We start from the raw sequence: 115,343 nt of genomic DNA, 5'->3' as shown, positions 1-115,343 counted from the left end.
CAGGAATTGTGGGGTCTGAGTCGCCCCAAGGACCTGATGAGATTAGTGTTATTGAACTTACCCTGTCGGCATATTTTATTGATGCTATTTGAGAAATCAGTCCGCCCAGTGAAATTCCCACAAAATTGGCTTTGACTATTTTATAGCCGTCCAAAATTGAAATAGCATCATGGGTTAAGTCAACAATATCATAGGGGGTTGAACCCGGTTCGTAATTAGTAGATTTTCCTACGTCCCTATTGTCGTAGCGAATAACAAAAAATCCCTTTTCAGATAGTTTCTGGCAAAATTCAGCATCCCAATACAACATGGATACCGTTGCTCCCGCAATCAAGAGTATTGCCGGATCTTTTTCACATCCAAAACTTTCGGTAAAAAGTCTTATTCCGTTTTTTTTAACTATTTTCTCTTTCATTTCCTCGCCTTTCTGTTTTATAGATTCATTAGTTTTTGGAACGAAAAGTCGAGGCTGAACATTTCCGTTTCGTTTATTATTGATTCTGCCTGTGCTTCTCTTCCATAAGCAAACATTTGCTGTTCATAATTTTCAATAGCCTCTTCAATGCTGTTAAATTTCCCATTGGTCAGATTATCCGACAATATCAAGGCATCCATCAACCCACTGTTTACGCCTTGTCCTGCAAAAGGAGGCATCAAATGAGCAGCATCTCCAATCATCGTTATGGGTAATGGACGCTTACTTTTCCAAGACTTATCTAAGGGAAATATTCGTGTCGCTAACCCTACAAAAGATGATGTCAAACGAATCAGTTCTTTGTAGCGTTCGTCCCAATCGGAAAATTTTTTCAGGAGAAAATCAACGACACTATTTCTGTCTTGAAAATCTACCCGCGTTTTGCTTTTCCATTCATCAGGTGTTTTAAAACTTATTCCAAAATGCAATGCACCATTATTATTAGGATTCGCAAATAATAAATTACCTTGATGAGCAGCCATTAGCCGGTTTCCATTGCATAGCTGAAAAAATCCAGGACAGTTCACCTCTGGTTGATGAATATCGGCTTGTATATTGAAAGTACCTGTTTCTTCAACTTCCGTGTCGGTAACAAATTTTCTTACTTTAGACATTCCACCATTGGCAATAATAACCAGATCTGCTGTTTCACTCGGTTTATCTTCAAAAGTTAGTGTCCACTTCTCCTTATCAGGTTCAAGCGTAACAAGTTTTCTATCCCAAATGACGGTGTCATTTTGTAGGCTATTTAATAAGATAGTTCTTAAGTCATTTCTGTTTATTTCAGGATTGTCAAACCGATTTTCGGGCTTTACATTTTTTGTGGTTAAAATATTACCCTTTTCATCAGCAATATTTACACCCATTGGTAAAGCTAAGTCATAATAAGTTTGTAACAATCCCGCTCTTTTCATTGCTTCCTGTCCCGAATCCCTGTGCAGGTCAAGTGTCCCACCAAAAATCCTTGCATCTCGGTCGTTGTCTCTTTCGTAAACTGAAACGTCTATGCCGTTTTGCTGTAATAATTTTGCCATTGTTAATCCAACAGGCCCGGCACCAATTATTGTAATTTTTTTATGTTTTAATAAAGTCATATTCTTGTTCGCTGGTTTTAATGTCAACTAATGTCTGTCAATTTAATCACTTTTTTTTTTTAAATTCAAACACGGATTTTCCTGATAACTTTAGCTTTTGCCCTTTTTTTAAGCCGTTCGGAAAGTCAATTGCTAAAATTGCTGTATAATCAATTTCTATTTCAGTGCTGTTGTCAAAATGCCTAAACGATTTAACTGTCTGTGTTCTCTTTGCAAAGTATGTTTTTGCTGTTTCTGCCTGTTGTTTAAACGCTGTTAACCCTTTCAGCGATAACCTTATATCATTATTTTGAATGTTTTCAAAAACAATATTATCGTCAAGGTCTGCAACCATTTTTTTGATATCAAATTGGTTGTATCCATCGATGTAGTTATTGATGATGTTTACTCTGTCGGTCATATTTTGTAATTATTTATCGGTTACATATTGGTGTTGTCTGTAGGTTGTTCTACGATAATTGCCAACTTTTAACTTCTATACGAAGGAACATGTTGGGATACTTGAACTTTCGATTTAGCGCCAACACGAGCAAACCGAAGTTAGCACCTACTCTCTATTCAGCATATTTTTTAAAAATACTTGTGGCAATGTGTCCGCCAAAACCAAAAGTATTACTCATTGCGTAATTCACTTGCCGTTGTTGTGATTGGTGTAACGTCAAGTTAAATATATCCCTATATTCAGGTTCAATATCTACCGAATTGATTGTACGTACAGGAAGAATAAACGCCCTTTTCACCCAAGTCCAACAGCTTTGGACCGCAGTTGACTCTTTCGACACCCCTGCGATGCAACCCAATCCGGCTGACGGGGAGCCAGCAACGCTGAAAATTTACCCTCCTCTTTCCCACTAGCGGCTCCTTTTCCGACAACCAGCACGGCGGATCCCTGCCGCGGCGCTGTGAACGCAGCATTTTGATTGGTATCGTTGGCCTTCAGGCTCGTCAGTCAAACAGACCCAGGAGCAGCTCAGCCGGTGGCGCCCGGCTTTCGGGTAACGCCCTGGTCCCGCTGGTTTCGGCTTTGTGCTTCAGGTGATCAAGGATCTGCTTGATCACTATAGGGTCTTCAATGCAGGCGATGACTTTCATGGCGCCGCCGCAGCCGCTGCAGGTCTCGATGTCGATATTGAAAACACGCTTGAGCCGTTGCGCCCATGTCATCGACGCTCGCCGTTGTGCTGGTGTTGCCGGTTCATCAGCCACCCTGACCTTGTTGCCCCTGCCCCGTTTTGCCGGCGTGACCAACGCCCGGTGCCGACTGTTGGGTGCGAACACCCCGTGGAAGCGGGTTAGGTTGACTCTGGGCTTCGGTACCAGGGCGGCCAGCCTTGCAATGAAATCCAATGGTTCGAAAATGACGTGCGTGGTGCCGTCCCGGTACGGCGTCTTGAGCTGGTAGCGCACGTTGCCGCCTCGTGTTAACGACAGCCGCTTCTCGGATACCGCCGGGCGGCTGATGTACCGGCACAGCCGTTCGAGCTTCTTGCGTTCATCGGCCCTGGCCGCCACGCCGGCGTGCAGGCTGGACCCGGCTACCTTGCCAATCCCGTCACCGAACGGATCACCACTGGTCGGCAGAGTTTGCAAAGTGAACACCTTTCGCCCCGCCTGTGAACCGACAGCGATACGGTAAGTGATCGAGTGCCCCAGCAGGGGTGTCATCGGGTCGTCATCCACCGCATCCGAGGCCAGATAGCTGTTTTCGACATCCCGTTCCAGCAGGCCTTGCCGTTCCAGATAGCGACCCACCCGGTGGGCGATGGTGTGCGTCAGCTGGGTGAGCTCTGGGCTGGTCGGCGCCTTGACCCAGCGGAAACGCGCTGAGCCGTGGGATTGCTCGACATACACACCGTCGAGAAACAGCATGTGGAAGTGAACATTCAGATTGAGCGCCGATCCAAAACGCTGGATCAGGGTGACCGCGCCCGTCTTGGCCACTTGGTGGGTATGGCCCGCTTTCTTGACCAGGTGCGTGGTGATGTGTGCTTAAAAAACAGGAGGGTTTAACTTGGTAAACTATACATACTCATTAGGAGTTTACCATGAGCAAGAAACAGAAGACTTACACCGCAGAATTTAAAGCTGAAGCCATAAAAGCCATTGAAGAGAACCAAGGTAATGTATCGGAATCCGCTAGACAACTTGGCATTTCAATGCAAACCCTTTCGAACTGGAATAACAAAGCAAAGGCTGGAACTTTAGCAGGCACAAAACAGTATTCGCCCGATCTAAACGCCTTACTCGAAGAAAATAAGAAGCTTAAACAACAGCTCAAAACAGCTGAAATGGAACGTGAATTTTTAAAAAAGGCAGCAGCGTACTTTGCCAAAGAAAGTCAGTGAGGTACGCCTATATGAAATCGCAAAGCCACTTATTTCCGATTATTTTAATGGCTCGATTACTTCGTGTATCCGTTTCTCGCTTTTATGATTGGCTAAAGCGAGGCATGAGTAAAAGATCAATTCAGCGAAATCAGCAGACAATTTTGGTCAAAATAGCCCATGAAGAAACCAAACAAAGCTATGGCTATGTTCGATTAACCAAGCATTTACAAGCGCAAGGTATCAAAATAAGTACGTATGCTGTGCGCCAAATAAAAAAATCAAATCAGTTGTATTGTAAGCGCCATAAGCGTTTCAAAAGAACCACGAACAGTGATCACAACCGTTCTATTTATGACAATTTACTCAAGCAACAGTTTTCAATGACGAAGCCTAATCTTGCGTGGTCGAGTGACATTACCTACATTTGGACGGCTGAGGGCTGGTTGTACTTGGCAGCTGTCAAAGATCTTTACACGAAACAGGTTGTTGGCTATAGCTTAAATGAGCGCATGACAGCCAAGCTTGTTTGTGATGCATTGAATATGGCTATTCGCAATCAGAAACCTGCTAAAGATCTCATTGTACATTCAGATAGAGGCAGCCAATATTGCAGTAATGAATATCGAAACTTACTTGAGAAATTTGATTTTCAGGGTTCAATGAGCAAAAAAGGCGACTGCTTTGATAATGCACCGATAGAGAGTTTCTGGGGCATACTCAAAAATGAACTAGTCCATCATCGCAACTACAAAACAAGGGAAGAAGCCAAAGCGGATATTACAAAATATATAGAGTTATTTTATAATCAGCGAAGAATTCAAAAAGGCTTGGATTTTAAGACACCAAATCAAATGGCAGAAGACTTTTATCGGTTAGCTGCCTAGAATCTCCCAAGTGAAAGTCTCCTGCTAATTCAGCACACATCACTGTTGATAAATTTTCTAAACAAAAAGGATCAAACTAATCTATAAGCTTTGTGGGTTAGAAAAAAAATAACTCACTTTGCATTGATCATATTTAAATTCTTGTTTTATCCATAGCACTAACCTATTAATTTTAAAAAATAATAGGTACTGGCTAAATAGCAAATCGATACATATCTTTTTCATAGAGGAAATATGATTTTAGTAAGTTCTTGTCTGGCTGGCTTAAAGGTACGTTATAACGGGACGCATAGCTTAAACGAAAAAATCGAAAAATTAGTCAAAGATGGAAAAGCTACTATGGTATGTCCAGAGATTCTTGGCGGTTTATCAACACCACGCGAACCTGCCGAGATTTCGGGAGGTAATGGCGATGATGTCTTAGATGGAAAAGCCTGTGTAATTGAAAAATCAGGAAAGGATGTGACTTCAATCTATATTGAAGGGGCATATAGAACTTTAAAAAAAGTTCAATTATTAAAAGCTACTCTGGTAGTGCTTAAAGAAAATAGCCCTTCATGTGGTAGTTCAATGATTTACGATGGTCAATTTAATGGGAATAAGATCTATGGCAATGGAGTTACCTCCGCTTTGCTTAAACGTCATAATATAAAAGTCATTTCAGAAGAAACTTTTTGGCAACTTTTACCCTAGTTCCTCCGCTTTTATTTAAAATCTTCATGCAACTCCAACCACGCCCCCCTTTGCAATATCAAGTCTCTTCGGTATTTAGAGATATAGTGAGGTAATAATCTAAGAAGCATATCCATTACTTCCACATCAGTTAAAAAGTAGTGGTTCAATTTTATGCTGTAATTCTTTAACAATTTTAGCAAGCTGATCATGTAAAACTAACCAACATTGCTCATGACCTTGCCCAATATATTCATCTATTATGAGTTGCAAAATGTCTTGATCTATCTGACTTAAGAATTCTAAAAACCATGTCGCAGCAACATCCTTGGCAACTATTGTTTTATGATCTAATGTATAAGCTATACGGCATAGCGCTAAAATTTGATTACATTCATCCTGATCGTCTTTCCAATGAGCAATAATTTGTGGATAAGTTTTTTGCATGGCAAATATTAATTGTTCATAGCTAATTGGATTTAACCAATCGCAAATATCAGGTCCAAAGATAGTAATGTTATGTAATTGGGCAGTTTTAAGTAAAATACTAATATCTGGATCAGATTGACTATAAAGTAATTCACCTTTGAGTAATTCTTCTCTCAACCACTCGCCATATTGTAGCTGATATGTATATGGATGATTTTTATTGGTAATACTCCCTTTTTCTAATATCGTAATTTCTAAGGCACGCGCTGTAGCATGACCAATCGGAACAGATATATTTAGAAAATTCTGCGCTAATTGTTTTCTTTCCTGATCGGTAATTTCACGTTCAATAATAACTAAAATATCAAGATCACTTTTATGTTTTAAACCACCATCAACATACGAACCATATAAATAAATAGCATAAAGCTTATCTTTAAAATTTTTTTGTAAAAGCTGTTTTACACTTTCAACTTGGCGACACTCTTCATCATTTAAGCTTTGCATATGATTTTTAATTTAAAAAAATAAGTAATGAATTCATAGAGCATTATACAGAATAAGTGTAAATAATTTAATCAATTAGTAAATAACATACTATTTTTACAATATATTTACTTTCAATATAGAGTTTAATACATAAAACTCTATCAATCAAAAAAAGCTTGAAACAACATCTGAATAGTAAGAGTCATTTCCTCCTCACTTAGAGATGGATCCGGAAATTTGAACAACTCCTATAAGTGATACTCTGCTCCTCAAATGATGTTATAAACATCAATATATGGAGTATTTTATGGCACGTAGACCAAGAAGAAATCATTCAAACGACTTTAAGGCTAAGGTAGCACTTGCTGCGATCAAAGCAGAAAAAACACTTGCTGAATTGAGTTCTGAGTTTGATGTTCATCAAAACCAAATTATTGACTGGAAAAATCAATTGATCTCAGCTTCCTCACAAGCTTTCGATCAATCAAAAGCTCCATCAGAACCTCCCATTGATCTTAAAAAGTTACATGCAAAAATCGGTGAGCAGGCATTAGAAATTGATTTTTTAGAAGGTGTGTTGAAGAAACTGGGCCGCTTCAACCACAAAAGTTAATCGATCACTCACTTCAGATTTCAGTATCTAAACAAGCTAAGTTACTGAAAGTCTCTCGTGGTTGTTATTATTATCGCCCAAAACCTGTTAGCTCATCAGATCTGAAGCTGATGCGATGTATTGATGAATTACATATGCAATATCCTTTTGCAGGCAGTCGTATGATGCGTGATTTGTTGAATCGTCAAGGGCATCATATAGGACGACGTCATACACGTACTTTAATGAAGAAAATGGGTATTCAGGCGTTATATTGCAAACCAAATTTAAGCCAGGCTAATCAAGCTCACCGTAAATATCCATATCTGCTCAAAGGATTGGCTATTCAGCGCAGTAATCAAGTGTGGTCTACTGATATAACGTATATCCCTATGGCAAAAGGCTTTGTTTATTTATGTGCTGTGATTGATTGGCATAGCCGCAAGGTACTTGCGCATAGGGTATCGATTAGTATGGAGGTGGATTTTTGTATTTCGGCTTTAAATGAAGCGATTGAAAAATATGGATCACCTGAAATATTGAATACAGACCAAGGCAGTCAGTTCACCAGTGATGCATTTATTGATGTATTGAAATCAAATGGCATTCAAATCAGTATGGATGGTAAAGGTCGATGGGTAGATAATGTGATGGTTGAACGATTATGGCGGAGCGTTAAATATGAAGAGGTGTATCTCAAAGCTTATAGCAGTGTCACAGATGCGAAAAAGCAATTGAGTGCATATTTTGAGTTTTATAATCTGAAACGACCTCATTCGAGTCTAGACAAAATGACACCAAATGAGTTTTACTATGATCAGCTACCCCAACAAAACAAGGTGGCTTAACTAGAGCGGAATATCACTTATAAATACGCTTTTAGTTGTTCAAACAAGTGGAACCACCTCTGTTTGTAATGATATTTTATAAAATTCAATATTAGATCTGCAGAGAAAAACTTATCAAACTAAGTATTGGCTAGTCTTTTTCTTCGAAAAACTTATCAAACGAAGTATTAAGTTAATCTTTTTCTTCAACTTCTTCCTTAAACTCAAACAAATCATTCATCGTACAGTTAAAGTACTTACACAACTTATCGGCGACTGGTAATTCAATACGTACAGCACGGTCATAATACATACTTGTGAGCGTGTTGCGATTGATACCTGTTGCATGCACCACTTCACTTAATTTTAAAATTTTTCTATCGCCCATGAGGCTAGATAACTTACAAGTAATCATATTTAAATTAATTTACAAAAAATAACTTGCTGTGGGTTATTTGAAGTTGTTGACTGAGTAATACTTTGCTAAAATTAACCTACAGCAGGTTATTACAACTTATAGAAAGTATATTTTATCCATTTCAACTAAATTATAACTTTTTAAATATAAGGATTGAACCTGCATTAGATTATTTTGTGGAGATGACCGCCGTGTTACCAAATGAGTTATTGATCAGCCAGCAAGCTCGTGACTTAGGAAATCAATTAATTAAAGAAATGAACATCAATAGAAGTTATGGAATGGCTAATTTTCTTGGAGTAAATACTTGCTATGATAATCATCAGGCTGTACTTATTTGGACATTTCAACTGCTTGAAAGGGAACCTGCCTTAAATGAATTAGCAGAAATTAAAAAATATTTTCTTTTAATCTTTCCAGATAGTGTTTATCAATTAGCCTAAGTTGTTTTTAAAATTAATTTATTAAATAAAAAGCACTAAATCAAAGAAAGCTTTATTTAAAAATACCTATTAATTCAAAAACATACCATTTACTGAATATATGAAGCATAGGTTCCTGCTCTATCACTCACTCGTACTAAAATTACATCGCTCTTTTTACTGATACTAAACAATTTATGTCCACGCCACGTTCTGCGGCTTCGAGGGCTAGTTTTTGTTGAACCACTGAGAACAAGGACAACAAACTGCCTACTATATTTTCCCGGAGAGTGGTGTAGGAACTTTTTCATTATTGCTAATCATATCAGCGACAACATCAGCAACGAGCTCCTCTATTCCTGAGAATGCTTTAGACTGATCCGCATCAAGCCAAGACAATGATGGAAACTCAGCACATCATTCGTTTAAGACCTATTTTAATGACGGCACTGGTCGCAAGTTTAGGTTTTATTCCAATGGCGTTAAACACTGGAATTGGTGCAGAAGTACAACGACCACTAGCAACAGTTGTTATCGGCGGTATTGTATCTTCTACAATTTTAACTTTGTTTGTATTGCCTATTTTATATCAATGGGCGCATGGCTCTGAGAGTAGCAAACAGCAATCCGACGAAATTTAAAATCAAAAAAAGCAGCTTAATTACTAGGTTATGCCTAATTAAGCTGCTTTTAATATTGTATGCCCAACATTTTATTGATAAAGCTTACTGCGCTTCATCCCGACAATTTTCATTTAAAAACTCAAACTCTATCGTTGTATGCGATAAATGATAGGAAGATAATTTAGCTGCAACTTCTTGTTTAAGCCTAATTAATTCTTTAACGTCAAAGTTGTCACTCAGCTCAAGGTGCGCTGTTAAAACGTGACTTTCACCATCTAGTGACCAAAAGTGCATGTGGTGGATACCATTAACTTCAGGAAATTCCATTAGTGATAGTTTAATACGCTTTTGAGTCTCTTTATCGGGTGCAGCTTGAAGAAATAAAACGAGTGTTGATTTCAGGTTTTTGAAAACATTAAACAAGATGAACAGCGTGAACCCTATTGATAAAAGGGGATCTAATATCGGCAGTTCAGCGAACAACAGTACGATAGAGACTATAAGAACGGCAACCCATCCAAGTACATCTTCAAGAAGGTGCCATGTCAGCACTTTCTCATTTAATGTTTCACCCGCTTTTAATTTTAATACAGCATATCCGTTAACGGCAACGCCGAGTATCGCTAGCCCTAACATCCCCTCGACTACAGGCATTTCAGGATTGGACAGCTTTGGAATTGCTTCAAATAAAATCCAAATTGAGCCAATGATTAAAACAATACTGTTTATCAATGCGCCAAAGAGAGTAAGTCTACGATAACCATAACTAAACTTATCTGATGCTTCTTTATCTGAAAAACGACTTAAAATCCACGCAAAACCTATTGAAAGACTATCACCAAGATCGTGAACTGCATCTGCCATTATCGCCGTACTGTTAGTGAGCCAACCACCTATAAATTCGATAATAGTGAATGTCACATTAAGGAAAAATGCCCAACCAATACGGTCATCTTTACCATGTTGATGACTATGATTATGGTTGTGCATTTTGTACCTCTAGTACTTTTCTATTTCTTAGTTTTGATACATTCATATTAATCAAGTGACGTATCAAGCGTTGATATATCCAGCGTTTGAACCCCGACAAGTTAGTCCCTTTTTCGAGATAGAACTCATCAGGGGAATCATAAAGCCCAAAGTCATCATGAATACCTTCTTTTTGAATATAGGTATTTTCTCCACGCCAATCTGTATCTGGTGATGAAAAGCACTTTGTTGCAACACCATAACCACAAAAATCATCTTTTACTTGGTCAAATTTCTCCTGTAGAGAGCTTAAGTATTGCTCATCCAATATAAAGCCCTCTAAGTTTATCCAACGCCCTTCAAAGTAAACTTCTACCCAACTATGAATGATGTATTTAGGTGCTAACCAAAATACATAGCTTGGGATAGCACCTTTTTGTAGTTGCTGGTCTATGGTAAACCCATGAAATCGGCATTGAATGCCTAGTCCACGCAATAGTGCCATTAACAGATTACCCTTAGTATTACATTGTCCATAACCATCTGCTAGCACATCGCTTGCTGCAATATCATCGCTTTCATTATAACCAAAGAAAATCTCATCTTTTACAAACTGATAAGCGGCACCAATTTTGTTGAAGTTATCCAAGTTTTTCCACCTACGTTGATCGATCAAGGATTGGATATCTTTGTGTTCAAAATTAACGATATTCGTATTGTTTAAATATTTCTCAGTCATTTTTTATATATCCTTTTCGTTGCATACTTATACTATAGACTCTATAGTAACTATAGAGTCAAATGTCTGGGGGAAATTGATGAAAATAGGCGAATTGTCAAAAAAATCGGGCTGTTCAATACAAACGATTAGATATTATGAAAGAGAAGGATTTCTGTTAAATCCAAATCGTTCAGAAGGTAATTTCAGGCTGTATGATAGCAAAGCACTTAAACAATTGGAATTCGTAAAGCATTGTCGCAGCCTAGATATATCACTCAATGATATTAAACGTCTTATCGAATTAAAAAATAAGCCAGAAGAAAGCTGCTCTAGCGTTAATGCATTAATTGATCAGCAACTTGCACTAGTGAATAAACGCATGAAAGAATTAAGGGCGCTTAAAGCTGAATTACAACAAATGGCTAGTGCTTGTGGTTCGAACAACCCAACATACTCATTATATTCTGCTGACCATGTAACACGGCAAGTATATTGTTTACTATCCATTTGAAACCCCATAATGTTTTAAGTCTATGTATAAAAGTACGATTTTCACTTAGCAGTACTTAAATAATCACCCCACCACTGCATCATTTCAGTCCGCTGGGCTAAATAGTCAGCGTGATTATAGCTGGCACGGGTACGGTTCTTATCAATATGTGAAAGTTGTGCCTCAATCCAGTTATCCTGGAACAAACCTGAGTCATTCAAAATGGTACTAAAAGTGGAACGTAGTCCATGAGAGGATAATTGATGTTTTCCATAGCCCATCTTACGTATAGCCATATTTAATGTATTAAAATGAATCGGTTGATTATGTTTCCGTGGGCTAGCAAAAATGTACTTTTCACCGTATGACCATTGCATGACGTCTTTTAAAATATCTAAAGCCTGATCTGAAAGTGGAACTAAGAAGTCGGGAATCTCATGGCCTAATATGACTTTTCGTCGAAACTGTTTAATATGCAAGGCAGGTATTTTCCAGACTTTTTCATTTAAATCAAAATGATGAGGCTCAGCCAATAACAATTCAGCCCCTCGCACGCCAGTATGTAATTTGAACAGCAGTGCTTTTTTAATAATCGGATGGGCATCCAATTTTTGTAATTTATACTTAAAATCAGATATATCCTCCGCTTTCAAATACGGATAATTTTTCTTGATTTTACTGTTAATGGCGATTTTATTTAAACCATGCGCGATGTTGAATTCACAATAACCCATCGCTACAGCGTAGTCATAAATTTGGTTCAAATAACTACAAGCTTTCTTGACAGGTTCTTTTACTTGGCGTCCCTCTATTTTTTTGATTACTGAAACCAGGTCATAACGCTTGATGTTTTGAAAAGGTAGATCCTGAAGGTCTGGATAAATATCTTGCTGTAAGCATCTTTCTGCTAACTGTAGTACACCACAGCGGGGTAGATCGTTGAAGGCATTTTTCAGTTTGAACTGTAACCACTCCTCCCCGACCTTACCAAAGGTGATGACATTAGAGGCAGTATCTTGTTCAAAACAGAAATCATTGTCTTTAAAGTCATCTCTGACTTGTCGTGCCTTTTTCAGCGATAAATCAGGATAACGACCTAACTGAATGCGTCGACGTTTTTTAGTTTGTGGATCTGTATAGCGATAGCACCAAGATTTTCTTCCACTCGGCTCAATCTTCAGGCTAAGCCCATCTTCATCGGATAAAAAACTGGTTTTTTCCTTACAATGAGCTTGGCGAACTTTAATTTCAGTAAGACTCATGGAATTTAAATGAAACCTAACAATGGGTTGATTAGATCAATTATATCAAAATAGAACGCTTAATGTATGATGCGTACACTACGCATCATATATATTTGTAATATATTGTTTTATATATTTAATATTTTAAGTATTTGTATTTTAGTAACCATTATAAGTACCACCTCTTCTTTAAGTTCCCAACAACTCACTTTTTCTGTCATCAATGTTAAATAAGTCTTGTGCTTTAAATTCTTAGATGACCTCCTCTACCCTTTATTATCATTTTTATAAAAGTAACTATATGTACTCATTAAAATTTGTAGAGCTCAAAAACAAAAAAGACCGCTATATAGCAGTCTTTTAACTTAATTAAATAATAATTAATTCATTTTCATCATAAGTGCATAAGCATCACGTTTGTTTTGACGCAATGATTCTATCTCGGACTTCGTCAGCTGTTTTACGAGAGTTGAGGATATACTTTGCTTCCCACTCTGTGAGCCTTTCGAAATCGTACCCGTAAATCGATTTCCACCATGCTTCAAGATTACCATATACATCCCTCAATTGCTGAAGAGTTTCTTTACTTAGAGCTAATTGTGATGAGTATTGTTTACCCGTCAGTGCATATGCTCCAATAACTTTATTCGTCCCAGTTGTTTCAATATGACCTTTTAATGCTGCAAAAGTACCACCTTGGGTCTGGGTATCATCAACAATAATAACACATTTATCATTGTTTATTGTCCCATCAAATGCTGGTGGGTTGGCTAATCTATGCCACCCATCACCGCCAGTTCTTGATACTTTTATAGCTTGAACTATATTCGTATCAACTTCAAGCCCAAGTTTCTTTGCTATAACTGCTGAAGTAGCTAAAGGAATCATATTACGACCGACTGCTTCCTCAGCATGTACAGGTACTATAATAGTTTCCCGACCATCGATAATTCTTTCTAGTTCAGCAATCGCCTCATCCGAAACTAAATCTTTAGCTAAAATATACGCACTTTCAACATCCCCTGCTTTAGCAGCTTCATACATGTAATGAGAGGTTGCATCTCCAAGACCACGGTCAATAACCGTTTTAGGAAACATATTCCAATCTGTGCGATATAACTTCATATTTTTAAATAAGTTTTAATGATGGCTAGCATTAAATTTTACACTAAATTTACCGCTAGCATCTCTTGGATATTATTTTTCGTATCAGGCAGCACTCTCAAAAGCCGTTTGTTTGGACAGTCCCCATGATCATACACGAGGCAGCTTCAAATACTTATGGGCCCATCCTATCCAGTTGTATCTTCTTGCATCACATGAATATTGTATACTCATTTTGACTACTTGAAAATTATGGAACAACGTCAATAAAAACAATAACTCTAGAGTCTTTAGTCGACATTCCTAAAAAGGTAAATTCAACATTTCTTTCCATATCATTTCTTTGTGTCTCTGGATGAACAAAAGAAACATAGCTTATTTCAAAGAATCGGGCTAGGGTTTTTATGCCAATGATTTTGTTCTCTTCATTAGCAATTAAAACATCTAATTCCAGATCAAACTCTTCTAATTATTTAATTAAATCTTTAACTTTCATTTTACTATCAACCTCTATGAATTATTTAAAAAATTAGCACAATGAAACTTGTGAAAAAAATGGATTTGAACAAAATTTTTTAGCAAAAAAAGCATAGCAACCAGAAAAATCTTTCCAGCAATCAACAAAAATATCCCCGTGTGCTTCCAGTTTACAACATTTTGACTACCACACTGCCCACAGTAGTAATAATAGCCTTTGATACGGCCACCGCATTCAGGACAATTTTTATGATTAATGAATAAGTTACTCAACGTCTCTTCTCCAAAATTCTTATTATCAAGTTGTAAGTGAAGATAGCACACATTTATAAAAATGTCTTTTTTAAAACATCAAAAGATGTTATAAAAAAGACATTCGCTACTTTAGGATAACTTTTAAGATGAATTTAAATCTCCTTGATGAAGAATCAATCCAACCTTCTGAACCCACGCCATGTGATTTTTTCAAAGGTGAAAATGCTATCAAAAAAGCTAAACAGTTAGGATTACCTGATCTCGAGTTAGTCAGAAACGCAATTATGATCGGTGATGCTGACTATAGAACAAATACTCACTATAACCGTGCACGCTTTATTGCACGATGGGGAAAAATTGGAGAACAGATTGCTTTACTGCTTCGACAATCTGATCCTGCTTGGATATTCCACAATGACAGCCAGCCAAGAATTGAGAATACAGTAAAGAAAATACAAATTATCTTTATGAGCGGGAATATTGCATTGGGGTTAGCTGATCAAGTTGTATCAGCACACTGTGAAAAAGGATTAATGACATTAAATAATATTAAGGAGAATCAGTCTGCTTATGATGATGAGACAAAATTGAGAACATGGATTTTATACTTTCCTTCAGCATCACATCCAGCCTATAAAGACATTGATATCCCAAATATTCCTTTTGAATTTGCATACCCAACTAGCTTCGTACAGGACTTAAAAGCGAAAAAAATTTCAATTTTACCAAGTGACCATACTTGCAGAATTGCATTTGAAATAGATAATACAGTTCCTGTAAAAACTGATCCTAAGCCAGTATTGGAACCATCTAATGAAATTAAACCAGATGATTTTGATATTCAGCTTGTAGTTTAATCTGAGGTTAATGTGTTTAATAAAGATCGTTTACGTATTGCTAAAGAATTACGAGGACTTAGCAATACCGATTTCGCAGAAAAATTGAGTTGCTCTATCTCTAAGGTAAAGCAACTTTTAGACGTGGATAAAGAAATCAATGAAAATGATCAAGATGATATATGCCGTGTATTAAATTTACCCAAGTCATTCTTTGCAGGTAATGACACACAACCACATGAAACAGACCAAATCTTCTATAGATCGGTTGCTCGTATTAAAGCACAGCATAGAAAAGCTAATGAGGCATATACTCTTTTAGCAATAAATATTAACAAGTACTTAAATCAGAAAGTAAAGTTACCTACTTTTCACCGTCCTGATTTAGATATTACTGAGTTTTTGGGTGAATCTAAGTATGCCGATCACCTAGCGTCAGAGTTGAGAGGTTTATGGGCTTTAGGTAATCAACCTATTAATAACATTGTTTCGTTGTGTGAGCTAAAGGGAATCCGTGTCTTTAGATTACCGACTGAAATTCGAGAAATTGATGCACTATCTTTTTTTGATGATGAAAGTGGTAGCCCTTTCATATTTCTAAATACATTTAAGTCTGCCGAAAGAGCCCGCTTCGATTGTGCACACGAACTTGGTCATATCGTTATGCATACGCATAACAAAAAAATTCGTGTCGAGAAAGATAATCGTGTTCTCGAAACTGAAGCGGATCAATTTTCATCTGAATTTTTAATGCCAACAGATGCATTTCTTTCTACTGCTCCACGCTATTTTTCACTAGAAAATATGATTGAGTATAAAAAGATTTGGCGAACATCCCTGAAGGCTATTAACTATAAAGCTCACAAGCTGGGATTAGTTAGTGATTGGGTTAATCGTAGTAACTCTATAAAGATCAATTCGTTGGGCTACAACATTAATGAACCTGAAGAAACTCATCGAGATGAGAGTTTGATGTTGCCCAAAATTATCTCTGTTTTAGCCTCACAACCATCTTTTGATAAAAATAAAATGCTTGATGAAATTGGAATCTCTGAAGAAGATTTTAATCAATTAACATTTGATGCTTTAGCTAAAGTTGAGCCCCCGAAGAAAAAACATAAGTTATATATTGTCGAGTAATACAAACCTTCCTTAAAAATAATGCGCCTTACGGCGCACTATTTATGCAAAATCCTGATTAATTTTTTTATGACTTCACGCCCAACGTAGTTTTGCATCCCATAAGTCATACTTTAACTGAAAATGTAACTTGCCCCATCATGACTTTTTTCATATAGCCTACTTGAACTGACACCATAAATCCCATGTGTTCCATAAAGCATCGTATACAATTTCAGATAAATTCTTTAGTTATGTGATCAGGCTATGTGCTCAAATTACCTATTTCCAAATAAAAGAAATTTGACACTCTTAGGTGTCGATACAAGCCAGTTTGATCTTGAGCTTAAGGATCATGTATTCCCTTCCTATCATGCTCCAATCATTCTGAACGGCTCAGATCACTTAGAGCTTGATATTGCAAAGTTTGGATTACTACCGAGCTGGGCGAAAGAATTGAAGTTCAGCAGTCATACTTATAACGCCAGAACTGAGTCTGTAGCAGATAAGCCTAGCTTTCGACATGCTTGGAAGTACAGCAAGTTCTGCCTAGTCCCAGTACAAGAATTTTATGAGCCGAAATACATCAATGACAAGCCACACTGGTACACCATCAAGCGTAAAGATGATCAGCCTTTTACTGTTGCAGGGATCTATGATGATGCAGTGATTAATGGCAATAAGGTACGTTCCTTTTCAATGTTGACCATCAATTCGGACCATCACCCTTTTATGAAACAATTCCATGCACCGAAGGATGAGAAGCGATCCATCATCGTTATTCCAGAACAGTACAGAAAAGACTGGCTAACAGCCGATCATGAACATGCGCATGAATATTTCTTTCAAATGCCCGATGAATTCATCACTTTTCCACGCGATAAGCAGAAACAAAACGTCTTATTCTGACGCATCCTTGTTTATCCACAACTTTTTAAATTTGATTTTCAAACGTTGTTAGTAATATCCTATTTAGACAAATTCTACTTCCAAACACGCCTCGTAGCGTAGGAGTATCACATGTCTAAGAAGTTGCCTATCTACTTCTCTGACGACGCATGGTCATCTTTACAAGAGCTCATGGGTCCAGAGGGTAAGCCAAGCCCTACCATCAATACCGTGCTTGAACAAATCGCTGTTCAAAATGAACTGGTTGCGCAGTTAGGGCTTACTGCAGTTCTACCCAAATCCAAAGTCTCAATTCCCGTATCTCTAGAGCGCATCCCTGCAGGTCCAACCTTTAGTACCAAGGATGAACAAGACAAAGCGCTTGATCTAAATGAGTTCCTGATTCACAACCCGATTTCTACGTTCATTGCTTATGTAGACAGTGAATCCATGCTTGATGCTGGCCTAGAGATTAATGATCCAATCATTATTGATCGCAGTATTGAAGCCAAGCATTACGATATTGTTGTTGCCCTGATTGATAACAATGCCTCGACAATTAAGCGGCTGATGATCACCAATAAGATGTCCAAGTCTGAAATCAAAGAGATATTTGGCGATGAGGATTATCCGCTTCCAGAACTTTGGTTGAAGGCTGAAAATCCTAATTATAATCACATCATTCCTGATGACAGTCAGACCATCTCAATCTGGGGTGTGGTGACTTTTAATTTAAAACGTATTTATCACCGCTCATAAAAAGAAGAATAACCATGCAAAGTGAAAATGAAATATTCGCGTTAGTCGACGTGAATAATTGCTACGTCTCGTGTGAACGTGTGTTTAATCCCGCCTTGAATGATCGCCCTACTATTGTGCTCAGTAACAATGACGGCTGTGCCGTGGCCAGAAGCCAGGAAGCGAAAGACTTAGGCATCAAGATGGGTGTTCCTGTATTCCAAATTAAAGAGCTGATCAAACAACATAACATTCAGGTGCTATCCAGTAATTTCTCCTTATATGGCGAAATGTCCAAGCGCTTTATGGAGCTGCTTGGGGACTATGTTGCACCAGGAGACCAAGAGGTCTATTCCATTGATGAATGTTTCCTAAAGCTCACAGCTTATGAGCATCTATTTGACCTGACTGAATATGCGCAAGATATGAGGGCTAAAGCTTGGCGTTGGTTAGGACTACCCTGCTGCATTGGAATCGGTCGCTCTAAAACTGAAGCCAAGATTGCCAATCATCTCGCCAAGAAAAACAAGTTTTTCAATGGAGTCTGTAATCTGGCCCATATGGACCCATGCTCTACAGAAACGCTACTCGCACAAGTAGATGTATCCGAAGTTTGGGGCGTTGGCAGGCAGAACTGTAAGAAGCTCAATGCCATGGGTGTTCAATCCGTTCTAGATCTGATCAATGCCAATCCTAAAGAAATCAAAAAGCAGTTCAGTATCGTGATGGAAAAGACGGTGCTTGAGCTACAGGGCCTTTCTTGTATTGACCTTAGTGATGATACTGTAGCGAAGAAGCAAATCATCAGCAGCCGTTCATATGGCAACCCAGTGTATGAAATGGATGACATTAAAGCTTCGGTTCGGCTTTATGTGGCCAGAGCCGTGAAACGAATGCGGGAAGATGGCTCAATCTGCAAGATGATCGGCGTGTATATCCAAACCAGTCGCTTTGATAATACAGAGCGCTACTCGCCTTACATCGTCGTTCAAATGCATGAGCATACGGATGATCTACTGCTCATCACCAAGGCCGCGATGAAAGGCATCGATCAGATATTTAAGAAAGGCTTTAAGTATAAAAAGGCGGGAATCGTGCTGCTCGAAATTACAGATCAATCCAAGTTTGTGCCCGATCTATTCACGGACTATTCACATAAGCAAGAGCGAGAAAGGCTTTCAGATGCCATCGAAGCCATCAGTGAACGGTTTGGGAAGAATCTCGTCACGCTAGGCATTGCCAACAATAAAGAAGCCACATGGCACATGAATCAAAACCTTAGATCACCTTCGTATTTAACCAAATGGTCTGACTTACCAAGAGTAGGATAAAAACATGCACTTATTTAAATTAACTGACGAACAACTCGCACAAATTCTTATCCCGAAACGATTTGTACCACCTACTCCACCTGAACATGAAGGCAAGAATATGGTCTATGTATTTGATAGTGAGGATAAGTTTGAACTGACTTATGATGAGCTGGTGGAAATCATTAGCAAAGCTAGAATGGCTGGTCCGAAGTTGATACCTGTCTTAGGCACCGTGAATTAAATTGTGCAGTGTTCGCACGCCACTTGAAACATAACTTGATTGGAAATGAATTTGGGCTGAGAAAAATTCAGTTCAAATTTAACCTGACGGGCACACTAAAAAATGGGTAATTGTCAGATCGAGTTTGGACTACAACACTTTAGCTCATCGATTTACCATACCGCTAATCTTCACACCATTTTCGTAAATCCAGCGATCAAACTGTGATACTACATTCCGCTTATTAATCCAAGTCAGCATGGTGCTTTTCATAAAGGCAGTTTACTTATAAACAGGGAAATTTCTAAACAATTCCCCTTTAACATGCTTAGGCTATTTGATCCAGAGTTCATCTTTTTGCATCATTTTTAACATTAAATTAAATATAACCAGCGGAGTAACATTTTTTTTGTTAGAGCCGACAACTCTTTGAAAACTAAATATAACGGTTCGCTCAGGAGCATCCAAATTAACTGGGTAGTTTTGTTTTTCTAAATACAGATGATCTCCTAACATTGGCTCTATACCAGTAATAAAATTAACAATTTGTTGCTCATCACCTTTCATTCGGCATTGAAAATGTAGAAAATTCTTACGCAGTTTTCCAAATAATAATAATATTTTAAGCGCCTTAACCATGTTCTTTTCTTTCAGTGCATCTTGCTGCCTATCATCTTTATAATGAAAATCAAGGAGAGGAATTATTTCATCTGGACGAGTCAGTTTTTTAGCCTTTTCGTAAAGTTCATCAAACCAACTCTCTTCTAAATTCTTACTATAAACATAATTCGTTTTTAAATTAAATTTTTGGCGATCCATCCATTTAGTGCTCATCCATTGACATCGTTGCATCCATTCTTGAGCTTGGGTATCTTCGCTTAAACGACCTTCTCTAAAACTTATCAAACGTTGAAAAGGTGTCAGATTACTCTTCTCGATACTAAACTTCTTTTCTTGTCGGCCAGCAATCGTAACTGGCTGTGTTTGCTGATAAGAATTAAACCATTTCTGCTGCTGAGTATAACGATTTAGGTTTATGTAGTCTGTACTTGACTTCACTGGACTAAAACACTGTTCTAATACTTTTTTTGAAATGATACACGGCGAATTATAAATTCGATCGACTGCTAATAAATCCAAAACATGAAGGTAATTTGAAGCCGTTTGCTCAATACTGCTATGCCCCATCCAAGAGGCGAGCACCTGCCATTTATGTTGAATAATCTCTTCTTGAGCACGTGCTTTCATACCAAACAATAAATCCCTCATCTTTTTTGCTTTTACCCAAGGACAATCTGTGTAGGTCTTGATCATTTCTTTTGAACCGAGCAAAGTTATTGCTAGATAGTTAGCAGCACTGTGGCGTAATGTATGAAAACTAAAGCCATGATGCATACCTAATATTTGACTAAACAAATCTACTGTAATTTTGCTGATACATTGATCAGTTAATACACGATGATTCACACTAAAAAGTAGATCATCCTGCTGATTAACCAAATATTGCTCATAACGATGTTGTATGTAACGTTGTACTACTAAAAACTCATGTTCTGACAATGCAATTTTCAATGGTATTTGACGATTCGCACTTCGCGTTTTCAGACGGCGATATGAATTGTCTTGGATATGAAGCGTGATATTATTAAAAACTGTATTTTCTTTTTCTTTATAAAGTAGCTCTGGGCAAATAATATCTTGTATTTTAAGACAACGAACTTCATTTAATCGAAGTCCAGTTCTATAACTTAGTAAATACATCAGCTTTAAACAACTCAGATGATCGACCCACTCTGATGCCGTTGGCTCTTGACTTAAATTTTCTAGTTTTTCCAATAATTTGCCAAATAGCAAAGGACTCACTAGCCGTGCATTGCAAATTTGTAAATGCTTAAAACTTGAATTCTGTAACACCAATACCCCTGGAGCATCATAATTCTCTATACAGAATTGATGAAAATCTTTTAGGCGACCAAAACGGTATTCTGCGCTTTGGTGCATCTTACGAGAGGTTTTTCCTTTCACCGAATCTCGTTGAACTGCTTTTTCATCACGTTCACTGCTGTATTTCAATAGCTGCCGATATAAATCCTCATAGTCATCTATGGATTGTTGCTTTAAATCTAATTTATTGAGCCAAATCTCAAATATAAATTCTTTGCCAAACGATCCTAAGTAGCTTTCAATAGTTGATAATTGAAGCCCTCGTTTTTTTAAATGCATTAACCAGTGAATTAAGCGTAGTTGAGCATCAATTAAAGACTTTTCCTCCGTATTAGCATCAACTATCTTCTCCTCTAACACCCTTCTAGTTTCTTGCCAAAAACGTAGCGTGCGTTCTTCTTTATTCCTCTTTTTATCTAAACGCTCAACTTTTTGACCTTTACGTTTCTTTTGACCAAACAACATCAACTCATACGGAATCGTTTGTAATTTGCTTTGAACAGTCGGAACTTCAGGAAGTAACTGCTCTTGTTCAAAATGAATAGGGCGATTATCTGGTTCTGTGACTTGATTGTAATCATTATTCCACAGCAATCTAAATTCGGATGGCCTTAAAGCAACAGTATTAATCTCTTGCTGAAGCACATTACTCAAAAATATATCTATGCTGAGAGAGGTGGTTCCACTTGTTTGAACAACTAAAAGCGTATTTATAAGTGATATTCCGCTCTAGTTAAGCCACCTTGTTTTGTTGGGGTAGCTGATCATAGTAAAACTCATTTGGTGTCATTTTGTCTAGACTCGAATGAGGTCGTTTCAGATTATAAAACTCAAAATATGCACTCAATTGCTTTTTCGCATCTGTGACACTGCTATAAGCTTTGAGATACACCTCTTCATATTTAACGCTCCGCCATAATCGTTCAACCATCACATTATCTACCCATCGACCTTTACCATCCATACTGATTTGAATGCCATTTGATTTCAATACATCAATAAATGCATCACTGGTGAACTGACTGCCTTGGTCTGTATTCAATATTTCAGGTGATCCATATTTTTCAATCGCTTCATTTAAAGCCGAAATACAAAAATCCACCTCCATACTAATCGATACCCTATGCGCAAGTACCTTGCGGCTATGCCAATCAATCACAGCACATAAATAAACAAAGCCTTTTGCCATAGGGATATACGTTATATCAGTAGACCACACTTGATTACTGCGCTGAATAGCCAATCCTTTGAGCAGATATGGATATTTACGGTGAGCTTGATTAGCCTGGCTTAAATTTGGTTTGCAATATAACGCCTGAATACCCATTTTCTTCATTAAAGTACGTGTATGACGTCGTCCTATATGATGCCCTTGACGATTCAACAAATCACGCATCATACGACTGCCTGCAAAAGGATATTGCATATGTAATTCATCAATACATCGCATCAGCTTCAGATCTGATGAGCTAACAGGTTTTGGGCGATAATAATAACAACCACGAGAGACTTTCAGTAACTTAGCTTGTTTAGATACTGAAATCTGAAGTGAGTGATCGATTAACTTTTGTGGTTGAAGCGGCCCAGTTTCTTCAACACACCTTCTAAAAAATCAATTTCTAATGCCTGCTCACCGATTTTTGCATGTAACTTTTTAAGATCAATGGGAGGTTCTGATGGAGCTTTTGATTGATCGAAAGCTTGTGAGGAAGCTGAGATCAATTGATTTTTCCAGTCAATAATTTGGTTTTGATGAACATCAAACTCAGAACTCAATTCAGCAAGTGTTTTTTCTGCTTTGATCGCAGCAAGTGCTACCTTAGCCTTAAAGTCGTTTGAATGATTTCTTCTTGGTCTACGTGCCATAAAATACTCCATATATTGATGTTTATAACATCATTTGAGGAGCAGAGTATCACTTATAGGAGTTGTTCAAATTTCCGGATCCATCTCTGAGGTTTGGATTAAATTCGAGTACCATTTGCACATCATTAAATGCACGAAATCCACGGCGTTTAATTTGATATTGCAGATCCCCAAGACTTTTTTTCCTGCCTATCTTACTCAAGCTTTCTAAAATACAATCTTCAACTGAATGTTGCAGACAAAATTCTTTCTGAGTAGCTTTCAACTTTTTTAAATATTGCAAAATGAACTGCGCATATGGGTTAAAAAAAACATGTTTCCATTGGTACAACTTTCCCTGTTCTACATCGTTGCCATATTGAGAGTTTTCAACACGATAATGTAGTAACAATGGATTAGTGATTTTTTTGTAGTCCGAATGGTATAACCGAAAACAATTCAGATCTGTACCAAGCTCAATGGCCTCCTGCAATTGCTTCTGAATAGCAATCAAATGCTGTTCATCTGCACAGCCTGAAATATATATAAAACTTAAGCATAAATTTCCCCATAAGTACTTTGGTTCATTCCAATATTCAAATGAATCTTGCCAATACTGCCTTAATTCCTTAAGTACATGGATATGTAGATGCCCCTGTTCTAACCGTGACTCTGTACTCTCAATTTTTCTAGGCAGTACGATCCGTTTAGTATGTGGATTTAGCTTAATTCTGTATGATTTTTTATCTACATTCTGGTTGAATTGCTTCCTTCTTTTATTAAATTCATCTTCAGTAAATTGCATCAGTTTTGATTGTTCGTCTCGGCTCAACTTTTGACTCAAACAATCAACACTATCTTTAATGTCATGCCATTTTTCAGCGATCTGCTGATCAAGTTTTTGCTGCATTTCTTTCGTCAATACTTCAGGTGGAGAAGGCTGTCTATCTAGCGACTTTTTCACCATTTTATGAATATCAACAAATAGATCATCTAGTTGTGGTTTTATTAGTTCTTTGATTTTTTGCATACAACTATTTTCGCTCTAAGTGTTTAATCGATAAAGATTTGACATTATCTTGCAATTGCTGGCGGGCTTGCTGTACATAGACATTCGGGATAAGTGAAGAATGCGGATGAAAAGCCTCTCGGTCACGTTGGTCATGACCATACAGGGCCTGAATTAAGTGAAAAGCTAATGCTGGTTTACCCTCTTGCTGCTCATGCATCAAAAAGTTCATGTCAAAATGACGTAACCAATTCGAATACATATTCTTTGGAAAGACTCCTTGCATATATGAATTCACCCATTTTCTCGATAAAGGGATTAACTTAATTTTCCTGCTCTGCCATTCTTTGACAGTTATCGGCAAGATATCTTTACTAAAAATGACCTTACCAAAAAGATCATTTACAGTTATCTTCTTCTTTGCAAAGACTTGTCTAAAAAATGAACCGTACGCTTCAATAATTTGTTCTAAAAAGGCAGTGTAATTTTGCAGTGTTTTTATGAAAAAATCAGATAAAGGGATAAAACGACCATCTTTTCTTGCTTTACTATTTTTTTTATCATTCACATATAAAAGCTTGAGCTCAACACAATAATCATCCAAATTCCCCAACAGGTTTTTTTTAGGCCGACTTGCCAAACTCAACAAACTGATATGCCACATCCAACACGCATATGCATTAAGTTGATTAATAATGTGCTTATCTTCTTGGATGTTTTCGTGACAATGTCTATGTAAAATATGGAATTGCTCTTTCACAAAATTGGGTTCAAGTGCCAGTTGGCTCCCTATCCTTCCTATAGATAATGCAGATTGCACTTTGAATTGTTGTTGCAATATTTTTAGTTCAGCCGTGTCTTCAGTAAAATGTGTGGAATGTGGTGTAAGTGCTTTTTCTAAAAAGGCTAGATATGTGCTACTGAGTTGAGTTTTCGGTAGCCCGCCATAATAGATACCAGGCATGTGATGCTGACTATCCCGCCCAGCAATTACATGAGCAAGATATTCATTATATGTTTCATAATATATATGAAAATATAATTGAGCCTGCAGTTTTTCTACAGTGATCGAACCTACAAACCGATTATCAAGCCAATTCTTAAGTTTCGTATTAATGTGTGTTGATGAAATTAGTGGATTCGATGCTTGTTCTATATAGTCAAACCAAGCAGAAGGTAAATGTAGTTGATGTGTCATCACTTCATTCCACCGCACATGATTTAAGCTCTTAATCTTCTGCTCTGTAATTTTAAGATTTAATTTGAGTAAATATTCGCGACGTCTACTTGAACCATTCTGGATCAAAATTCCATCTTGAATAAGCTCGTTAAAATCCATCAGTGCGACGGGTGATAATCCCGTCAAAAGTGACAATAAACATGCTGCAGCGATTGCAGCATCCCTCCAGTGCCCGGATAACTCGGTTCTCAACACATAAACAATTTGCTTCAGTATATCTGGCGCCAAATAATGTGGATTTGTAACAAAAGGAGCATGACGGCGCTGGCGATGCCGCATTAGATGCGTCGCATTATCGCTGAGTATATAATTTAAATTTTTAGACTTTTCATCTTCTGAATAAAACTCCATTTCAGGATCTAATAGATCAACTTCACCCTCTTCATCTTTGTGAAGAGCGGCATCATAAATACTGATCTTTGCGTTATGTCCAATATCTACTTGCTTACCCGTTTTAATTTCACGAAATTTTTTGAGTTCATTTTTCGTCGGCCATTGCAAAACTTTACTTTTTTTTGACTTACGCTGACGATGAACAACACGACGATCATCAAGTCTTTTAAAAATTATTAATAGAGCCGATAAATACTCTATGGCTTGTACTTGTTTGAAATCTTTAATATTAAAAAGTTGATTACGATCCTCCTTTTTCAAGTTACGTTCGTACATGACATAGCGATTTAGTAGCTCACTGCATTCTTGAAATAATTCAGCATGATTAGAATCCAGAACATATCGTGATACATAGCGAAAGAGATCACAAACATGTTTTTGCTTATTCTCAGCTTTATCAATTTTTGCAAATTCTTGATACTGCCGATATGTTAAAAAACTCGCTTGTAGAATCAAATAACGTTCAGACGACAGCTCTTGAGTATTACTAGTAGTCGGGCATGCAAAATAACTTAAAGAAGCTAGATAATAATATTTACCTAATTGTCTAGAACTAGATATATAGCCATATATCTGTTGTGCTTCCTTATATAGAGCATGGGCTTTTTCACGTAAATCATCTGATAGATCGACAAATTGTGTATTCACAACATGATTGCGTAATAAACAATAATTTTTTTGGAATTTTTCTGCTAAATCTAAGAATTGCTCTTCTGTTTCAATCTTTGGCATATTCGCTTTCGCTTAATTTTTTATCAAATTGCATTGGTTAAATTCATTACGATCTGAACAATTTGGTAAAAGTTGATCTTTTATTGAACTCTTTGTCAGCTTAAAAAATCTAGCAAAAAATTTAGCATCCAGCTCTTTCTGAGCTTTTCTCTCAAAGCACAAGTGTTGCTGTGATTTTTCGATAAAATCATCAAGATTATGTATCAACTGTAAGATTGCAACATAATTAGAATGTACACGTAAGCATGGCTCCGTTTGCATTAATAGCAATATTTTTTGCCAAATTTTCACATAGATTATTTTGAACTTTGCTTGTACTACTACTTTCTGGCTCTGTTTAATCTTTTTGATTTTCAGTAGTTCTGAGTTAATTTTTACTATCTTAAATTGAACATTTTGTCGCTCAAAGCAAAAGGGCATGATAAATTGCCCCATAAATATCTCTATATTTTTTACTAAATAGTCAAATTTTAACATTTTTATCGATATAAAAAATGAGCATATCTTTGTATATTAAAATTCATTTAATTTATCAACTAAATTTTCTCAAAATTACAATTATCAACAAATACATATGGTTTACTTATCATGGGTGGTCTAAATTTTAAAAATTCTTCCACTTTTTTTTAGTTTTCTGTTATTACATGAAACAATACCGTTGTATTACATTTTGAAATGCTGTGTATGCAGCATTGATCAAAAAGATTCTCTGCTATACTTACTTCACGTGTAGCATCAATGGAGTTTCGAAATGCTCAGAACCACTGAACAGAAAAAAAAATATATTCAAGCGACACGTGCGCAAAACTATCAAGCCAGCCTAAAGCTTGAAGGCATTACAACGACAGCTCAAACAACTCAACAAAGTAAAGCTGAAATCTTGCAAAAATATAAGAAGTATTCGCAACCCGAAACTTAGTCAGGTGCATGTATGGATAAATATGGGGAAATGGGTGACAGCCTGTATTGTTACCCTGGCACAAATATCCTAAAGAACAAACTCAATATTCATGATGAACAAATTTTAGAATAAGCTGAACTAGAACTGTCTGGATTGGCAAGTAACTTAATTGAATATGCTGAACCACCTTACGACTTACAATACTTAAAATCAATTCATGCGCAGCTCTTTGGCGACTTATACGACTGGGCAGGAAAGTTAAGACAAATCGATATTTCCAAAGGTGACACCCGTTTTTGTAATTTTTCCCGTATTGAAATTGAAACCAATAAACTACTCAAACCGCTTCAAGAAAAAAAATACTTTCAAGGCTTAGCACCACAACAACTGATTCCTCAACTTGCCGACTTGTATTGTGAGCTTAATGTCATACACCCATTCCGTGAAGGTAATGGACGTACACAACGGATTTTCTTTGAGCATCTGATTGCTCATTGTGGTTATGGTATTGATTGGTCTCGCATTGACTCTCAACAACAATGGATTCAAGCCAATATTGAAGGTTTTTATGGTAATTTAAATCCATTAATTAAGATTTTTGAAATATGCTTTATTCAAAATACCTAAAATTTAAGTAGTCGAAGCCCACAATCCTTAATGAGCCATCATCTTTGCTTCAATCCACTGATTAATTTCCCAAATAAACCAACAATCACGATTCTTAGAAATCTTAATACTCTTCGGGTAATTTAGGATCGTAATATTCAGATTACTTATCCAGAATTGAATAGATCGTTAACTTAGATAGACTTTTAAGCAATGTAACTTGCCGCATGTTTATCAACATATGTCTCAAAAAAGTCTGCCCATACATAGATTTATGGCGTTTAGTGCTTAAATTTCAGATTAATCTTCGTCTGATGACCTGAATGGATGTTACAGATTACATGCAGGTGAATTACTCTGTGGCTGTATCATGGCTTTTGTGCAATCCAATCCATTTGATCCGAATGTTCTCTTTTGCAATAAAGCAGCCTCTTCTGCTTTTCCTGAACCAACGAACTATGTCATTGATTTGATTCAACCGACAACAGTGATGCTGAATCAAATCTCCAAAGAAGGGATTAAATGCAAGAAATGTGGTAAGAAAAAGATAGGGGATGGAAGTTATTATCCGTCTAATTGGAACCAGCCCATGAGTCGAGATCAGTTGAGTAAGAATCATTTTAAATGAATAAGAGAAGGATGGCTTACCTCACTTCTCCGAATAACAATGCTATGCTTTTCAACCAAGGTTATAAATTGGCAACTACATTTCATTCTTCTTCATGCTGGTCCTATAGCCTGTAGACAATTACTACATCATTTGCATTCAATGCTCAATACAGCCTGTCAGCAGAACCGCAGCGATACTTTTTTTCGTGCATACATGTAGTGTTTAAATCCATTCATTTTTCAATGATCCTCTGCCGTTTATCACATTTATGGTCGATCTTTAACCTTGTGAAAAATGCACATACCGATCCCTTCAAACTGTCAAATTTATGTATGCATGACATTTAAAGAAAATTATCTGATCAATTTTTTTAGGTAAAATTCATCAAGAAAAAAGTTATTATTATTCATAACATCACCAATAACCACATAAAAACAATAATTTAATAAATTATTCTTCCAATTTTTTTATATTTAGTGTTATTACCTCTAAATCCATGTTTACCACCTTCTATTACATAAGTAATTTAGAAGTATCCACGATATAAATTGCTTGCCCTCACACCTCTCCCCTCTCACGCCCAAAAAATTTATACTGAAAGGCAGATTAAGCCCGTTCGAGTTACATATAGCCGCATGCTATATTGAAAGCATTAAGAAAATATCCTCAATATTTATAGGATTTTTAAAGTATGAACTAATTTTCGAAGAACCCTTTCTAAGTAATGTGACCTATTAGGAAAAATGAAAATACTGAAATCTCCGTATCAACAATCAGTCAAAGTACATCCTGATGATTTTCTGTAACCGATACCCAAGGACTATACCTACCCTTCTGATGTGCTGTGCAACAAAGCCCTCCTTAGCCACACTATAGCTATAGATTAATTCCATTATTTTGTGATTTAATTAAATTATTCATTCTTAAGACCCAATTTAATGGATTTATATTTCACTAAACCAGAAGAAGTTGTGACTCTTTTAGGTGAGCGTTTACGTAAGCAACGACTCTTTCTGGAGATGTCTCAAGCTGAGGTAGCAGCACGCGCTGGTGTCGGCGTGAATACAGTTTCGAATCTTGAAGCGGGACGAAATGTATCTGTTGAAAATTTAGTCCGTATTGCAATGGTCTTGGGTCGATTAAACGAACTTCAGGAACTATTTAAACCTCAGCTTAACAGTGTGAATGACATTCTTCGCTATGAGAGTCAAAGTAAGCGCCACCGTATTAAGAGGAAGGGATAATGCTCAATAGACTTAATGTTTATTACAACGGTTGGGGCGAATCATGGTTATGGGGAACGCTGATTAGTTCAACAGCCACGACAGGTAGACCCACCATTGCTTTTGAATATAGTCCAGAAGCAATACAGCAAGGTGTTGAGCTCTCTTCTTACTTGCTGCCTTTAAAAGGTCTACCATTCAGACAAGGTTTTCCTACTCATCAAATGGGACTCCCAGGTCCAGTCTATGACGCTTTACCAGATGGTTGGGGCATGATGTTGATGGATCGATATTTCAAAAAAATTGGCTTAAATTCAGCACGAATTGGACCTTTGGAGCGTCTGACCTATATTAGTAGTCACGCAATGGGTGCCCTCTCCTTTGAACCTTGTGTTGCTGACATGCAAACCTCAGAAAATATCCCTTTACAACAACTGGCCCAGGAAGTTCAAGAAGTACTCAAAGGTGAAGGTGGTGAATTTCTACAGCATTTATTGGTCATGGGTGGCTCCCCTCAAGGTGCCAGACCAAAAGCGTTGGTTTACCGAGATCCTGTCAATTTAGAGTTTTCGACTCAAGATTCTGATCAACATGAAGCCTGGCTGATTAAGTTTCCTGCTCAGCAAGAGCATCCTGAAGTCTGCGCCATTGAAGCCGTCTATGCAGAATGTTTGCGACTTTGTGCAATTGAGACTCCAGATACCCATTTCTTTAATTTGCCCAATGGTTTAACGGCTTTTGCTTCTAAACGATTCGATCGTCAAAATGGTATGCGGATTCCAATGCAGAGTTTGGCTGCATATACAGGAGCAGACTATAAAGTTCCAGGTAGCCTAGACTATCGCAATTTTCTCCGGGCAACCTTGATGTGTACGCAAGATGTACGAGAAAGATTGCATGCTTTTAAACGTGCTGTGTTTAATGTGCTTTTCAATAATCGGGATGACCATACTAAGAACTTTTCATTTCTCATGGAGAAAAATGGTCAATGGAAATTGGCTCCAGCCTATGATGTGACCTTCTGCGAGGGTCCAGGTGGTTATCATCAAATGGACATTATGGGAGAAGCGCTCAATATTTCCCGAAATGACATACATAAACTCGGTACTTCAGAAGCTAATCTGACTACTCTAGAAGTCGATGAGATCATCTTGACCATGCGTGAAATTGCACTTCAATTTAGTCAAATTGCGCAGCGCCTGTATCCCCATCAAATTCGAGAATCTACCCTACAGATGATTCAATCACGGATTCAACAGAATATTGATTTTTTAACTGAAACCTAAGCGTAAATATAAACTAAGCGCCAACCATCAACTGCAAATAGACTTTGATATAGTTAGTCGCTACATAATCTGTAGAACCTGTGAATTAGCTCTCTTTATAATCACGAATATTAGATGGATCACCGCTAAGATATATTCTGCAAACGTGAAATCAGAGGTGGTCCCACTTGTTTGAACAACTAAAAGCTTATTTATAAGTGATGTTCTGCTCTAGTTAAGCTACCTTATTTTGTTGTGGTAGCTGGTCATAGTAAAACTCATCTGGAGTCATTTTGTCCAGACTCGAATGAGGTCGTTTCAAATTATAAAATTCAAAATATGCACTCAATTGCTTTTTCGCATCGGTGACACTGCTATAAGCTTTGAGATACACCTCTTCATATTTAACGCTCCGCCATAATCGTTCAATCATCACATTATCGACCCAACGACCTTTACCGTCCATGCTGATTTGGATGTCATTTGATTTTAACACTTCAATAAACGCATCACTGGTAAATTGACTGCCTTGGTCTGTATTAAAGACTTCAGGTCGGCCATATTTTTCAATAGCTTCATTTAATGTTTCTATACAAAATGCAACCTCCATACTAATCGATACGCTATGAGCAAGCACCTTACGGCTGTGCCAATCAATCACAGCACATAAGTAGACGAAGCCTTTTGCCATAGGGATATATGTTATATCCGTTGCCCACACTTGATTACTCCGTTGAATATTCAATCCTTTGAGCAGATAAGGATATTTACGGTGAGCTTCATTGGCCTGACTTAGATTTGGTTTACGATATAACGCATTAATGCCCATTTTCTTCATTAAAGTACGTGTATGACGTCGTCCTATATGATGTCCTTGACGGTTCAATAAATCACGCATCATACGGCTACCTGCAAAAGGGTATTGCATATGTAATTCATCAATACAGCGCATCAGCTTCAGATCTGATGCACTCACAGGTTTTGGGCGATAGTAATAACAACCACGGGAGACTTTCAGTAGCTTAGCTTGCTTAGATACTGAAATCTGAAGTGAGTCGTCGATTAACTTTTGTGGTTGAAGCGGCCCAGTTTCTTCAACACACCTTCTAAAAAATCAATTTCTAATGCCTGCTCACCGATTTTTGCATGTAGTTTTTTTAGATCAATGGGTGGTTCTGCTGGAGCTTTTGATTGATCGAAGGCTTGCGAGGAAGCCGAAATCAATTGATTTTTCCAGTCGATAATTTGGTTTTGATGAACATCAAATTCAGCACTCAATTCAGCAAGTGTTTTTTCTGCTTTAATTGCAGCAAGTGCTACCTTAGCTTTAAAGTCATTTGAATGATTTCTTCTTGGTCTACGTGCCATAAAATACTCCATATATCGATGTTTATAACATCATTTGGGGAGCAAAATATCACTTATAGGTGTTGTTCAAATTTACGGAGCCATCTCTATCCTTCCAAATACATGCTCTACTTGAATTCGTCTACGACCAATCTCTCTATTTAACTTTTTTAATTCAGAATCTAGTTTTTCAGTTTTCTTTGCTTTAGATGGCATGAGGCATCCAAAACCCAATTTCTTTATCCCTAAATACCCCTTATCAACGATAAAAAAGGGCTTAAATTTTAATTTCCTCATGCTTTTTTTAAATATTTGAAAATCATGCATGCTTCCATGACTTCCACATACACTCAGTATTTCACCTGTTGTATAGTGCATAGATAATTGAAATTTAAAGGTATGTCGCTTTTTTTTACCGCTATACCATTTTTTCTGTTTTTTTTGGACGTTGAACTAATATTTCAGTTGCATCAATCACAACAACTTCCCAATCCACTTCATCTCGATTAGGAAGTTGTTTTGGCAAGTTAAATTTTCCAGAACGGATTAAGGTATCTTCAATAACACGTGTGATACGAATTGCACTCGTTTCAGATACACCGTAACTCATACCAAGATGGAAAAATGTTCGATATTCTCTCCAATATTCTATACATAAGAGCAAACGATCTTCCAACGGTAATTTATGCGGTCGTCCTTTACCAATATGACGAGGTAACTGCTTATTTAGCTCGGCCAACATGAGGTTAAATGTAGCCCAACTAACACCGGTAAGCCTACGAAACTTAACGTCTGATAATTTTTGAATATCTTTGAATTTCATCCAAGGATTATCTCTTGAATTAAATAATTTTGCTGATTAATTTAAGATCAAATAAATTGTACGTTTTTTGATTTATGACGGAAGTCTATTGTTAATTATTTCTAAATTTTTCTCTAAGAAACGAAGTCCCCCATCAGCAAAACTACTGGTTGAAAAAACTATAGTAAAAATAACTAAAACAATCTTCATATATATATTATTGAATCTAATCATATCTTGGACCAAAAAATAATTTCTTCATATACTAATTCCTAGATATATACACCTAAATGACAACCAAATTACAAATTTGTAATTTTGTTAAGGTTTGTCCTAAAAAAAATAAATTAATACTATTTTAACAAAGATAAGTCGTTGCTGAAAAATTTGAATTGTAAGGGATTTAATTAGGCACTGTTGCAAATAGAGATTTGAGTCGATGATGTTCCCTTTAAAAAGTACTTAGAGACCGAAAACCCTGTTGATTAGACACACTTCACCCTGAGGCTGACCATAATAAAATGACGATGCTTGTCCTTTACGTAGTGCACGCATGACTTCAATACCTTTAATTGTGGCATAAGCCGTCTTCATAGATTTGAATCCTAATGTGGCCCTGATGATCCGCTTTAGCTTGCCATGATCACATTCAATCACGTTATTTTTATACTTAATCTGCCTGTGCTCAAGGTCTGGTGGACATTTACCTTCCCGTTTTAACCGTGATAAAGCACGTCCATATGTGGGTGCTTTATCCGTGTTGATCACTTGTGGAATTTGCCACTTCTTCACATTATTTAAAATTTTTCCAAGAAAACAATATGCTGATTTGGTATTACGTCTAGAAGAAAGATAAAAATCAATGGTATCGCCACGTTGATCGACTGCACGATACAGATAAGACCATCGTCCATTCACTTTTACATAGGTTTCATCAATATGCCACGAGCTCAGATCTGTAGGATTACGCCAATACCAGCGTAAACGTTTTTCTATTTCAGGAGCATAACGTTGAACCCAACGGTAAATAGTCGTGTGATCAACATTCACACCCCGTTCGGCCAGCATTTCCTGCAGTTCACGATAGCTAATGCCATATTTACAATACCAGCGCACAGCCCAAAGAATGATTTCGCCCTGAAAATGCCGACCATGGAAAGGATTCATATGCTGCACCTTTAGCTAAAACAGTCTTCAACTTACCATTCGTGGTTATTTGCAACAGTGCCACTTGGGTGGTCTGCCTTTAGCTGGAACATGCTTCTGCAATTGCTCAACCATTTAAATAAAAGGTTGACCATGAGATGCCTGTATATCGCTTAAACTGTGTTTCAGAAAGCTTCTTTGAATCAATGTATTTCATCCGCAGATTATGCACGAATGCTAAGAAAATTAGAGTACAAATATCAATCAAAAAGGTGCTCGTTTTTTGATTTATGAAAGAGAGATCTATTATTCAATTATATCTTTTAATGATCAATAGAAAGCCTAGTTTCAAACACATTCTTCAGACACAAACAAATATGATCAAAATAGAGTGATTACTCTATAAAATAATAAAATCAATTACTTAAATCATATTTTATTTTAAAAAAAATACAAATGTGTATTAAAAATAACCTCTGTACACGACAAATTTCACAGAACCCTTATCCTATCAGGATTCTGCTTTCTTAAAATTGCCAAAATTTCCTTAAACTCTTCTTTTTTCCCAAAACCAATTAAACGCTGAATCGCCATTTGAACATAGTCTAAACCATAGCGAAATAAACTCATTGAGAGTCGTCCATGCTTCTTTATTTTTATCGCTTTTTTTTGATTATGTTGCCATTCACCCGTTAAGTAACACCAACAGAAGCTTATAGCTAACACCGCAATCAATTTTTTCACTCGTCTAGGGTCTGTCAAGCGCGTATTTTCAAGATTAAACCCGCGTCCTTTGAGACAACTGAATAAGGTTTCAATTTCCCAGCGTAATGCATAATCCTGAATAGCATTGGCATTAAACTGAGGAGAAACGACGAGTAAAAGCTCTCCATTTTCTAACTGTAGTGCACTTATATATAGTTTCACCCGACCAACCAAAATCCGTCGTTTACGACATTCAATTTGACCAACTTTAAGATGGCGAAATAAATCACTAATTTTATGATTCTTTCCTAAATGATTGGTGACAATGAAGTTTTTTTAACACGAATGCAGAAGTTGATGTCTTGTTCAATTAACCATGTAAACCACTGCTCACCGATAAACTCTCTGTCTGCGAACACATTCACAATACGGTCTTTACCAAAAATGGCTATAAAGCGTTGAATCAAAGCAATACGCTCTTTCGTATCTGAATTTCCACGTTTATTAAGCAATGTCCAAAGGATAGGTATCGCTATTCCACGATAAACGATTGCGAGCATCAGGATATTAATATTTCGTTTTCCCCATTTCCAATTGGTTCTATCTAAAGTCAGTTGCACTTGGTCGAATGAAAACATATTGAAAATCAACTGAGAAATTTGACGATAATCAAAATACTGACCTGCAAAGAAGCGCTGCATACGTCGATAAAATGATTGTGGTAAACACTTGATGGGCAAGGCTTTAGATGCAGAAGAAAGATTACATGTTTGCTTTAAAATAATCACAAGCATGATGAGCGCAAAGCACTTTAAATGTGACTTGTTCCATTTTAGAGATTTGTTTAAGATAAGATATAACTCATTGAGATGTGTCATAGTATTCGTCGTTAGAAAACAATTATTGTGACATTATTTCAATGAGTTATCTATTTTTGTCGTGTACAGAGAAAAATAACCATTACTTACATTTTTTTGATTACAAAATATAATGAGTAAATTGCTTCCCATTTCATACATTTTTCATATATAAAAAGTCATACTATTTTTAAGGTTTTTCTAAATCACATTTTATACTTCATAGTTTTTAACATCATTATTAAAGGTGAACCATGCATAAGAAGAAGCGCACCCCATTAGACGCACAACAGTCCCATCTTTGGATTATTGGTGGTGGTATCGCAGGTATGGCTGCTGCTGCATTTGCAATCCGTGATGCCAAAGTCCCTGCCAAAAATATCCATATATTAGAAGAACTCGATATTTCAGGTGGTTCGATGGATGGTGGACATACACCGCATGCCGCGCAAGCTTGGGTAACACGTGGTGGGCGAATGCTGACCGATGAAACTTATTTGTGCCTATGGGACTTATTTTCCAGTATTCCATCTTTGGAAAATCCAGACATTTCGGTGCGTGAAGAATGTCGTGAGTTTAATGAAAAAGTGAAAACCCACGCCAATGCACGGTTGATTGATGCCGAACATGTCATTGCGGATGCAGCAAAGCTTGGTCTGAATACGCTACATCGTGCACAGATGCTGCGCCTATTAGCTTCAAAAGAAGAAAAAATTGGCAGTCGCCGCATTGATGAGTTTTTTGATGAAACCTTTTTTGAAACCAATTTCTGGCGCATGTGGCGCACGACTTTCGCTTTTCAAAAATGGCACAGTGCAGCAGAGTTAAGACGCTATTTCTTGCGTTTTATTCAAGAATTGCCACGCATTCATACCTTAGCGGGTGTGAAACGTACCAAGTACAACCAATATGACTCGATGATTCTGCCCCTACAGCGTTGGTTAGTCGCACAAGGCGTCGATGTGCGTTTTGGACACTATGTCACAGATGCAGACTTCATTACCAATGCTGAAACTCAAGAACGCTACGCTTCACGCCTATATGTACAATTGCCTGAAGGCTCAGAGCAAATTAATCTGAAAGCCAATGATTTAGCTATTTTCACTTTAGGCTCTATTACAGCAGACTCACGTTATGGCGGTAATCATGACGTGCCTGCCCTTATTCGTCATCGAGAAGATCATGGCTGGACGCTTTGGGAAACGCTGGCACAAAAAGCCCCAGACTTTGGCCGTCCAATGACTTTTTATGGCAATGTCGATGAACATAAGTGGGAGTCTTTCACTCTGACCATGAAAGATGACGTGCTACTTAAACGTATTATTGACTATACAGGCAATGAACCAGGCACAGGCGCACTCATGACTTGGTATGAGTCGGGTTGGCATTTATCCATAGTGGTTCCTGCACAGCCACACTTTGCCGACTTACCTGAAGGTTTATATACCTTATGGGGCTACGGTTTCCAAATTGACCATATAGGCGATTACATCAAAAAACCAATGTCCGAAGCCACGGGGCAAGAAATCCTAACAGAACTGATTAAACAGCTCGGTTTTGACGACATTTTAGATCATGTTTTGGCAACGACGGATGTTACCACAGCCATGATGCCATACGCCTCTGCCCTATTCGCCTGCCGTAAACCGGGGGATCGTCCACAGGTAATTCCACAAGGCTCACAAAACTTTGCTTTCCTTGGACAGTTTGTGGAAATTGAAGATGACGTGGTCTTTACTGTGGAATATTCAGTTCGTGGGGCGATGCTTGCCATTTATGAATTTTTTGGGGTGGAACGTGAAATCCCTGAAATTTACAACGGTCTACTTGATCCCAAAGTGGGTTTAAAAGCTTTAGAAACAGTGTTCCACTAAGTTTTTAATATATAGCGATAAGAGCACCTTTATGTCGCCACTATTACATAGTTTAATTTAAGCAACGTTTGGATACACGAGTGTGGCAGGGATGCCACACGTTATCCATCATAATAGGGATGTTATGTATGGGTAACAAAGGCTTTTGCTTTCTTTTGGCTTATCAAAAGTAAGGGTATTGCCTACACAAACACCTTTTATACTTTATTGAAAGTTGAGGCGGTGTACGCACCTAATTTTAAATTGGATAAAAAGAAAAATTAGATAAAACTTTATACGTCATTATTGGCGACGATATTCAGCTCCATGTTTCTTGCGTTTCCATTCGCCCTCACCTAGAAACTTCATGCCTGTAGAGTCTACGAGTAGATGCAGTCCATCGGGCACTGTTGCAAATAGAGATTTGAGTCGATGATGTTCCCTTTAAAAAGTACTTAGAGACCGAAAACCCTGTTGATTAGACACACTTCACCCTGAGGCTGACCATAATAAAATGACGATGCTTGTCCTTTACGTAGTGCACGCATGACCTCAATACCTTTAATTGTGGCATAAGCCGTCTTCATAGATTTGAATCCTAATGTGGCCCTGATGATCCGCTTTAGCTTGCCATGATCACATTCAATCACGTTGTTTTTATACTTAATCTGCCTGTGCTCAAGGTCTGGTGGACATTTACCTTCCCGTTTTAACCGTGATAAAGCACGTCCATATGTGGGTGCTTTATCCGTGTTGATTACTTGTGGAATTTGCCACTTCTTCACATTATTTAAAATTTTTCCAAGAAAACAATATGCTGATTTGGTATTACGTCTAGAATGGTTTACCGTTAACATCAATATAAGGAATATAAAATGAAAGCAGCTCGTTTTTATGACCGAGGGGATATTCGAATTGAAGATATCCCTGAACCGAAAGTACTTCCAGGCACAGTTGGAATTCAAGTTGCGTGGTGTGGTATTTGCGGTACAGATTTACATGAATTCATGGAAGGTCCTATTTTTATTCCACCTTGTGGTCACCCACACCCAATTTCGGGAGAATCTGCACCTGTAACAATGGGACATGAATTTTCAGGCGTGGTTTATGCAGTTGGAGAGGGTGTAGATGATATCCAAATTGGGCAACATGTCGTAGTTGAACCCTACATCATTGCTGACGATGTGCCGACTGGCCCCAATGATAAGTATCATTTATCAAAAAATATGAACTTTATTGGTTTAGGCGGACGCGGTGGTGGTCTTTCTGAAAAAATTGCAGTTCAGCGGCGTTGGGTACATCCTATTTCAAATGATATTCCTTTAGACCAAGCAGCATTGATAGAACCTTTATCTGTCGGTCATCATGCCTATGTCAGAAGTGGCGCAAAAGCTGGCGATATCGCACTGGTTGGTGGAGCAGGCCCAATAGGCTTACTTTTATCTGCTATTTTAAAGGCTAAAGGTCTCACGGTCATCATTACTGAACTGAGTGCAAAACGTAAAGAAAAAGCGATAGAAGCGGGTGTTGCCGATTATGTACTAGACCCATCTAAGGTTGATGTAGTTGCTGAGGTAATGAAAATTACAGAAGACCGCGGTGTAGATGTCGCTTTTGAATGTAGTAGTGTCAATAAAGTCATGGATACACTCGTTGCAGCAATGAAACCAACTGGTGTAGTCGTTATCGTTTCTATTTGGAGCCATCCTGCCACAATTAATGTGCATAGTGTGGTGATGAAAGAGCTAGATATTCGTGGCACGATTGCTTATGTAAATGATCATCAGGAAACTATCCGTTTGGTTGAGCAAGGTAAGATTAATCTAGAACCTTTTATTACCCAACGGATTGCATTAGATGATCTTGTTTCTAAAGGCTTTGAAACATTGATTCATAATAATGAGTCTGCTGTAAAAATTATTGTTCATCCGTAGTAACGCCTAATTTGAACGACTAATTTGAATAAACTAGAAATAAACTCTATGTAGCTATTTCTAATATCTTTATAGATAGGGAATGAGTCTGTACGTACAGATTCATTCTCAAATTTACGGCACTGTTGCAAATAGAGATTTGAGTCGATGATGTTCCCTTTAAAAAGTGCTTATAGTCAAATCATTATAAAACCAATACAATGGTGCAATGAGTTATTCAGAACATTTTAGACGTAAAATTTTAGCTAAACTTGAGGAAGGTTATTCTATTCGAGCGGTAGCTGCACAATTTGAAATTAATAAAAATACCATTGTTGAATGGAAGAAACGTATAGAGATTAAAAAAACTCGTGTACGGAAACCTTCTAAAATTAACGATGATGCTTTACGTGAAGATGTTGAAAAGTATCCTGATGCTTATCAATATGAACGTGCTGCACGTTTTAATTGTGGTGTTTCATCTATTGGTGCTGCATTAAAGCGCTTAAATATTACAGTTAAAAAAAGACGTTAAGCCATCCTAAAGCAGATACAAAGCTTAGGGATAAATTTATTCAGCAAGTGAATGAATTAGAAACAAACCACCCGATTATTTATGTGGATGAAAGTGGTTTTAAGTCACATGATTACAGACCTCATGGCTACTCACGAAAAGGAGTACCTTGTTTAGGGCAATATAATTGGCAATTAAAGAATCAGACCAATGCCATTGGAGCAATCCATGAGGGTAAGTTATTTTCAGTCGGTTTATTTGACTGCAAAATCAATTCAGATGTTTTTCATTTTTGGATAGAGCAATTCCTCATACCAGCATTACCTGAAAATAGTGTAGTGGTTATGGATAATGCAGCATTTCATAAAAGAGCAGATATTCAGGAGTTATTGGAACAACAAGGGCATAAAATTCTTTGGCTTCCTGCATACAGCCCTGATTTAAATCCTATAGAACAGATGTGGGCATGGGTTAAACGTAAGCGTAAAGAATGGTTGATCGACTCAGTCGATGAGTTATTTCAAGTTTTTTTCGAATCCTGTATGAATAATAAAGTAGTTTGACTATAGAGACCGAAAACCCTGTTGATTAGACACACTTCACCCTGAGGCTGACCATAATAAAATGACGATGCTTGTCCTTTACGTAGTGCACGCATGACTTCAATACCTTTAATTGTGGCATAAGCCGTCTTCATAGATTTGAATCCTAATGTGGCCCTGATGATTCGCTTTAACTTACCATGATCACATTCAATGACATTATTTTTATACTTAATCTGCCTGTGCTCAATATCTACTGGACATTTTCCTTCTCGCTTTAATCGTGATAAAGCATGGCCATAGGTCGCTGCTTTATCTGTATTGATGACCCGTGGAATTTGCCATTTTTTCACCGTATTGAAGATCTTTCCTAGAAAACTATAGGCTGATTTACTGTTCCGTCTAGCGGAAAGGTAAAAGTCAATCGTATGACCCCGTTGATCAACTGCACGATACAGGTAAGTCCATCGCCCCTTCACTTTGATATAAGTCTCATCCATATGCCATGAATGTAAATCTGTAGGATTACGCCAATACCAGCGTAACCGTTTTTCCATTTCTGGAGCATAACGCTGAACCCAACGATAAATTGTACTGTGATCGGCACTGTTGCAAATAGAGATTTGAGTCGATGATGTTCCCTTTAAAAAGTACTTAGAGACCGAAAACCCTGTTGATTAGACACACTTCACCCTGAGGCTGACCATAATAAAATGACGATGCTTGTCCTTTACGTAGTGCACGCATGACTTCAATACCTTTAATTGTGGCATAAGCCGTCTTCATAGATTTGAATCCTAATGTGGCCCTGATGATCCGCTTTAGCTTGCCATGATCACATTCAATCACGTTATTTTTATACTTAATCTGCCTGTGCTCAAGGTCTGGTGGACATTTACCTTCCCGTTTTAACCGTGATAAAGCACGTCCATATGTGGGTGCTTTATCCGTGTTGATCACTTGTGGAATTTGCCACTTCTTCACATTATTTAAAATTTTTCCAAGAAAACAATATGCTGATTTGGTATTACGTCTAGAAGAAAGATAAAAATCAATGGTATCGCCACGTTGATCGACTGCACGATACAGATAAGACCATCGTCCATTCACTTTTACATAGGTTTCATCAATATGCCACGAGCTCAGATCTGTAGGATTACGCCAATACCAGCGTAAACGTTTTTCTATTTCAGGAGCATAACGTTGAACCCAACGGTAAATAGTCGTGTGATCAACATTCACACCCCGTTCGGCCAGCATTTCCTGCAGTTCACGATAGCTAATGCCATATTTACAATACCAGCGCACAGCCCAAAGAATGATTTCGCCCTGAAAATGCCGACCATGGAAAGGATTCATATGCTGCACCTTTAGCTAAAACAGTCTTCAGCTTACCATTCGTGGTTATTTGCAACAGTGCCCTTCAGCTTACCATTCGTGGTTATTTGCAACAGTGCCGTAATTCCACCCAGGAAGAATGCCAAGCCCTGGAAAGATTCTAAAATCAGTTCAATAGAACGAAATGAGTTACTTCAAACGGTTAAGCATTTAGGCAGAACCCTATGGAAAAAATGGTCGGGCTATCACCGTCGCAGTTTGGTGGAAACCAAGATGCATTGCATCAAATTATTAGGAGATAAGCTGACGGCAAGACATTTTCAAAGTCAGGTCAATGAAGTTCATGCGCGTGTGGCAGTTCTGAATAGATTTACGGAATTAGGTAGACCTCACACCCAAGTTGTCACTTAAATTTGAATGGATTGGGGAAAACTCAGCTTTTGAATGTTTATGCAACAAAGCCGGTTTTAGTTATAAACTTATTCATTCAGGAATTATATTGCTGAATGAATAAGTCTAATTGATTTATTTATGCAACCCAACTATTCATTTGATTCATTTGATTCATTTGATTCATTTGATTCATTATTTTTAACTTGTTTTTGTTTAGAATTTTCAACTTTAGAAGCTTTTAAATTCTTTTCAAGAAATAACAAGCCGCCATCTGCATAACTAAAACTTGCGATACTAAAGAATGCACTAATTAACAGTAATTTAGTACAAAATTTATTTTTGAATAGCATGTTTATTTACTCTCATTTAATACTTGTTAGATATTCTAACTTTAAAGAATTAACACCCAGAGGACTCATAAATTACATTCTTGTAATTTTAAAATGTCTCAGGATGGTGTTTAAAGTGCGTGTGATAAATAGAAGTGTAATACAGGAAAATGGTAAGGTTTATCAGCCTAGTCATCTGTCCATTATGTAGAAAGAGCAGCACTTTAATGTTTATGCTGTTCCAATGTATTACATTCCTTACTTTCTATTTGTAACGTAATTTCAGTAATATTATGATTATGTTTTAGAACTTCTAAGGCCTTTTGATAGAGTTGATCTGTATTGCTATTCGGAGCAACCAAATGAGCAGTTAAATGAATATTTTTTGAGGATATAGCCCAGACTTTCAACTGATGAATCCCTTCAACGCCCTCTAGCTTCAATAAATCATTTCTTAACGACTCAATATCAATCTCATCAGGAACTCCTTCAAGCAGAATATTAATACTTTGTTTTAATAAAATCCAAGTTCGAGGTAAGACCCAGAAGCCAATTAACACAGCGATTACGGTATCAACCCACATCCACTGGGTAAAATAAATAACTATTCCTCCGATAATCACGCCTATCGATCCTAGAGCATCACTAAGAACTTCTAAATATGCACCTTTTATATTTAGACTTCCTTCAGCACTAGCAGAAAGGATTTTCATTGAAATCAAATTTACGACCAAACCAATGACCGCGACAATCATCATTTCAACACTTTGAATTTCAGCAGGGTTCGTAAAACGTTGATAAGCTTCATATACAATATATATTGCTACCACAAAAAGCATCACCGCATTAAACAGAGCCGCTAAAATTTCAAATCGCTGATAGCCAAAAGTTCTTTTATCATCTGCGGCTTTTTTACCAATTTTGATAGCGGCAAGAGCAATAGCTAAAGCGGCTACATCAGTAAACATATGAGCTGCATCAGATAACAAAGCCAAACTTTGGGTAATAAAAGCAGCGACAACTTCTACTATTAAAAAAGTAGTCGTTAAACCTAAGGCAACCATTAACTTCTTACTATTTTCTTCAGTAACAACCGCATGGCTATGATCATGATGTTCTGACATAAAATATTTTCCTTATTCTATTTATGATGAGCAGAGATATTGGATAACAGCCAATATCTCTGCTGTAAATCGACTAATCTATTGGATTAAGAAACTTTCTTTTCATTCATCCAGCGGTACAGTACGGGCAATAAAACCAATGTAAGCAGGGTAGAGGAGATAATTCCTCCAATAACCACTGTTGCTAAAGGTCTCTGTACTTCTGCCCCAGTTCCGGTTGCCAAAGCCATCGGGACAAACCCAAGGGACGCCACACAAGCGGTCATCAGCACAGGTCTAAGACGCAAAATTGCACCCTGCCACGTTGCATAATAAAGGTCATATTGTTGTCGCAACTCTTTGATAAAGGTGAGCATGACTAAGCCATTCAGTACAGCCACCCCCGATAGTGCAATGAAGCCAACCCCTGCTGACATGGATAATGGAATGTCACGCAACCACAACGCGATTAAGCCTCCACATAAGGCAAACGGTACACCACTAAAGACCAGTAAGCTTTCTTTGATATTATGGAATACAGCCATCAATAAAATAAAGATCGTCAACAATGCGAGCGGAACCACCAATTGCATACGCGCTTTTGCAGACATCAGATTTTGAAATTGACCGCCATAATCTATCCAATAACCGCTTGGTAATTCCTGTTTGGATAACGTGCTCTGAAGCTCTGTTACGAATGAGCCTAAATCACGTCCTTCTACATTTGCAGTAATAACCACTCGACGTTTACCATTTTCACGGCTGACCTGATTAATACCCAGGATATTTTCAACGCGTGCCACATCTTGCAGTTGGACTAAACCACCATTCGGCAATTGAATAGGAAGTACCGCTAACTGTTCAGGACTACGCTGGGATTCATCTAGACGGATGACAAAATCAAAACGCTTGTCTCCCTGTAAAATGGTTCCAACATTCTGGCCACCGACACTTGTAGCTACCAGATCCTGAATTGCTCTTACCGACAAGCCATATTGTGCAGCTCTGGACTTATCCACCTCTACATTCAACAAGGGTAAGCCACTGGTCTGTTCTACATTAACGGCTGTCGCGCCTGAAATTGAGTTAATTTTTTGAGAAATTTTATTCGCTTCGCGATTTAGAATCTCCATGTCATCACCAAATAATTTGACACCCACATCACTTCGCACCCCTGAAATTAACTCGTTAAAGCGCAGTTCAATGGGTTGCGAGAACTCACTGTTATTTCCCGGCAATGTCGCTAAGAAAGTAATCATTCTTTGGCGAAGCTCATCAATCGTTTGTTTTGGATCAGGCCATTCATCATGAGGTTTTAACAGTACCACGCCATCTGAAATGTTGGGTGGCATAACATCTGTGGCCACTTCTGCTGTACCGGTACGGGCAAAGATTGCTTTAATTTCAGGAAATTCTTTCAACAGTAACTTTTCAGTATTTTCCTGCATTCTCAGTGACTGTTCTAACCCTGTACTTGGGGAACGCATTTGCTGAACAGCAAAATCACCTTCACCCAGTTGAGGTGCAAACTCGCTACCTGTTTGAGTGGCTAGCACACCCGTAAGCACTAAAATACAGGCAGCCACAATAGTCATAAATAAACGAAGCTCATAGGCTTTATCTAAAAGCAGTTCATATTTGGTTTTAAGCCAATGCATCCAGCGACTTTCGGTTTCCTTGACTTCTCCAGTGACAAATAGGGCAACTGCGGCTGGCACAAAAGTGACAGATAAAATCATGGCCCCAATTAAAGCCAGTACAACAGTCATTGCCATAGGATGGAAAAGTTTGGCTTCTACACCCGTCAGGGTAAAGATAGGTAGATAAACCACCAAAATAATTAACTGTCCAAAAATCAGAGGACGACGCGCCTGTTTTGCAGCCAAGAAGACTTCTTTAAATCTTTCAGAACGGCTAAGTAAACCACCTTTCAGCTTCTGAGCTTCTGCTAGCCGACGGATACAGTTTTCTACAATAACCACTGCACCATCAATAATAATACCGAAGTCCAGTGCCCCTAAACTCATCAGATTTGCACTAATCTTCTGCTCTGCCATTCCCGTCAAGGTAAACAACATTGAGAGTGGAATAACGCAAGCCGTGATCAGCGCAGCACGGAAATTACCTAGAAAGAGAAATAAAATAACAATGACGAGGATTGCACCCTCAATCAAATTTTTCTGAACGGTTTTGATCGCCCGATCAACCAAATGCGTACGGTCATACACAGTCTCAATCACCACACCTTTAGGTAGCGATTGCTGGATCGATTGCACCTTTTCATCAATGGCTTGAGCAACGGTACGGCTATTTTCTCCCATCATCATCATGGCAATACCCAATACAGTTTCTTCACCATTATAGGTTGCAGCCCCTGTTCTCAAGTCATGACCAATTGAGACATTGGCGACATCTGCCACCCGAATCGGATAGCCGTTTTTATTGGCAATACTGATGTTCTGGATATCTTCAATCGTGTTTAAAGTGCCAGGAACACGAACCGTTAGCTGTTGTCCATTTTTCTCAATATAGCCAGCACCACGGTTTTCATTATTTTCTGTTAAGGCGGTTTGTAAATCAGTCAAAGGAATTTGCAATTGTTGTAATCGGTTCAGATCAGGGGCAACCACATAGGTTTTATTAAAGCCACCGATACTGTTGATCTCCGCAACGCCTTTTACACGCTGTAATTGCGGCCTTACAATCCAATCCTGAATTTCACGTAAATCCATCGCAGAATAAGCGGTTCCATCCGGTTTTTTAGCATTTGGTTCGGCTTTAATCACCCATTGATAAATTTCACCTAAACCTGTCGAAATAGGCGACATGGTAGGTTGCACATCTTCAGGCATTTCTCCCATTGCTTCTTGCAAGCGCTGGTTGATGAGCTGTCTGGCCCAGTAAATATCCGTGCCATCTTCAAAAATGATGGTCACTTGCGATAAACCATAGCGTGAAATAGAGCGGGTTTGTTCCATATTCGGCATGCCTGACATGGCATTCTCGATAGGATAGGTAATCCGCTGTTCCATCTCCAAAGCAGTAAAGCCATTGGCAGAAGTGTTGATCTGTACTTGTGTATTGGTGATATCAGGCACGGCATCAATCGGCAGCTTTTGATAGCTGTAAATGCCTACGCCAATCCAGGCCACAATAAACAGCATGACCCAGATGGCATTATGAATTGAAAACTGGATCAGTCGATCAAACAGTCCTTCAGGCTTTATTGACTCATTATTAGATATTTGAGAATTTTCAGTGCCCATGTGAAGCCTCTCCTTTTTCCATTTCAGATTTCAGTAAGAAACTACCTTGAGCGGCATATTTTTGTCCCTGATTAAGCCCATTTACCACTTCAATCCACTGGCTCTCCCCAGATGACTGACCTAATTTCACCGGCTGCGGACTGAATTCAACTTTCTGTCCATGTTGAGTGGCGACAAAAACCACATCCTTTCCATCGATATTCTGAACTGCTGACTTAAGCACCCGTAATGCGGTACTTTCACTCTTTTGTTGCAGCAGTACGTTTACCATCAAGTTTGGACGTAATTCGGTTGCATTCGATTCAACTTTTGCTCGAACCTGAAGACGACCCGTTTGAGTATCCGCTTCAGTATTTAAAGTCTGGATAACTGCCTGATAGACCTTTTCAGTTTGCAAGGATTTAAATTCGATCTTTTGATTCGGGGCTAAACCCATAATTTCAGAATTTGGAACAATAAACTCAAGCCAGAGCTGATCTAACCGGTCTATAGTAAAGAGCTGATCGGCTAACTGAACATTTTCTCCGAGCACCAAATCCTTTTTACTGATCACGCCGGAAATGGGGGCTTTCAAAATATAGCGCCCGTTACTGGTATTCACAGCACCAAACGCACTTAAACGTGATTGGGCCGATTGGACCTGAATTTGCGCCCGTTTATAGCTGTTGTAAGCACGTTGATAGTCCTGTTTTGCTGAAATACCCTGTGACCACAGCTGACGCTCACGCTCGAAGTCCTGTTTCGCCAGTTCAAGGTTGGTTTGTTCAATTTTTAGATTGGCCTGCTGATCGACTAAATCAGGAACAAGCAACGTGGCCAAAGACTGTCCTTTCTGAACTTTTTGGCCGAGTTCTACATAGACATTTTCGACATGACCACTAAAACTCGGAGAGACATGCGCTTGCTGGTCGGTATTCACGTTAAGTTTTGCTGGATAAGAACTTAATTTAACCACCGGACCTTGATCGACTGCTGATAACTGTATGCCTTGTTCAACCAGTTGCTTGGCCGTCAGGCTCACGCCTTCTGCATGCTCTTCGGTTTCACCGCCATGTTCCTCTTTGCCTTCTTCACTTCCATGTTCCTCTGCGCCTTCTTCCTCTGCATGTTCATCTGATGTTTCAGATTTATTCTTACCCGACAAGATCAAGAAAATACTGAGTAGTACGGTTGCGCCGATGACCAAACCAATCAGTAGAGGTTGAGAGATTTTTCCGCTCTGTTTTTTTAAGCTGTTTTTAAGATCGAACATGTTAATTTCCCCCACCAATGACAGGCATGGCCTGTATGTCTTGCCATAAGTTTTGATTGATTTGTGCAATAGCATCTTTCGACATGACTTCACTTGGGCTAATGCCTAAGCTCAAACTTTCTGCTTCAATGGCCTTTTGCCAGCCATCCCGTAACAACTGGACTTTACGCAGACGGATGTCTTGTAATTGAAGCGTGGCTTGCTGAACATCGGTTAAAGCAAACTTGCCTGCCAAGAAACCTTGTAGCGTCTTACTTTGAACTTGAGTCGCCAAAGGAATTTGAGTCTCGTCAACGACTTTGAATTGCAGCTCTAAACCCTGCAACTCGGTTAAAATTGTGCCTATTTGCAGCGCATTTTGCTTTAGATAAAACTCTTTCTGACGCTCTAATAAGTTCATTTTTTCTTGCGCGATTTTTATGCCATTTTGCTGACGATCGAAAATATTAAGCGGTACACTGACTCCGACTACTAATTGATTTTGTGTGGAGTTTTCCAAGGATTGGGTGCGGTTGACACCTAGGTTTAAAGTGGGGTTAGGACGTGCCTTTGCCCTTAGTTGATCAACCGTTGCTTGAGACTCTAATACCAGTAAAGCTCGATATTTCTCAACGTAGTTTTCCGCTAAATATTCTTGAACCTGCTGATGAGTCGATTTTGGCCAGAGCTTTTGTGAAGAGAGGTTTACCTGCAATGACTTATCAGAGGTTCCCCATAAATTTGATAATTGTTGGGTGGCCACTTGGACTTGTAAGTCGGCCTGTCTAAAAAGACGGATATTTTCAGTATGACTTAAACGTGCGCGATTCACATCTACTTGCGCGATACCGCCCGCAGTAAAGCGCTTCTCGATCGCTTTAAGGTTTTCTTCGCTCACCCGAAGTTGTTCATTGACAATGTTTCTTTCAAGTTCGGCAATGGCCAGTTGTGACCATACATATTTCACTGCAAGCTCAATTTGCGCTTGATAAATCTTCTGCTTCAGTGCTGTTTTATCTGTAGAGAGACTGGCTAATTTTTGGTTTGCTTTTCGCTCACCAAAAATATCCAAGGGTTGTGATATGCCAATGGCTAGCTCTTTTTCATTATTTGAACCAAAGCCCGTTTGTTCAACTGACAGTTCAGGATTTTTAAACAGCTTACTTTGCTGGATATTAGTGGCATTAATACTATTTTGCGTTTCCCAGAAATTTTGGGACGCTTGATACTGGTTGACCTGATCAATGGCTTGTCGCAGCGTTAAATCTTGGGTACTGGCAACTACAGAGGTACTCAAGCTGATCATTGCGGATAGCAAGATACCTGTACGGAATGCTGACCAGGATAAATTCAGGATAGAAGTATCCTGATGTAATTTGTTTTTTGACATGAAATGCCCCACACATAATGAGATTAGGAGTGGTGGGCTTTTATAAGACTACCCCACCAATAGTAGGGGCAAATCGGGAGGGGGTGTTAATTGATTCAGATAAGGGGATTTATAAAAAGTTATTCCCAAATAAGTTGGGGTAATGCCGGTCTCAAAATTAGCTTTAAGCTTCAAATCATCGGGTGGGTCAATCTGAATCACGATTGTATTTGAGAAATGACTGCACTTTTCGTTAAAACAAACCTTCTGACAATAGTCATAGATTTCTTTGTAGTTTTCTAGGGAATAGAGGGCTTGACTAGAACTATCACTCTTTTCGTCCAGAGCAATTGGGCTAGAGAGTATTGAATTGGGTATGTTTGGCATTTCATGCAGACACGCAGCCTCTGCCACACTCCAAATATTCTGGAATGTGAATAGCAGTACCAATATCTGAATTAGAAATGTTTTTCTCTTCATACACAAATCTGTATTTAAAACACCAATAAGAAGCTGTCCAGATCTATCAAAGATCTGATCACAGAATTTGAGTAACCTTAAACTTTTTGCAGCCTTAAGTAAAGATATACAGAATTTTTGAAAAAAGCATAGGTCTAGATAATCAAGCTAGATTTTTTAGAACTCCACATTGGTCAATTGTACATAAACCATCACAAGTACCTCTTAAATCAGATAATTGTTCAATAAGCTTTTGTTGCTTGATTATATTTTCTCTGATAGCACTGACATGTAAGTCAATTAATTCATTCACATCTGAACAATTTTTCTTGGGATTATCTTTATAGGTGAGTAATTGACGAATTTCATTCAAACTCATATTTAAAGTTCGGCAATTCAAAATAAACTTAATTCGCTCAACATAGCCTATATCGTAAAGGCGGTAATTTCCTTCCGTTCTTTCGGGTTCCGGAATTAAACCTTCCTTTTCATAAAACCTAATTGTTAATACTGAACATAAGGTTTTTTTAGAGAGTTCACCAATTTTTAAATGCATTGAGTTGGTATTTCCAAAGATTCTTGACTCTATAGTAACTATAGGGATTCTAATATTCAAAGTTTATAAATTTTTTAATGGGTATAATTATGAGTGGTTGTGGATGTAGTAAAGAAACACCATGCAAAGATAAGAAATCTGGCACTGTTGCAAATAGAGATTTGAGTCGATGATGTTCCCTTTAAAAAGTACTTAGAGACCGAAAACCCTGTTGATTAGACACACTTCACCCTGAGGCTGACCATAATAAAATGACGATGCTTGTCCTTTACGTAGTGCACGCATGACTTCAATACCTTTAATTGTGGCATAAGCCGTCTTCATAGATTTGAATCCTAATGTGGCCCTGATGATCCGCTTTAGCTTGCCATGATCACATTCAATCACGTTATTTTTATACTTAATCTGCCTGTGCTCAAGGTCTGGTGGACATTTACCTTCCCGTTTTAACCGTGATAAAGCACGTCCATATGTGGGTGCTTTATCCGTGTTGATCACTTGTGGAATTTGCCACTTCTTCACATTATTTAAAATTTTTCCAAGAAAACAATATGCTGATTTGGTATTACGTCTAGAAGAAAGATAAAAATCAATGGTATCGCCACGTTGATCGACTGCACGATACAGATAAGACCATCGTCCATTCACTTTTACATAGGTTTCATCAATATGCCACGAGCTCAGATCTGTAGGATTACGCCAATACCAGCGTAAACGTTTTTCTATTTCAGGAGCATAACGTTGAACCCAACGGTAAATAGTCGTGTGATCAACATTCACACCCCGTTCGGCCAGCATTTCCTGCAGTTCACGATAGCTAATGCCATATTTACAATACCAGCGCACAGCCCAAAGAATGATTTCGCCCTGAAAATGCCGACCATGGAAAGGATTCATATGCTGCACCTTTAGCTAAAACAGTCTTCAGCTTACCATTCGTGGTTATTTGCAACAGTGCCATATTTCTAATATCTGGAATTCGGTATGTGGGAAGCTCAAAAATAAAAATACTTTCAGTTTTATCTTTTCGAACCAACTTCAGAAAGAGTGAAACTAATAACGCTGAGACTATTCCCGACATATAAAGACCAAAAAGGACTAATCCTTGCAGACTTAACCAGCCGTAGATTAATTGGTTCGGAATAAATGCCGCGATCAATAAAGCATATACGGGCAATCTTGCTGAACAGGTCATCAATGGTGCAATCATAATTGTTGCTAATCGGTCCCGTTCAGAGCTGATACTTCTGGTTGCCATAATTCCGGGAATCGCACAAGCAAAACTGGATAGCAGAGGAATAAATGAACGGCCGCTAAGCCCGGCTTTAGACATTAATTTATCTAAAAGAAATGCTGCTCGGGGTAAATAGCCTGACTCTTCAAGCATTAAAATGAAGAAGAATAAAATCAAAATCTGAGGCATATATGCAAGCACGCTACCTGTGCCAGCAATTACCCCATCCACCACCAAGCTTTTTAATAGAGGATGTTGGATTAGTGGTCCAATAAAATCACTGAGCCATACGATAAAATTTTCAATGAATTCTATAAAAGGTGTTGCCCATATAAATACCGCTTGGAACATCACAAACATGGTTAAAGTTAAGATTACTAAACCTAATACAGGATGTAGAAAAATTTTATCTAGAAATGCGGTTCTTTTATCACCATTGTCATTATTTAAAATAACTTGTTTGGTGATTTGTTTGACCTGTTCAAAATGACTTAATTCAGAATGATAAGGAGTAATAAAAAGATTTTTTTGATCTAATTGATTAATTAAATCTTGAATTCCTTTTGTTTTAACTGCGACAGCTTCAACTACAGGGATACCTAACAGTTGAGACAGTTTATCCTTATCAATGGAAATACCACGCTTTTTGACCTCATCCATCATATTTAATACAAGAATCGTATTGCTTAATGCAATTTTAAGGTTTAACTTATAAAATATTTTTTAAAAATTTATGACTGATTAAATATGCCTACCTTGTTTTTAAAACTTAAAGATTTAAAAAAAACTATTACTCTAATGCAATTTAATTTGAGGTGGTGTTTCAAAAAGTATGCTGACATTAAATGAAGCCATTATTGATGTAAAAAAAGGTTAAGTCGAAAGCTTTAAAATGGTTTTCAATCTTTTTTGAAAAATTACAACTCCTTCTAAAACCGCGCCTAATTCGATGCCTTATTTTGCAATTATTACCTTCAATACCTACAGTAAAAAATTTACCAATACTTTGCTTGCAGTTTTTAAAAGCAGTTATGAAACTGTCCCAATGATCACTTGCAATTCGGGTGTAGTGAATACCTAATTGTTTAAGCTTTGCCTTCAATCGTTGAACTGTAGCTAAGTCTCTTTTACCCCAAACATAAGCAACAATCTCACCTGTTTCTCGATGGTAGGCGTAAATAAGCCATTGTTTATTATTTTTATTTCCCACAAAAGTCCAAAACTCATCAACTTCAAGAGACTCATAATGACTTTGTTTAGGCTGAATTTGGTAGGTCGATTCGGTTAAAGTACGTAAAACTTTACCGATACTGATTCGCTCAACTTCAGCGATATCTCGTATACCACTACCTCTGACCATCAACTGTAATATTTTTCGAGTAATGCCTGAATGACATCCTAGATAGCTCAGAGCATGGTCACCAATAAACTGACGTTTACAGTCTTTGCACTGATAGTTTTGTTTCCCATCTACTTTGATGCCATTTTTCTTTATACTGTCACTGAGGCAGGTTGGACATTTGATTTCTAGAGTTATTCGCATTTCTCTATTTTATCAAAATTCAACCTGCTTTGTTTCAGCATACTTTTTGAAACACCACCTAATTTGATTCTCGCGATTTGGCTGGGTTTGGTTTTAAATTATGGTTTTTTTGAAAAAATTAATAAACTTACTCCCTATCAGGGCATAAAATCCATGTTGCTTTTGGGCGCCACAATAGTGGTCATCATTTCAATCTATAACCTATTATTGCAATTAATCAGCTGGAGATGGAGTGCTAAATTTTTTGCCACGCTATTGATTATTATTGGTGGATTAAGTGCATATTTTGTAAATAGTCTGGGCGTTATCATTACCCCCGATCAAATACAAAATTTACTGCAAACAGACGTACGAGAAGCGAAAGATTTATGGTCTATACGTCTGGTGATCTGGACGCTGATTTTTGTTATTTTTCCCCTGGCTATAATAGCCACATTAAAAATTGAGAAAGAGTCTTTACCGAAACAAATACTAAAAAAAGCTATAACAAGTTCAGTTTCTTTAATCGTCATCGGTGGTTTATTATTTTGCTTTTATGTTGATTATGCAGCGATATTTCGTGAACATCGTGATCTAAAAAGCATGATCTCGCCCCAAAATACAATTGCCTCTACTTTATCTTATTATAAGAAAAAAAGCCCGAAAGAAAAATTACCTCTTATTGCCTATGGTGAAGATGCTCATGTCGTACAACCAGCGCAACCGTTTAAATCTCCTAAATTGATGGTTCTAGTGGTAGGAGAAACTGCCCGTGCTGAAAGTTTTTCATTGAATGGCTATGCAAAAAATACTAATCCAGAATTATCAAAACTAAATATCATCAACTTTAGTCAAGTCAGTTCTTGCGGTACTGCAACCGCAGTATCCCTTCCGTGCATGTTTTCAGGAATGATACGGAAAGACTATGATGAAAAATTAGCAAATCACCGTGAAGGCTTACTGGATATTGCACAACGTGCAGGCTATAAAGTCACATGGATTGATAATAATTCTGGCTGTAAAGGTACTTGCGATCGAGTCGAACAATATCAAATTCCACAGGCATTAAAGCAAAAATGGTGTGATGCCGGTGGTGAATGTTTTGATGAAATCCTGGTGGATAGCCTGAAAGATTATCTGGCACATCTGGATAAAAACAACCCGAAACCACAATTAATTGTACTGCATCAGATGGGTAGTCATGGCCCCGCATATTACAAGCGTTCCAAAGCGCCATATCAGCCATTTCAACCGACCTGTAATACCAATGCTATTCAGGGCTGTAGTACAGAAGAATTAAAGAATAGCTATGATAATTCGATTGTATATACAGACCATGTTCTTGCCCAGATCATTGAAACTTTAAAGCAGCAGACTCAATATCAGACCGGTTTCTGGTACTTATCTGACCATGGGGAATCGACTGGAGAACATGGTTTATATTTGCATGGTGCACCTTATTCTATGGCACCGACTCAACAAACGCATATCCCTATGCTGATGTGGTTTTCAGAGGCATGGCAGCTAAATAATACAGAACAATTGACATGTTTAAGTACTCAATCAGATCAAATCTTGAGTCATGACAATCTTTTCCCCAGCTTATTAAGTTTACTGGATATTAAAACTCAAGTAATTGAATCGAAAAATGATATGTTAAAAAATTGTGGTCAGCACTTAAAGCAGAAAGTATGAACTATGAATAAAACATGAGGATCTGTTGGGGACATGATTATTGAATAAAAAGGGCACTGTTGCAAATAACCACCAATGGTAAACTAAATACTCTTTTAGCTAAAGGTTCAGTATATGAATCCCTTCCACGGTCAGCACTTTCAAGGTGAAATCATTCTTTAGGCTGTTCGTTGGTATTGTAAATATGGCATCAGCTATCGTGAACTTCAAGAAATGCTCGCTGAACGAGGTGTGAATGTTGACCACACCACAATTTATCGTTGGGTTCAGCGTTATGCTCCAGAAATGGAAAAACGCTTACGCTGGTATTGGCGTAATCCTACAGATTTACATTCATGGCATATGGATGAGACTTATATCAAAGTGAAGGGGCGATGGACTTACCTGTATCGTGCAGTTGATCAACGGGGTCATACGATTGACTTTTACCTTTCCGCTAGACGGAACAGTAAATCAGCCTATAGTTTTCTAGGAAAGATCTTCAATACGGTGAAAAAATGGCAAATTCCACGGGTCATCAATACAGATAAAGCAGCGACCTATGGCCATGCTTTATCACGATTAAAGCGAGAAGGAAAATGTCCAGTAGATATTGAGCACAGGCAGATTAAGTATAAAAATAATGTCATTGAATGTGATCATGGTAAGTTAAAGCGAATCATCAGGGCCACATTAGGATTCAAATCTATGAAGACGGCTTATGCCACAATTAAAGGTATTGAAGTCATGCGTGCACTACGTAAAGGACAAGCATGGTCATTTTATTATGGTCAGCCTCAAGGTGAAGTGTGTCTAATCAACAGGGTTTTCGGTCTCTAAGCACTTTTAAAAAGGAACTTCATCGACTCAAATCTCTATTTGCAACAGTGCCTTTTTCATGGATTTATCACGTTCTAAGGTTTTCATAATCTCAACTAAATATAGTCGCTAATTTAAATTGAGTTACTCACCGGCTTTTAAATAGCGGTATACCGCCTGACGACTAATTCCAAATGCCTGGCCTAATGCCATTTTTGAAGAGTACTTCCCTTCCTTCCATGCTTGCCGTAAGGTTTCAGCCTGATCCGGCTTTAATTTATGTACCCGGCCTTTGTACTTCCCTTGAGCAGAGGCGAGTTTTATTCCTTCCTTTTGCCGTTCCAGAATGATCTCACGTTCGAACTGTGCAAAAGCCCCCATCAGTTGCAGCATCAAATTATCCATCGGGGTAGATTGGGCAGTGAAAGTAATATTTTCTTTTACAAACTGGATGGCGATCCCTCGTTTGACCAGTTTATCTACTTCAGTGACCAAATCTTTTAGGCTTCGCGCAAAACGATCCATGGAATGTACAATCACCCTGTCCCCTTCCCGGACATAGCTCAACATTTCTTGAAATTTCGGTCGGTCGGTATTTTTGCCCGAAGCACGGTCAACAAAAATCCGGTCGACTTCAATTCCCTCAAGTTGACGTCCAGTATTTTGCTCGACTGAACTCACCCGGACATACCCTACTTTTTGACCTTTCACTCTTTCATGCCCCAATTGGATAAAAATGAACAATTTCGTAAATTATAAATCTTTAATGCCAAAGTTACATGTTACTTATGATTAAAAATCATTTAAATGGTACATTATTTTACGAACTTTCAGATTGTCACTTTAGGGTATAGTCTAAATAAACAGAATGAATGTTCTGCTCCCGATAGAAACGGCCGTATTTAGAGGGATAATTTTTTTATGTGTAGGTGCCCGACCCTCACCAAAAGGCACTGCGACTAACCACGAATAGTAAGATGAATACTTTTTTAGCTAAAGGTGCAGAATGTGAATCCCTTCTATTAAAACCTATTGTTAGTATAGTCATTAGAGTAAATGATATTATTCATCAAACAGTTCTTAACATCTAAAGACAGCCTTCAAAAAGGAGTATTTTTACAATGCCTAATCTTCATCAAGAAGCCGAAAAATTTGAAGAATTCGAAAATGAAGATGTCGGTGATAATGATGACTCTGCTTACCCTACAGAACCTTTTGACGCTAAAAAAGTTGATGTAGGTATTACAACTCCAAACTTAGGAGCATTAATAACTAGATTACAACATGATGAAATTGATCTCATGCCTGATTTCCAACGCTCAGGTGACTTATGGAGCAAACAGATTCAAAGTCGGCTGATTGAGTCCATCCTTATCCGATTACCAATACCTGCCTTTTATTTTGATGCTGCAATTGATGACAAATGGCAAGTTGTTGATGGTTTACAGCGTTTATCTGCTATCAATAATTTTGTAGTCAAAAAAAATTTAGTTTTAACAAAACTAGAATTTTTAACTGAGTATGAAGGCTTTTCATACGATGAATTACCAAGGGCACTTCAACGTAGAATTGAAGAATTTCAAATTTCTGTTTATTTAATAAAACCAGGTACTCCAGTGCTCATGAAGTACTCTTTATTTAACAGAATTAATACCGGTGGTTTAAAGCTTAATCCCCAAGAAATTAGACATGCAATGAGTCAGTCCATTCATAAAGGTGCTGCATCGAAATTTTTAACAAGACTTATTAAAACAGAATCTTTTAAAAAAATTGTTGCTAATAAAAATTATCGAATGGCTCATGAAGAATTGGCATTAAGACATGTCTCTTTTGTGCTCTCTGGTATTTCATCTTATAAATCATCTATGCCTAAGTTTCTTAACCAAGGTATGTTAGATCTAGGAAATTTAACTGAAGAAGAATTCAATATTCTTGAGAATAATTTTATATCTTCATTAGAAACAGCCTTTATGATTTTTGATAATGATTCTTTCAAAAAAAGCTTAGCAATACCTGGACATAAAAAAGTAGTTAACAAACCTCTTTTTGAAGCAGTATCAGTATGCTTAGCCAAAATCAGCCCTACTGATCGCGATATATTAATTTATAAAAAAGATGAAGTTATTCAAAGTTTTATTAGCCTATTAGAAAATGAAAATTTTGAAATTTCTATAAGTAAATCAACAGCAAATACTGAAAATGTTCAAACTAGATTCAATATGGTACGCAAAACAATTGATAAATTATTAGTAGGTTAATATTTATGCTGAATTATTTAAGTTTAGAGAACTTCAAGTCCATTAAAGATGAAAATTTTGAATTCAGAAGTTTAAATATATTTACTGGATTTAATGGTATGGGAAAGTCATCTGCCCTCCAATCATTGCTATTATTAAGACAATCTCATGATAAACATATGATACCTAATGTAGGGCTATCATTAACAGGTGAATACGTCAAAATTGGGATTGGGAAAGATTTACTCTATATAGGGGCTGATGAGGAAAAAATTAAAATCGAGGCTTATTGGGATGAAAGCAGTGTAGAACTATACTTTGATTATAGTGAAAACTCTGATATGCAACCTATAATTCCAGAATTATCTTCAACTGAAGGTAATCCCTTCTCAGAATCACTATTCGTATCAAACTTTCAATATTTATCAGCAGAAAGAATCAGTCCCAAAAGTGTTTATGATGTATCAGAATTTGCAGTCAATCAAAGAAGATCTTTAGGAATTAGAGGTGAATATACTGCTCATTTTCTTTCACAACATGGAGGAAAAAATTTATTTATTGAAAACCTTCAACATCCACAAGCTAAATCATCACACTTAATTGACAATTTAAATGCCTGGATGTCAGAAATAACACCAGGTGTAAAAATTATCACAAAATTAATTCCTGAGATAAATCAAGCAAGTCTCCACTATCAATTCGCTTCAGCTACTGAATATACTAATGAATTCAGACCAGAAAATACTGGCTTTGGATTGACATATGTTTTGCCTGTAGTAACTGCTTTACTATGTTCTAAACCAGGAGACCTATTAATTATAGAAAATCCTGAATCTCATTTGCATCCATCAGGTCAATCATTAATTGGAAAGTTGATAGCTCTCGCATCACAAAATGGTGTTCAAATAGCTATAGAAACTCATAGTGATCACATCATAAATGGCGTTAGAGCTGCGGTAAAAAATAAAGATTTAGCTCCAGAGAATGTAATCGTTTACTTTTTATCTAGAGACCTAAGTTCTGCAGAACACTGTACAAATGTTGAAAAAATAGAAATTAATCAAAATGGTAAAATAGATTATTGGCCGGAAGGATTCTTTGATGAATGGGATAAAAGCCTAAATATTTTATTAAAGGATTAATGTGCTATGTTTGATTCTGTTGTTTTAAATGAAGCTTCATTACCTTTTGAATCTATAGAAGATTGTGAAAATAATATTACATCTTTTTTTGATCTACTCCATGAAGCTAAAAATAACAATGTTCAATTTTCAAGAGCTGATGATTTAGAAGGAAGTTGGAATCACTTAAATTATGCGAATGGTTTCAATTTTGATAGATGGCTTAATTCTATTAACGATCGAGACAGACAACGACAGATAAAGAGTGTCATCAGTGATTTAAAATGTCCTTTGATGAATTTAGTTCCCAATAAGAGTGGTGTCGATGCTACGCAAGTACTTTTTTATCATGAAAATAATTGTGACTCAGAAGTTTTTGGTCTAGCTTTTGCTTATCTAAATCACTCACACAGTTTGAGTGCATCCTCAAAAGATTGGTGGCTACAAGACTCTGTTTCCTTGATTAAAGGATGGTATGAAAATACTGAATATCACGAGGAAACAGTTCATGTACCTAATGTATCTTCTATCCGACAGTTGACAATCTTTTTAGATAGATTCAAAGAATTACGACAAAAAAATAAAACATATTTAGCTAGTTTAAAGGTTCAAGATAACGATGATTTCCCCAACTTACTCTTTACAGAAAGTTTCCTTAAATCAGTTAAATCATGTTCATTACAACCGATAGACTTTAAGAGATTAATAGCTGTTTTAACGAGCTTAAACTCCGCAATAATTAACTCTACGAGCTTAGAAGATCTGGTTGAGAATTCTAGTCTAACTATCACGAATGAAAGTGATACGACAATGAATAATAAGACTCTCGCTAGGCAAAGAGATTTTAAGCATCCCATTTTAGGTAAGCAAACTTTTGAACCTCATATTAAAAATTTCGTAAATGGTAAACGGATGCATATACTACCTGATTACACTGAAAAAAAAATTTGTATAGGTTATTTCGGAAATCATTTAAAAACATAATATTACAAGGGTAATCCCCCCTAAAAATAAAAGGATCTAAAAGTAGAATTTTCTCTTAAGATACAAGCAGGAGATTCTGCATGAAAACATCGAAATTTACTGACAGTCAGATCATGTCCATCTTGAAGCAGGCAGAATCTGGCACACCTGTAGCCGCCCTTTGTCGTGAACACGGCATGAGTAATGCCACGTTTTATAAATGGCGTGCCAAATATGGCGGTATGGATACCTCATTGATGGCTCGACTCAAAGAACTGGAAGCAGAAAATACCAGACTTAAAAAGATGTATGCGGAAGAACGATTAAAGGCAGAGATCATCCAGGAAGCGATGGCAAAAAAGTGGTGAGGCCATCTTGCCGACGTAAGATGGCACAACAGGCAGTTGCCCACTATGCCATTAGCACTCGTTTGGCTTGCAGCGCATTTAGTATCAGTGAAACCTGCTACCGTTATCAGGCTAAACTCAGTGATGACAATGAACCGTACCGGGTTTGTCGGAGACCAACTTTCTTGAGAGAATGTTCCAATGACAAAACCAAAATATACCCCTGAAATCAGAGAAAGAGCGGTTCAATTATTGATTGAATCTGAAAAAGATTATCCTTCTACTTGGGCTGCAATCACAGCTATTGCACCTAAGATTGGTTGTACTCCTGAAACATTGCGTGTTTGGTATTTAAAGCATATGGATCAACTAAATCCTGCCAAAGTACAACAGATATCTGACCAAGAAAAAATGAAGCAAATGGAACGTGAAATTAAAGAATTAAAACGTGCCAATGAAATTCTACGTAAAGCAGCCGCTTTTTTCGCCCAGGCGGAGCTCGACCGCCCACACAAATAATGGTGGATTTTATCCTTAACAATAAAGATCGATATGGTGTTGAGGCGATTTGTAGGATTTTACCGATCGCAGCTTCAACCTATTACCGAACTTTAGATCTCGCTGACAATCCAGAACATCGAGCGAAACGAGATCTACATGATGAGCATCATGCTGAACAAATTAAACGAATTTGGAAAGAAAGTTCAGGTCGATATGGTGTGCGTAAGGTCTGGCAACAATTGAAACGTGAAGGTTATGTTATCGCACGTTGTACAGTTGCTCGATTGATGCAGAAGCTAGCTATACAAGGTGTTTGGCGTGGTAAGAATAAACAAACCACCCGTAGCCGAGATGATCAAAAAAGAGCAGATGATTTAGTGAAACGTAATTTTAATGCTGATCATCCTGACCCTTGCGAAGCAGTGCTTCAGGTGAGTGACTTTACGTATATTCAAACTCATTCAGGCTGGGTCTATACCGCCTTTATTATTGATGTGTTCTCACGAGCAATTGTTGGATGGAAAGTATCTACACGGATGAATACAGATATGGTGCTCGATGCACTTGAGCAAGCATTGCACGATCGAGGCATGCCAAAGAATGTGATTCATCATTCCGATAGAGGTGTTCAATATCTTTCTATTCGCTATACCAATCGTTTAGAAGCTGCAAATTTACGAGCATCAGTCGGTACGACTGGTGATTCATATGATAATGCTTTGGCTGAAACGGTGAATGGCTTATACAAAACAGAGGTGATTGAATATTTAAAAGCAGATTGGCAAGGTTTAGCAGATGTACAACTTGCGACACTAAACTGGGTAGATTGGTTCAATAAAAAGCGTGTACACAGTGCACTGGGTTATGTATCGCCTTTTGAGTTTGAAGCAATGTACTATGATAAGATTAACCCGTTAGGTCAGGTGGCCTAACTTAAATAAAAAAGTCTCCGACAAACCCGGTACGGTTCAAGCAGAATAAAAAAAGCGATTTGTTTTTTAAGAACTTTATTCACTTGTGCTCATCTCTATAAAATACCATCGCTTGTCCAAGCAGGAAAATTCCATTCTTTTTAAGAAAAATGACTCTGTTATCTTATTCATCAATATATTGATATTGTTAAATATTTACAGAGCCATTTCCTCATCATCTTAAAATACGACTACATTCAATCCACCCCTAGCCCCTTAAACACAGCATCCACCGGATCTGCATAGAAACTGGTCTGGAACTTGGTAAACAGTTCCACAGGAATCGTAGGGATATCTGCCGCACTACTCATTGGCAAAGCAACCTTCTTGGCACCAGCATCAAAAGCAACTTGCAGACATTCGGCAATACTTTCCACCGGAGTCACAGAGCCACCCAAGCTCATATCACCCAGTACCACCATCTGACTCTGTACCGATCGTCCTAACAGGCCAGAAGCGAAAGCCACTAAACTTGGTAAGGCAAGATGGCTGAGCGGTCCGGTATTCTGTAATTCAACCACATGTAAGTGGAAGTCATGTTCCAACACCTTACTGCCACCCGATATTCTGGATGCATTGGCCTTGAAGTAGTCAAATGCGATCTTGACCTGCTCCTTGGCACTGCTTGAATTCCATAAGCCTGATGTCGCCAATTTTCCAGAACCTTTGGTCACTTGAAGTTCTAAGCGGTATAACCCCGGCATGCCTTTATTACTGAGTCCGATGGTATACAGGAAGCCTGGTTTGGCAGGACCTTCAGGAATCAGTCCGCCACCCCCCTGCTCTTTGACTGAAACAAAATACTCTTCTAAGGTGTCATTGTCGATATAGCTAAAATGCACATCATAGAATTCCATCCCCCCAATTTTCTTCAGCTGTTCTTTGACCCGACGGCGCACCTGCAGTGCATATTCCAGGCATTGCCGTACATCTTCTTTATTAAACTGACCGTGTGGGTAGAGCAGCTTCATCAAACCAGACACTGTCTTACGAACAGCAATCACATCACGTTGATTCAGGTTATTTCCCAACTTGAAGTACTTTTCAATCGAGTCTGCAAAGCTACGCTTGCGCATTTCCCGGAAGAATTCAGCCAGATAATCAACGATCAATCCATAACGGTTGGTGAAGAACTCCGGGCGCATCTTCGGAATTTCCCAGCCGGGGATATAAGCATGAAAACGATCGAAGAATGCCGAATCGATCATGGCTTCAGGGAAAGGTGCCAAGAGATGGCTGGTTTTTACCAGAGATTCAACGCTTTGGTTAATGTTACCCACAAAAACCATTGAAGCCGAGGCTTCCATCTGTTCACGGCCACGAGCAAAAGATCCTGAGGCCATGTAGTCTTTCATGATCTGTACGCCATCTTTGTCTTTAAAGGAGATGCCTGCGACCTCGTCAAACGCTACGACGTCCCATAAACCAACAAGACCAATACGGCGGCTACTCATGTTATAGAACAGGTTGGCCACAGTGGTTTGTCCACCCGAAACTAGAATACTGTTCGGTGAACACTCTTTGTAAATATGGCTTTTCCCGGTACCGCGTGGTCCCAGCTCACAGACGTTATAGTTATTTTCAACGAACGGAACCATACGCGCTAATAGGTGCCATTGCACGTCCTCTTTTAACGAAGCTGGTTCCATGCCGATGGAACGGATTAAACTCTCGCGCCACTGATCAGTGCTTAATGCTGCTCGTCCATTGAATAGCTCCTCCATATTCATATTGGGCATTTGAATCGGCTTGAGTAAACTCACCCCAAATGGAGAACTAGTCTGTCCTTCTTCAAAATAATAACTGAGCGTAGCAATGACCCAGATACCACCAACAAGTAATTTTTCATACTCTTTAACGATGCCTGCCGAGATTTCGGCATCTTTGATACCCAGATTACTAAAGGAGGCTTCGTATTTGTCCTTACGCTCATTCAGCTTTACGGTCACCCGATCAATGACCTTATAACTGCCACGTTCACGAACCAGGGATTTCACCTTCTCGGCTTCATCAGGTCGTACATAGTTCTCTGCCAGAACCGTCTTTACGTTACGTAGTCCCTGTTCAATGATCTCTGGATCATCCGAGGCACAGTACATCCCCAGCAGGTATTCGAGTACATAGACAGGGACATTGGCGCCTTCTTTGATCAGTTTAGTCAGATCCTTGCGTACCACCCGCCCAGCAAAGTGTTCATTCAGCAGCTGATCCAGTTCTTTATCGTTAGCAGATTCCATGTAGGCTACGCTCTATCGTTAATTCGTTATCAGAAGAAGTCATCGGTAAATGCCAGATCAATGGTGACCTTATAGCGCTGCATTTCGATATTTAGGTCTTTGTCCTTCAGTACCAGGAAGTAATCTTTCTTACGGTCAAAATCAGTACCGGACAATGACAGTCTGACCTGTTTTACCCGTTCCGCAACAGAGTCGGTACTGCTATCAAAGGTCAAGGTTTCTTCACTAGATACTTTGAGATCCCCATCATAAATGGCAATGGATAAAGTCACTGGCATGACCAGCTCACTGACAGCTTCGGTTTGCATCAAATCAAACTTCTGGATGTTATTGACCATCTTCAGCGTGGATTTGGTAGAAATGACCTCAACTTTACGCTTGGTCCGCTGTCCAGCCTTTTCACCACGTAGCTGTTTTACCGTCAGTACCGGCACCACAATTTCCTGAGGCATGATGCCGCCATGCACAAAACGTGAGCCTCCTACAAAATGGAAACGGTTCGCCCCTTTTGGAATCCAGAAATCAGTCGCAGATCGTGTGCCTGCCGTAGCTTGGGTTGAGCCTTTCCATGCTTCTTTGCTCTCTGGTAAACCATGCCCAATCACATAGCGTTTTTTGCTTTTCAATGTATTCGCAGGTTTTTCAGTCAAACTTGAACGATCCGCAGATTCTAGTTTACTTTGCTGGAACAAGAAGCCATGGTCGGCTGTGATCAACAGGGTAGAAATATTGAAATGCATCAAGATTTTGCGGCTAAGTTCGGTCAGTTCTTCAATGGCATGTTCCACCGCCATAAAGGTTTCTGATTCTGTCGAGGCACTGTCTCCCCGAGCATCAATCACGTTGTGATAAACGTAAATCAAATCATGGTCTTTGAGTGCTTCACGGCCTTCATCACGCGACCAACCTTTTACCGTTTCAGCGGTAACCGCCAATCCATTATAGGCCGCCAGAATTTTGGATCGTGCTGCAGTCCCTTTGCTGGACTGCCCATCTACTAAAACATCATCCCCTGCGGTCTCTTTGTACTCCAAAGTCTGATGCGGCAACAACGAAGCCATGCCAAGTGTGGTGTAACTTGGGACAACGCCCAGCTGTGAAGACAAGGTCGCTTCGGAATAACGCTTTTCATTGATACGATCACGCAGCTCTACTGCAGCTTCATAGCGGAAAGCATCACTGATGATCACTACAATACGGCGTTTAGTTGCAGAACCCAGTAAGGGTCTGACGTGGGTATCGTAGAAGTTCTGCTGATTTGGGATATCTGCCACTTTCCAGAAATTCAAGCGTTGCTCAGCTTCTACACGCTCGCCCCAGTTGCGTGCCAAGTGATCAATAAACCAGTAGGCATAGCAATTTTCGATTTCTTCATCGAGTTTTTTCAGGATATCAACATGAGCTCGCTGAGAAGCAGCACTGTAGTGGCGATATGCCATATCAAAGCGATACAACTCCTGTTCATAGGCTTTATACAAGGCTTCACTGGAATCGAAATAGAACCCAGAATCAAACTGTAGTCGCAGGCTAAACAGGTCAATCGCTGCCTGCAACGCTGTATAGACGGTGCGATATTTACGGCGTGTCGCATCATCCTTATGTTTGGAAGCCCAATAGCCATCCAGACGGGTAGAAATAATCGTTCTGAAATGTTCCAGTTCAGCTTTGGTTGCTGCAGGGATCTGGCTGGCCAGATCGACAATAATCTTTTGTTCAATCACTTCAAAGGTCATGACATCGAGCAGCTGCTCCAGATCAAAAGCCCCGACCTTTTCTTTGATCCGCAGTGCATTGGCCACGCTCTGGGAAAGCGTATCAAAGGTTGGGTAGTATTTGGAGCTGTCTCTCCAGCGTGACAAGAATGCTCTAGCCGTCGCACGTGAACTGACAGATGACATCACCAGTTCTTGAGCCCATAGCGGTATATCGCCCAGGCTTTCACAGAAACCTGTGCTCATCAAACGGATAAAGAACGTACCGAGCTTAAAGGGTGCTTCCCCATTCAATTCTTCAACCGATGCTGGATAACCAATTTCCGCCTGTAATGCTGTGACTAAAGCTGGCACCAGTTGGAATTTTTCCAGTTCAGCAAAGGAGTCGGGATTCACTTCCAGAGCCAGATTCTGCTGTACCATTTCATCTGCCAGCGCCAAGACAATATGCATCAACTCGGCACTATCGGCCTTGACCACAGCCGCAATCATGGCCATATCCAGATCCTGTTCATCTGCATCAGGCTGGATATAGCGTTTCAATGTACTCAGACGGGCTTTGGCTTTAAGGAATTCTTCACGTTTGGCCAGATGTTCTCTTAGACTCTGCTGCTGTAAACCCAGCTCATTAAAAATAATCGAGAAACGATCGGCATAGAAGCTGCGTGAATAGAGCTTGATGTCCAGTAGCCAGTCTTTCTCGGTTTCAGGCTCAGGGCTTGGGAAATACAGCAAATATTTACCCTGCTGATCTTGCAGTTCCAGTTTGAGCTTGATCGCCAGGCTCGACTCTTCTGCCATATTCAGAATCTGGACATCATTTAGCTCTAGGGCTTTGATTTCTTCAGTAAATGACTGTTCTGCATCGTACCAAAAGACAATTCGATGCTGTTCAGTATAAAAGGCTTGTTCCAGGCCTTGCTGAAGTTGACTTAAATTCATGCAACGACCTCATCAAGGTCTAGTGCCGGAGAAAAAGCATTCATCATTTCTCCCCCGTCACTGCTTTAACTTCAGCCAACAAGTCCCCAAACTTGCCGTAGTTTACTTTCACTCCATCATCCAGATCTAAAGTAATACGCTGATCGGCATAGTGACGCAGTTTTTCCTCAAAGCTACTCAGTTCAGCCTGTTGCTTATGCAGTTCCTGCAGTTTTTTCTCAATACGTTTGATTTCAGCCGCAGAGTCGCTATTTTCTTTAGCATTTTCCAGTGAGTTAGCAAAAGCAGCCATTTTGGAAATCAGTGGCATAACGTATTCAGTACGCATACGTGCCAAAGTACTTTCGTTATAGCGGTGCAAGTACACCAATGCCTGGAAAGCACCTTGTTTACCACTGCTGAATAGCCAGTAGATCGGGCGTTTTTTATAGGTCTGCATGTGGTCTTTATAGAACTTGCTGGCGAGGTAACGGCGAATCGTGTCTTCAGCTGTTTCACTGGCTTTTTTATCCAAGCTTTCTGCCAACCACAGCATATTAGCGTCTAGTGTGTCTTTGCCCCAAACGGCAGTTAAGAACTCTTGGATACGATGTGTTGCATCATCTTCAAACCAATGCATTTCGGTCAGTGGAATAATACCGTCAGCATCGGCTGGGAATGTTTGATAACGACTGGCATCAAAGTTTTTATTGCCTGCATGGGCATAGATCAAGCCAGGTTCGTCCAGGCTATAACGTCCCATCATGCAGCCAAGCGCATAAGACACTAAACGCTGGCTGTCTTTCTCACGGTCGGCACGGGTGAGCGTGATTTGTTCATCAGGCACATCGGGTGTGAGTTCATCCTGTAAACCATAAGCGTCAATAAACAGCTTGTTGTTTTCTTCTTCCAGACTTTTCATTTCAGCCACGGCGTCAGCATTTTGCTGTTGCCATGTGCTAAAGGCTTGTTCTAGGTTCGGCTGCCCCATACGGATAACTGGGTTTTCAGTAAATTCCCATGAAATTTCGTAAGAGTCCCAATCTGTTTTGGATAAATCTATTAATTTGGATGTATAAGTAGTGACCGTATCACTATTCATAATTTTAATAGGTAAATTAGATATATTACCTGCTTGAAAATTTAGTGTAGGATTTATTGTTTTTAAACAATAACTAGCGACGTAAGAGTTTAAATAGGCAATTAAAAGCATGAGAGGATAGTTACCAGTGAATGCTGCTGATCCACCAGCATCAAATAATTCACTACCACAAGAATATCTTGCGGAAAAGTCTGAAGAAGTAACAGCTCCCCAATTAACATTAGGTTTAAATATATAATCTAAATTAAAATTTGTAGCCCATACTCTATTTTCTGTAGGATGTTTAGCTGACTGTAATAAAGCACCATCATTTTGCCAATTAACTACATCAATTTTGTTGCCATACCATTTCCTAAAACCGCCTCCTTTATTATAAGGGAACCATTTTAATCCAGAACTCTTGGCCGATTCTCGCGAATAACCAGCAGCACCAAAATTGGATATCTTAATTTCATACCATGATCTTACATAGTTTTCATTATTGCCAGTAACCATACCTTTTCTTGTTTCAGCTATTGAAGACAAGGAAGGGCTAATATCAAAAATCTCTCTAACATTATCACTTACCCAATAAGCAATAGGACTACCTGGAATTTTCTTAAAATCATCTTGAATCGTAGAGTCAAAACGATTAAGCCCTGATCTTAGTTCTGATTCTTTTTGATCCTGCCCTGTATCTACAAGTCTAAAAAATACAGGCTTAAATCCATTTATATGTTGCCCTTGCATCACAAAAGCTGTTGTTTGTACGACTTCCCCTGATATTTCAGGAAATGCTCGAGCACCTAAATGTGCCATGGTTTGAATCGTACGATCTTGCAATAACTTTTCACGCATTGCTTCATATGACGATAAGAACATCCAGCTTTGCATGGTCACCATGCTATTAAAGCCGCTGTCTTTACACCAAGCAAACCCACGTTCAATAAACATGCTGAATAAATCAGATTTACTATCTGGGAACTTTTTCTTAGCAAAATCTTTTAAGATTGCATTCATTTTTCCTCCACCCATATAAGGTGGATTGGCAATTACAGCATCATATTGTTTACCTAAGAGTTTTACTTGCTGAACCAAAGGTAATAATTCTTGTGCTGACTGCTGCGCAAAAATATCCCCTGACTCTAAAGCTGTATTCAATTTGGTTTCTAACTCAGCTAGATTTTGGGCTAATTCTTCAGGCACCTGAATTAAAGAACCAAAGGTCGAAGCATGTTCAAATAAATCCAGTAATTCTTTTAAGTCTGCTTGCGCAATGTTGGCGCTGGATAAATCTTGGCTAAATGCATCCAAACGTTCTGGATGACTATCTTGCAGTGCACTAATATTGAGCTTCGGTGGATTGCTAAATAAACGGCGGTCATCCTCACGCGCTTTCATCAGCAGTGCAAAACTGGCCAACTGTGCTGCACGGGTATCAATATCAATACCGTACAGGTTATTTTCCAAAATCAAACGTGGAATATCACGGCTACGGTAACCACGTTCCAAGTAAATTGCTTTTAAGCAATCATAGGCTTCCACCAGAATATGCCCCGAACCACAGGCTGGATCCAGCACCGTAATGCTTTCAGGGTTTAAAGTATCGCCATCTTCACTGATACGGACATTAATCAGCTGTTTTAACTGGGCATTGACTTCATCAGTTTGTTCCGCTGGCTGAATATAGTATTCCCATTCACTGGCCAGCGTACTATCAGGCTGTGCCATCAGCCATAAACGACCGACACTGTTCTGTACCAAATATTTTACAATCCAGTTTGGGGTGAAGAGTTGCGTCGCTGCAGGAATGTCTTCACTTTTGACGACTTTACCAATCACCTGATCTTTCTTTTCAGAAATATAGAACTGATACAACCAGCCAATAATCTGCACATCCGACCAGTCTTCTTCCGGAATGCTGCTCACTAAATCACGGATCAAGGAATCGGTTTTGGTTAAATTGTCAGGTAGTAACAGTTCTGACTCATCAGAAACCTGTTCAAACAGGAGTGGCATGACCTGATTCAACGCATGACATTGAGCTAGTAACAGCTCACGGTACAATTCTTCGTCTTTATTGCCATCCAGCTTGAGTTCAGCCACACGACTGGCATTTAAACCCGGTAGGTCAATATCCAAACATTCTTCCAGAATCTGTGGCAAGCCTGCACTGCCATCTGCACTACTCAGTACACGGCGACCATGATCGAGTAAGCCTTTGCATTCCATGTAACGAATCGCACAGAGACGGTTAAACCAACTGTAAGCGATATAATCAATCGTCTGCTCAAAACTGCTGGTTTGAATGCGCTTGATCAGCTTGTCACGTGGTTTCATGACGGATAGCGGAAAAACCTGATCGCCAATCAGCAGCAAGTCGCCTTTCTGTTCAGCCGGTAAAATGCTGTCTGCGGTGATGCCGTATTTGGCGGCCTGTTTGCGCATCGCTGCGATAAAATCATTTCGTGCTTGCGGTGCGTATTTTTTAATATTACTGGTATTCATCTTTAAACCCTTAATCAATGACTGATGCCGATATCCCTAACCCAAGTTAGCGAATACGCACACGCTTTTTATCACTCACGATTTTTTTCAATTCAGCTTTGAGTGCGTCTACAAATTGATCCACTGATTCTTCTGTTTCCAGATAGACACTGCTTGAGCTTTTGCTGTAAATGCTAGCGACATCAACTTCTACCACTGGTTTCGGTGGCACTACGGCTATCGCAGGCTGTACCGGACTCGCAGCAGGTGTTGATGTAGCTGGGCTGGAGGTGGTTGCAGTGTTAGTTACACTCTCGGCTTTGCTCTGAGCCAGTTGTGCCGCTTTGGCCTGACGCTGGATTTCCGTCTGAACTTCGCTTTCCAACTCATACAAGGCTTCATCAAAACGCTCCACGGCGGTTTGGGTTTGCAGCATATAGATGGTGGACAGGCTAGTTTCCACTTCAATATCCGCTTTGAACAATTGTAGTGGGCGTAATAGCTTGTTACTCAGCTCAGCGGTAGCGATGCCACTGTTTTTAATCTCGGCTTCTAACTGCTTGATCTTGTCATCAATGTGTTCTATCGCCTGATTGCGCTTCTCACTCAACAGTCGCTCATTGACGCTTTCCACAGTGCGAACCAAATCAGCGATTTTATTGAGTAAACCATATGGTGATTCAAGGGTCGAAATACGGTGTAATTCGGAGAGGGCTTTTTTTGCCACCTCATCACTGCCCAGCGCCTGTTTGTTCTTCTCAAAATGACGTAAGGCCTGTTGCAGTTGCTGCCAGCTCGGCATCTGGTTACTAAAGAATTCATGAATGTCACGATAATCTTCTTCCAGATCAAGATAGTCGTCCTTGTTCTCAACCACGGCCTTAAAGAAATCGAAGCTGTCGCTATTCGCCAGCAGACGTTCCAAAGTCAGAATCGACTTTTCAATCACTTTCTTGCCTGGGAACTGCCCGACATCAGTTTTACTCTTATAAGACTTAAAGTTGGCTAACCAGTTTTTAAAATGTTGGGTATAGAATTCAAATAGCTCTTTTTCTGTCGCTGGTCCCATAGCCGAGAATAGGTCTTGGGTGAGTTGGCGTGCCTGTTTCAACACCTGATCATCAGTCTGGCGTTTTTTAATGATCGACACATCACGGCGACGGCGGCTGTTTTGTAAAGGCTCAAAGGCATCTTTTAACTGTAAGCTGCCGCCATTTAACTGCAGAGAAATCCGCCCCATCGCAGCCAGCTGACCCACCAATAGTAAAATCTCGGCATCCGGCCAGCCATAAGGACGTTTGGCAAAACGATCCACCACATCTGAGACTAGAATACGCTCTGTACCAGTGGCGCGTAGTGCAATGTACTGCTCCACTTCCTGTAGGGCTTTCGGATTGCTTTGACCGCCATCCAGAGACAATCCGAGTTGCGCCATATCATCAACAGTCAAGACGGCGTTCAGTTCACGCCAGGCATCCTGCTGATAGACATGCAAATAGCTCAGTTTGGTATAAGTGTTTTCCAGCAGATAACGACAAGCCTCATCCAGCTTGGTGGTTGGACTTGAAGATGAAAGTTGTAGATGTTGACCCAAGGCATAACTTTCCGCGTCCAGCAACATTTCTTCGACCCGGGCACGCAGACGTTTTTTACGCTCCTGATTCTCACGGCCACGGTCTGCCAGAATACGGGTGATATCGGATTGGGTACCATCATCATTTAAGCGGATGAATTTATTGGTTTTCAGCCAGGTGCGCAGTTCATTAAAGAACTGTTTATCGTCTGCCAGTTTAAACAGTACCTGCCCTTCGGCCTCGGCGCTCTTACCAATACAGAAAGCTTCTGTGTAGAGGTTATATTCCGTATCCAGTGGAGAAATGATTTCAACTTTCAAATCGCTCTCATACTTGCCATCCAGGCTATGACCATCCAGAAAACGACCAATCTGATAGTCCATCTTGTTGGCTTGATGGCGGTATTTGTTCTGATCCCTCAGTAAATCTTTAAAGATTAGATTAGCTAACTCTTTATTTTCTTCTGAAGCCGCTAAGTCTGTGGCTTTAATTTTACGGGTGATATCGCGTTCTTCATTGGTCAGGAACAGGAACTCATCACCATTCCTAGTAATCAGGCTCTCTTTTTCCAGACGCAGTAGGCTTTCTTCAATCCGCTTGCGTAATGCCAGCTTATCTTCATCAATTTTCTCAATCGACAAAGTCACCAGGTTATCCAAGGTACCTTTGATGATATCGACATAGCGGATCATGAACAGGGTACGCAGCATCTGCACATCAAAACCATCCAGGGTCTTATTCTGCCCTGCCTGGTCGATGGTACGCTTCACTGCAGTATCCAGAAATCCTTCCACTGAAGTATAGAAGCGGTGGAAAGGAACCAGGGCACCGACTTCATCTGTAGCAATCGCATTCGCGGCCATCTGGAACGCATCCAACATGGACCGTTCACCATAGGCCAGGTGTGCACCGGTCGCACCGACCTTACGGATTTCTTCAAATACTTTTTGCACCAGCTGGAAATGGTACGGCGCAAAAGGATAGTTATTGATAAAGCTGTCTGGACCCTCATAGTTCTTGAGTGTTGGGCCTGAACGGTCAAAGGTGATCTGGTTTTTTAAGATATCGCCCTTTTGCTCAAACACCGATCTGAGCAATGCTTCTGCTTCTGGGGTTTTACGTAATAAACGTTTCTGGATGACTTCATCGGTATTGGAACTGGACAGTGATAACCGGGTTTTAAAACGACCAGCAATCTTGGAGAAGTCATTGGCTTTGGAAGAAGACATCTCACCTAAAACAGCATCGATGTCTGCCTGTGAGGTGACAATAATCCAAGCGCGGCCTTTACAGATCGTACCTAGGTTTTCAGTAATGGTTTGCAATGTCAGCATCAAGCGAGTATCGCTGCCAATAAACTGCCCCACTTCATCGACCAAGAACAACATGCGTTGCTGGGGTCCTTTGCTGTCCAGGTATTCTTTCACCCACTGACAGAAGTTTTCCACCGAAACACTAAAGGTCTGCTCAGAATCCTCAAACCATTTATGCGCTGCTTCTGCTGATAGATTCAGTGCCTGAGAAATCGCAGTTTCGACATCATCCTGATAGAACTGGTAGCCATCACGCTCCCCTAGCCAGGACATGCCGCTGGATTCCTCAAACGCCTGTTTAAAGCGCTCATAGACCCCTTTCTGGCTCAAATGACGTTCCATATGGGCAATATGTGGATGGTCAGCACTAAAACCCTGATACTCGTTAAACACGCGTAAAAACACATTCAGAATCGGATTGCCATCATCATTGGAGCTGGCTTTACTGTCGATGTTAAATAGGATGACATCGGCATGATGACTAACAGCCTTGCCAATATCAGCACGGATAAACGCATCACGGATTTTGCTTTCATCAAAGAATTCTGCAGCACTGCGTTCGTTACCTTCCGCATCGCGTGCCACTTTATTGGCCAGAATATACGACAAGGTTTTCAGAAAATGTGATTTACCTGAACCAAAGAAGCCTGAAATCCATACGCCGACTCGGTTAGCAATCGAAGGATCGCTTAGGTCTGTGCCATAAGACTGGAAAAAGTCCCGAAAATGCTTTTCCAGTTCATTGGTGACCACATACTCATCGAGTTCCTGATAAACCGTAGTATTGTCATTCTGGTCTGCTTTTACGACCCCGTTAATCGCACGATCTAATGGCTTATAAAAAAGTTCTTTAATGTTCATCTCAATCCATTCCCCCGAATTCTTATTTCTATTTGCCGTGTTAAGGCACTAATCTGAATGCTCTGTAGTAATTATTGCTTGGAATTTTTCCAAATAAACTCATCGCTTGACCGTCGTAATAACCTGGGTAAAACAGCACCACTGGCTTATGCCCCAGTAACGAATGCAAACTGTTCAATAAGTGATGGGCACGTAACAGTGGCCAAACCGACCCAACCCCAGTCATCAACACAATATCTTGCGCATTGGTGGCATATTTACTCACCAGATACGGCGCGAACTTATCCATATGCAGTGGGCCTTTCAGCGCTTTGAGCAGCGCCTCATCGCCTTTGGCTTTTTGCATTTGAATGGCTTTATCGATGAAGTTACGCTCAGACAGATAATCCACCACGGCTTGCAGCAGGTTGATATTCACCACCTTCAGCTGACTGTGTTTTTTCTCCAGCATCCCGTCTAGAAAATGCAGATATTCGCGCACCTTCAACTCATCTTCAGGTGCATAATCAAAAATCCAGAAGCCAATTTCATTGCCCAATCCTTGACCGGTGAGAAACTCGGTTGAAAGTATTCGCTCTGGAATCTGATTCAGACGCTCATGTATTTTTTGACTCATTGCTGCCCCTCTACAACTACCGCGTCCATAGCGACACTTCCATAGATCTTTTAATGCGTTGTTTATAATGTTCTTCCAACAGGCTACGCAGCTCTGCTCTGACGATCACACGCTGCAACTCCAGCTTACGGGTACTTTTTAAGTAACCGGCTTCTGCCAGCATGCGAAACACCACCTGCCCCATTTTTTTCTTGCTGGACTCTTTCCAATCACAGATATCAAGATCGCGTTGTGAACGCTCATCCAGAAAGTCTGACCAGATATAACTGTCCAGGTATTGAGCCTGAGAGATATAGGCCTCTCTCATCACTGTTTCCATAAACTCAAGCAGCAATAGGTTGCGTTCCAATGCGCCACAAAAAGCCACCTGGGTCGCCAGCTCATCATCCCCATCACGCAAAGCTTTCCAGAAATCAGGCTCTAAGCGCTCAAGACGCTTACGAATGGCAGTGGCGTTACGTTGGGCTGAAGCAGGCGTTCTTTTTTGCAGAATATTGTCAATCTGAATTGCCTGATGCCATTGTTCTGGAGTCGCTTCTCGTAATAAAAGATCCGCGATCAGCCGGCTTTCACGCACCATCAGGGAACCGCCAATCAGGTCACTGTCATAATGAAATTGCTCTAACATGGCCAATCTCCTATGACGCCTGATCAAACAGATAAGATGACAGCTTTTCGATATCTGAACGTTGTAACACCAGAGGATATTTCAAGGCATCTTCCGCCTCAGCTAGCGTGATCGCAGCCTGATATCGCTGCAAGGTATAGTGAGCCAGGGCTTTTTTGACCAAAATCTGTAATCTGCCATCAGGCATGCCGAAGTCTTTTTCGACCAGCGCTTTTTGAGCTTCATTCAATTTTGGATTAGGGATCAGCGTCAGTACAATTTCTTCATGCCATTGCTGATCCTGAGCAGGGTCTACTGACTCAATCGCCACCACAACAGGTGTACGATCAATTCTGGAGAGTAAAAAGTCCTTAAACTGCTTGCTCTGATGGCAATAGGCACGGACATGCCAGCGAAAACCGGTATACACCAGGGTGTGTGGGGAAATGATGCGTTCATGCCACTGCGGATTCTGCATCGAGGCATAAATCATTTTTAAAGTGTTTTGGTTTCGGCAGGCACGCAAAACTTCCCGAATCACTTCAGGACGTACACTGCGATCAGGTAATTGAACTGCTGTAAGATTCGGTTCTGGCATCGCAATCAGGGCATGCGATTCACTGACCAAGCCCGAGAGCATATTGAGATATTCATTGATATGCGCTGTAGTCAGTACAGGCTGGAAGCTGGCCTTAGGCACATAACCCTTGACGGAGGGGTCATGAATCAAGGCATCGGGGTTATACAGCGTATTGTAACGCTTGATATCCGCAGAAGCCTGCTGTCGACTGAGCCCAAACCAGCTCATCAAACGATTGGTAACCAAACGACCTTCCCAGTAAGCAAGCAACTCGATGGCTCGCATTCGAAGAAGCACTTCATGCTTATCTGTCGTCATATACCAATCAGTCAATAAATAGCAGCTTTAAGATTACCCTACAGCAAATATACAGTAAATATTTTTGACGGTATTTAAAGGTAGTATTGCAATCATCAGATAAAAAATATACTAGTATCCTGATGATAGCCGTCAAAGTACGATCTCTAGCAGATCATGGATCCTGGTATAGCGCGTGAATTGAGCTAAGTTTTAGAATGAGAGCAATATGGGTTTTAGATTTCGTAAAAGTATTAAATTATTCCCGGGTTTTAAAATTAATCTGACCCATAAAGGCATCAGCAGTGCCAGCATTGGCAAACCTGGTGCTTCTCTAAATATTGGAAAAAAAGGTACGCGAACCAGTGTCGGTATTCCAGGTACGGGACTATCTTACTCTAAACACCAGCCTTACTCTAAAAAGACCCGTGTTCCACAACCGACATCGCTAGAACACACGGAATATAATCCTCAGAATTTAGAACAACCGAACACAAAGATCTGGCCTTGGATTATTTTTGGAATATTGTGTTTTATGGTGGGTGCCGTCATTTTTTAGCAAGAACAGCACTGTATTTTGATCAAAAAAAATGCCCAGATGGATGAATGGGCAAACTAAGGAATTAATATCCTTCAGAAACTCCAGCGCAATTCTCGCTACTTTCAGTAAGCGACTCTGGATCAATCATGATAGTCTGACTCAATCGAATCGAGGTAAATCGATCCATCACAATTGGAGCAGAAATTATGCTTGAATACATTCTTGAATGATGCTGAAAAGTCTTTGATTTTTAATTAATAAATAAGATTATCCATGTCTACCCTCAACTTTACTTATTTTCAGATAGCAACCAATCGAGAGCGTTCATTTTTACAATACCATTATAATTCGCTTCAGTCCCTATCGTGTCTAAGGTAAGCAAATACTTGGGATACGAATCAGAAATTTTCTGTAATGGACGTAACTCTCGGCTGAGTGTCTCCTCATTGAGCGTTTCTAATGCCACCTGATAATAAGTTAAATTCTGTAAAGTATCGACAGCAACAAAATCAATTTCATATTCATCAACCCGCCCTACATAGACCGTATAACCTCGTCTGACAAGCTCAAGATAAATCACATTTTCTAAGATATGACCTTGATCAGCATTAGCATCAGGCAACATAATCCGGCGCAATCCGACATCAACTAAATAGTATTTTTCAGAGGATTGTAATAACTCACGCCCACGTACTTTAAATTGTGCAGCACTATAAAATAACAAACTGTCCTGTAAGCCCTGAATATAGCGTTTTACTGTTTCAAATGAGATTTTAACCCCGCTTGAAACAAAGGTATTTTTAATTTTATTGATGGAAATGGGTGAGCCTGTCACGCTTGCCAAATATCTTGCGACACGCTCGAGAGAGTTAATATCGGCAGTATTCAAACGGGGAATAACATCTTTAAACATTACACTGGCATAGACCGCTTGCAAGTAATCATAAGTTTCCTGCTGGCTGGTCATGGCAAGCGTATAAGGGAAACTACTGCGCGTATACATGGCATACAAATCACGATTGGATAATTGTTGGATGATCGGATTATTTTCAATATGCCACTGTTTAAATTCTTGGAATGACAGAGGTAGAACGTGTTGCTCGATATAGCGTCCTGTAAGTAAAGTCGCAAGTTCTCCACTTAGAAAGAATGCATTTGAGCCTGTAATATATAAATCGATATAATCCCGAACATATAAGGAGTCGACTACTTTCTCAAAATTTTTAACATGTTGTATTTCATCTAAAAAAACATAGTTTTTTTTGCTTTTATCAACTTTAGACAGTACATAATCATGTAGTTTACGGTAATCGGTGAGTTCTTCAAATTCCATAAATTCGAAGTTGATGGCAATGATGTTTTCGGCTTGTACACCCTGTGCTTTTAGGTCTTGTTGAAACATCGCCAATAAGGTGGATTTTCCAGAGCGACGTACACCCGAAAGCACTTTAATGACATCACGGTCTTGCCATGTATTCAGAAATTTTAAGTAGCCATCACGTCGAATATTAGCGCTTCTCATTGTTTACACTTGAAATCTAAAGTTTTAATTAATTCTATCAAAGTTTAGAACCTAGATGTAAAAATATTCAATTTTAAAAAAAGTTTAAAGTTTAAGTGAAACATTCAAAGCTGCTGTTGAAGCATGCGGATAGTAAATGAAACTAAGATGTTAACTAGAGTGGAACTCATTTTTGTGTTGCTGATGGTCTCAGCCTTAATACTCATTGCTTATGAATTGCTAAAAGGTTTATTTTAAAGTCACCTATACATGTTTTTGATCAAAAAAAAATGCCCATAGGGGGAATCTATAGGCAAAACTAAGGACCTTGACGGTCATTCAGAAACTACAGCTAGTTTCTGGTTGTGATTCTAAAGTGAATTAAAAACAACCACATTGGCTGAATATATAAAAAGCTAAATCATTGATAAATTTTAGAAAATTAATTTACCGCCTCTGCTGCTCAATACAGTAATTCACCAAACAAATCCGCTCTAATCTCTTCCAGGCTCAGATCTGATTTCATCCTATTACAGATGGGATGAACCAGCAGGCCATTCTCTAGAACGCCTTGCCCACCTACGGCTTTGGCAATCCGATGATCCGATTCAGTAGAATCAAGATAGATCAATCCATCACAAATGAGGCAAAAGTTATGATTACCCACCACAAAATTGTGCTTAAGCAGACTCTTGGTTAATGCCGAAAAGGCCTTTGGCTTTGACCGAGAAATTGGACTAATCGACTCCACATATCCCACCACATTCTTGACTACTGCATCATCATAACCACCCAAAAACCTTTCGACATAGAACTCGTTAAAGTTTATGTACTTGAAGGCCTTAGACATGGACAGAATAAAGGTATTCAGGCATTTCTCATCATCAAAATCAACCTCCATTTCCAAGCTTAAGCAAATAAAGGCTTTATAGACAATTTGTAGCCGATCATAGCCCTTGATACCACTGCCGAACTTGCCGACCGTTTCGGTGGTCGCCACGGGGAAATTGGCGATCAAGAACTCAATACTACGGCGTACCCGGGTGAAGTCCTTGAAACTAATCTTTCGATGATGAATCTGCATGCGGCTTTCATGAATTTCATACACAATTGAAAACCATGCAAGAAAAGAAGTAATCTGAAAACGCTGATCCTTATAAAAATATAAGTATGGATGTAAGCCCAAACTCGGAACCCCAGCATTTTTTACAGGCGTCGCTATTCTGCAAAGAATGGTCAACAGATGCGACATTAGGTTTTCAACGCGCTCCCCCTGATTCAGACTCATAATATTATGAATCTGATCACCCGCAATGATATTCATCAGCTCATTGACCAAGCCAATTTTTTTGCCATGACTCATTTCATTGTCTAATAAAATGGTCGAAAAAAGTAACTGGTGGATCCTCTCCCCTAACTCAATCAACTCATTTAAACGTGTATATTGGAGCTCTTCTAGGTTAGATTTATTGTCATTGATATAACAACAGGCATAGATCGCATAATACGCGTCACTACCGCGATTTCTTAGGTGATATTCCTCATATTTATCTAAACGTTTAGTATCTGAGTTAATAGATTGAAATACCCGTCGCGCATCTTCCGGAGTCCCCAGTACCTGCCTGAAACTGATTTTAATATCTTCTAACTTCGACTTTTTTTCTGCAAATTCAGCATCAGTGCAAATTCTTTGAAAATCAGCGAGATCTCCTAAATAATTGCGGAGGTAACGAATATCTTGTTTTTGTGGATCATTGAAATTAGGTGCTTGAGTGACTTGCTCATCCGCAAAATATCTATTAATCCACGCATAGATACAGGAAAGACGATGTGCTCCATCAATAATGTAAATATTGCCGTGTATATCTTTCCAATACAAGATACACAAATTGATATTTTGATCTTCTGTGCAATCCTCAATAAAGTTTGCAATTTCTTGCACGCTCCAATATTCAGTAGAACGCTGGTTATCCGCCTTAAATAAACATTTGATGATTGGATGCTTTTCAAAATCAGTCAGTGCCACTTCAAAATTGTCACGCTGCATTGAAGGTGACATTTCTTCTGGCAACATGACTTTACGCTGAATAATATTGGTCAATAGTCGTGTAGAACCCATTTCTTATTTTCTCCAGGCAACACTTTCCTACTTTCGCTCAAGTACGAAATTTGAAAATGTATATAGTTCGATTTGGTTAAAGCTGTGAATTAAATGACCGTCAATATCCAGTCAGCGCTAACAAAAGAGACCTAAGAGAAATGGGGGGATTAGATAATAAAATCTTCATGTTTAGTACCTGTAGTTTAGAATTAACTATCTACAACCATCTTTTCCACGAGATGGAGGTAGACCAAACAGGGGTGGAAATACCGCACTACAGAAGACGGCCAGTCATAGACTGCCCTGCCTGGCCTACCATAATGGCAAACTAAGCATAATAAGCACAAAAAACCGCTAAAGCGGTTTTAATGCTTCTGTAGTAATTTTCAGGTTTCCACGCCCGATTACAGATTTTGCTGTAACGTAATTATCATATGGGTATCTTTTTCTTTGGTCAAACCAAATTAGAATTTTTTATTCATTTTTTAGTGATATTTTAAAATTGAATGCTGGCTTAATTTTTTCAAAATTTTAGCCGAAAAAATCCCTGTATTTTACCTACATACAAGGATGCGTGTTTAGCTCAAAATCTATGCTGCATACTTATAGAAGGATTACCTAAGCTAATTAATTTATCTTCTCTATTTTTTGGGACCTCATTAAAATCTAAAAATAATCATATTGGTGGACTCCCAAGCCTTTGCTTTGTAAAACAGCAGTTTTAAAAAGCAAAGGCTTGGGCTATTTTTCTGAAATATATTTGCTTAGGCTATTTAAAAATAGCTTATAAAATCAAACCAAAAACACAACCCAGTTTTCTATGCTGTATTTAATATTATAAATCTAGCAAAATTAATTTTTTTATTTATAAAAAATAAAAACTAATTTCCCTATTTTACAGAATAAAAAAAATCAATTTATAGGGTAAATAATTTATATTAAATCACTAGTCTATAAAATTTACCTTATATATAATTTTATAGATTAAATTTAAAAAATAATATGCGAATAAATTTACAAGAAAAAAATTATCAAAAATCAACATCACAGAGTGCACATCTCGCTCTTAGTGTCCCTTTTTTTTGACCAAAAAAAATAGGAACCTTACATAAATAATGAAAAAATAATCAAACATGAATTGCCTAAAGTTATATAGCGCTGTTTTTTATATATTTTTTTAATATAAAAAAACTGTAGCCCCCTACTTCTATGGTAAAACATTTTAGACCATTTTCTTTTGACACAGGGAAGGTAATCCAATGCATTTCATCTTAAAAAAGATACTTTGTAGTACAACTTTTTGTATCAGATGATGCTTTGAATCTGCTTTTTTATTACTAATTTTATAATATTTTATTTTAACTTCACTCCCTATTTTTTTATCAAAATCACTTGAACTTGATTTTTCTATATCTAAGTAGGATTCTACGTTCGAATATATTTTGGTAATAAACTCCACAAATGAATCGTACAATTTCAAATCTTTTTGACAGACTGCTTCAAAAACTAAAACTGATCGATCATTTTTCAATGAAATTTTATTTTCCAAAATATAATAAAAATTTTTGGTGGTGTTTCAAAAAGTATGCTGACATTAAATGAAGCCATTATTGATGTAAAAAAAGGTTAAGTCGAAAGCTTTAAAATGGTTTTCAATCTTTTTTGAAAAATTACAACTCCTTCTAAAACCGCGCCTAATTCGATGCCTTATTTTGCAATTATTACCTTCAATACCTACAGTAAAAAATTTACCAATACTTTGCTTGCAGTTTTTAAAAGCAGTTATGAAACTGTCCCAATGATCACTTGCAATTCGGGTGTAGTGAATACCTAATTGTTTAAGCTTTGCCTTCAATCGTTGAACTGTAGCTAAGTCTCTTTTACCCCAAACATAAGCAACAATCTCACCTGTTTCTCGATGGTAGGCGTAAATAAGCCATTGTTTATTATTTTTATTTCCCACAAAAGTCCAAAACTCATCAACTTCAAGAGACTCATAATGACTTTGTTTAGGCTGAATTTGGTAGGTCGATTCGGTTAAAGTACGTAAAACTTTACCGATACTGATTCGCTCAACTTCAGCGATATCTCGTATACCACTACCTCTGACCATCAACTGTAATATTTTTCGAGTAATGCCTGAATGACATCCTAGATAGCTCAGAGCATGGTCACCAATAAACTGACGTTTACAGTCTTTGCACTGATAGTTTTGTTTCCCATCTACTTTGATGCCATTTTTCTTTATACTGTCACTGAGGCAGGTTGGACATTTGATTTCTAGAGTTATTCGCATTTCTCTATTTTATCAAAATTCAACCTGCTTTGTTTCAGCATACTTTTTGAAACACCACCAAATTTTTAATTTCTTTTTGGGTAATTTCTTTGTCAATTATGAATGGATGGCATATTCCATATAAATACGACCAATTGATCATTCGCTCCCAATTTAAATCCATTTCTTGCAGATCACGCTCCTCACTTCTAGCTATTTCTTTATCTTTATAAATATAAAATTGTCTACTAATTGACTTTATTAAGTTAACAAGCTGGTCTTCAGGATTTATGATCCGGTCATTTACTTTCCATTCCTGATATGATTCTAGAAATCTTTTTGGATATAAAAAACTCATTTGTTTTTTTTCAATTTCATCTTTTTTTAAGAATTGCTTTGGATCATTAGGTTTCTCAAAAACCTTTAAAAAAAACTTAGATTTTTGAAGAATGTTAAAAGCTGATTCATCCTCAGATATCTTTAAGGATTTAAATTGAGCATTAATAATTTTGCTATTTTTTAGTAATGCACCAATCAATTCAGGCTGATATTCACGTTTTGCTGTATAAAACATGTCTGCAATTAAAATATTAAGATGATGTATATAGCTACTTGCGGTCACGTTAAAGTCTTCATGCCCCATTAGATGTGCTAAACGTTGCCATACATCTGCGCTATGTAATGATGCATGATCGATATTTTGCAATATATGCTTTTTAAGCCTACCTACAAACCTAGAGTCATAGTCAGTAAAACTACAGATAAGCTGGTGGCTGCCTTTCAATAAAATTGCTAAGTGTGATGCAGCACTATGCCTAAATGCGTGAAATGTATATGAATGATCACTTGTCCCTAATACCAGATTAAACAAGCTCCTAGTGATTTTTGATAATTGTTGATTTTCAAAGGTGAAGAGTAATGTATTCTGTACTTGTAATTCCGCTTCGCTCAAAGAAGCAGCTAAATATTTTTTATAAAAATCACAGAACTCTTTAAATTCATTTGGATTTAAAAAATAGGATAAATCAAACTGACGATTTGCATTTTCGTTTTTAACATTACGGTGAGAGTTGGAATGAATTTTTAAAACCAGATTTTCAATATCTGAATTGGATGATTCATTTGAAGTCGTATCTTTACGATCTGACTTTGCTTCGTAATATAAACGATTATTTTTAAGATGACTTCGAAGCTGTGCAGAGTCAAAATCATTGAGATGGATGCCTGTCACTTCATCAATACGCAAACCTAGTCTAAATGCGAGTCGATAGACCCATTGCAATGCAACTATGTCATTCCCTGAAATGCCTAAAATGTGTGGATAATTTTTCACAATTTTCATCATTAATTCAAACATCTGCGGACTAATGGTCCGTGTTTTTAAAAATTTCCCGCTGTCTCTCTGATGTTCATACAAGTACGCTACTACTGGTGCATCATGCTTGTTGACCAAATACTGATGAAATGTTTTTAACCTCGCGAAAGAATAGCCAGAGGTGTCGTGCTTTTTATTATCATTTTTCTCAGCGATTGTTTCCTGCTTTTCCTGATCTTTCATTGATTTTTCTAAAATAAGGTACTCATACATTTCTTCAAATTGTTCTTCGATGGCATTATTCAAATTTATTTGATATTCTAAAATGTAAATTAAAAAGTCAGAAACGAAGCTGTGATAATAACGTTTTATCGATGCCACCTGAAGTGATGCTTTACCAGAGCCAGAATTGTAACCTAGCTCATACTTTAACCATTGGCATATCCGTAAATGTGCGATTGCCACCACATAATCAATATATTCCCCCTCTCCAGCTTCATAGGAACGTATATCGCCCTCTGATTTATTAATACTTGCGTTCAAAGCTTCATTAAACTTGGCTAGTGTCAACTCTTTACCATCTTCACTAAATGATAAAAGCAATGATTTTATATCATTACGTTTACCCATCCTTTTATCATTATAAACTTTAACGTTCTGACCACTAGTAGAAACAGAAAGCTCTACAGTGTGATGAGTATTTTCAATTCTTTCTTGAATCGTTTTCCAGGTATCAAGCTGATGATAAATAGCTATATGCTGTTCATATATCAAAGGCGTAGTGATAATTTTGTTATTAAGTACACTTGTACTCAATAGATCTAAATTTGGAATCTCCTGCCAAAGAACATAATCAATATGCTTGAAAGCAGAAAAACGACGTCGCTCAAACTCTTTGATAAATTGATGATCAGGAACAACATCTTTAAAGTGTGCTTTTAGCCGCTTATAAAGTAAATCTTCCCGCTTAACTTTTTGATCTTGATCATCTTGTGTTTGCTGCCAAATACTAAGAGGCGATGTAAACTGTAATGCATAACCTTGGTTACCATGAAGATGCTCTCGGATACGCAAATAACAAAGCATTGAGATTGCGTTAAAATATATTTGCTGTGTTTGCCATAATTCCACATCTCCTTGGCTATCATAACGGTAGAAATTGCCATATTTTTGAGATGAGAGAGTGTATGAGAAAACGTAGGCATGATTCTTTGAACCAGAGTAAATTGGCAATAGTCCACTGTCTAGATTCATTTCAAAAATTGCATCATGAATTGCAATAAGCCGTTCAGGATGAATACATCCTTGATCGAAAATTAATGATATACATAGACATTCAAATAATATGTTTACTAAGTTTTGCTGAGCTTCAACTGTAGATTGTAAACTTATATTTTGAGTCTTTTTATTAAGAGAATAGCTCCACTTTTCATAAAATTTTTCTTTAAAATCAGCAAGAATAGCTCCATAACACAACTTGTCCTCTGTTAAAATATTATCGCGGCGCGGTAATGTTGCTATTTTCCAATCTGGTAATTTAATATCGTAAATTTTTGCATGATCTGGATTTTTTTTTTGCCACTCCTGATACTCTTGTTCACAAATAATTTTAAAGTGTTTAAAACACTCCTTGAGGTAAGAGCGGAAATATTTTTTGAGCTGGGAATGCTCACAAACTTTTATTAAAACTTGCTGATAGTTTGTAAATTTATCAGCAATTCGTTGATCAAGAAGTTTAAAATCAATCTCGACACCATTCACCTTTTTCTGAGTATATTTATGATCAATCAGCTCAGAAATTTGATTAAAAATTGCTTTTGTTTCTGTTTCAATCGCATTTTGTAATTGCTCTAGAATCTCTTGATTTAGTTCTTTGTTAATCACGCGATTTTTCCTGGGTAAACAAGTCTAGCTCCAAAATTTCTAATTTTTTCAGTAACGCTTCAATCTGTTGTTGAATTTCTGTTTTGTAATGAAAAGGACTTAAGGATGAAGTATGGCCAAACCCCATGGCAATACTATCATGTGCATAAAGGGTATTATGAATATCACTGCTGAGTTCAAGATGGTTTTTGCTAAAATGCCTTGGCCAGTTTTTATAAATCTGAACTGTTTCTTTCAAGTAATGCGTCACAAAAGCTGCTGACATTGGTGCCAAAGTAAGATTGTCTGCTATTTCTATAAAGTCAACGCTATGCTTTTTGGAAGTCAGTTGAGGATGGATAAGAATACACAGCATGAATTCATTTTTTTTCCACTGCTCCTGCAGATATTTCATGCCTAATGCAGTGATTGTCTTATCTATATACTCTCTGTATGCATCGAAATGCTTTTGCCAATAACCTACTACAGGCACTAAACGACCTTCTTGTCGTGAACCAATTTTTTTGTCATGAATATAGATAAATTTTGATTTTGAATCATAATTTTTGATCAAACCTGGCATACCCATCGTGGGTCGTACCGTGAGGCAAATTAAAGACAGATGCCACATCCAAATGCTATAAGCATTTAATTTCTCAATCCGATTGGCTTCATCATTCGTTAAAGTAGTCTGTACATAAGCATAAAGATTTTTAAAAAATTGAGTTGCTGCTTTGATAGTCCAGCAACGCTGACTACCTATACGTTGTTCTCGGTCAAAGATATAACCCGGATGCTGCTCTTTTTTCCATAGATCACCTTTTTTTCGGTTTATTAAACAATCAATGTATCTTTTAAAATGTCTATTTATCTCTTCAATATTACGCCCTTCATAGGACCAATTAACCACATGATTCGTATCGTGATTTGCCATTAAGTGTGCTACGAGATCATCACCTGTCTGCATATTCAGATGGAAATATATTTGCTTTTCTAAAATTCCACATGAAATCTTGTCCAAATTATACGGTTTGAAAAGCTGCCTTAAAAAACGATTGTATTCAGGAACAGATAGTTCTTGAATAGCATTTTTTTTTAATTGAATAATCCAAGCACTAGGAATATGCCATTTATAAGTGGATGCTTTGTTATAGCGCTGTAATTTATCACTCATAATGCCCGAATGATTTACATTCAACTTTGGATCAATCACCCAATAATAAGATACTTCGATTACTTCTGTTTCTTCTGCTACTTTTGTTTTTTTTATTCTTTTTACTTTTGTTTTTTCTAATATTTTTCCTTTTTCAATCAAATTATTAATATCTTTAAAGATAGTAGGACTCAGACCAGTCAGCAGTGACATCATGCCACATAATGCCAAAGAAGATTGATCATAAAAGATTGTACTATTTTCTTTGAGCATTTTATCCTGATAACAATCGTGCAATACGTTGTATACCTGATGTAATAAACTGGGTGCTAGATAAAGTGGATTACTTACAAATGGGACTTCACGTCTCTGAATAATTTTTTTGAGCTTTTCATCGGATATCATAGAACTTGCACGCTTACTGATATCATCATGTGTAGGATCAAGAATAGTTGCTAATTTTTCATCTATCTCGACTTCTGTGTCATCATTTTCTATATGAATAGGAGATGACCCTGAGTGGTTTGTTACATCAATCTCCTTTTTTATTCTTTTTATCAAATCCTTGATACTAAGTTTCTTCGATGAATTTAATTCCCTGTTGTTAAGCTCATTACAGACAATACAAAATTGCTCAATGTAACGGTCTAAATCTAATGAGATGGAGTGCTTTTGCATCTCTTTACCAGTTAAAAATTCTTTAAAATTGCTGGTGTTAAATTCATCGATTTTTTTAATTTCATTGGTAATTTTGTCACATGGTATTTTTTTTTCCCCACGGTCTTTAAATTGGTTCTGCAGTAACAGTTTTAATGCATAACATAGTTGATTAAATTTCTTATGTACTCTTTCATCATCTACTATTCGCTTAAAATCTATCAGTTTTGTGTTTGTGATAGGCTCTTTATCTTTAGAACTAGAATTCGGTAAACTGATAAGTTCTTTGAGCATTTCACAAATTAATCCAGTCAACAGATAACCATACTGATGCCCTTCTTGTTCAATTTTAGTCCATTGAGTTAAACCAGCCAGAATTTTATGTTCCGTCACAATTCTCTTTTTTTTAATAGTAACCTGGATTTTTTCTGCAGCAACATACAACTCATTCTTATTTTGAACGTCGAAATCTTTGAAAATAGCTTTTTTTTCACCAAGTGACTGATTTACCCACTTTTCCAATACTTTGATTTCTTCGTGTAGATCTGACAATCCATCAGTATTAGTCATACAGTTACCATAATTTTTCAGGGTAAAAATTGATTTTCAGGTTTCGTTCTAACTTGAGCTTGAAGTTTTTAGGCAAACCAAAATATTTTTTATAAGTTCTTTGAGTCAATTTTTTAACACAACGCTGCGGTTTTGACTCCACTCTCATATGTTCTGATAACTTCAGACTTAAGGCCTCGGACAATTGAGTAAAAAAACAAGTAAATAGCACAGCATGCACCTCTTTATGTTGGTGCTTTTTAACCTCTTCAGTTTCTTCAGGAGCTACATCAATTGTATCGAGTAACCACTTTAAAATTTCAAATTCATCAATGTCTTGATTGTCTTTTGCTGCTTGGTCAAGCATTCTTTTGATTTCATCATCCATCTTATTTTTAAGATCCAATACAAAATCTTGAATAAAATCTGGTAAATCTAATATCAAAACGTAACTTAACTTGGTGAAAACTTCAGTTAGAACTTCAGGTGTTTTTTTTGCATGCCCAATTTTTTCTATCATGACTCTCTCAAACGATACTGGCTATACAAGCTCAATACAGTTGAAATGGTTAATTTCTAAATTTACTACTTAGGCCCAACAGAATATCTTTAGCCTAAAAATACCGATTATGATGTTATATGTTTATATCCAGCTAACACAGAACAGCTCAATGAGTTAACGTGATATATCACGTAATAACTTTACCATTTGATTTTCCAATATCAAAGTATCGCGATGTCTATATAAGGTTTATCAACAAATCAAAATATTTAAATTATTTGCCAGTAAAGTTGTGAAGTTGTGAAGTTGTGAAGTTGTGAAGTTGTGAAGTTGTGAAGTTAGGTTATTTAATCTTATAGATTGAATAACCTCTTCCATTCTCTATTTTATTTAAAACTTTTATCAACGAGCTGCTTAAAATCTTCTAAATTCTGCTCTGCCAGTGACTCTAAAGCTATTCTTACAATACTAGATCTGTTAACACGAGCGTTATTACTTTTGATAATTAACTCATCAATTAATTCACTTAATTCTTGGTTTAAAGAAAAGGTACAACGAACGAATTTCTTTTGTGAAACTTCTAGATCCTTAACTCTTTTATCAGCTCCCGATATGAAATTTTCAACCAGTTTATCCTGATCTGAAAGCTCGTCAGTTTTCTTTTTTAAACCGCTAAGACCTGCCATAGTTATACTCCTAAAAACTCTTGAGCTATCCCTTCAATTTCTGCTTTTGCCTTAGGATCACTTGTTACTTCAAAAACAGATAAGCCATTTTCATCTGCATCATCATAAACATTTCGATTTGTCGTGATGTGGTCTAATGCTTTTATTCCGAACGATACACAGGCTTCTTTAGCATCTAAAATTCGCTGTACTTGTGACGGTAATGTTGGGCATTGTGTAATAATTGCTCTGGCATTCAAATCTGGATTCACTGCTCGTGCCAGTTTTAATACTTGTTCCATATGATCCAAAGTCTTTAGATCTCTACGTTTAGGTCTAAAAGGCAATAGCATATGTGTTGCTATAGTCATAGCAGAGCGTAATGCTTCTGAATCTTGCCCACCAGCATCAATGATAATATCTTCATATCTTTTTGATAAATCTTTTAAAACTTGACGAATATTGCCTGAAGCTTGTACAGATGGGATATTTTTTAAATCCTCATTCTCATCACGTTCTTTAATCCAGTCAGTTGTTGTGCCTTGAGGATCTGCATCTAGAAGCAGAACATCTCTATTCTTTTCTTGTAAATAAACTGCTAAGTTTTGGGCAAGGCAGCTTTTACCAGCTCCGCCTTTTTCACCACCTACTAAAATAATCATAAGTTATGTAAGTTACGTAATTTTGTTGAAAATAATGTACAAGTTTCAATCTCATGAATCAACTATTGTGAAAAATAAAGTTAAAAAAAAAAGTTATCCACAAGTAATGTTCTTTTTTAATTTTATATATATTTTATAAATTTATATTTATAGAACCTCTGAATGCCTTATGAAGTCTAGTTTTCAGAGGTTTTATATGGACGTTTTCCTGACAATAAGTGGACACTTTCCTTTATTTAAATGGACGTTTTCCTGACAATAAGTGGACGTTTTCCTTTATTTAAATGGACGTTTTCCTTTATTTAATGGACGTTTTCCTGGCATAAATAGATCTTCCATTAATGGACATTAAGTGTTAATGTCTATTAATGGAATTTATTTCTTTAATCACAATATGGCAAATCTAATTTATAAAGACAATAACTTGATTGAAGCATCTTATGCATTGACTCTGTCTGAACAACGCTTAATTTTAGTTGCAATTATTGCAGCTAGGGAAATTGAAAAAGAGCTTACATCGGATACATTGCTAACAATACATGCGTCTGAATACATGAAGCACTTTAATTTGGGTCGTCAAGCGGCCTATGAGGCTCTTCAGGGAGCGTGTGATAACTTATTTGAACGTAGACTCACCTATAAGGCCATAGATCCTGTTACAGGTAAGCCAGCGGTCTACAAAAGCCGTTGGGTATCAAAAGTTGGCTATGTTAAAGAAGCTGCATGTGCTCAACTAATTTTTGCTCCTGATATTTTACAGCTTTTTGTAAAACTTGAAGAAAAGTTTACTCGTTATGAATTAAAGCAAATTTCTCAATTATCTAGTGTATACGCTATACGGCTGTATGAACTTTTGATTAGATGGCGTAGCAAAGGCAAGCTATATATTAGTATGGTGGAATTGCGTGATAAGTTAGGTCTACTTGAAAATGAATATAAAACCATGGGAGATTTCAAAAAGCGTGTATTGACGGTTGCCATAGATCAAATTAATAAACTTACTGATATCGACGTAAGTTATGAGCAGAAAAAAGAAGGGAGAACAATTACACATATCGAATTTTCTTTTAATCAAAAAGCTTCCTTAATCGTTAGTGATAAGGTACTGGAACCGACATATCAGCTGACACCAAAACAATCTATATTTTTCGCTCAAAAATTGTGTGACCTTATCAAATATCCCGAATTCGGGGGGAAATATGCCAATGTAGGCGAAGAGATCGAAGCGTTTAAAGAAAGGATTTCACTTGAACTCCTCGACCCTGAAAAGGTAAAAAAGTATTATTCTGATTTGTTAAAAGTGGGCTATAAAGAAAAATATAAATCAGAAAAGTTATCATAACCTGAATAATAGAAATTTTTATTTTGAACACTACAAACCTATAGGAAAAATTTAGTCTGCCCTGGTAACCCTAGTTTTATAAACTGAAAATTATATGTTCCACTAGTACGAAGAACTGATCTGGATTAATTTGCCAGAAAGATGAAATTATAAAGTTACATAAGTTATGTAACTTACACAACTTACAATCTTATGTAATCCTGAGGAGAGTGATGCGATGGAAACCTCTCCCGGTAATGTTTGTCAGGGATTTGTCCATATATGGAAATGCAGCACTGAAAATTACAGGTTCCACTAGTACGAAGAACTGATCTGGATTAATTTGCCAGAAAGATGAAATTATAAAGTTACATAAGTTATGTAACTTACACAACTTACAATCTTATGTAATCCTGAGGAGAGTGATGCGATGGAAACCTCTCCCGGTAATGCTTGTCAGGGATTTGTCCATATATGGAAGTGCAGCACTGAAAATTACAGGTTCCACTAGTACGAAGAACTGATCTGGATTAATTAGTCAGGAAAATGAAATTGTAAAGTTACATAACTTATGTAACTTACACAACTTACAATCTTATGTAATCCTGAGGAGAGTGATGCGATGGAAACCTCCCGGTAATGCTTGTCAGGGATTTGTCCATATATGGAAGTGCAGCACTAAAATTACATGTTCCACTAGTACGAAGAACTGATCTGGATTAATTTGCCAGAAAGATGAAATTATAAAGTTACATAAGTTATGTAACTTACACAACTTACAATCTTATGTAATCCTGAGGAGAGTGATGCGATGGAAACCTCTCCCGATAATGCTTGTCAGGGATTTGTCCATATATGGAAGCGCAGCACTGAAAATTACAGGTTCCACTAGTACGAAGAACTGATCTGGATTAATTAGTCAGGAAGATGAAATTATAAAGTTACATAACTTATGTAACTTACACAACTTACAATCTTATGTAATCCTGAGGAGAGTGATGCGATGGAAACCTCCCGGTAATGCTTGTCAGGGATTTGTCCATATATGGAAGCGCAGCACTGAAAATTACAGGTTCCACTAGTACGAAGAACTGATCTGGATTAATTAGTCAGGAAGATGAAATTATAAAGTTACATAACTTATGTAACTTACACAACTTACAATCTTATGTAATCCTGAGGAGAGTGATGCGATGGAAACCTCCCGGTAATGCTTGTCAGGGATTTGTCCATATATGGAAGTGCAGCACTAAAATTACATGTTCCACTAGTACGAAGAACTGATCTGGATTAATTAGCCAGGAAGATGAAATTATAAAGTTACATAACTTATGAACTTATGACTAGGTCTTAATTGAGAAGGGCTTTGTTGCACAAACCTAGCATCAAAAGCTTATTCAGCAATATAATTTCAAAATGAATAAGCCTGCCTCTAAAATCTACCGTACAACCAATTGGTCATCCTATAACCGAGCCTTAATTAACCGAGGTAATATTTCCATTTGGTTTGATCCAAAGACTCAGTGGTATGCACAATCACAAGGCAAGCAAGGTCGAAATCAAACCTACTCCGATACAGCGATTCAATGCTGCTCAATGATCAAATTACTATTCCGACTCTCTTTACGTATGGTCACAGGTTTTGTTCAAAGTCTGATTAAACTCTCTGGATTAGATTGGACAGCTCCGGATTATTCCACCCTTTGTCGTAGACAAAAGCATATTGATATTGCGATTAGCTATCAAAAAAGTAATGATGGACTGCATCTACTCGTAGACTCTACTGGTTTGAAGTTTCTTGGTGAAGGTGAATGAAACGCAAGAAACATGGGGCTGAATATCGTCGCCAATGGCGTAAGCTTCACATTGCTATGGATGCTAAAACCCTGCAAATACGTGCAGTACAACTCACCACAAATAATGTCAGTGATTCTCAAGGGCACTGTTGCAAATAGGCTGACGTGATAAGCTAAATATCTTATTTATTTCGAGATACAGCAGATGAATCCCTTCCACGGTCGGCACTTTCAAGGTGAAATCATTCTTTGGGCTGTTCGTTGGTATTGTAAATATGGCATCAGCTATCGTGAACTTCAAGAAATGCTCGCTGAACGAGGCATAAATGTGGATCACAGTACAATTTATCGTTGGGTTCGGCGTTAGGCTCCAGAAATGGAAAAAACGCTTACGCTGGTATTGGCGTAATCCTACAGATTTACATTCATGGCATATGGATGAGACTTATATCAAAGTGAAGGGGCGATGGACTTACCTGTATCGTGCAGTTGATCAACGTGGTCATACGATTGACTTTTACCTTTCCGCTAGGCGGAACAGTAAATCAGCCTATAGTTTTCTAGGAAAGATATTCAATACGGTGAAAAAATGGCAAATTCCACGGGTCATCAATACAGATAAAGTAGCGACCTATGGCCATGCTTTATCACGATTAAAGCGAGAAGGAAAATGTCCACCAGATCTTGAGCACAGGCAGGTTAAGTATAAAAATAATGTGATCGAATGTAATCATGGCAAGCTAAAGCGGATCATTAGGGCCACTTTAGGATTCAAATCGATGAAGACGGCTATGCCACATGCATCTATTCAGATGGCATTAAACACCGATGATGTACAGACGAAGTAGTAGCAGCCGATCCTACTAAAAGAATAGCAAACGATAAAAACAGCGATAAGCATGTTTTTAACCACTGCATAAAAATAGACCAAAAATTAAGCTTTTTTAGTTTTACAGATTCGAAAATAAATAGTAATAATTCATGAATAGTAGCCGAAGCTACCATTCATGAATCCAAATCATACTATTTTAAAAAACTAATTCGATGCCTGCACCATATTTCCATCCCTTTTCAGACTCTGTTGCCTCTTGCATAGAAGTGGCTTTCTGTCCTTTTTCATATTGGTAAGCAACATCAATGAAAGGTTTAATTCGCTTAGTAATCTCATATCGGGTTTTGATACCAGTTTTTAGTTCTGATAAACCTGATTTTGCAGCATAGTTAGAATCATCGCTAAATATTACATCTGCTTCGATATAAGGTTGAGTAATAAGTTTCTGAGTTAAAAGCAAATCACGTTCTAATTCAAAACTTGCTCCCCAAAAATTATTCTCACCGCCATAAAGATATGCTTGTGTTTCAAAGAAATAAGGAGCTAGACCTAATATACCAATAACCCCATCCACTCGATCGCTGCTGCTATTATTTTTATTTTCACTATATCTTACCCCAGCTTGTACATCCCAAAATGGGGCTACGTTACGGCTATAAAGTGCTGATACAGCATATTTTGGATCATTACTTTCTGACTTTTCCGAATTGGCTTCAATAAATAGACGATTTTCATCTGTTCCAATTAAAGTTTCAAACTTTGTTCCTAGGTTGCCCTTACCGTCTTCATCAACCATCCATGCATTTTCAAGTCTTGTTACTTGATAAATTTGTCCGCCATGTTCTTTAAGATGATCATCGTGAGATCCGTCTGATCTCTTTCTTGCAGTCAAAATAATATTATCTCCCCCATTTGCATTTTCCATTGAATAATATTCTGGATACAATTCTTGGGGGCTATATCTTAAGCCACCAGACTCCTGTAATAAGACTCTCATACCATTTGTAATATTACTTTCTTGTTCCGAAGTGCTGCTATTAGCAAAAGTTAAGTTTGATATACTTATTAATGCAATTGATAAGACTGTTTTTGAGAAGAAATTCTTAGTGATTTGCATGTGGATTTACTCCCTTCTCATTTACTTGGGACTGAGGAACAGTCTTTGTAGAATTACCATCTTCCACTTGAGCTACAATGAGTTTATTCATCATTCCTGCACTCATATGGTAAAGCAGGTGACAATGAATAGCCCACTCACCTAACTCATCAGCTGTGAGTAGAGTGGTTATCGTTTTCCCAGGTGGAACAATTACCGTATGTTTGTTTGGCATATTGCTTGGATCCTGACCATTCTCAAGCTGCATAAACATGCCATGTAAGTGCATTGGGTGAGCCATCATACTGTCATTGACAAATTTTAAGCGAATACGTTCACCATACTTCACCACTAGTGGGTCGGCTTCATTAAATTTTTTACCATTTATTGTCCAAATATAACGCTCCATGTTTCCACCAAGACGGATCTCTATTTCACGTTCAGCTGCACGAGTGTCTTTTTGAGGATCTAACGATTGCAAATCACTATATTGCAATGCTTTATTACCTTCAGGTGTTGAAGCATTTGCCCATCCAAATACGGTATTATCATTCTTGTCTGAAGCCGCCTTAACAGTAGCGCTATTCATCGGCATATCATGATTCATACCTTTCATAGAAGACATATCGTGATTCATGCCTTTCATAGAAGACATATCATGATCCATACCTTTCATAGAAGACATATCGTGATTCATGCCTTTCATAGAAGACATATCATGATCCATACCTTTCATAGAAGACATATCGTGATTCATGCCTTTCATAGAAGACATATCATGATCCATACCTTTCATAGAAGACATATCGTGATTCATGCCTTTCATAGAAGACATATCATGATCCATACCTTTCATAGAAGACATATCGTGATTCATGCCTTTCATAGAAGACATATCATGATCCATACCTTTCATAGAAGACATATCATGATCCATACCTTTCATAGAAGACATGTCATGATCCATTCCCATATCTTCCATAGTCAATAAAGAACGAGGACGAGGCTTAGGCATCTCAATTTGTTTTACAGGTGAGGTATTTTCATCATGTAAGGTTCCAACCGAAAATCCAGTACGGTCAATAGATTCAGCTTCGATTTGATAATGGGCTTGTTTCGGTTCAACAATGACATCATAAGTTTCAGCAGTACCTATACGGAACTCATCTACAGGAACAGGTTTTACAGGTTGACCATCGGCACTTACCACTGTCATTTTTAAATTTGGAATTCGTACATCAAAAAATGACATTGCAGAAGCATTAATAAATCGAAGGCGAACTTTTTCTCCAGCTTTAAAATTACCGGTCCAGTTTTGCTGAGGCGTTTTGCCATTCATTAAAAATGTATAGCCTGTGACATCAGACATATCTGTTTTCAACATCCGCATCTGATTCCACATAGAGCGGTCTTGCCAAGTTGCCTTCAATCCATCACGTTTAACTTGTTTTAATACATCGAATACTGTTTCGCGGCGGTTCTGATAGTAGTCTGCTTCTTTTTTAATATTTTTCATAATTTGATCACTTGTCGAATTATGAAAATCAGAAAGCAAAACAACGTAATCTTTATCGGTTTTTTCAGCAGCTGTTAGTGGAGTTTTATCTTTAGGATAAATAACAAAAGCACCATATAAACCGTCTTGTTCTTGTCCTTTACTATGTGAATGATACCAATAAGTACCATTTTGGCGGACTTTAAACTTATATTCATAAGTTTTATTAGGGGCAATGCCATTAAATTTGTTAAATCCAGGTACACCATCCATAATTCCAGGTAATAATAAGCCATGCCAATGGATTGAAGAGTCCTGATTTTTTAACTTATTGTGAACACGGATAACGGCCTCATCACCTTCTTCAAATTCAAGAAGTGGTGCAACGAATTTACCATTTACAGTAATTCTCTCAACTGGTTTTCCTGTGATATTTACAGTTTGTTCAGCGATTGTTAAATCATATTCTTTAACTGCCGCCATTACCCAAGTTGATGAAAATAAACCAACTCCAATTAAGAGTATATGACTTAACTTTTTTGACATTCTATCTCACCTTTAGAAAGATCAAGATTGAAGTAATAAAGCAAATATTTAGTATAAACTTTAATACTTCTTTCTCGCTATTTATAAAATTATTTATTGCTACTAGGCATATTCATCTTTGAATGATCCATTTTAGAATGGTCCATATTCATCATAGAATGATCCATTTTTGACATGTCAGATGAGTTAGGAGACTGATGTTGACTATGATCTTGCTGAGTCTTGTCATCTTTTTCCATTTTACAAGGTTTTGTACAAGGTTCCTGTGCTTTTACCGTTTTAGTGGCACTTGAGGTTGATACATCTTTTGCCCAAGATTGAGTACCAGCAATTAAAGTTCCAGCACACATTAAAATTGTTAGACTACGACGCACTACAGTTTTCATAAGTTTCTCTAAAAGTTAATTTCTTGCTACTACAATAAAGTGAAGCACTGAACATCTAAGTGACTTGAAAATGACATTTTTGTAATCTATCTCGATCAGATGTTTTATAACGTTATTATAGTTTTAATGAATAACTTAGGATTCTGAGATGAGAATACTATTAGTTGAAGATGAACAAAAAACTGGTGATTATCTCAAGCAAGGTTTATCCGAAGCTGGCTATATTACGGACTGGGTTACAGATGGGTTAACGGGTAAACATCAAGCTCTTTCTGAAGAGTATGACTTAATTATTTTAGACGTGATGTTACCTGGACTAAATGGTTGGAATATTATCAATGATATTCGTAGCAGCGGTAAAACAATGCCCATTCTTTTTCTTACCGCCCGAGATCAAATCGAAGATCGAGTAAAAGGATTAGAGCTAGGCGCTGATGATTATTTAGTTAAGCCTTTTGCTTTTGCAGAGCTTCTAGCTCGAATAAAAACGCTCCTTAGACGAGGGCAACAAAGAGAAGATAATAATATTATTAAGATTGCTGATTTAGAACTTGATTTGAGAAAACGTCGGGTAACACGAGCAGGTCAACGCATTGATTTAACGGCTAAAGAATTTGCTCTTATGGAGCTTTTTATGCGTAGAAGAGGTGAAATTCTACCAAGAGCACTTATTGCATCTCAAATTTGGGATATGAACTTTGATAGTGATACAAATGTAGTTGAAGTCGCTATTAAACGATTAAGAAATAAAGTAGATAGTAATTTTACCCCTAAGTTAATTCAAAATATTAGAGGAATGGGGTATGTATTAGAGGTAGAAGATGAATAATAAATTATTCAAATCTATCAGTTTTCGTATTGGTATTATTTTCTCATTATCGACTATATGTATTCTCATTATGATGGGGTTTTTCATCCATAAATTAGTGATGCATCATTTTGAAACGCAAGATCGTACCCAATTAGAAGGTAAAATCCAGCTTATTCAGAATCTTCTCCAACAGCATCCTAAAAATTCTCCAGAACTTAATCTTTATTTAAGAGATGCGTTAGTTGGACACCATGATCTTATGGTCCAAATAGAACGACCGACAGGTAAAGTTTTATTTAGTTCAGCATCCTCAATCATTAATACTCAAAATTTAATCAAGTCAGCAAATAATTCATGGATTAAATGGCAAGTTCAAAATAAGACCTATCGTGGCATGATCTACACTACAGGTATAAATAGAAATTCTGAAATACAATCTGTACGAATTATTGTTGGGATCGATACATCAGAACATCTACATTTTCTAAAAGATTTTAAGCGTCAACTTTTGTATATTGGTTTGGCTGGTACAATTTGTTTAATGTTTTTAGGTTGGTTTGCAACCTGGAGAGGTTTAAGACCAGTGCAAAAAATGGCTAAGGTCGCAGAAGGAATTTCTGCTCAACATCTTTCAGAACGTTTAGAAGTTGAGCATACACCAACCGAACTAAAATCATTGGCAATCGCCTTCAATGCTATGCTGGACAGACTAGAGTCAGCTTTAGAAAAACTTTCCGATTTTTCATCTGATTTAGCACATGAAATTAGAACACCGATTAATAATTTAATGACCCAAACTCAAGTATGTCTCGCCCGTAACCGAGATATTGGTACTTATCAAGAAATACTATTTTCTAATTTAGAAGAATTTGAACGTTTGGCTCGAATGGTGTCCGATATGCTTTTCTTGGCAAAAGCAGAACATGGCTTAAATTTACAGAACTTACAGAATATTGACCTGGTTAAAGAAGTTACCGCTTTATTTGATTTCTATGACGCTCTAGCTGCCGAAAAAAATATGACACTTCAACAAACAGGATCTGGCAATGTAAAAGGTGATCCTGCTATGTTACGTCGCGCACTCAGCAACCTATTGTCTAATGCAGTTAAATATGGAAACAAGAATTCTACAATACAGATAAAACTTCAACAGAATTTAGATAACACAATATTTTCAATTGAAAATGAAGGCCCTGAACTCTCTCCTGAACAACTATCCAGATTATTTGATCGTTTTTATCGAACAGATGCGTCTAGACAAAGAACAGAAGAAGGAACCGGCTTAGGGCTTGCCATAACAAAATCTATTCTTGATATGCTTGGGGCGACCATCCAGGCTGAATCCCTCAATGGTCGAATCATTTTTACCATTGTTTTTCAAAGTGAATCCATGCAAGGGGAATCATTTTAACTCATTTTTTGAACCTCTTCCATTTACCCGAGTTGACCTTACATAAAGCTCAAACTGAGAGCCAGAGCTACGCCAGCACCTATCATGGCAATTGTGTAGCCAAATATGATAGCTCGGCCAAACTGTGCCCCCCCTGTCATCCTTGCAATTGTCGCTTTGCTTAACATGTTGCTCAGTGTGGCCAGCCCTAGCGCGACAGCAGCCACATTTGTTGTTAAGCCTTCAGTACTATGCAGGCGGGCAAGTGAGACTAAAATAGCATCTACGTCTGCTAGCCCAGAAATAGTCGATAATACGAAGATGCCGCTGGTGCCCAACCATTGTTTTGCTGCCGGGACCAAGACTGCCATGACAGCCAGGAAAGCAGCGAAGCTGAATGCTGTCCCAAGATCAAAAGGAGCCATTGCTTCTATTGTTCGATCGTTGTTTTCAGCGCTGGTAATTTGGCGTTGTCTCCACAATGCCATACCCAGCAGAAGGATTCCCGCAATCATCATTGCACCACCAAAAGTGCTTAGCAATGCTGGCTCAATGACGCCTATCAGCACAACCATACGAAAAAACATGATGCCACAGGCAGCCAATGTTCCAGAAATAGCAGCACTGACCATGACGGGGTGCTGGCGTGTATAGCGTGCCAGTGCGACAGTTGCAGCTGTAGAAGATGCCAAACCACCCAATAGACCTGTCCAGAATATGCCTCTTTCTGAACCGGTAAGCCGCATGGCAAAATGACCTGCCAGAGAGAGTCCGGCAATCAGGATCACTGCCCACCATAACTGGTAAGGATTTAATGCAGCAAAAGGTCCCAGACCCGTATTGGGTAAGTAGGGTAATATAACGACAGAAAGTACCAGCAACTGCAGGGATGCGGTTAATTCACGATGCTCTATCAAGCGTAGCCAACCGTGTAAGGTTGGCTTGAGATCCAAAAATACAGCGACGATTACAGCCGCGGTTAATGCTAAAGTAACATTACCATGGGATGCATATGCACCTAAAACTAATGTCAACAGCATCGCGATCGTCGTGGTAGCGCTTAGATTACCGGAAAGTTTTGCGGTACGCGCGTAGGACACTGTTAATAATAAGGAAAGCCCTAATACGGCCGCGACCAGCGGCCAAGGCCCGAAGTTTGGTTGTAAATGACCGAGCACTCCTCCGAGCAATCCTGTCAATGTGAAGGTACGTAGGCCTGCTACTCGGCTGCCCTCGGGCAATTCACGATCGTGCCATCCTCGTTCTAAACCAATGAGCAGGCCGATGGCAAGTGCTGCAATAAGACCTGGTACATCTGGTGGAAGAAAGGAACTCTCTATCATAACTTTTTATTTCGCAGGCGAAGGGCATTCGTGATGACTGAAGCTGAACTCAAACTCATAGCCAAGGCGGCAATCATCGGTGACAACAACCAACCGGTAAATGGATATAGTACGCCAGCCGCGATAGGGATACCCAAAGCATTGTAAAGGAAAGCAAACATGAGGTTCTGTTTCATGTTGCCGACAGTAGCTTCCGAAAGTGAACGGGCAACAGCAATCCCTCGTAAATCTCCCTTGACCAGCGTAACTTGGGCACTATTCATTGCAACATCAGTCCCGGTTCCCATAGCGATACCGACATCAGCTTTAGCCAAGGCTGGTGCATCATTGATGCCATCACCAGCCATAGCCACGATGCGACCTTCCTTCTGCAATTTGCTGACCAGTTCTAGTTTATCTGCGGGTTTGACTTCGCCATGTACCTCATCAATGCCTAGACGTGCTGCGACTGAACGGGCAGTGGTGAGACCATCTCCTGTTGCCATCACGATACGTAGACCCGCTTCCTTCAGGGTGGCAAGTGCTTCTGGGGTATTTTTTTTAATGGGATCGGATACTGCAAGCAGACCGGCCAATTCACCATTGATGGCTAGATGCATCACACTTGCACCTTCCGAACGCAGCTCTTCGGCTTGCGGAATCAGAGATTGTACCGAGATACCCAATTGCTCCATCAGTGCTGTGTTGCCCAAAGCTAACTGACGATCGCCCACTTGACCTCGAACACCAATCCCTGAGCCCGATTCAAAATTATCTGGTGTTTCAAGAGACAGGCCACGTTCGTGTGCTGCGTTTACAATCGCTTCGGCTAGCGGGTGTTCACTGCCTTGATCAAGACTGGCGGCTAAACGTAATACTTCAGATTCGTCAAAATCTGATGCGGCAACTACACGATCGAATACAGGGCGTCCTTCAGTTAACGTACCTGTTTTATCGATGATTAGTGTGTCAATCTTGCGTAGATTCTCAATGGCTGCTGCATCACGAAACAGCACACCATGAGTAGCACCTTGACCCGTCGCAACCATGATAGACATTGGAGTTGCCAAGCCTAGTGCACAAGGACAGGCAATAATGAGTACTGCCACAGCATTGATTAATGCATAAACCCAGCTTGATTCTTCTGGGCCGAATAGTCCCCATCCAAAGAAGGTAAGCAAGGCAATGGTCACTACAGCCATGACGAACCAACCTGCTACCTGATCAGCCATACGTTGCATTGGTGCTCTCGATCGTTGAGCTTGCGCCACCATCTGTACGATCTGGGATAACATGGTACTTGAACCAATTTTCTCTGAACGCATGATCAATGAACCATTGGTATTCAGGGTAGCTCCAATGACTTTATCGCCGATACGTTTAGTGATAGGTAAAGGTTCACCTGTCAGCATCGATTCATCCACTGAACTACTTCCTTCAGTGATTACACCATCCACAGGCACTTTTTCACCTGGGCGAATTCTGAGTAAATCTCCTACATGGACATGCGTTAGAGGAACATCTTCTTCAGTTCCATCAGGCAGGATTCGGCGAGCTGTTTTAGGAGCGAGCCCAAGGAGTGACTTAATTGCAGCAGAAGTTTGCGAACGTGCTTTTAACTCCAATATTTGTCCCAGTAGGGTCAATGAAATGATGACCGCTGAAGCTTCAAAGTAAACAGCGACACGGCCCATGGAAATAAATGAGTCTGGAAAGATTTGTGGCGCTACAGTTGCAACCACACTGTAAATAAAAGCAGCCCCTGTACCTAGACCGATCAGGGTCCACATGTTCGGGCTGCGATTCACGACCGATTGCCAACCACGGGAAAAAAATGGCCAACCTGCCCAGAGTACGATCGGCAGTGACAACACTAATTCAATCCAGCTCTGAACCGCCATGTCGAATAGGTTCAGTTGATGGCCAAACATTGCCAAAAAAGTCACGACTATGGTGAGTGGCAGTGTCCACCAGAAGCGTCGACGGAAATCACGTAACTCAGGATTCTCATCTTCCTCTAACTCGGGAATGAGTGGTTCCAGTGTCATTCCGCATTTAGGACAGTTTCCAGGATGATCCTGTCTAATTTCTGGATGCATTGGGCAAGTATAGATGGTCGTGCCTGTTGTGCTTGCATCATTAACGGATTGAGTAGTCTGATGATGCTGTGTATGTGCATCGGCAGTCGTCGTTGCGGGTTTAGCGATATATTGCACCGGGCTGCTATGAAACTTTGATTGACATTTATCACTGCAAAAAAAGTAAGTTTTCCCCTTAAATTCCTCATGGTATTTCGATTCTTCAGTGACGGTCATACCACAGACTGGGTCTTTCAGTACGTCTGTTGTAGCCTGTGCCATATGGTCCTGGTTATGATTTTTTTGATCTGACATAAATAATTCTCTTATGGAAAAGTGGTTTTATGGCCGAATTTTGGAATAAATCTCGGAGTCTGTTGAGCATAGCTGTCATAGACAGCGCCAAACTGTTTACTCATTTCAGCCTCTTCCTTAATTGCCAAGCGGCTGTACATTAAGAGTAGGATTGGAAACATAATCAGTGTCAGTAAAGTTGGCCATTGCAATAAAAAACCCAGCAAGATCATCACAAAAGCCACGTATTGTGGGTGACGTATACGTGCATAAGGGCCTGTGATCGCTAAAGAATGCTGACGTTGCGCGTTGTACAGCACGTGCCATGACGTTGATAACAGGTAAAATCCATAGCCCAAGAAAACGTAACTGGCGATATGCAAAATGCCAAAATGTGGATCACCTTTTTCACCTAATAGCGTTGACCACAAGTGACCTGCATTATGAGAAAGTAAGTCAAGTTGAGGGAAGCGAGTTTGAAGCCAACCAGATAACAGGTAAATGGTTAAAGGAAAACCATACATTTCGACAAATAGAGCAATGATAAAAGCCGAAAAGGCCCCAAATGTACGCCAATCGCGCGCAGTGGAAGGTCTAAAAAAACTGAAAGCGAACATGATAAAAACTGTTGAGTTAATGATAACCAGCGTCCATAAACCATAAGCCGATTCCGCATGATTCATGATGGATCTCCTGATAAGAGCTATTTTTTGTTATCAGATATATCGGATTTTTTTTGCTGCGAGTGGTTATGCCCATGACCACCATGCATAAAAATATGCATCAGTGGACAAGCTAAAAGGAGTAAAAAGGGTAAAAAACCAACGACATGGGCCAAATGCTCGGTTAAGAGAAAATAGGCTGCCACACCACCCAGCACGATTAGACCAATGGCATAACGTGTAGACCAGAAGTTAGGTACTGAATTATTTTCTTGGTGTTGGTGATTCATGGTGCTTTCCCCTAATTCATGGGTAACTATTTAGTTGCTGACGGAGGCATACAGTCCATCATCATCTGCATCATGGATTGCATCATGTCCATACGTTTTTCCATCATCTGCTGACGGTCAGCCATATTTGCATTCATGCTTTGGCTGCCCATCTGTTTCATCATACTCATACCTCCTTGCATGAGTTTCATGTGCTCAGCCATAAGTTTCTGACGTTCTTGTGGGGTTTTTGCAGCCATCATCTTCTCATGCATGGCTTGCATCGCCTTCATGTGTTGATCCATTGCAGCCATTTTATCTGTAGCAGTGGTGCTGGTAACTGTTTGCTTAATTGTTACTGCAGATGGTGCTGTTTTTTCAGGGTGGTGATCTTTGTGTTCATCGGATTGCTGTGCAAATGTATTCAATGACGCGGCTGCGATACATAAGCCCAAAAAAATGTTTTTGAATTTCATCATAATTTTTCCCTTTAAATAATTTGGAAGTAAAAGCTGATGTGTGCTGAAAAAACAGGAGGTTTTAACTTGGTAAACTAAACACACTCATCAGGAGTTTACCATGAGCAAGAAACACAAGACTTACACCACAGAATTTAAAGCTGAAGCCATCAAATTAATTGAAGCCAATCAAGGCAATGTCTCGGAAACAGCCAGACAACTTAGCATTTCAATGCAAACTCTTTCAAATTGGAATACCAAAGCAAAGGCTGGAACTTTAGCAGGTACAAAACAGTATTCACCTGATCTAAACGCTCTACTCGAAGAAAATAAAAAACTCAAACAACAGCTCAAAATAGCTGAAATGGAACGTGAATTTTTAAAAAAGGCAGCAGCGTACTTTGCCAAAGAAAGTCAGTAAGGTACGCCTATATGAAACAAAAAAGATATTCTTTTCCAATTACCTTAATGGCTCGATTACTTCATGTTTCAGTTTCATGTTTTTATGATTGGCTCAAGAGAGGCGTGAGCAAAAGAACGATTCAACGAAATCAACAGACGATATTGGTGAAAATAGCCCATGAGGAGACAAGGCAGAGCTATGGTTATATTCGATTAACCAAATACTTACAAGCTCAGGGCATAAAAATGAGTATGTACGCTGTACGTCAGATAAAAGCGCTGAACCACCTGTATTGTAAGCGACACAAGCGTTTTAAAAGGACTACGAATAGTGACCATAATCGAGCGATCTATGAAAACCTGCTGGAGCAACAATTCTCAATGACTAGACCAAATCAAGCATGGTCAAGTGATATTACGTACATATGGACTGTTGAAGGATGGCTGTATTTAGCAGCGGTAAAAGACCTTTACACGAAGCAAGTGGTTGGCTATAGCTTAAATGAGCGCATGACAACACAGCTTGTTTGTAATGCGCTAAATATGGCTATTCACAATCAAAAACCAACCAAAGAACTGATTGTGCATTCAGACAGAGGAAGTCAATATTGCAGCCATGAATATCGAAATATACTTGAGCAATATGGTTTTCAAGGTTCAATGAGCAAGCGCGGAGACTGTTACGATAATGCACCGATTGAAAGCTTTTGGGGAATACTGAAAAATGAGTTAGTGCATCATTACAACTATCAAACCAGAGAAGAAGCCAAAGCAGATATTATAAAATACATTGAGTTATTTTATAATCATCGAAGAATTCAAAAGGGTTTGGGTTTTAAGACACCAAATCAAATGGCCGAAGACTTTTATAAGTTGGCTGCCTAGAATCTCCCAAGGGAAAGTCTCCTGATAATTCAGCGTATATCAAGCTATGTTTTAGTACTGAACAGAGACTAGGAATTTGACTACTAAACTGATGAAATTTTTGGTTATTCTCTGTCTCTCTTAAAAATTTTAGCACTATTAATTAATTATTTTTAAAAATGACAAAAATGTAATTTTGAGATCTTCTCGAAATATATAGTCTATGCTGAGATGACAAAAATTTTATTTAATATTAATCTTTTAAAACTATTAAAGTTGTTATGATTTTATGTGCTTAAAAAAATAAAAATGAAATGATTAGATGACTCCAAGGCTAGTTAGAGACACATTCTTAATGTAATTTACACTGTTATTCCTTTAAAGAAAAAATACAGTTGATCAAAATAGTTTTTTATAGAAAAAAGGGTGGATAATTTAATTATTAAACTTATTGGTATATTTATTAGATAGAAGGTAAAGAAGATTATTTTTAATATTAGGGTTTATAATCCAAATTTCAGAGTAAGGAATCTACTACTTATATAATAGAGATTCCATCTCCAAAACAGTACTACTGTATGAATGAGTTGTATTCAATGCAGGGAAGAATGTAGATCCTTAATACTAACGGAAAATTATTTTACTGAATTTTCATGTAAAGACTCATTTAATTGATCAATCACTGTCGTCCATTCACCATCAGAGTGTAGTTTTTCTTCTAAAAAATGACGTTGAGCATCAGTCCAAAAAATTGCTTGTGTTAAAAAAACATCTCCAGCTAGCTGATGGCTCTCTATGAATTTTGCAATTGCTTCTTCAGTAGAAGCTAAACCAAGCTGTTCAAATAATTTGGTCATTCTTGGACGTGTTTGAGTCATGTGCTTAGCCCACAAATTTATATTAGATCAAATTAAACATAACATGTTTATATTTAAACTAAAATATAAAAAATTAAATAGCTACTATTTTCTTAGACAAAATGATTACTACATTTCATAAATCAACCACCTACATAATTTGTTTGTTAAATGATCATTATTTTTCAATAAGATTATTTTAATAGTTAAAGATTTTAAATTTTAAAAATGACAAAAATGTAATTTTGAAGTCATCGCTCTGTTTCTGTCTCTCACTAATAATTGAAATATAAGAGGAGATGATGTGGTCTCATTAAATATAGATTTTATAAAGTCATCTCTAATGAACTAACGAATCAAGAGGAAACGTAAATGAAATTATTTCAAAATAAAATGACTGCTCTACGTAATGTTGTAGTAGCTGCAACGATGATTGTGGCTACTACAACTACGTTCGCTCATGTGAGTTTAGTGAGTGCGATTCCTGCGGAAAATGCATCTATCCTTAGTCAACCAAAGAACTTGACCCTTAACTTTGGTGCAGAGGTTATGTTGATGAATATTAAGTTACTGGATGCTCAGCGAAGAGATGTTCCTTTAAAATATAAAGTTACTCATGACTTAAAGAAATCCTTTGATGTCGCTCTTCCGAAACTGAAAAAAGGTAAATATACCGTTGTCTGGACAACAATGGGGAAAGATGGTCACAACATGAATGGTGAATATAGTTTCACTATCAAATCAACTAAATAAGAATTGATTACCTTTCAACATGTCAGTGAGGTGCTGGCATGTTGTTCTAGAATGGACAAAAATAATGATTTCTGAATATTGGATGTGGGCCACTTGGTTAACTAAGGTTATTTTATATTTAAGTGTAGCTTTTGTCGTTGGTGGAGCCTTTTGCTATTTTTTACTTAGACAATATCTTGAACTAAAAGAATCGATTCTTAAATATATTACAATTGGCGCTGGATTAGGCCTAATTTCCAGTACCTTGGGATTTTTTATTCTGATTGGTAGTTTTGCCAATACTGGTATTACAGGGATGGTGGACCCCACGTATATTAATATATTGGTTAATACTCCGACGGGGTATATATACGTTCTTCGTTCTATTAGTTTTGCTCTTTTACTTCTTCTCATGGTGGTTAAACTTAACAGGAACAAAGGTCATTTTTCTATAATTGAAAGTTCAATATTTTGTATTTTACTTATCCCGATTATTTTTAGTTTTTCCCAGCTCGGACATGTCGCTAATTTAACCTTACTTGCTCAAATTTTATTATCAATCCATATTCTAGTTATGTCGTTATGGATGGGGTCTTTATATCCGTTATGGAAAACCAGCCGGGAAATAAGTGGTTTACCTTTAAAAGATCGCATGCATGTATTTGGACGTATTGCTGCTTTCATTGTTGGGATATTAATCGCCTGTGGCGCTAGTGTAGCTCTTCTTTTAATTAAAGATTTTAATACCTTAATCAATACTGCATATGGCTATGGTTTCATGGTTAAAATGTTTTTTGTTATAGGTATTCTACTTTTAGCTGCCTTCAACAAATGGTATTTCACCCCGCGTCTTCAACATCCTAAATTCGCTAAACACCTTAGTCATGCCATTTTATTTGAGATGTTATTAGGCCTATCAATTCTATTAACAACAGGCTATATAACCACTGTCGTGGGTATTGAATAAGAGAATTTCAAAATAAGGGAATTGAGGAAATTTAACATTACTGCATTTATCTTTTGTAGCTGAGCAATAAAGTTTCTACTGGACTGTCAACTTACGACAATCAGAACAGTAAAATCGCATCATGAGGCATTATACATAAAGGTAGTCACCGGTTTTTAGCTTATCTTCAACCCATAACGGTCTCATCTATTCAGTTCACTACCATTGATTGAAATAACTAATCTTATAAATTTCAGAGTGATCGTAGATGACAAAAATGTCATTTTAAAGTCACATTAATGTTGGTTAAGTACTTTTACTGTAGTCATTAGAACACTCTTCTTTGGAATACTCTGAAGAAAACTGTAAGGTTGTAAACAGACCAAGTTACAGCGAGTAACTGATTCAGAAAAAGGCTGGTTGTATGGTGAAAGTTTAGAGTTACTGTTCTAATGTTTTAAACAAATGTTTTGTTAAAAAGGAGCAACATATGAAATTTCACATCGCTAATATGACTTGTGGTGGTTGTGCACGCGGCATTACTACCGCAATTAAAGAGCTCGACTCGAATGCCTCACTCGATATTGATTTACAAAACCGTATTGTTGAAATCAACACAACGGTGAGTCAGGATCAAGTCATTGCCACTCTCAGTGAGCGTGGATTTACAGCTGATCCTGCTTAATCTCTGTTAGAGTAACAGTGGGAATTCCTTACCACTTTTACTCTCTCTTATTTTCCTCATCGTACAGATAAAACCTGTACTTGCTTGAAATAAAAGTAATCCCTGAATTCCCCCTAATCTTGGTTCGAGCTGATCTTCGCATATAGAACTCAGCATATCTAAATGATAGAGATCGTATATGAGTACCGAAATGACTGATACGCCACACTACAGTGAAACATTAGAGATTGAGGGGATGACATGTGCTTCTTGTGTAGGCCGTGTGGAAAAAGCTTTAAAATCTGTTGAGGGTGTTGAATCGGCTCATGTAAATCTGGCTACCGAAAAAGCAGTCATTTATGCGCATCAACCACTTGATCGCGCTACTTTAATTAAAGCCGTAGAAAAAGCAGGCTACGAAGTGGAAGCGCTGCAACCAATAGAGCTTACGATTGAGGGTATGTCATGTGCTTCTTGTGTAGGTCGAGTAGAAAAGGCCTTAAAATCTGTTGAGGGTGTGGAATCAGCTCATGTAAATCTGGCTACTGAAAAAGCGACTATTCAGGCAAGCTCATCTGTCACTCGTGACTCGTTAATTCAGGCCGTCACCAAAGCAGGGTTTGAAGCAAAGTCAGTTCATCAAACTACGGAAAGCTTTCAAGATAAAAAGAATATTGAATTAGAAAAACTTAAAAAAGATTTAATTCTGTCAGTCTTATTGACTCTACCCGTTTTTATTTTAGAAATGGGATCACACCTGATTCCCGCCTTTCATACGTTTATGATGGATAACATTGGCCAACAAAATAGCTGGTTAATGCAATTTTTCTTGACCACAGTAGCATTAATTTTTCCAGGCCGACGCTTCTTCAAAAAGGGCATCCCAAGTTTATTCCGCTTAGCACCAGACATGAATTCCTTGGTGGCTGTAGGAACATTGGCTGCTTATCTTTATTCAGTGGTTGCTACTTTCTTTCCAAGTGTCCTGCCACAAGGCACGGTCAATGTTTATTATGAAGCTGCAGCGGTTATTATCACTTTAATTCTATTAGGTAGATTTTTTGAAGCCAAGGCAAAAGGCCGAACGTCTTTAGCAATTCAACATCTAGTTGGAATGCAGCCTAAAGTTGCCAGAATACAGCTCAATAATCAGGTGATAGAAGTTCCGATTGCCGAAGTTCAAACAGGAACGATTGTAGAGATTAGACCAGGCGAGCGTATCCCTGTCGATGGTGAAGTTATTCACGGCCAAAGTTTTATTGATGAATCCATGATTACTGGCGAGCCTATGCCCGTTGAAAAAACGATAGGCTCTACTGTGGTAGGAGGAACAATTAACCAAAGTGGCAGCTTAAATATCAAAGCCACCTCTGTTGGTAGTTCATCAGTGCTTTCTCAAATCATCCGAATGGTTGAACAGGCACAGGGTTCCAAGCTGCCTATTCAGGCATTGGTTGATAAAATTACCATGTGGTTTGTACCTGTAGTAATGGGTCTCTCTCTTTTAACTTTTATTACTTGGTTTATCTTCGGCCCTGAGCCAGCCCTAACGTTTAGCTTAGTTAATGCAGTTGCGGTACTCATTATTGCATGTCCTTGTGCAATGGGACTTGCAACGCCTACATCAATCATGGTGGGAACTGGGCGTGGTGCTGAAATGGGTGTTTTATTCCGTAAAGGGGAAGCTTTGCAGCTGCTCAAAGAAACTAAAGTGGTTGCTGTTGATAAAACAGGGACCCTGACTGAAGGGAAACCAATTTTAACCGATCTGCATGTCTTAGAAGGGTTTGAATACAATGCCGTACTTTCACTTATGGCAGCCGTTGAATCAAAGTCTGAGCATCCTATTGCTCGAGCAATTGTACAAGCCGCTATAGATAAGGAATTAATTCTGTCTCCTGTTGCTGATTTCAAGTCAGTCACGGGCTATGGAATAGAAGCAACGGTGTCTGAACATTTGGTTCATATTGGTGCAGATCGATATATGGAAAAACTAGGTTTGAATCCTAATGTTTTTTCTCAATTTTCGGATCGTTTGGGAGAAGAAGGAAAAACCCCTCTCTATGTTGCGATTGACCAGAAACTTGCTGCCATTATTGCTGTAGCAGATCCAATTAAAGAATCAACATTTGCTGCAATTGAAGCGTTACATCAGTTAGGTTTAAAGGTTGCCATGATTACAGGTGATAACCGTCATACAGCTCAAGCGATTGCAAAAAAACTAGGTATTGATGAGGTTATTGCAGAAGTCTTACCAGAAGGTAAAATAGAGGCCGTTAAAAAATTAAAAAATCAATATGGTAAACTCGCATATGTTGGAGATGGCATTAATGATGCCCCTGCACTTGCAGAAGCAGATATTGGTTTAGCAATAGGTACAGGTACAGACGTAGCTATTGAAGCTGCTGATGTGGTTTTGATGTCTGGCAACCTGAAAGGAGTGCCAAATGCTATCGCTTTAAGCAAAGCGACTATAACCAATATTCGTGAAAATTTATTTTGGGCATTTGTTTACAATGCAGCTCTGATTCCTATTGCAGCAGGTGTACTTTATCCGCAATTTGGACTGCTACTTTCTCCTGTATTTGCTGCTGGTGCAATGGCTCTCTCGTCAATATTTGTACTAGGAAATGCTTTACGATTAAAACGTTTTAAAGCCCCCCTTGCAATTATTTAACCATTTTTTATATACATTGGCTTTGTTGCACAAAGATTTGAAATGCAAAGCGCCCCTAATTGAGCCAAATTTAAGGCGTAACTTGGGTAAGTGGTCGACCTAATTCCGTAAATCTGTTAAGGACTGCCACACGTGCATGGATCTCATTGACTTGGCTATCAAAACTCCTTGCACTGAGTTTATCTCCTAATAATTTGATGCAATGCATCTTAGTTTCAACCAAACTTCGCCGATGATAGCCTGACCATTTTTTCCATAGTGTCCTGCCTAAACGTTTAATTGCTCGAAGTAATTCATTTCGCTCTAGCGAGCTACTCTTTGTATCTTTCCATGGTTTCGCATTTTTTCTAGGTGGAATCACCGCATGCGCTTGCCGATCTGCAATGACCTGACGGCATTGCTTGGTGTCATAAGCTCCATCGGTATAAACAGAGTCAATCCGCTCATCTTGTGGAATCTGATTAAGTAAATCACCAAGCACCTGTGAATCACTGACATTATTGGTTGTAAGCTGAACTGCTCGTATTTGTAGGGTTTTAGCATCTATACCAATATGAAGTTTACGCCATTGGCGACGATATTCAGGTCCATGTTTCTTGCGTTTCCATTCGCCCTCACCTAGAAACTTCATGCCTGTAGAGTCCATGAGTAGATGCAGCCCATCGCTACTTTTTTGGTAGCTGATTACAATATCAATATGCTTTTGTCTTCTACAAAGCGTGGTGTAATCTGGAGCTATCCAATTTAATCCGCAAAGTTTAATCAGACTTTGCACAAAGCCAGTGACCATACGTAAAGACAGACGGAATAAGGATTTAATCATTAAGCAGCATTGGATGACTGCGTCGGAGTAGGTTTGATTTCGCCCTTGTTTACCGATGGACGGAGCATACCATTGCGTAGCAGGATCAAACCAAATGGCAATATTTCCGCGACTCATGAGTGCTCGGTTATATGCGGGCCAATTGGTTGTGCGGTAGATTTTGTGTGCAGGCTTCTTCATTTGAAAATTATATCGCTGAAAAACCCTTTACAGATAGGTTTGTGCAACAAAGCCATCCACGATTCATATTCAATCCCATGACTTTAAAGCGCAAAGCGTGTTGCAGATGCAGCTCTTATTCCGAGGAATTTTACACTGGTATCGCCCGCCGATAGAAACACCAGATCCGGCAGTCAGGACGTAAATAACCATTCCTCCAGTTTAAATAAAAAAACCTGCAGATTCGATGCAGGTTTTTTTTAGAGATAATCAATCGCGTCTTATTTGGCTTTACGCTCTTTTTCAATCAGGTAATTCACCACCTGAATTACTTTGGCATCATTGCCCTGCACAATATATTTACCATTCACGGTCACCGCTGGTACACCGCTTAACTGATATTGAGCAGTCAAATTTTTTGCCTGAGCAATTTTTGACGAAATCGGGAATGATTTATAAGTCGTGTTAAATTTCTCTTCAGAAGTACCATAACGGGTATAGAACTTGGCCAATTGTGCCTGTTCTAAAATTGGACGCTGCTTGTCATGAATATCATGGAATAACTGTAAATGTGCTTTTTGACGCACACCCAGGGCTTCTGAAACATAATAAGCACGTGCAGCCTGTTCCCAAAGCGGGTTCATTGCAGCAGGTGTACGTACAAAACGGATATCTTTGGGTAATTTTTTCAACCAGTCCTGCATATGCGGTTCCAACGTGAAACAGTGACCACAGCCATACCAGAAGAATTCACGTACCTCAATTTTGCCCGGTTTTTCGACTTTGACTGGTTTTGCGACCACCTGATAGTCCTGACCTGCCACAAAATTGGCCATAGCATTGCCTGAAAAGGCCAAAACAGATGCGGCAACAGCTCCTAAAAGGAATTTTTTCATTGGGATTATCGTCCTCTAAATCATTATGCTTAGTGTATGGGTTCACTATAAATCAATTATGCCGGTTCCGTTTTCATGCTGCGAACTTTTGTGCTATCAGAACCGCTACATTAAAGTATGCGACTGATTTTAAGTCAGTTAATATGGCCATTCGACCGCTATGTGTTTTTAGATAATCACAAAAGTTAAACTTTGAGTAATAAAAACGGTTATAATTTCTACGATTAAAACGTAGTGGTCAAACCTACAGTAAATATTAGCTTCTTACTATTCTCTTCAGTAACAGCCGCGTGGCTCTGAGAATGATCTTCTGACATACAATAGTTTCCTTATTCTATTTACGATTAGCTGAGAGACTTGAGTAAGCCTCAATATTTCTGCTAAAAATTGCTTACTATAATTGGTCAAGAAGCTTTCTTTTCATTTATCCACCGGGACAATATTGGTAATAAAACCAACATAAGAAGGGTTGATGAGATAATTCCTCCAATAACCACATTTGCTAGTGGGCACTTTACTTTTTTCTCCAATTCCAATGCCTCCCTAACTAATTAGAGAGTTTTAAGCATTATTACATGAATCTTTCCAGTACTATTGTTGCAAATATACTAAGGAGCATATGTAACCCTAAAGTTTAAAATAGTCTTTTCGGATTATTTAAAAATTTGAAAATGGTAAAGAATAAATTAAAAACAATAAATATATTTATCATTCGATTTAAAAAAATTAATTAATCTTAGTTACACCATACTAAAAATAACTAATTTTTAGTTTTCCTAGTTATATGTGCTTCATTATAATTTTGAATTAATTCTCTTCACACCCTTTGCTTTTTTCATTAGACTTCCTTCATAAATCATTTTTCAATCAATTTAATTGTTTATCTTTCACCCAATCTAAATTGTATATGCCAGCAAGTAAATTAAACCGCAGGTTTAGTCTTTTACGACGATTTCTATATACACAAGATAAAATCTTAAAACATTTCATC

At 38.3% G+C, this 115,343-nt stretch carries 89 protein-coding genes, 20 pseudogenes and 1 other annotated feature (1 of these 110 running past the window's edge); of the genes and pseudogenes, 42 read left to right on the top strand and 67 right to left on the bottom strand.

Annotated elements, in window-relative coordinates; all coding sequences use genetic code 11:
* The 5 genes and pseudogenes from estT to G0028_RS20315 all read right to left on the bottom strand — a co-directional run.
* Window positions 1–415, bottom strand: partial view of a macrolide hydrolase EstT gene (gene estT / locus G0028_RS20340; protein ID WP_077782102.1) — the 5' end (the start) only. 446 nt of this gene lie to the left of the window's left edge; only the first 415 of its 861 coding nucleotides appear in the window; its start codon is at window positions 413–415; its stop codon lies off the left edge, out of view.
* A gap of 17 nt (window positions 416–432) precedes the next feature.
* Window positions 433–1,569: a tetracycline-inactivating monooxygenase Tet(X) gene (tet(X), locus tag G0028_RS20335; RefSeq protein ID WP_373687899.1), complete on the bottom strand. Its 1,137-nt coding sequence runs from the start codon at window positions 1,567–1,569 to the stop codon at window positions 433–435.
* A 46-nt stretch (window positions 1,570–1,615) separates the two neighbouring features.
* Entirely contained in the window at window positions 1,616–1,969 is a 354-nt protein-coding gene (locus tag G0028_RS20330; protein ID WP_218948403.1) for a hypothetical protein, read from the bottom strand.
* A gap of 154 nt (window positions 1,970–2,123) precedes the next feature.
* Window positions 2,124–2,351 (bottom strand): hypothetical protein, encoded by a 228-nt coding sequence (locus G0028_RS20325; RefSeq protein WP_218946392.1) that lies wholly within the window; start codon window positions 2,349–2,351, stop codon window positions 2,124–2,126.
* Between the two features lie 163 nt (window positions 2,352–2,514).
* A pseudogene (locus tag G0028_RS20315) lies at window positions 2,515–3,552 on the bottom strand (IS91-like element ISVsa3 family transposase); the annotation flags it as partial.
* Between the two features lie 62 nt (window positions 3,553–3,614).
* On the opposite strand from G0028_RS20315, the gene G0028_RS20310 reads away from it, so the two are divergent.
* Window positions 3,615–4,780, top strand: a protein-coding gene (locus G0028_RS20310) for an IS3 family transposase (RefSeq protein WP_119285041.1) whose coding sequence is annotated in 2 segments (ribosomal slippage) — window positions 3,615–3,873 and window positions 3,873–4,780 — 1,167 coding nt in all. Because the reading frame shifts where the segments join, the coding sequence is not laid out codon by codon here.
* A gap of 234 nt (window positions 4,781–5,014) precedes the next feature.
* Window positions 5,015–5,473, top strand: coding sequence for a DUF523 domain-containing protein (locus tag G0028_RS20305; protein WP_077170035.1), 459 nt, complete (start codon window positions 5,015–5,017; stop codon window positions 5,471–5,473).
* A 126-nt stretch (window positions 5,474–5,599) separates the two neighbouring features.
* On the opposite strand, the gene G0028_RS20300 is transcribed toward G0028_RS20305, so the two are convergent.
* Window positions 5,600–6,388: an aminoglycoside adenylyltransferase domain-containing protein gene (locus G0028_RS20300; RefSeq protein WP_038350081.1), complete on the bottom strand. Its 789-nt coding sequence runs from the start codon at window positions 6,386–6,388 to the stop codon at window positions 5,600–5,602.
* Window positions 6,389–6,665: 277 nt separating this feature from the next.
* Between G0028_RS20300 and G0028_RS20295 the strand changes: the two genes are divergently transcribed.
* Window positions 6,666–7,810, top strand: a protein-coding gene (locus tag G0028_RS20295) for an IS3-like element ISAba14 family transposase (RefSeq protein WP_099046175.1) whose coding sequence is annotated in 2 segments (ribosomal slippage) — window positions 6,666–6,930 and window positions 6,930–7,810 — 1,146 coding nt in all. Because the reading frame shifts where the segments join, the coding sequence is not laid out codon by codon here.
* Between the two features lie 172 nt (window positions 7,811–7,982).
* On the opposite strand, the gene G0028_RS20290 is transcribed toward G0028_RS20295, so the two are convergent.
* The gene (locus G0028_RS20290) at window positions 7,983–8,204 is read right to left on the bottom strand and encodes a helix-turn-helix domain-containing protein (protein ID WP_004658364.1); all 222 of its coding nucleotides are present in this window, start codon (window positions 8,202–8,204) and stop codon (window positions 7,983–7,985) included.
* Window positions 8,205–8,398: 194 nt separating this feature from the next.
* Between G0028_RS20290 and G0028_RS20285 the strand changes: the two genes are divergently transcribed.
* Complete coding sequence (locus G0028_RS20285) at window positions 8,399–8,650, top strand: hypothetical protein (RefSeq protein ID WP_004658363.1); 252 nt, start codon at window positions 8,399–8,401, stop codon at window positions 8,648–8,650.
* 252 nt (window positions 8,651–8,902) lie between these two features.
* Here the strand turns inward: G0028_RS20285 and G0028_RS20280 are convergent.
* Window positions 8,903–9,046, bottom strand: a pseudogene (locus G0028_RS20280) (antitoxin HicB); the annotation flags it as partial.
* Here G0028_RS20280 and G0028_RS20275 point away from each other — a divergent pair.
* Window positions 9,046–9,270, top strand: a pseudogene (locus tag G0028_RS20275) (efflux RND transporter permease subunit); the annotation flags it as partial. The pseudogenes G0028_RS20280 and G0028_RS20275 sit on opposite strands and share 1 nt — an antisense overlap.
* Before the next feature lie 84 nt (window positions 9,271–9,354).
* On the opposite strand, the gene G0028_RS20270 reads toward G0028_RS20275, so the two are convergent.
* Together G0028_RS20270 and G0028_RS20265 are read right to left on the bottom strand one after the other, a co-directional pair.
* Window positions 9,355–10,242, bottom strand: a complete 888-nt coding sequence (locus G0028_RS20270; protein ID WP_127800877.1) for a cation diffusion facilitator family transporter — start codon at window positions 10,240–10,242, stop codon at window positions 9,355–9,357.
* On the bottom strand, window positions 10,229–10,960 hold the full coding sequence (locus G0028_RS20265) for a transglutaminase-like domain-containing protein (protein WP_005245162.1): 732 nt from the start codon (window positions 10,958–10,960) through the stop codon (window positions 10,229–10,231). The genes G0028_RS20270 and G0028_RS20265 overlap by 14 nt, the downstream gene beginning before the upstream one ends.
* A 79-nt stretch (window positions 10,961–11,039) precedes the next feature.
* Here G0028_RS20265 and G0028_RS20260 point away from each other — a divergent pair, with 79 nt between their 5' ends.
* Window positions 11,040–11,453, top strand: coding sequence for a Cd(II)/Pb(II)-responsive transcriptional regulator (locus G0028_RS20260; protein ID WP_179989169.1), 414 nt, complete (start codon window positions 11,040–11,042; stop codon window positions 11,451–11,453).
* A 41-nt stretch (window positions 11,454–11,494) separates the two neighbouring features.
* Here G0028_RS20260 and G0028_RS20255 read toward each other — a convergent pair whose 3' ends face one another.
* The gene (locus tag G0028_RS20255; RefSeq protein WP_005245164.1) at window positions 11,495–12,694 is read right to left on the bottom strand and encodes a tyrosine-type recombinase/integrase; all 1,200 of its coding nucleotides are present in this window, start codon (window positions 12,692–12,694) and stop codon (window positions 11,495–11,497) included.
* A 393-nt stretch (window positions 12,695–13,087) separates the two neighbouring features.
* Window positions 13,088–13,801 carry a phosphoribosyltransferase gene (locus G0028_RS20250; RefSeq protein WP_001986287.1) on the bottom strand — a complete coding sequence of 238 codons (714 nt, stop codon included), beginning with the start codon at window positions 13,799–13,801 and terminating at the stop codon, window positions 13,088–13,090.
* A gap of 857 nt (window positions 13,802–14,658) precedes the next feature.
* On the opposite strand from G0028_RS20250, the gene G0028_RS20245 reads away from it, so the two are divergent.
* From G0028_RS20245 to G0028_RS20220, 6 genes are all read left to right on the top strand, one after another.
* A complete protein-coding gene (locus G0028_RS20245) occupies window positions 14,659–15,369 on the top strand; it encodes a hypothetical protein (protein ID WP_001052588.1) in 711 nt (236 codons plus the stop codon).
* Window positions 15,370–15,381: 12 nt separating this feature from the next.
* Window positions 15,382–16,488 carry an ImmA/IrrE family metallo-endopeptidase gene (locus G0028_RS20240; protein WP_000482094.1) on the top strand — a complete coding sequence of 369 codons (1,107 nt, stop codon included), beginning with the start codon at window positions 15,382–15,384 and terminating at the stop codon, window positions 16,486–16,488.
* A gap of 246 nt (window positions 16,489–16,734) precedes the next feature.
* Window positions 16,735–17,376 (top strand): SOS response-associated peptidase, encoded by a 642-nt coding sequence (locus G0028_RS20235; protein ID WP_180047571.1) that lies wholly within the window; start codon window positions 16,735–16,737, stop codon window positions 17,374–17,376.
* 111 nt (window positions 17,377–17,487) lie between these two features.
* Window positions 17,488–18,114 (top strand): LexA family protein, encoded by a 627-nt coding sequence (locus G0028_RS20230; RefSeq protein ID WP_180047573.1) that lies wholly within the window; start codon window positions 17,488–17,490, stop codon window positions 18,112–18,114.
* A gap of 14 nt (window positions 18,115–18,128) precedes the next feature.
* Window positions 18,129–19,424, top strand: coding sequence for a Y-family DNA polymerase (locus G0028_RS20225; protein WP_180047575.1), 1,296 nt, complete (start codon window positions 18,129–18,131; stop codon window positions 19,422–19,424).
* A 4-nt stretch (window positions 19,425–19,428) separates the two neighbouring features.
* Window positions 19,429–19,647, top strand: a complete 219-nt coding sequence (locus G0028_RS20220; RefSeq protein WP_000550047.1) for a hypothetical protein — start codon at window positions 19,429–19,431, stop codon at window positions 19,645–19,647.
* Window positions 19,648–19,791: 144 nt separating this feature from the next.
* Here the strand turns inward: G0028_RS20220 and G0028_RS21435 are convergent, their stop codons facing one another.
* From G0028_RS21435 to G0028_RS20195, 6 genes and pseudogenes are all read right to left on the bottom strand, one after another.
* Complete coding sequence (locus G0028_RS21435) at window positions 19,792–19,887, bottom strand: hypothetical protein (RefSeq protein ID WP_406564857.1); 96 nt, start codon at window positions 19,885–19,887, stop codon at window positions 19,792–19,794.
* Between the two features lie 72 nt (window positions 19,888–19,959).
* Window positions 19,960–22,245 (bottom strand): annotated as a pseudogene (locus G0028_RS20215) (tyrosine-type recombinase/integrase); the annotation flags it as partial.
* Between the two features lie 58 nt (window positions 22,246–22,303).
* A protein-coding gene (locus G0028_RS20210; protein WP_099046175.1) for an IS3-like element ISAba14 family transposase occupies window positions 22,304–23,448 on the bottom strand; the annotation gives its coding sequence in 2 pieces (ribosomal slippage) (window positions 22,304–23,184 and window positions 23,184–23,448; 1,146 coding nt in all).
* A gap of 76 nt (window positions 23,449–23,524) precedes the next feature.
* Window positions 23,525–24,445 (bottom strand): annotated as a pseudogene (locus tag G0028_RS20205) (site-specific integrase); the annotation flags it as partial.
* A gap of 4 nt (window positions 24,446–24,449) precedes the next feature.
* Window positions 24,450–26,789: a hypothetical protein gene (locus G0028_RS20200; RefSeq protein ID WP_180047876.1), complete on the bottom strand. Its 2,340-nt coding sequence runs from the start codon at window positions 26,787–26,789 to the stop codon at window positions 24,450–24,452.
* A 12-nt stretch (window positions 26,790–26,801) separates the two neighbouring features.
* Entirely contained in the window at window positions 26,802–27,266 is a 465-nt protein-coding gene (locus G0028_RS20195; protein WP_000911011.1) for a hypothetical protein, read from the bottom strand.
* Between the two features lie 274 nt (window positions 27,267–27,540).
* Between G0028_RS20195 and G0028_RS20190 the strand changes: the two genes are divergently transcribed.
* From G0028_RS20190 to G0028_RS20170, 5 genes and pseudogenes are all read left to right on the top strand, one after another.
* Window positions 27,541–27,708, top strand: coding sequence for a YhfG family protein (locus G0028_RS20190; protein ID WP_002125865.1), 168 nt, complete (start codon window positions 27,541–27,543; stop codon window positions 27,706–27,708).
* A gap of 12 nt (window positions 27,709–27,720) precedes the next feature.
* Window positions 27,721–28,317 (top strand): annotated as a pseudogene (locus tag G0028_RS20185) (putative adenosine monophosphate-protein transferase Fic).
* Between the two features lie 349 nt (window positions 28,318–28,666).
* Window positions 28,667–28,924 (top strand): hypothetical protein, encoded by a 258-nt coding sequence (locus G0028_RS20180; protein WP_004726728.1) that lies wholly within the window; start codon window positions 28,667–28,669, stop codon window positions 28,922–28,924.
* Window positions 28,925–29,844: 920 nt separating this feature from the next.
* A complete protein-coding gene (locus G0028_RS20175) occupies window positions 29,845–30,150 on the top strand; it encodes a helix-turn-helix domain-containing protein (protein WP_000366814.1) in 306 nt (101 codons plus the stop codon).
* On the top strand, window positions 30,150–31,415 hold the full coding sequence (locus G0028_RS20170) for a type II toxin-antitoxin system HipA family toxin (protein ID WP_000934717.1): 1,266 nt from the start codon (window positions 30,150–30,152) through the stop codon (window positions 31,413–31,415). Before G0028_RS20175 ends, G0028_RS20170 begins: the two co-directional genes overlap by 1 nt.
* Before the next feature lie 214 nt (window positions 31,416–31,629).
* Here the strand turns inward: G0028_RS20170 and G0028_RS20165 are convergent.
* The 5 genes and pseudogenes from G0028_RS20165 to G0028_RS20145 all read right to left on the bottom strand — a co-directional run bounded on the left by G0028_RS20165 (window position 31,630) and on the right by G0028_RS20145 (window position 36,272).
* Window positions 31,630–32,762, bottom strand: a protein-coding gene (locus G0028_RS20165) for an IS3 family transposase (RefSeq protein ID WP_227554852.1) whose coding sequence is annotated in 2 segments (ribosomal slippage) — window positions 31,630–32,510 and window positions 32,510–32,762 — 1,134 coding nt in all. Because the reading frame shifts where the segments join, the coding sequence is not laid out codon by codon here.
* A 72-nt stretch (window positions 32,763–32,834) separates the two neighbouring features.
* Window positions 32,835–33,122 (bottom strand): annotated as a pseudogene (locus tag G0028_RS20160) (transposase family protein); the annotation flags it as partial.
* 37 nt (window positions 33,123–33,159) lie between these two features.
* Entirely contained in the window at window positions 33,160–33,483 is a 324-nt protein-coding gene (locus G0028_RS20155) for a helix-turn-helix domain-containing protein (RefSeq protein WP_180048093.1), read from the bottom strand.
* Between the two features lie 522 nt (window positions 33,484–34,005).
* Window positions 34,006–34,710, bottom strand: coding sequence for an IS6-like element IS1006 family transposase (locus tag G0028_RS20150; protein WP_001067784.1), 705 nt, complete (start codon window positions 34,708–34,710; stop codon window positions 34,006–34,008).
* A 471-nt stretch (window positions 34,711–35,181) separates the two neighbouring features.
* Window positions 35,182–36,272, bottom strand: a protein-coding gene (locus G0028_RS20145) for an IS4-like element ISAba1 family transposase (RefSeq protein ID WP_085940648.1) whose coding sequence is annotated in 2 segments (ribosomal slippage) — window positions 35,182–35,732 and window positions 35,732–36,272 — 1,092 coding nt in all. Because the reading frame shifts where the segments join, the coding sequence is not laid out codon by codon here.
* Window positions 36,273–36,505: 233 nt separating this feature from the next.
* Between G0028_RS20145 and G0028_RS20140 the strand changes: the two genes are divergently transcribed.
* The gene (locus tag G0028_RS20140; protein WP_109267733.1) at window positions 36,506–38,125 is read left to right on the top strand and encodes an oleate hydratase; all 1,620 of its coding nucleotides are present in this window, start codon (window positions 36,506–36,508) and stop codon (window positions 38,123–38,125) included.
* Window positions 38,126–38,410: 285 nt separating this feature from the next.
* On the opposite strand, the pseudogene G0028_RS20135 reads toward G0028_RS20140, so the two are convergent.
* Window positions 38,411–38,506 (bottom strand): annotated as a pseudogene (locus G0028_RS20135) (IS5/IS1182 family transposase); the annotation flags it as partial.
* 53 nt (window positions 38,507–38,559) lie between these two features.
* Window positions 38,560–38,943, bottom strand: a pseudogene (locus G0028_RS20130) (IS6-like element IS1006 family transposase); the annotation flags it as partial.
* A gap of 36 nt (window positions 38,944–38,979) precedes the next feature.
* Between G0028_RS20130 and G0028_RS20125 the strand changes: the two are divergent.
* From G0028_RS20125 to G0028_RS20115, 3 genes are all read left to right on the top strand, one after another.
* Window positions 38,980–40,038 carry a 2,3-butanediol dehydrogenase gene (locus G0028_RS20125; protein ID WP_004281883.1) on the top strand — a complete coding sequence of 353 codons (1,059 nt, stop codon included), beginning with the start codon at window positions 38,980–38,982 and terminating at the stop codon, window positions 40,036–40,038.
* 208 nt (window positions 40,039–40,246) lie between these two features.
* On the top strand, window positions 40,247–40,552 hold the full coding sequence (locus tag G0028_RS20120; protein WP_000122230.1) for an IS630 transposase-related protein: 306 nt from the start codon (window positions 40,247–40,249) through the stop codon (window positions 40,550–40,552).
* Window positions 40,553–40,599: 47 nt separating this feature from the next.
* Window positions 40,600–41,094: an IS630 family transposase gene (locus G0028_RS20115; protein ID WP_004785793.1), complete on the top strand. Its 495-nt coding sequence runs from the start codon at window positions 40,600–40,602 to the stop codon at window positions 41,092–41,094.
* Here G0028_RS20115 and G0028_RS20110 read toward each other — a convergent pair.
* Both G0028_RS20110 and G0028_RS20105 read right to left on the bottom strand, forming a co-directional pair.
* Window positions 41,052–41,681, bottom strand: a pseudogene (locus G0028_RS20110) (IS6 family transposase); the annotation flags it as partial. The gene G0028_RS20115 and the pseudogene G0028_RS20110 sit on opposite strands and share 43 nt — an antisense overlap.
* Window positions 41,682–41,727: 46 nt before the next feature.
* The gene (locus G0028_RS20105) at window positions 41,728–42,432 is read right to left on the bottom strand and encodes an IS6-like element IS1006 family transposase (RefSeq protein WP_001067784.1); all 705 of its coding nucleotides are present in this window, start codon (window positions 42,430–42,432) and stop codon (window positions 41,728–41,730) included.
* Window positions 42,433–42,528: 96 nt separating this feature from the next.
* On the opposite strand from G0028_RS20105, the pseudogene G0028_RS20100 reads away from it, so the two are divergent.
* Window positions 42,529–42,822: pseudogene (locus tag G0028_RS20100) on the top strand (IS5/IS1182 family transposase); the annotation flags it as partial.
* 131 nt (window positions 42,823–42,953) lie between these two features.
* On the opposite strand, the gene G0028_RS20095 reads toward G0028_RS20100, so the two are convergent.
* The 10 genes and pseudogenes from G0028_RS20095 to G0028_RS20050 form a co-directional block, all read right to left on the bottom strand.
* Window positions 42,954–43,154 (bottom strand): hypothetical protein, encoded by a 201-nt coding sequence (locus G0028_RS20095; protein ID WP_004665980.1) that lies wholly within the window; start codon window positions 43,152–43,154, stop codon window positions 42,954–42,956.
* A gap of 203 nt (window positions 43,155–43,357) precedes the next feature.
* On the bottom strand, window positions 43,358–44,257 hold the full coding sequence (locus G0028_RS20090; protein ID WP_004733183.1) for a cation diffusion facilitator family transporter: 900 nt from the start codon (window positions 44,255–44,257) through the stop codon (window positions 43,358–43,360).
* An 86-nt stretch (window positions 44,258–44,343) separates the two neighbouring features.
* On the bottom strand, window positions 44,344–47,502 hold the full coding sequence (locus G0028_RS20085) for an efflux RND transporter permease subunit (RefSeq protein ID WP_180047830.1): 3,159 nt from the start codon (window positions 47,500–47,502) through the stop codon (window positions 44,344–44,346).
* Window positions 47,492–48,754 (bottom strand): efflux RND transporter periplasmic adaptor subunit, encoded by a 1,263-nt coding sequence (locus G0028_RS20080; protein ID WP_071851559.1) that lies wholly within the window; start codon window positions 48,752–48,754, stop codon window positions 47,492–47,494. Before G0028_RS20080 ends, G0028_RS20085 begins: the two co-directional genes overlap by 11 nt.
* A 1-nt stretch (window position 48,755) precedes the next feature.
* The gene (locus tag G0028_RS20075) at window positions 48,756–50,123 is read right to left on the bottom strand and encodes a TolC family protein (protein ID WP_180047832.1); all 1,368 of its coding nucleotides are present in this window, start codon (window positions 50,121–50,123) and stop codon (window positions 48,756–48,758) included.
* Window positions 50,124–50,171: 48 nt separating this feature from the next.
* On the bottom strand, window positions 50,172–50,582 hold the full coding sequence (locus tag G0028_RS20070) for a hypothetical protein (RefSeq protein WP_180047834.1): 411 nt from the start codon (window positions 50,580–50,582) through the stop codon (window positions 50,172–50,174).
* 142 nt (window positions 50,583–50,724) lie between these two features.
* Entirely contained in the window at window positions 50,725–51,117 is a 393-nt protein-coding gene (cadR, locus tag G0028_RS20065; RefSeq protein WP_180047836.1) for a Cd(II)/Pb(II)-responsive transcriptional regulator, read from the bottom strand.
* A 192-nt stretch (window positions 51,118–51,309) separates the two neighbouring features.
* Window positions 51,310–52,014 (bottom strand): IS6-like element IS1006 family transposase, encoded by a 705-nt coding sequence (locus tag G0028_RS20060; protein ID WP_001067784.1) that lies wholly within the window; start codon window positions 52,012–52,014, stop codon window positions 51,310–51,312.
* Between the two features lie 55 nt (window positions 52,015–52,069).
* A pseudogene (locus tag G0028_RS20055) lies at window positions 52,070–53,029 on the bottom strand (nucleoside recognition domain-containing protein); the annotation flags it as partial.
* Between the two features lie 163 nt (window positions 53,030–53,192).
* Complete coding sequence (locus G0028_RS20050; RefSeq protein WP_015586042.1) at window positions 53,193–53,894, bottom strand: IS1-like element ISPa14 family transposase; 702 nt, start codon at window positions 53,892–53,894, stop codon at window positions 53,193–53,195.
* 6 nt (window positions 53,895–53,900) lie between these two features.
* Between G0028_RS20050 and G0028_RS20045 the strand changes: the two genes are divergently transcribed.
* Together G0028_RS20045 and G0028_RS20040 are read left to right on the top strand one after the other, a co-directional pair.
* Window positions 53,901–55,568, top strand: a complete 1,668-nt coding sequence (locus tag G0028_RS20045; protein ID WP_180097469.1) for a phosphoethanolamine transferase — start codon at window positions 53,901–53,903, stop codon at window positions 55,566–55,568.
* A gap of 114 nt (window positions 55,569–55,682) precedes the next feature.
* Window positions 55,683–56,387 (top strand): annotated as a pseudogene (locus tag G0028_RS20040) (IS6-like element IS1008 family transposase).
* A gap of 123 nt (window positions 56,388–56,510) precedes the next feature.
* Here the strand turns inward: G0028_RS20040 and G0028_RS20035 are convergent.
* Complete coding sequence (locus G0028_RS20035) at window positions 56,511–57,077, bottom strand: recombinase family protein (RefSeq protein ID WP_180047190.1); 567 nt, start codon at window positions 57,075–57,077, stop codon at window positions 56,511–56,513.
* Window positions 57,078–57,487: 410 nt separating this feature from the next.
* On the opposite strand from G0028_RS20035, the gene G0028_RS20030 reads away from it, so the two are divergent.
* From G0028_RS20030 to G0028_RS20010, 5 genes and pseudogenes are all read left to right on the top strand, one after another.
* A complete protein-coding gene (locus G0028_RS20030; protein WP_114237941.1) occupies window positions 57,488–58,624 on the top strand; it encodes a DUF262 domain-containing protein in 1,137 nt (378 codons plus the stop codon).
* Window positions 58,625–58,629: 5 nt separating this feature from the next.
* Window positions 58,630–59,745: an AAA family ATPase gene (locus G0028_RS20025; protein ID WP_114237940.1), complete on the top strand. Its 1,116-nt coding sequence runs from the start codon at window positions 58,630–58,632 to the stop codon at window positions 59,743–59,745.
* A gap of 6 nt (window positions 59,746–59,751) precedes the next feature.
* Entirely contained in the window at window positions 59,752–60,708 is a 957-nt protein-coding gene (locus G0028_RS20020) for a hypothetical protein (protein ID WP_114237939.1), read from the top strand.
* Between the two features lie 80 nt (window positions 60,709–60,788).
* Window positions 60,789–61,186 (top strand): annotated as a pseudogene (locus tag G0028_RS20015) (transposase); the annotation flags it as partial.
* Between the two features lie 49 nt (window positions 61,187–61,235).
* Window positions 61,236–62,467 (top strand): IS3 family transposase gene (locus G0028_RS20010; RefSeq protein ID WP_180047188.1). Its coding sequence is split into 2 segments (ribosomal slippage): window positions 61,236–61,512 and window positions 61,512–62,467, totalling 1,233 coding nucleotides; the frame shifts between segments, so codons are not numbered across the junction.
* Window positions 61,511–61,627, top strand: a sequence feature (AL1L pseudoknot). (Overlaps the previous gene by 117 nt.)
* Window positions 62,468–62,703: 236 nt before the next feature.
* On the opposite strand, the gene brxL is transcribed toward G0028_RS20010, so the two are convergent.
* Genes brxL through G0028_RS19975 form a run of 7 tightly spaced genes read right to left on the bottom strand, consistent with a single transcriptional unit; the run spans window position 62,704 to window position 76,723 of the window.
* On the bottom strand, window positions 62,704–64,743 hold the full coding sequence (gene brxL / locus G0028_RS20005) for a protease Lon-related BREX system protein BrxL (protein ID WP_180047186.1): 2,040 nt from the start codon (window positions 64,741–64,743) through the stop codon (window positions 62,704–62,706).
* A gap of 29 nt (window positions 64,744–64,772) precedes the next feature.
* Complete coding sequence (gene pglZ / locus G0028_RS20000; protein ID WP_180047184.1) at window positions 64,773–67,397, bottom strand: BREX-1 system phosphatase PglZ type A; 2,625 nt, start codon at window positions 67,395–67,397, stop codon at window positions 64,773–64,775.
* 43 nt (window positions 67,398–67,440) lie between these two features.
* Window positions 67,441–70,965 carry a BREX-1 system adenine-specific DNA-methyltransferase PglX gene (pglX, locus tag G0028_RS19995; RefSeq protein ID WP_180047182.1) on the bottom strand — a complete coding sequence of 1,175 codons (3,525 nt, stop codon included), beginning with the start codon at window positions 70,963–70,965 and terminating at the stop codon, window positions 67,441–67,443.
* Window positions 70,966–71,011: 46 nt separating this feature from the next.
* Complete coding sequence (gene brxC / locus G0028_RS19990; protein ID WP_180047180.1) at window positions 71,012–74,692, bottom strand: BREX system P-loop protein BrxC; 3,681 nt, start codon at window positions 74,690–74,692, stop codon at window positions 71,012–71,014.
* Window positions 74,693–74,732: 40 nt separating this feature from the next.
* Complete coding sequence (locus G0028_RS19985) at window positions 74,733–75,308, bottom strand: DUF1788 domain-containing protein (RefSeq protein ID WP_180047178.1); 576 nt, start codon at window positions 75,306–75,308, stop codon at window positions 74,733–74,735.
* 16 nt (window positions 75,309–75,324) lie between these two features.
* Window positions 75,325–75,936 carry a DUF1819 family protein gene (locus G0028_RS19980; protein WP_100834298.1) on the bottom strand — a complete coding sequence of 204 codons (612 nt, stop codon included), beginning with the start codon at window positions 75,934–75,936 and terminating at the stop codon, window positions 75,325–75,327.
* Between the two features lie 10 nt (window positions 75,937–75,946).
* Window positions 75,947–76,723 carry a helix-turn-helix transcriptional regulator gene (locus G0028_RS19975; RefSeq protein WP_227554858.1) on the bottom strand — a complete coding sequence of 259 codons (777 nt, stop codon included), beginning with the start codon at window positions 76,721–76,723 and terminating at the stop codon, window positions 75,947–75,949.
* Between G0028_RS19975 and G0028_RS21180 the strand changes: the two genes are divergently transcribed.
* Window positions 76,637–76,831, top strand: a complete 195-nt coding sequence (locus G0028_RS21180; protein WP_227554859.1) for a hypothetical protein — start codon at window positions 76,637–76,639, stop codon at window positions 76,829–76,831. The two genes, G0028_RS19975 and G0028_RS21180, sit on opposite strands and share 87 nt — an antisense overlap.
* Before the next feature lie 190 nt (window positions 76,832–77,021).
* The gene (locus G0028_RS19970; RefSeq protein ID WP_058952660.1) at window positions 77,022–77,351 is read left to right on the top strand and encodes a DUF4236 domain-containing protein; all 330 of its coding nucleotides are present in this window, start codon (window positions 77,022–77,024) and stop codon (window positions 77,349–77,351) included.
* Window positions 77,352–77,622: 271 nt separating this feature from the next.
* Here G0028_RS19970 and G0028_RS19965 read toward each other — a convergent pair whose 3' ends face one another.
* From G0028_RS19965 to G0028_RS19925, 8 genes are all read right to left on the bottom strand, one after another.
* Window positions 77,623–78,855 carry an ATP-binding protein gene (locus G0028_RS19965; protein WP_180097373.1) on the bottom strand — a complete coding sequence of 411 codons (1,233 nt, stop codon included), beginning with the start codon at window positions 78,853–78,855 and terminating at the stop codon, window positions 77,623–77,625.
* A 442-nt stretch (window positions 78,856–79,297) separates the two neighbouring features.
* Entirely contained in the window at window positions 79,298–80,953 is a 1,656-nt protein-coding gene (locus tag G0028_RS19960; RefSeq protein ID WP_194088771.1) for an HNH endonuclease signature motif containing protein, read from the bottom strand.
* 1,576 nt (window positions 80,954–82,529) lie between these two features.
* Window positions 82,530–83,231: an IS1-like element ISPa14 family transposase gene (locus tag G0028_RS19955; protein ID WP_015586042.1), complete on the bottom strand. Its 702-nt coding sequence runs from the start codon at window positions 83,229–83,231 to the stop codon at window positions 82,530–82,532.
* A 34-nt stretch (window positions 83,232–83,265) separates the two neighbouring features.
* Window positions 83,266–86,409, bottom strand: a complete 3,144-nt coding sequence (locus tag G0028_RS19950) for an integrase (protein WP_227554856.1) — start codon at window positions 86,407–86,409, stop codon at window positions 83,266–83,268.
* Window positions 86,402–88,768, bottom strand: coding sequence for a hypothetical protein (locus G0028_RS19945; RefSeq protein WP_227554855.1), 2,367 nt, complete (start codon window positions 88,766–88,768; stop codon window positions 86,402–86,404). The genes G0028_RS19950 and G0028_RS19945 overlap by 8 nt, the downstream gene beginning before the upstream one ends.
* Window positions 88,769–88,772: 4 nt before the next feature.
* On the bottom strand, window positions 88,773–89,267 hold the full coding sequence (locus G0028_RS19935; RefSeq protein WP_005021585.1) for a hypothetical protein: 495 nt from the start codon (window positions 89,265–89,267) through the stop codon (window positions 88,773–88,775).
* 368 nt (window positions 89,268–89,635) lie between these two features.
* Window positions 89,636–89,935, bottom strand: a complete 300-nt coding sequence (locus tag G0028_RS19930; RefSeq protein WP_004969894.1) for a hypothetical protein — start codon at window positions 89,933–89,935, stop codon at window positions 89,636–89,638.
* A 2-nt stretch (window positions 89,936–89,937) separates the two neighbouring features.
* A complete protein-coding gene (locus G0028_RS19925; RefSeq protein WP_005404748.1) occupies window positions 89,938–90,576 on the bottom strand; it encodes an AAA family ATPase in 639 nt (212 codons plus the stop codon).
* A 394-nt stretch (window positions 90,577–90,970) separates the two neighbouring features.
* Here G0028_RS19925 and repM point away from each other — a divergent pair, with 394 nt between their 5' ends.
* The 3 genes and pseudogenes from repM to G0028_RS19910 all read left to right on the top strand — a co-directional run bounded on the left by repM (window position 90,971) and on the right by G0028_RS19910 (window position 94,541).
* A complete protein-coding gene (gene repM / locus G0028_RS19920) occupies window positions 90,971–91,918 on the top strand; it encodes a replication initiation protein RepM (RefSeq protein WP_201774891.1) in 948 nt (315 codons plus the stop codon).
* A gap of 1,395 nt (window positions 91,919–93,313) precedes the next feature.
* Window positions 93,314–93,834: pseudogene (locus G0028_RS19915) on the top strand (IS5 family transposase); the annotation flags it as partial.
* Between the two features lie 64 nt (window positions 93,835–93,898).
* Window positions 93,899–94,541 (top strand): annotated as a pseudogene (locus G0028_RS19910) (IS6 family transposase).
* Here the strand turns inward: G0028_RS19910 and G0028_RS19905 are convergent.
* From G0028_RS19905 to G0028_RS19890, 4 genes and pseudogenes are all read right to left on the bottom strand, one after another.
* Window positions 94,501–94,698 (bottom strand): annotated as a pseudogene (locus G0028_RS19905) (hypothetical protein); the annotation flags it as partial. The pseudogenes G0028_RS19910 and G0028_RS19905 overlap by 41 nt on opposite strands.
* A 23-nt stretch (window positions 94,699–94,721) precedes the next feature.
* On the bottom strand, window positions 94,722–95,642 hold the full coding sequence (locus G0028_RS19900) for a copper resistance protein B (RefSeq protein WP_034680606.1): 921 nt from the start codon (window positions 95,640–95,642) through the stop codon (window positions 94,722–94,724).
* Window positions 95,629–97,662, bottom strand: a complete 2,034-nt coding sequence (locus G0028_RS19895; RefSeq protein WP_194088770.1) for a multicopper oxidase domain-containing protein — start codon at window positions 97,660–97,662, stop codon at window positions 95,629–95,631. Before G0028_RS19895 ends, G0028_RS19900 begins: the two co-directional genes overlap by 14 nt.
* A gap of 89 nt (window positions 97,663–97,751) precedes the next feature.
* Entirely contained in the window at window positions 97,752–98,048 is a 297-nt protein-coding gene (locus G0028_RS19890) for a hypothetical protein (RefSeq protein ID WP_004281865.1), read from the bottom strand.
* A gap of 148 nt (window positions 98,049–98,196) precedes the next feature.
* On the opposite strand from G0028_RS19890, the gene G0028_RS19885 reads away from it, so the two are divergent.
* Together G0028_RS19885 and G0028_RS19880 are read left to right on the top strand one after the other, a co-directional pair.
* Window positions 98,197–98,877, top strand: a complete 681-nt coding sequence (locus G0028_RS19885) for a heavy metal response regulator transcription factor (RefSeq protein WP_004679347.1) — start codon at window positions 98,197–98,199, stop codon at window positions 98,875–98,877.
* Window positions 98,870–100,270 carry a heavy metal sensor histidine kinase gene (locus G0028_RS19880; protein ID WP_180046846.1) on the top strand — a complete coding sequence of 467 codons (1,401 nt, stop codon included), beginning with the start codon at window positions 98,870–98,872 and terminating at the stop codon, window positions 100,268–100,270. Before G0028_RS19885 ends, G0028_RS19880 begins: the two co-directional genes overlap by 8 nt.
* Before the next feature lie 38 nt (window positions 100,271–100,308).
* On the opposite strand, the gene G0028_RS19875 is transcribed toward G0028_RS19880, so the two are convergent.
* The 5 genes from G0028_RS19875 to G0028_RS19855 are packed head-to-tail and all read right to left on the bottom strand — an operon-like array spanning window position 100,309 to window position 105,353.
* Window positions 100,309–101,592, bottom strand: coding sequence for an MgtC/SapB family protein (locus G0028_RS19875; RefSeq protein WP_180046848.1), 1,284 nt, complete (start codon window positions 101,590–101,592; stop codon window positions 100,309–100,311).
* A complete protein-coding gene (locus tag G0028_RS19870; RefSeq protein WP_180046850.1) occupies window positions 101,589–103,964 on the bottom strand; it encodes a heavy metal translocating P-type ATPase in 2,376 nt (791 codons plus the stop codon). Before G0028_RS19870 ends, G0028_RS19875 begins: the two co-directional genes overlap by 4 nt.
* Window positions 103,965–103,975: 11 nt before the next feature.
* Window positions 103,976–104,626 (bottom strand): methyltransferase family protein, encoded by a 651-nt coding sequence (locus G0028_RS19865; protein WP_180046853.1) that lies wholly within the window; start codon window positions 104,624–104,626, stop codon window positions 103,976–103,978.
* A 20-nt stretch (window positions 104,627–104,646) separates the two neighbouring features.
* Window positions 104,647–104,895 (bottom strand): DUF2933 domain-containing protein, encoded by a 249-nt coding sequence (locus G0028_RS19860; protein WP_180046855.1) that lies wholly within the window; start codon window positions 104,893–104,895, stop codon window positions 104,647–104,649.
* A 26-nt stretch (window positions 104,896–104,921) separates the two neighbouring features.
* Window positions 104,922–105,353, bottom strand: a complete 432-nt coding sequence (locus G0028_RS19855; protein WP_004695737.1) for a hypothetical protein — start codon at window positions 105,351–105,353, stop codon at window positions 104,922–104,924.
* Window positions 105,354–105,453: 100 nt separating this feature from the next.
* On the opposite strand from G0028_RS19855, the gene G0028_RS19850 reads away from it, so the two are divergent.
* Window positions 105,454–106,619 (top strand): IS3-like element ISAba22 family transposase gene (locus G0028_RS19850; RefSeq protein WP_085940844.1). Its coding sequence is split into 2 segments (ribosomal slippage): window positions 105,454–105,712 and window positions 105,712–106,619, totalling 1,167 coding nucleotides; the frame shifts between segments, so codons are not numbered across the junction.
* Window positions 106,620–107,233: 614 nt separating this feature from the next.
* On the opposite strand, the gene G0028_RS19845 is transcribed toward G0028_RS19850, so the two are convergent.
* Complete coding sequence (locus tag G0028_RS19845) at window positions 107,234–107,476, bottom strand: DUF2789 family protein (RefSeq protein WP_004281876.1); 243 nt, start codon at window positions 107,474–107,476, stop codon at window positions 107,234–107,236.
* Between the two features lie 351 nt (window positions 107,477–107,827).
* On the opposite strand from G0028_RS19845, the gene G0028_RS19840 reads away from it, so the two are divergent.
* The 4 genes from G0028_RS19840 to G0028_RS19825 all read left to right on the top strand — a co-directional run bounded on the left by G0028_RS19840 (window position 107,828) and on the right by G0028_RS19825 (window position 112,474).
* On the top strand, window positions 107,828–108,208 hold the full coding sequence (locus tag G0028_RS19840) for a copper resistance protein CopC (protein ID WP_004681441.1): 381 nt from the start codon (window positions 107,828–107,830) through the stop codon (window positions 108,206–108,208).
* A 64-nt stretch (window positions 108,209–108,272) separates the two neighbouring features.
* Complete coding sequence (locus tag G0028_RS19835; protein ID WP_023278709.1) at window positions 108,273–109,154, top strand: copper resistance D family protein; 882 nt, start codon at window positions 108,273–108,275, stop codon at window positions 109,152–109,154.
* Between the two features lie 469 nt (window positions 109,155–109,623).
* The gene (locus G0028_RS19830; RefSeq protein WP_004281879.1) at window positions 109,624–109,818 is read left to right on the top strand and encodes a heavy-metal-associated domain-containing protein; all 195 of its coding nucleotides are present in this window, start codon (window positions 109,624–109,626) and stop codon (window positions 109,816–109,818) included.
* 178 nt (window positions 109,819–109,996) lie between these two features.
* Window positions 109,997–112,474, top strand: a complete 2,478-nt coding sequence (locus tag G0028_RS19825) for a heavy metal translocating P-type ATPase (RefSeq protein WP_004281880.1) — start codon at window positions 109,997–109,999, stop codon at window positions 112,472–112,474.
* 70 nt (window positions 112,475–112,544) lie between these two features.
* Here the strand turns inward: G0028_RS19825 and G0028_RS19820 are convergent, their stop codons facing one another.
* On the bottom strand, window positions 112,545–113,477 hold the full coding sequence (locus G0028_RS19820; RefSeq protein WP_034581348.1) for an IS5-like element ISAba12 family transposase: 933 nt from the start codon (window positions 113,475–113,477) through the stop codon (window positions 112,545–112,547).
* Window positions 113,478–113,547: 70 nt separating this feature from the next.
* Between G0028_RS19820 and G0028_RS21325 the strand changes: the two are divergent.
* A pseudogene (locus G0028_RS21325) lies at window positions 113,548–113,661 on the top strand (TetR family transcriptional regulator); the annotation flags it as partial.
* 76 nt (window positions 113,662–113,737) lie between these two features.
* On the opposite strand, the gene G0028_RS19815 reads toward G0028_RS21325, so the two are convergent.
* The 3 genes and pseudogenes from G0028_RS19815 to G0028_RS21430 form a co-directional block, all read right to left on the bottom strand.
* Complete coding sequence (locus tag G0028_RS19815) at window positions 113,738–114,352, bottom strand: thiol:disulfide interchange protein DsbA/DsbL (protein WP_180046857.1); 615 nt, start codon at window positions 114,350–114,352, stop codon at window positions 113,738–113,740.
* A gap of 177 nt (window positions 114,353–114,529) precedes the next feature.
* Window positions 114,530–114,669: pseudogene (locus tag G0028_RS21320) on the bottom strand (cation transporter); the annotation flags it as partial.
* An 87-nt stretch (window positions 114,670–114,756) separates the two neighbouring features.
* A pseudogene (locus G0028_RS21430) lies at window positions 114,757–114,873 on the bottom strand (hypothetical protein); the annotation flags it as partial.
* Window positions 114,874–115,343: the final 470 nt, after the last annotated feature.

Origin of the sequence: Acinetobacter piscicola (genome assembly GCF_015218165.1) — a bacterium.
Classification (GTDB): Bacteria; Pseudomonadota; Gammaproteobacteria; order Pseudomonadales; family Moraxellaceae; genus Acinetobacter; species Acinetobacter piscicola_A.
This window is presented reverse-complemented; position numbering and strand designations above follow the sequence as displayed.

Excerpts from the sequence above, each read along its gene's own strand:
- G0028_RS20105 (WP_001067784.1), bottom strand. The coding sequence starts at position 42,432 with ATGAATCCTTTCCATGGTCGGCATTTTCAGGGCGAAATCATTCTTTGG.
- G0028_RS20250 (WP_001986287.1), bottom strand. The coding sequence starts at position 13,801 with ATGAAGTTATATCGCACAGATTGGAATATGTTTCCTAAAACGGTTATT.
- G0028_RS20270 (WP_127800877.1), bottom strand. The coding sequence starts at position 10,242 with ATGCACAACCATAATCATAGTCATCAACATGGTAAAGATGACCGTATT.
- G0028_RS19965 (WP_180097373.1), bottom strand. The coding sequence starts at position 78,855 with ATGAGAAGCGCTAATATTCGACGTGATGGCTACTTAAAATTTCTGAAT.
- G0028_RS20025 (WP_114237940.1), top strand. The coding sequence starts at position 58,630 with ATGCTGAATTATTTAAGTTTAGAGAACTTCAAGTCCATTAAAGATGAA.
- G0028_RS20085 (WP_180047830.1), bottom strand. The coding sequence starts at position 47,502 with ATGGGCACTGAAAATTCTCAAATATCTAATAATGAGTCAATAAAGCCT.
- G0028_RS20300 (WP_038350081.1), bottom strand. The coding sequence starts at position 6,388 with ATGCAAAGCTTAAATGATGAAGAGTGTCGCCAAGTTGAAAGTGTAAAA.
- G0028_RS20140 (WP_109267733.1), top strand. The coding sequence starts at position 36,506 with ATGCATAAGAAGAAGCGCACCCCATTAGACGCACAACAGTCCCATCTT.
- G0028_RS19900 (WP_034680606.1), bottom strand. The coding sequence starts at position 95,642 with ATGCAAATCACTAAGAATTTCTTCTCAAAAACAGTCTTATCAATTGCA.
- G0028_RS20265 (WP_005245162.1), bottom strand. The coding sequence starts at position 10,960 with ATGACTGAGAAATATTTAAACAATACGAATATCGTTAATTTTGAACAC.
- G0028_RS19880 (WP_180046846.1), top strand. The coding sequence starts at position 98,870 with ATGAATAATAAATTATTCAAATCTATCAGTTTTCGTATTGGTATTATT.
- G0028_RS20060 (WP_001067784.1), bottom strand. The coding sequence starts at position 52,014 with ATGAATCCTTTCCATGGTCGGCATTTTCAGGGCGAAATCATTCTTTGG.
- G0028_RS20255 (WP_005245164.1), bottom strand. The coding sequence starts at position 12,694 with ATGAGTCTTACTGAAATTAAAGTTCGCCAAGCTCATTGTAAGGAAAAA.
- G0028_RS20125 (WP_004281883.1), top strand. The coding sequence starts at position 38,980 with ATGAAAGCAGCTCGTTTTTATGACCGAGGGGATATTCGAATTGAAGAT.
- G0028_RS19975 (WP_227554858.1), bottom strand. The coding sequence starts at position 76,723 with ATGAGCTGGTTTGGGCTCAGTCGACAGCAGGCTTCTGCGGATATCAAG.
- G0028_RS19830 (WP_004281879.1), top strand. The coding sequence starts at position 109,624 with ATGAAATTTCACATCGCTAATATGACTTGTGGTGGTTGTGCACGCGGC.
- G0028_RS20235 (WP_180047571.1), top strand. The coding sequence starts at position 16,735 with ATGTGCTCAAATTACCTATTTCCAAATAAAAGAAATTTGACACTCTTA.
- G0028_RS19980 (WP_100834298.1), bottom strand. The coding sequence starts at position 75,936 with ATGTTAGAGCAATTTCATTATGACAGTGACCTGATTGGCGGTTCCCTG.
- G0028_RS19870 (WP_180046850.1), bottom strand. The coding sequence starts at position 103,964 with ATGTCAGATCAAAAAAATCATAACCAGGACCATATGGCACAGGCTACA.
- G0028_RS20050 (WP_015586042.1), bottom strand. The coding sequence starts at position 53,894 with ATGCGAATAACTCTAGAAATCAAATGTCCAACCTGCCTCAGTGACAGT.
- cadR (WP_180047836.1), bottom strand. The coding sequence starts at position 51,117 with ATGCATTTAAAAATTGGTGAACTCTCTAAAAAAACCTTATGTTCAGTA.
- G0028_RS19860 (WP_180046855.1), bottom strand. The coding sequence starts at position 104,895 with ATGAATCACCAACACCAAGAAAATAATTCAGTACCTAACTTCTGGTCT.
- G0028_RS20220 (WP_000550047.1), top strand. The coding sequence starts at position 19,429 with ATGCACTTATTTAAATTAACTGACGAACAACTCGCACAAATTCTTATC.
- G0028_RS20305 (WP_077170035.1), top strand. The coding sequence starts at position 5,015 with ATGATTTTAGTAAGTTCTTGTCTGGCTGGCTTAAAGGTACGTTATAAC.
- G0028_RS20075 (WP_180047832.1), bottom strand. The coding sequence starts at position 50,123 with ATGTCAAAAAACAAATTACATCAGGATACTTCTATCCTGAATTTATCC.
- G0028_RS19970 (WP_058952660.1), top strand. The coding sequence starts at position 77,022 with ATGGGTTTTAGATTTCGTAAAAGTATTAAATTATTCCCGGGTTTTAAA.
- G0028_RS20120 (WP_000122230.1), top strand. The coding sequence starts at position 40,247 with ATGAGTTATTCAGAACATTTTAGACGTAAAATTTTAGCTAAACTTGAG.
- G0028_RS19865 (WP_180046853.1), bottom strand. The coding sequence starts at position 104,626 with ATGAATCATGCGGAATCGGCTTATGGTTTATGGACGCTGGTTATCATT.
- G0028_RS20330 (WP_218948403.1), bottom strand. The coding sequence starts at position 1,969 with ATGACCGACAGAGTAAACATCATCAATAACTACATCGATGGATACAAC.
- G0028_RS19855 (WP_004695737.1), bottom strand. The coding sequence starts at position 105,353 with ATGATGAAATTCAAAAACATTTTTTTGGGCTTATGTATCGCAGCCGCG.
- G0028_RS20090 (WP_004733183.1), bottom strand. The coding sequence starts at position 44,257 with ATGTCAGAACATCATGATCATAGCCATGCGGTTGTTACTGAAGAAAAT.
- G0028_RS19835 (WP_023278709.1), top strand. The coding sequence starts at position 108,273 with ATGATTTCTGAATATTGGATGTGGGCCACTTGGTTAACTAAGGTTATT.
- G0028_RS19960 (WP_194088771.1), bottom strand. The coding sequence starts at position 80,953 with ATGGGTTCTACACGACTATTGACCAATATTATTCAGCGTAAAGTCATG.
- G0028_RS20020 (WP_114237939.1), top strand. The coding sequence starts at position 59,752 with ATGTTTGATTCTGTTGTTTTAAATGAAGCTTCATTACCTTTTGAATCT.
- G0028_RS19825 (WP_004281880.1), top strand. The coding sequence starts at position 109,997 with ATGAGTACCGAAATGACTGATACGCCACACTACAGTGAAACATTAGAG.
- G0028_RS19890 (WP_004281865.1), bottom strand. The coding sequence starts at position 98,048 with ATGAAAACTGTAGTGCGTCGTAGTCTAACAATTTTAATGTGTGCTGGA.
- G0028_RS20030 (WP_114237941.1), top strand. The coding sequence starts at position 57,488 with ATGCCTAATCTTCATCAAGAAGCCGAAAAATTTGAAGAATTCGAAAAT.
- G0028_RS19895 (WP_194088770.1), bottom strand. The coding sequence starts at position 97,662 with ATGTCAAAAAAGTTAAGTCATATACTCTTAATTGGAGTTGGTTTATTT.
- G0028_RS19935 (WP_005021585.1), bottom strand. The coding sequence starts at position 89,267 with ATGATAGAAAAAATTGGGCATGCAAAAAAAACACCTGAAGTTCTAACT.
- G0028_RS20195 (WP_000911011.1), bottom strand. The coding sequence starts at position 27,266 with ATGTTAAAATTTGACTATTTAGTAAAAAATATAGAGATATTTATGGGG.
- G0028_RS21180 (WP_227554859.1), top strand. The coding sequence starts at position 76,637 with ATGAATCAAGGCATCGGGGTTATACAGCGTATTGTAACGCTTGATATC.
- G0028_RS19945 (WP_227554855.1), bottom strand. The coding sequence starts at position 88,768 with ATGACTAATACTGATGGATTGTCAGATCTACACGAAGAAATCAAAGTA.
- G0028_RS19925 (WP_005404748.1), bottom strand. The coding sequence starts at position 90,576 with ATGATTATTTTAGTAGGTGGTGAAAAAGGCGGAGCTGGTAAAAGCTGC.
- G0028_RS20080 (WP_071851559.1), bottom strand. The coding sequence starts at position 48,754 with ATGTTCGATCTTAAAAACAGCTTAAAAAAACAGAGCGGAAAAATCTCT.
- G0028_RS19845 (WP_004281876.1), bottom strand. The coding sequence starts at position 107,476 with ATGACTCAAACACGTCCAAGAATGACCAAATTATTTGAACAGCTTGGT.
- G0028_RS20260 (WP_179989169.1), top strand. The coding sequence starts at position 11,040 with ATGAAAATAGGCGAATTGTCAAAAAAATCGGGCTGTTCAATACAAACG.
- G0028_RS20175 (WP_000366814.1), top strand. The coding sequence starts at position 29,845 with ATGGATTTATATTTCACTAAACCAGAAGAAGTTGTGACTCTTTTAGGT.
- G0028_RS20150 (WP_001067784.1), bottom strand. The coding sequence starts at position 34,710 with ATGAATCCTTTCCATGGTCGGCATTTTCAGGGCGAAATCATTCTTTGG.
- G0028_RS20200 (WP_180047876.1), bottom strand. The coding sequence starts at position 26,789 with ATGCCAAAGATTGAAACAGAAGAGCAATTCTTAGATTTAGCAGAAAAA.
- G0028_RS19885 (WP_004679347.1), top strand. The coding sequence starts at position 98,197 with ATGAGAATACTATTAGTTGAAGATGAACAAAAAACTGGTGATTATCTC.
- G0028_RS20225 (WP_180047575.1), top strand. The coding sequence starts at position 18,129 with ATGCAAAGTGAAAATGAAATATTCGCGTTAGTCGACGTGAATAATTGC.
- G0028_RS19930 (WP_004969894.1), bottom strand. The coding sequence starts at position 89,935 with ATGGCAGGTCTTAGCGGTTTAAAAAAGAAAACTGACGAGCTTTCAGAT.
- G0028_RS20180 (WP_004726728.1), top strand. The coding sequence starts at position 28,667 with ATGGCTTTTGTGCAATCCAATCCATTTGATCCGAATGTTCTCTTTTGC.
- G0028_RS20290 (WP_004658364.1), bottom strand. The coding sequence starts at position 8,204 with ATGATTACTTGTAAGTTATCTAGCCTCATGGGCGATAGAAAAATTTTA.
- pglX (WP_180047182.1), bottom strand. The coding sequence starts at position 70,965 with ATGAATACCAGTAATATTAAAAAATACGCACCGCAAGCACGAAATGAT.
- G0028_RS20070 (WP_180047834.1), bottom strand. The coding sequence starts at position 50,582 with ATGAAGAGAAAAACATTTCTAATTCAGATATTGGTACTGCTATTCACA.
- brxC (WP_180047180.1), bottom strand. The coding sequence starts at position 74,692 with ATGAACATTAAAGAACTTTTTTATAAGCCATTAGATCGTGCGATTAAC.
- G0028_RS19955 (WP_015586042.1), bottom strand. The coding sequence starts at position 83,231 with ATGCGAATAACTCTAGAAATCAAATGTCCAACCTGCCTCAGTGACAGT.
- G0028_RS20095 (WP_004665980.1), bottom strand. The coding sequence starts at position 43,154 with ATGCTATTCAAAAATAAATTTTGTACTAAATTACTGTTAATTAGTGCA.
- G0028_RS19985 (WP_180047178.1), bottom strand. The coding sequence starts at position 75,308 with ATGAGTCAAAAAATACATGAGCGTCTGAATCAGATTCCAGAGCGAATA.
- repM (WP_201774891.1), top strand. The coding sequence starts at position 90,971 with ATGGCAAATCTAATTTATAAAGACAATAACTTGATTGAAGCATCTTAT.
- G0028_RS19815 (WP_180046857.1), bottom strand. The coding sequence starts at position 114,352 with ATGAAAAAATTCCTTTTAGGAGCTGTTGCCGCATCTGTTTTGGCCTTT.
- G0028_RS20170 (WP_000934717.1), top strand. The coding sequence starts at position 30,150 with ATGCTCAATAGACTTAATGTTTATTACAACGGTTGGGGCGAATCATGG.
- G0028_RS19820 (WP_034581348.1), bottom strand. The coding sequence starts at position 113,477 with ATGAAGAAGCCTGCACACAAAATCTACCGCACAACCAATTGGCCCGCA.
- brxL (WP_180047186.1), bottom strand. The coding sequence starts at position 64,743 with ATGGAATCTGCTAACGATAAAGAACTGGATCAGCTGCTGAATGAACAC.
- G0028_RS19840 (WP_004681441.1), top strand. The coding sequence starts at position 107,828 with ATGAAATTATTTCAAAATAAAATGACTGCTCTACGTAATGTTGTAGTA.
- G0028_RS21435 (WP_406564857.1), bottom strand. The coding sequence starts at position 19,887 with ATGCTGACTTGGATTAATAAGCGGAATGTAGTATCACAGTTTGATCGC.
- pglZ (WP_180047184.1), bottom strand. The coding sequence starts at position 67,397 with ATGAATTTAAGTCAACTTCAGCAAGGCCTGGAACAAGCCTTTTATACT.
- G0028_RS20245 (WP_001052588.1), top strand. The coding sequence starts at position 14,659 with ATGAATTTAAATCTCCTTGATGAAGAATCAATCCAACCTTCTGAACCC.
- G0028_RS20155 (WP_180048093.1), bottom strand. The coding sequence starts at position 33,483 with ATGTTGGCCGAGCTAAATAAGCAGTTACCTCGTCATATTGGTAAAGGA.
- G0028_RS20230 (WP_180047573.1), top strand. The coding sequence starts at position 17,488 with ATGTCTAAGAAGTTGCCTATCTACTTCTCTGACGACGCATGGTCATCT.
- G0028_RS19875 (WP_180046848.1), bottom strand. The coding sequence starts at position 101,592 with ATGATAGAGAGTTCCTTTCTTCCACCAGATGTACCAGGTCTTATTGCA.
- G0028_RS20190 (WP_002125865.1), top strand. The coding sequence starts at position 27,541 with ATGCTCAGAACCACTGAACAGAAAAAAAAATATATTCAAGCGACACGT.